Consider the following 103,927-nt stretch of genomic DNA (forward strand, 5'->3'; position numbering starts at 1 on the left):
TAAGGGCAAAAAAGTGCAAGATGGGTTGAAAAGCTATATTGGACTGAGTTTCAGAGAACTCACGAAAGAAAGCTTCAAGCTTGAGGAATTCTGCGGGTTTAGCAGAAGTTCTACATTGTGAGACTGCCCCACTTTCTTTGCAGCATATAGGTTATATCTTTTTGAGGGTGAGCTGATCTGACTTTCCGTCTCACGAGCTTGGGGCAGTTTGGCGTACTACAAAACGGCAATTGAGTTCAATTCTAGTCCAGTGCTTTTTTGAGACTGCCGCTCTCAGTTTAGGACAGAGACTTGTAAGAGCAACGCTTTGGCAAAAGCGACGAGCCAGACTTTATCCTCACAGGATTTCCTTGCTCGGTGGCTCTCCAAGAGGGCGTAAAGGTAGCGAGGCTGCATCCAAGGGTTGTGTCGCAAATACTTTTTAGTGACAAACGAAGTATCTCGTTCGCGTTCCGTTAAGCGCTAATTCCAAAGAGTTCTTCGATAAACTTTGCTTGAGATACACTGTCCCCTTTGCTGATTCCCTTCACTTGCCCTTTGCGAATCATACTCATCGCTTCGATGCCTCTTAAGGTTCGTCTTGCCGTATTAAATGAGCCGAATCCCATCATTGGCTTTGTCAATCGCTTGATGTTTCGATGATCCTGCTCGATGATGTTATTCAGGTACTTGCTCTGCCGTAACTTCGTCTCTGCTGCCAGCGTTTCATCCGCTTTCAAGGCTTCGACTGCCACCGGATAAGCGGCATTTTTATCGACTGTAATTACCCGTGGAGTTTGAGTGTGAGTCGCCTTGAGAACTTTGCGGAAAAACCGTGCGGCTGCCTTGCCGTCCCGCTTTGCGCTCAACATGAAGTCGAGCGTGTTACCTATTGAATCGACGGCGCGGTAAAGGTATTTCCACCCTCCTTTGACTTCGATATACGTCTCGTCCACCCGCCACGAATCGTTGGTCGGATTCAGGTGGGGTCGAATGCGCTTATCCAGTTCTGGGGCGTAGCTCAACACCCATCGGTGAATGGTAGAGTGATCCACCTCCACTCCTCTATCTGCCATCATTTCTTCCAAGTTCCGGTAGCTCAGGGGATAGCGACAATACCACCGCACATTCAGCAAGATGATTTCTGGCAGGAAGTGCCGCCACTTAAACAAGGATTGGGCAACCATTTAAGATGAGACGAGAGAAAATTGAGCCTTCCAACCCTATCATTTTTGCGACACAACCCGATCGATTGCATTCATCCGTGAATTTAATGTTTGAAGACGACCCATTGTTGGTCATGGCAAAATATTAGACGTTCTACCGGAACGTCTCTACGGCATTGGGTAAATTTATTGTTGGTTCTATTTATGGCTTGGTTCGGTGCATCCTCTGCCTTTAAAATAAAAAACCCCAGCCGTGAAGCCGGGGTGAATAATCAGGGTGCATCTACCATTCCTTTATTCCCAAAATGAGAGATGCTATCCGGGAAAACCTGCGAAAATCTTTTTTCACCTTGAAATTGAAGCCATGCAGTATCCTCAAACCTCGGACGGGCGCTATTTTGTGGTTAAAGGGCGGCTCTGGCGATGTTCTAATCCTGCGTTGAGCGGAAGAGGCTCGATCGAACCTTGTCAAAGACCTAATGAGCGCCCGTCGAGCCGTCAGACACACTCTAGAGAACGGTGATGAAACCGCCTTGAAAGAGGCACGTCAGCACGTCGATGCTGCCAAAGTTGCGCTCGGCGAGCGAGGTGCCGTCTGGTGGACAGATGGCGAACCCGACTTTAACCGCAAGCTAGTTAAAAATACGCCCTATGCAGAGTGGTACGACACGATCGCGTCATCGTCTGCCCCTTAGTTTGGGCTTGGTTTGCGTGCCTGCGATCGAGAACGCTGCATTGTAGATTTTCTCGTTTGCCTCCGCCGACTTAAACAAATCAACAACGGGATTGGGATAATCAACGCCCAATCTCACCCCAAATCGCTGTTGTTCGACGGGCAAAAGCTTCCAGGGTTCATGCACTTTAGACGCAGGCAGATTCGTCAGTTCGGGGAGCCAATGCTTCACATAGTCGCCTTGCAGATCGTAATCTTTGGCTTGTTTGGTGATGTTAAAAAACCGAAACCCACGGGCATCATTGCCAACTCCGGCGGTATAGTTCCAGTTTGCCCAATTGCTGCACACGTCATAGTCAATCAGCAGCGACTCAAACCACTCGGCTCCCAGTTGCCAATTGATGCCCAGGTTTTTGGTGAGAAAACTCGCGACATTTTGCCGTCCGCGATTAGACATAAAACCCGTCGCCGCAATTTCTCGCATGTTGGCATCCACGAGTGGAAATCCGGTTTTGCCTTCGCGCCAGAGATCAAACCGCTCCCAGTCTTCTTTCCAGGGTAGCGAGACTCCTTGCAAGCCCGATCGTCTAAAAATTCGCGCCCCGTGCTTAGCACAGATAAATCGAAAATAATCGCGCCACAGCAACTCAAAAATTAGCCAATAGGTCGAGTCATTCTTAGTTCGCTGAGATTCATAATCCTGCACATGCCAGTAGATATAGCGAGGCGATAGACACCCCAGCGCCAGCCAGGGTGAGAATTTTGATGAATAATCTGCCCCCAGCATTCCATTGCGGGTTTCTTTATAAACTTTCAGATGGTCGTGTTGCCAAAAATAATGGTCTAGTCTGGCGATACCTGCCGTTTCTCCGCCCTTAAAGGCAATAACCCCACGCGGATCAGAGACGGGAGCGTCTAGCCCAAAATCGGACAGAATGGGCAACTCGCCCGCTTCGATATCAGGCAATGCAGGCAGCGATCGAGGGGTGGGAAACACCTCATAGACCTTAACCTCTTTTTCGACCTCTTTGCGAAACCGAGTAAAGAGTTCAGGAACGTCTTGAATGTCAAAAGGCAGATCATCAGGATGATAAAGGGTGTGTCCCCAAGCGGCTACAGCCGGGATATTTGCCTCCTGCAACGCCGTCTCAAGGGCAGTCTCTACTGCTAGCTCTTCTGACGTAGTTTCGCGATAAAACCGAACGGTTGTGGCTCCTAATTCTTGTGCCAAAGTGGGAATAATTTCTTCGGGAAATCCTTGGCGCAGAATCAGATCGCTGCCGATCGCCCTCAATGACTCCCGCAAATCTGCAATGCTCTCAAGCAAAAACTGAGCACGAAACGATCCCGTCTTGGGAAATCCGTGAGAAGTCCTCCCAAATTGTCTAGGGTCGAAACAATAAACCGGAATCACATCGCCTTCAGCCTTCAACGCTTTTGCGAGCGGCTCATGGTCGTGTAGGCGGAGGTCATTGCGATACCAAACGAGAATTCGTGGCTTAGTCACAAAAGAACTTAAATCAAGATTGCTCTTTGATCTTAGCGTTTATAAAGAAAAGTAAAGGAACAACTCTCGCCAAAAAACAGAGGACGAAACGCCTATTGAGCGATCGTCCCCTATCTCTCTATTCGATAACCCCTCTAACTCACGATTAGCCAAGCAGCGAATTCTGCATCGCCACTGAGACTTGAACCTGCTCCAATGCACTTTTGAGTAATTGCAGCGCTAAGATTGCCAAAATCGCAGAGAAGTCGAGTCCGCCGAGAGGGGGAATAAACGATCTAAAAATATTCAGGTAAGGGTCAGTAAGTTGAGTCAAAATTGAGAAGGGAGGGTTGAGCCAGTCAATTGTGGGAAACCAACTGAGCAAGATCCGAATAAATAGCAGCACCAGATAAATGCCGACAAAGCCGCTAATAGTGCTGATGAGCAGTTGCAAAGGGTTCATAGAGTTGCGGATTCCTTGTTAGAGTCTAGTGAGTTTTATGATTTGCAGATAGTTTAAGCGATATTCGCATGGTTGAGATCGCTCTCACAGAGCATTCTAACGCTCTGGCTCCTCGGTGAATGACCGTTCTCGATCGCTCTCAGTTGCCCGTCCATTCACGTTGCCTAGCTGGTGTCGCACATCGTCGATCGCATCATTGAGTTGAGCAATCTTATCTTCTAGGCTGCGTCGAGACAGCTCCATATTCTGCTCGGTCGCGCCACGAAGCGATCGCTTCTTTTTACCGTCTTCAGGCTTTAACAGGGATTCTTCGGTCGCACCTTCAAGCCGTTGAGCCGTCAATAGAGATCCTAATACGCCTCCAATCACACTGCCCACGATCGCGCCCAGAACAAAACCACCAGAAAAATTATCTTGTTGACTCATCACTCATCATGCTCACTTTAACTGAGTCTCACTTCCAGCTTAACGCCGTTCGATCAAAACGATAACTCGATTCACCTCAGAATTAGGTGCCAAACGTGCGATCGCCCGCATCGCCCAACCCTGGAACGATGAAGCCTTTTTCGTTTAGCCCTTCGTCGATCGCCGCCGTATAAATATTCAAGCCGGGATAGGCAACACTCAGTTTTTGCAGCGCTGGAGGTGCCGCCACAACTGCCACAATTCTCACCAGTGCGGGATCGACCCCTCTTTTGGTCAATTCTTCCATCGCCGCGATCGTGGTTCCTCCCGTCGCCAGCATTGGGTCGGTAATCAACACATGGGTTTGCGGACTGATCTGGTCAGGAAGACGATTGAGGTAACAACTCGCCTCTAAAGTTTCCTCATTTCGCACAAGTCCAAGGTGATAAATCGAGGCTAAAGGCAGAATCCCTTGCGCTCCATCCAGCAGGGCGAGTCCGGCGCGAAGAATCGGAACCACCACGATCGGCACTTCGGGATTAATAAACGTCGCGGGACAAGGTGACAGCGGAGTCTCGATCGTGGTTTCAACCGTCGGAAGCCATTCACGAATCGCCTCGTAGGTGAGCCATCGCCCCAACTCAGTCATAGCGCTGCGAAAGAGCGCGGAAGGAGTCGCCGCATCACGGGCTACGCCCAACCAGTGTTTGATCAGGGGATGAGGCGGAACGTAGACACGCAGTTGAAGAGTCATAAGCGATCGAGCACCCGCAGCAGGTCAAAAGTTTGAACCATCATACTCTCTTCCTGTCTCTGTTTCAGGTAATCTCGGCAGGTTGCAGGTAAAAAGATTCTACTAACTCTGGTGAACAGGACTTCTCTAAAAGTCTGTTGAGATTTACTTGCAATAGTATTGACAATAGTTCTCAACTAATTCTATAGTGCTCTGTAGTGTTCTCCTCTCTAGAGGAATCGGCAGAAGGGGTCAGGCGGCAATTGCAGGCTAGTCCCCTTTTTTGTTTGTGTGAAGCCGTCTTTTACCTGGATTTCACTTGAGGCGATGAGCGATCGCATTTTTTGCAGAGTTGGAGATGCCAAAGCTCACACTCAAATTCTCGTCTCCCAGTCCTCAATCTGCAACTCCTCAATCCGCTCAAATTCTCGCGTGTTGTGCGTCACCAAAACCGTAACAAACCTGACCGGAAATTGTAGATGCACTAGCGTAGCGAGTAGAGAGAAGATATTTGGTAGAACGTCACGATGAGCAAATTTTTATTCGCCCGAATTAGCATCGCACTCTTAGCCGCGATCGTCACTTTAACGTCAGTTAGCTGCTCAGGTGCGGCAAGCTCAAACTTAAATCCGAAGCCGTCTCAGACCACTACAAAACCCGCTGCCCTTAAAATCGTGGTCAATTCCAAGCTTGTCGAGGCGAATACTCGTTTTAGCTTCAAACTGTTCTCAGAAATTCTTAAGCAAGACGGCAAAAAGAATGTGTTTGTGTCGCCTTCGAGTGTCGCGATCGCGCTTTCTATGGCGTATAACGGTGCCAAAGGTGAGACCCAGCAAGCGATCGCTAAAGCGCTGGAAATGCAGGGAATGAGCCTGTCAGACATCAATCAATCAAACGCCAATCTCAAAACCAGTCTCGAAAGCAGTGACCCAGCCGTGCAGTTGACGATCGCCAATTCGCTTTGGGCAAGAAAGGGCGTTGACTTCAAGCCAGAATTTATTCAACGAAATCAAGCGTTTTACGCCGCCGAAGTGACATCACTCGACTTTGCCGACCCGTCAGCCCCTACTCAAATTAACGGCTGGGTGAAAAAAAATACGCAGGGCAAAATTAGCGAGATCGTCGATGATATTGATGCCGATCAGGTGATGTTTTTGATCAACGCCATCTATTTCAAAGGCAAATGGATGAATGAGTTTGATAAGAGCCAGACCGCTGATCAGCCGTTCACCCTAGCAGATGGTCGCCAAAAACAGCACCCGATGATGTCGCAAAGAGGCGATTATCGCTACACCGAAAATCAGCAGTTTCAAGCGGTGAGTCTCCCCTACGGCAAAGGGCGCACCAGTTTATATGTATTCCTACCAAAGCCAAACTCCAATCTTGCAGACTTTCAAAAAACGCTGACGGCTGAAAATTGGCAAACCTGGATGAAAACTTTCAGTAAGCGAGAAGGCTCGATTCAACTTCCGCGCTTCAAAATGGAGTATGAAATCCAACTTAAAAAATCGCTCTCAGCCTTGGGAATGGGCATCGCGTTCGACCCCTTAAAAGCAGATTTTTCCAATCTCAGCGAAACTTCAACTCGCATTGATGAAGTCAAACACAAAACCTTTGTCGAAGTGAACGAAGAAGGCACCGAAGCCGCCGCCGTCACCTCGATCGGGATTCGCGCTACATCTGCTCAAATGGAGGTTGCACCATTTTCGATGACGGTCGATCGTCCTTTTTTCTGCGCGATTCGAGACAACAAAACGGGCGAAATTTTATTTATGGGTGCGATCGTCAATCCAGCTTAAAATTGCTTATCCTTTTCCGATTGAACCAGCTATTCTATTAGCGGAGTGCTTTACATAGGTCAAACCGTTGCATAGTCTCCGTTCTCAGTGGCTAAATCTGGTCAGTTTCATGCAATCAAATTCTACAGACCGCGATCGTGGCTTTAAATCGTTTTCGTTGCGCCATTTGTCGGCACCCGGCGGCTGGCTTCTCATCACGGGAGGCACGATCGGGCTGCTGTTTTGGAACGGTCGCTTGGTCGTGGCAACCGGAGCCGGAATTGCGGTAATGATGCTGGTTTACCTGAGTCAAGACGGCAATTGGAAAGCTCCTTGGTCAGACGTACAGAAGTTTTTGCAAGGCTGGAATCAGCCCTTTCTGTTAGCCGCAGCGAGTGGCAGTGCAGCAACCTTTGGGATTTATCTAGCCGCCTCTCTCTGGGCTGAAGTCGGCAGTCCTTGGATTGCAACCGGAATGATCTTGCAGCAAACCGCCACGATCGGAACCTTGGGCTTTTTGATCTGGCAAATGCTCAACCGTCAAGAAAGTCTCCCCACCACTCGCTTTAACCAAACTTTAGATGACTTAACCAATGGAGACCCGCTTAAGCGGTTGATTGCTGTGCGCCGAATGACAGACACGATCGAGCAACAGAGCGATCGTGCCCAAAAACGTCAAATGGCAGATTATTTGCGCGTCATGCTGAGTCGAGAAGAAGACCCGATCGTCCGAGATGCTGTGCTTGAAGGATTGCAGTCTCTCGACATTATTCGTAGCCTTCCTGAAAGTAAGGTGCAGGCGATCGCGACTCCGATCGCGCTTCAGCGTTCTGCAACCCAAACTCGGAGCCGTCATCCGGTGTCTCAGACTGCCGACTGAGCTATGCATTCTGGCAGGCAAAGTCTCGTTTGTTATAGTGAAAGACACCTCTCAAGTTGAGATGATTTTATGGATATCGCGGCAACTTTAGATCAGATCACGGCTTTGAGCATCGACGATCGAATTAATCTAGTTCAAGCAATTTGGGATAGCATCGCCGCAGAGCAAGCTCATCCTGACCTCACTCAAGACCAGCAGCAAGAACTCGATCGCAGAATCACTGCTTATGATGCCAATCCTACTCAGGTAATGACTTGGGAAGAGATCAAAGCGTCGATTAAAGGGCAGCCATGAGCTTCGTGTTGATATTTCGTCCCGAAGTTCGTGAGGAGTTGAACGAAGCTTACCAATGGTATGAAGGGCAGCAACTTGGGCTTGGAGACGATTTCATAGACTGCGTTGATGAAATGATCAATCGAATTTGTCAAATGCCTGAGTTGTATACGATCATTCATCGCGATGTGCGTCGAGCAGTGGTGCATCGTTTTCCGTATGCTGTTTACTACCGGATTGCACTCGATCGAGTCATTGTATTAGCGGTTCTTCACGGTCGAGGAAATCCAAAAGCGTGGCAAGCGCGAACTTGATAACTCAGTTGAAGTCTGAGGTTAGTCTACTCGCAAAAATCCCTAAAAAAGGGCGCATTGTATTGCACCCTTGTTCGTAAGTAATTTGGCTACGAAGCCGTTAAACCCAAAGCTTAATTAGCTCTTGATTTGCACTTCTTTGACTTGCACATCTTCAACCTTGGCGGCTGGCTCATCGGCAGTTAGCTTCCGAGGAGTCGAGACATTTGCCGATGCGATATCGCTCCAATCGGTGTGAAAAACGCCTTCTTTATCGGTTCGCAAATAGGTGTGAGCGCCAAAATAGTCGCGCTGTGCCTGAGTGAGATTTTGAGGCAGCCGATCGCGCCGATAGCTATCAAAATAATCCAGCGATGCGCTAAAAGCAGGAACCGCGATCCCCATCTTCGCCGCTTGTGAAACCACTTCTCGCCAAGATTCTTGCTTGTCTAGAATGGTCTGCTTAAATTCAGTCGATAACAGCAGGTTTGGCAGATCAGGATCTTCGTTAAAAGCATTCTTGATTTTGTCCAGGAATCTGGCACGAATGATGCAGCCACCCTTCCAAATCCGGGCACATTCGCTCAAGTTGAGGGCATAGCCATACGTCTTAGAAGCCGCACTCAGCAACGCCATCCCCTGCGCGTAAGAACACATTTTGGAGCAATAAAGCGCATCGCGCACCATGTCAATAAACGCCTTTTTGTCTCCTGTAAACTGAGCGATCGGACCCGCTAAAGACTTAGAAGCCTCCACCCGCTCGGTCTTATAAGACGACATAATGCGAGCCGTGATCGCTGCAATAATCGTCGGGATCGCAACGCCCTGTTCGAGCGAGTCAATCACCGTCCAGCGTCCGGTGCCTTTTTGTCCAGCAGCATCGAGGATTAACTCCACGATCGGGTGCCCCGTATCGGGATCAATCCTCGTGAAAATATCCGCCGTAATCTCAATCAGATAAGAATTGAGTTCGTCGGTGGTGTTCCACTGAGTGAAAACGTCGTGTAACTCGTCGTGATTTAAGCCGACAATGTTTTTGAGCAGATCATAGGCTTCTGCAATCAGTTGCATATCGCCATACTCAATGCCGTTGTGCACCATTTTGACATAGTGACCCGCTCCACCCGGACCGATATAGGTGACGCAGGCTCCATCGTCAACCTGAGCCGCAATCTTAGTCAAAATCGGCTCTAGATATTCGTAAGCCTTTTTAGTGCCTCCGGGCATCAAACTCGGACCGTTGAGTGCGCCTTCTTCACCTCCGCTCACGCCCATGCCGATGAACGTAAACTTGGCTTCTTCGAGGTGACGAGCGCGACGGGCGGTGTCAGTAAACAGGGAGTTGCCTCCATCGATCAGGATGTCGCCTTCGTCGAGAAGGGGAGTCAGTTGCTCGATCACTGCATCCACGGGGGCACCCGCTTTTACCATGATCAAAATTTTACGTGGGCGTTCTAGAGACGCGACGAACTCTTCGATCGTATAAGTCGCCACTACATTTTTACCCTGCGCCCGTTGTTCCATAAATGCGTCAGTCTTCTCACGGGAACGGTTGTAGACAGAAACGGGAAAGCCATTGCGCTCCACGTTCAGCGCCAGGTTTTCGCCCATCACTGCAAGACCGATTACGCCAAAACTTTGTGCCATAAGACTCTCTGCTAACTCTGTGTATGCTGGGGCTGACAATTACCATCACGGTAGCTTGATCCCCCAAAGATAGCCTGGAAGATTAGATTAAGACTCTCACTTTAGAAGGGACAGGGGAGGAAAAATGCGTGTGCCCAGCGCGATCGTTTGAGGAAATCGTGACAAAACTGTGTGAAGTTTCTGCGAAGCTCACGTCTGTGAATGATTACTCTATTGCGATAGAGAACTCTAGTCGATAAGATCTGGTGATCCCCAGATAGTCTGCCTGCAATTGACATGAAAACTGCAAAGCCTGTTCCTCAAGAAGTCGTTCAGCAGGTCGCTGACTACTTTAGTGTCTTAGGTGAGCCGATGCGCCTCCGAATTCTCAATCTGCTGCGAGATGGTGAGAAATGCGTTCAGGATTTAGTTGACGTGATGGATACGAGTCAGGCAAATGTCTCAAAACACCTGAAGGTGATGCTGCAAGCTGGAATTTTGACCCGTCGCAGCAAAGGCACTCTGGCTTATTACAGTGTTGACGATGAGTTGACCTTTGAGCTTTGCAATTTGGTCTGCGATCGTCTTGCCTGCCGAATCGAAGAACAAGCTAAATCGTTTCGGGCATTCAGTTTGGCAAGCAAGCGCTAATCGACCCTACTCAAGGGTGGGGAACCTGAACGAAGGTTACTTCACCTCGATTTTGGCAAGCGTCACGCCCGTGTAGTAATGCCCCATAATTTGCTGATAGTTTAAGCCTTGCTGTGCCATGCTGTATGCGCCCCACTGACTCATGCCTAGCCCGTGACCAAAGCCATACCCAATCACGATGAAACTGGGTTCTGGTGGATTATTGCTCTTAGAGGCAACCTGATTGGCTTGAGGAGCAATCGAGAAAAAGGTGCTTTTTAAGCCGAGAGCAGATTGCAGCTTCTCTCCACTAATGGTGGTGCTTCCTTTATCACCTGTCAGTCTCATTGTGACGACTCGCCTACAAGACCGTGTGCCTTGCTCAATTTTCGCCTCACGAACTCGACCCACTCCTGGCGCAATGCTACTTAACTGACTCTGGCTCACAGATTTGCTCCACCGATAGACAGGAGCGCCTTGATCATAGTTATCTTTGACCGATCGTAGATACGGCAACGGCTGCATCCAGACATCTTCGACGTTCTCAGTGCAGCCGCCCGACGACGAGTGAAAGACTGCTTCAACAATTTGCTGGTTATAAGTGAGAACCTGTCCAGCGGTTGCATTCACCGCCATCTGAGTGCCGCTCGACTCATCCTGCACGCCGCGATAAACCTGCCACTTTGTGGTGTCGCCCAAGTCATAGACGGCGTTGGCTGAATTTTGGCGTTTGTGAAGCGCATAAGAACGGGCGACCACTGCCTGAGCTTTGAGTGCTTCTTGAGGCCAATTGCCATTCATCTCGCCGCCCAAAACGCTGTAAAGATATTGCTCTAGATCAACATAGTTGACCACCGTGAGTCCTTGTTTAGCAGGGGCAAGATAGGCGCGACCGCGATACCAGCGATCGCCAATCCACACTACGCCATCGCCTGTTGGCTCGATCCAGAGTCCGCCTGATCTCCAGTTGTTAATCGCGACTCCTCCCCCCGATACCTGAGCCGCAAAGCCGTTCATGCCCTGAATGACACCCAGAGAACGCCCAGACGAATCTTTGATCGCGGCATTAGTCGAGCTACCGACGTTGACTTGTTCGACTCCCTGTTTGATTAAAACTCGCAGATCGAGGGCTGCTGATGCAGGAGCGATCGTCACGATCCAAATCAGAGCGGTGAGCCACCAGCCCCGTCCTGTCGTGAATTTTAGTTTAGACAACAGAAATGAGAGGAGCGAGGGAGATAGCATGTTCTGACAAGTCCTTGTAGGTTCAACTATTACAGATCTCAGCGCTGGCAGTGCTAAATCTGGAGCGATTTGCGGTGAGATCAAATTGCTAACGTTGCTTAATATAGGCGAATTTGCCGAGGGTCGCGCTACTAGGATTTCTTAACCGATTAAGAGAAGTAGGTCAGAAGTTCCGTAATTAGAGTCAGAAAGTCAGCATTCTCGGATACTGACTCTGGATGTAGCGTCACAGCGATTTATAAAATTTAATGTTCAGCCTAGAAAAGTTCTTAATTACTCTCGTTACAGCTTTTATCGACCTTGATTTTGGCGCTAAGTTCCCTGGGTTACACCCCAACGATCGACAGACGAAGTACCATAAGATGAAGTGACTCATCGCAAAAAATTAGGTTAATGAAGCCTTGCAGATTACGTTTTTAGGAACTAGCTCTGGTGTGCCGACGCGATCGCGCAATGTCTCCGCAGTTGCCCTCCGGCTTCCTCAGCGAGCAGAAGTCTGGCTATTTGACTGTGGGGAGGGCACTCAGCACCAACTGCTTCGCAGTGATTTACGAGTGAGTCAGATTCGCCGCATTTTTGTCACTCACATGCACGGCGACCACACGTTTGGCTTGATGGGGTTACTTGCAAGCTGCGGTCTAGCCGGAAACCCGGAGCGCATTGATATCTACGGTCCGCCTGACTTAGACGAGTATCTAAGGGCATGTAGCCGCTATTCTCAAACTCATTTCTCCTATCCGGTCAAGGTGCACACGGTCAAACCGGGCGTAGTGTTTGAAGATGAAGAGTTTTCGGTGAGTTGCGCCCCACTAAAACATCGCGTTCCTGCTTTTGGCTATCGCATCACTGAAAGAGACCGTCCGGGGCATTTTGATGTCGAGAAAGCTAAAGCTTTGGGAATTCCATCGGGTCCACTTTATGGTCAGTTAAAGCGCGGAGAATGGGTCACGCTTCCTGATGGGCAAAAAATCAATGGTGCAGAGTTGTGCGGTCAAATAGAAGTGGGTCGCAAAGTGGTGTACTGCACTGATACGGTCTATTGCGAGAACGCGATCGAACTGGCTCACGATGCAGATGTGCTGATTCATGAAGCCACCTTTGCCCACCAAGATGCAGAGTTAGCCTATCAGCGACTGCACTCAACTTCGACAATGGCGGCTCAAGTCGCGTTGACCGCGCACGTCAAGCAGTTAATCATGACGCACTTCAGCCCTCGCTATGCGCCAGGCAACTCGATCGAGCTAAGAAACCTGTTAGAAGAAGCCCGTTCGATCTTCCCCAACACCCAACTCGCGTCTGACTTTTGGACTTACGAAGTTCCCCGTCGAATCGCCAAAGGTGTGCCTGCCAAGGCGTGAGCAAACCCTTTAGGGTAACGGTGTTCCGATTTGACTTAGATTCAGGGCATGTCCTCCAGTGACGAGATAAACCGGACTCGCGATCGCGCCCACCTGCCGGGTCAGCATTCCCAACCGATCGCGAAAGGTGCGCCCGATCGGATAAGCAGGCACAACCCCCCAACCCGCCTCTTCTGCCACCAAAATCACATCTGCCGAAGCATTTATAAGACTTTGCAGCAAGACTCGCAGGGTTTCTTGCCAGGTCGCCTCATCGTCTTCTAGCAGGTTTGTCAACCACGTTCCTAACGAATCTACGAGCAGACAATCCGCAGGGGTTGCCGATCGCAGAGTCGCGGATAGCTCGATCGGAACGTGCAGCGTCGTCCAATCAGACGGGCGACGGAGACAATGCGTTTCGATGCGGGCTTGCCACTCTCGATCGGCGGGATCTACCTGAGAAGTCGCGACATACACAACCGATTTACCGGACTGAGTGGCTAAATGTTCTGCCCATTCGCTTTTGCCCGATCGAGCCGGTCCAGTGACTAAAATAATTTGGCGTGGCATGAATCGAGGGAAGGGTTACAACTTGAGAGAGGTGCGCGATCGCACTCAACTTAACTAAATTAGCAGATGACTTCTCAGGAATCCTTCAGGTTAAGCGCCATCATTCATCAGTCAACATCCTGCCTTAAACCGTCTTCACGAGAACCTTGATGCGTTATTTACCTTTGTTGCTGCCGATATTGGCAACTCTATCAGCCTGTGACTCCGCTATTCGTAGTCAAATCGCACCCCCGCAAGTAGGCTCTCCTCAGCAATCAACGCCTCGCCCTGCTCAAGTGGTTAAAACCGAACCTCTGTCACCCCAGCCGATTCGGATTGCCCTCAACCAGCTTCCGCCGCCCTACGCCAGTGAGAGCGCTTCTAAGTCTCCCAAAGTCATAGCGATTCCTCAAAACCCAGTGCTGCAAGTGCCAGCAGGTTTTGTCATCAACGTCTATGCAGAAGGGTTAGATCGTCCTCGCTGGTTGGCGTTGACTCCTGATGGAGATGTGCTAGTAACCGAGACGCGTCAGAATCGAATTCGACGATTGCGCGACACAAACGGCGATGGCGTTGCAGATGTCAAAGAAACTTTCGCCACCCCTAACAATGGACTTAATCAGCCATTTGGTATGGCATTTGCAGGAAATTCTTTTTTTCTAGGCAACACCGACGCAGTGCTGCGTTTCCCTTATCAGAAAGGGCAAGGGCAAATTACAGGCACAGGTCAGCAAATCGCCAAGCTGCCAGCAGACGGATATAACAACCACTGGACGCGCAACGTCGTCACCGCGCCCGACGGGAAAAAGCTATATGTCTCGATCGGGTCTGGCACTAACGCCAGTGAAGAACCTTCGCCTCGCGCTTCAGTGCAAGTGATGAACTTAGACGGATCGGGTCGTCAAACGTTCGTCTCCGGTGTCCGCAATCCCGTCGGGCTAGACTTTCACCCCCGCACAGGCGAACTTTACGCCACCATCAACGAGCGAGATGGATTAGGCGATAGCTTAGTGCCAGACTATTTGACGCGACTGCGATCGGGCGAGTTTTATGGCTGGCCCTATGCCTATTTGAGCCGCGATCGACTTGACCCCCGCCTCACACAAAATGGCAAAAGTCTCCGCCCCGACTTGGTTGCCAAAACTCGCACCCCTGACGTGTTGTTTGAAGCCCATTCTGCCGCGTTAGGGCTGCGATTCTACAACGGCAACACCTTCCCAGCAAAGTATCGGAATGGCGCATTTGTCGCCTTTCGAGGCTCTTGGAATCGCAGTCAAGGCACAGGCTATAAAATCGTCTTCGTGCCCTTCAACGCCGAAGGACGATCGCAGGGATATTACGAAGACTTCTTGACAGGATTTCTCACCGATCCAACGGTGCCCACCACTTGGGGCAGACCCGTCGGACTGTTAACGCTCCCTGACGGCAGTTTGCTGATCACCGAAGAAGCCAACAACCGCATCTATCGCGTGCAATATCAGGGGTAAAACGTTTCTGGAGGCGAGATGCTCACCTTGGCATCTGACGGCTGCGAGTGCGTTTTAGAAGAGGGAGTGATTTGAGAAGAATCCAGGTCAAGAGCGCCAGGAGCATCAGGTGGAGCCGATTGTCGAGACAGCCAAAACAGCCCTCCTGCCATCAAAGCAGCATAGCCAACATATAAATGCACAGGCTGAACGGCAAGTCCTCGAATGCCGATCGCTTTGGTCGGCGGATGATACCAGGTCGGCAAAATCGCTTTTTCAGGATCAGGCTTAGAAAGCGATGCCAATAAGCTAGAGCTGTCTATCTCTAAAGCCTTGCAAATGCGCTGAACAAACCCCCGGAGATAAATGTCTTCAGGGAGGTGAGCACCGTGTCCGGCTTCTAAGGCTTGAATTTGATGCACAGGTACGAGAGTTTTGCTGTGCAGTTGTGCAAGCGACATCGATCGAGCCAGCCGTGCCCGTTTAATCTGCTCACCCAACGTCTGCAACTGATCGTCTCGTTCTTGAACCGCTTGCTCAGCTAATTCTGCGGCTGAGACCTTTCTACGCCCTTTTTGAGAAGTAAATTTAGCAGACGTTTGCTCTTTAATTGAGCTGACTCGACTCGCAATCGTATGAGCAACCGTCTCAGAACAATCTTGCACCGCCTTGACGATCGTGTTGGTAGGAAACTCCGCCATGTTAGACGAGTGAGAACCCAAAGCACGCGAAAAAGCGGCTACCGGAAATTCATCTAGCTCCTGTTCTGCTTCCTGAATTTCTTTGGTTTCAGCCTCTGCTTCGCTCTGTCGAACAAAGTGTCGCAGCGTCAAACGAATCGCCTCTCTCCCGATCGCTTTTATCAAAAACTGAGCGCTTGTTGTGCCCTCTGCTGCCGTTTTCTGCGCCGTGTCGATCGCTCGACGATAGACTTCGCTGCGATATAGCTCTGCCTCGATTTGACCGAGAACCGTTCGTAGATTGTCTAGAGAAACCTCGATCGTCGTCTTGTTACCAGGTAACCCAAAACAGAATGTGGTATCTTGCGCCAACATCTCCCCATCCTCGCCGTTGAATAAGACTAACAAACAAATCTTGAAGATTTGCAACGTCGCAGCTTCGTGAGACTACTTAGATGCTTTCTTCGTTGAATGAATACTTAATTCAGGGATAAATGACGAAATCTGGACACTCTTGTACTAAGTTTACGCAACATGCACCTTAAAACTCATGTCCCCCTTTTTCAATACTCCGGACAAAATTTGAGCAGATTTTAAGGCTCAAACCCTTATTCTGCCGTGGACAAGATCTTTTTTTCCAAGTCAGAGGCAGAGCTAACTTTGAAAAAATAGCTCGATCCTTGAACCATAAACTCTGAAAGCCTTGTGGAACCGTTCAAAAAAATGTCCGGAGTATTGCCTTTTTAAGACATTGAGCACCTCAGACCTGAGAGAATAATCTGGGTCTTGACATCCTCTTCGTCCCAAAGGGGCGGAGATTTCTCACCAAGCGACACCCGAAGAAACCCCTCGCTTGCTCTCAAGCAAAGGTCGATAGCTCAGATCTTGCACCAGTCTATTCGCTGCGGTTCTGTCCCGCCCGTGAATGCCAGAAACGAGAGAGTTTTAGTTTAGGTGCAAGATCTCAGATAGCCCTGAGCAGGTGTCAACCGGATGCAGCAAGTTGGAAGGATAGGCAGACGTAGCCACTGAAAGTTGAAAGATGGAGTCCATGAGTAGAGTGAAAATGTCACGAGCCAGTCGTTAGTACCGATTAGGTATGAATGGGAAACGATCCACTGGCGCAAAGCTAGAGGTGAAAGTTTTCAAGCTCCAAAAGAGAATCTATCAAGCCTCATTGCGTGGAGATGGCAGATTAGTCCACAAACTAAATCCTGAAATGGATGGAGGATTACCCGCAAGGAACATTAGAACCTTGACAGTTTGATAGTCATACGGGTAAGGTCGCCATCCTGGAACCCCAACCGTCCTCCAGGTGCAGGAGGGCAATGAGGAAGTGACTCCAGAATTTTGGGCAGGGTTGCGATCGTCGGTGCTGAAGGCTCCTGGAGCTGAGTCATCTGAGCCGTTTGAGACATGAGTTATCGGTTAATTATTAAAGATCCTGCAACGCAAATCGAGGTCTGTCCCTAAAAGATTCTGGCGCGTTGCTGGCGATCGTCCTCTGGAGCAGTTGCGTCTCTGAGTAAACTAGAGATACGAATACTCGGTCAGCGAGACTACCGTCAGAGAAGAGAGCATGGCAGCAAAAGATCTGTTTCATGAGGCAGTAAAGATTGGGTTATGGAAGGAACAGTGGATTGTGACTGATCCATTCAAGCTGGATGTAGGAGGGACGAAGTTTGAAATTGACTTGGGTGCAGAACGGCTCCTGGCTGCCGAGCGTGCAGAGGAAAAAATCGCAGTTGAGATTAAGACGTTTTTGGGAGATTCTCCATTGACGGATTACCATGCTGCATTGGGGCAGTTTCTCAACTATCGTCTTGCTCTAGAACTGAAAGACCCCGATCGACTGCTATATTTGGCGATTCCAATTGCGGTGCATGAGTCTTTTTTTCAGCGAGAATTCGCGCAAATTTCGGTGGAGCGCTATCAAATTAGCCGACTGATTTATAACCCAGACCAAGAGGTGATTGTGAAATGGATCACACTATAGAACGCTATCGACAACTGATTCAGGCGTATCTGAGTGAGTATGTCTCAACGCCGATCGCGAATGGTGAGATTGAATCGTATACGGTGTTTGATACGCAACAGGATCATTATCAAGCAATGAATGTGGGATGGGATGGATATCGCCGGGTGTATGGCTGTGTGTTGCATCTCGATATTCGGGATGGCAAGATTTGGCTGCAACAGAATATGACCGAACGGCAGGTTGCCCATGATTTGATGGCGATGGGGGTGCCCAGTCAGGATATTGTGCTGGGGTTTCAGGCTCCAGGGGTGCGATCGCATACAGGCTTTGGGGTGGCGTAGGGAAAGACGACGCTAGAGGCGCAAATACTCTGTGTAGCGAAGCTCTCGCTGCTCTTCAAAGCGCGATCGTTCGTCTTCAAAGCGCGATCGTTCGTCTTCAAAGCGCGATCGTTCGTCTTCAAAGCACGATCGTTCGTCTTCAGAGCACGATCGTTCGTCTTCAGAGCACGATCGTTCGTCTTCAGAGCACGATCGTTTGTCTTCAGAGCACGATCGTTTGTCTTCAGAGCACGATCGTTCCCTGATTAACAGGGAGCGATCGCATCTTTTGCAGAATTGATTATCTCAACAATAGGACGGCTAGGAGGAGAACGAAGAGGAATTGCAGGAGGGCGATCGAGGGTTTCTGTTTTATCGTCGGCTTCGCAGGTTCAAAAAGAACACATTGTTACTGATGGACGATGATTTCATCGCGGCTCAGTTCGAGATATAAATGTTGTTCTAATAGGTCTACGATTTGGGGCAAGTTTTGTGTAACCAGTGCCTCTAATTCTGCATTTTTGATGTTGCCTGTAGTGATTAGCAACAATTTATAGGGTTGCTGGAGGATCAGAAAGGAGTTGAGGAAGTCTGTATCTTTTGTGATGACGATGCGCTGTTGTGCGATCGAGAGGGTGTTGATATCGAGGTCGGGCGTTGCGTTTTGCTGAGGGAGATCTCGTGTGTGCAGGGTGTCATATCCCAATTCAGAAAGTAGCCGTGCGAGGCGAAGCGGCAATTGAGCATCGACCAAGAATTTCATGAGGCAATTCTATGAATGCTTTTGACTTGGCTGAGGCGGGCGGCGAAGAGAAGAGATGCCAAGATGTCTTCGCGTTCTAGATCGTCGTAGTCTGCCAAGATGTCTTCGATCGTCATGCCAGAACTGAGGAGTTCTAGGAGAAATTCGACGGGGTAGCGGAGTCCTCGGATGCAGGGTTTGCCGTGACAAATGTTGATGTCGTGGGTGATGCGCTGTAATAAGTTGGTTTCCATGAGGGTTGAGAGGAGGTCTTGTTCTATTTTGCAGTGTGATTGACGCGGTTGAAGGGAGCGATCGAGCCACTACATGAAGTAATCGCATCTTTTGCAGAATTGATTATCTCAGCAATAGGACGGCTAGGAGGAGAACGAAGAGGAATTGCAGGAGGGCGATCGGGCTTCTCACAATTAGCAGGTGCGATGCGAAAAAAAGCAAGAGCAATCCGAGGGTGAGGTCAATCAGCAGGATGCGCCAGAGCTTGTGGGTGCGGCGACGGGTGGCAGGATGGGTGCGACCGAGAACGCTTGTGCTGATTTTGACCGATCGACGAGCGAGATCAGTAGTTTTCCAAAGTTTGGACAGGATGATTGGAGTATCGTATAGCCCTGCTAGATTGTGGAGCGTGATGAGATAGCTGGGATGCTCTTCACCCAGCACCTGTTTTTTGATGTCTCGCACTTTGAGGTAGAGAGGTTCTGCGTCTCCATGTCGCCCTTGCGATTTGTACAGCCCTGCTAGATTGTGGAGCGTGATGAGATAGCTGGGATGCTCTTCACCCAGCACCTGTTTTTTGATGTCTCGCACTTTGAGGTAGAGGGGTTCTGCGTCTCCATATCGCCCTTGCGATTTGTACAGCAATGCTAGATTGCCGAGCGTGGTGAGATAGCTGGGATGCTCTTCGCCCAGCACCTGTTTTCGGATGTCTCGCACTTTTAGGTAGAGGGGTTCTGCGTCTCCATATCGCCCTTGCGATTTGTACAGCGATGCTAGATTGTGGAGCGTGGTGAGATAGTCCGGGTGGTCTTCGCCCAGCACTTGTTTTCGGATGTCTCGCACTTTGAGGTAGAGGGGTTCTGCGTCTCCATATCGCCCTTGCAATTTGTACAGCAATGCTAGATTGTGGAGCGTGGTGAGATAGCTGGGATGCTCTTCGCCCAGCACCTGTTTTTTGATGTCTCGCACTTTGAGGTAGAGGGGTTCTGCGTCTCCATATCGCCCTTGCGATTCGTACAGCGATGCTAGATTGTGGAGCGTGGTGAGATAGCTGGGATGCTCTTCGCCCAGCACTTGTTTTCGGATGTCTCGCACTTTGAGGTAGAGGGGTTCTGCGTCTCCATATCGCCCTTGCAATTTGTACAGCAATGCTAGATTGTGGAGCGTGGTGAGATAGCTGGGATGCTCTTCGCCCAGCACCTGTTTTTTGATGTCTCGCACTTTGAGGTAGAGGGGTTCTGCGTCTCCATATCGCCCTTGCGATTCGTACAGCGATGCTAGATTGTGGAGCGTGGTGAGATAGCTGGGATGCTCTTCGCCCAGCACTTGTTTTCGGATGTCTCGCACTTTGAGGTAGAGGGGTTCTGCGTCTCCATATCGCCCTTGCAATTGGTACAGCAATGCTAGATTGTGGAGCGTGGTGAGATAGCTGGGATGCTCTTCGCCCAGCACCTGTTTTTTGATGTCTCGCACTTTGAGGTAGAGGGGTTCTGCGTCTCCATATCGCCCTTGCGATTTGTACAGCAATGCTAGATTGTGGAGCGTGGTGAGATAGTCCGGGTGGTCTTCGCCTAGACGATCGAGCACCACTTCCGCACCTTTCTCTAGCCAAGGTTCAGCAGCAGCATACGCGCCTTGACCTTGGTAAAAGCGAGCTAATCGGTTGAACAGAGTCATCAGCATCTCGTCTGGCACCAATCGCAGATCAGATGCAGCAATTGCTTTCAAATGGGGAATCGCTGGAGAAAATTGCGCCACTTGAGTCAATGTGATTGGGTAAAGAATCTCTGCGGCGACTTCTACTAACGCTTTTACATAGACCGATCGCACCTCCTCCCCGTTCTCCGACTCATCTAACTTAAGCGCAAAAAACTCTCGCATCAACGGATGCAGCCGAAACCTCGTCAGCGTCACCTCTTGCAGCAAATGCCGAATCGCCAGTTGCTCCCGTGCCTCCTCCATTGTCTCAGTTGCCCAATCCAACGCCTCCGTCACCCGTTGCACCAACTCACACGGAATCTCAGCCGCCGTAAACAAGCTCAAAAACCGCCCCATTGCCATCGCCGCATCGCCCAGTTCTTGCCAACTCAACTCAAACGCAGCTCTGACTCCCTTTTGTGCCGTCATCACATAGTTGGGGTCACGATCGTCTAGCGATCGATGCTGAAACTGCACCTGTGCTTTGAGATCAAACAGCGATAGAAATGGTTTTGGTGCCACATATCGCCCAATTAGCTCCACGCCCAACGGCAATCGCCCCAACCATTCACATAAATCTTCCGCCGTTGCCCGTTCTGCCTCCACTCGACTACTACCAATCAACTTCGCCAACAGTTCGATCGCCTTATCTAGGGGCAAAACGTCTAGCGACATCTCCACAAAGTCAGCATCCAGACGTTTGCGGCGCGTCGTCAGCAACACTTTAAAGCGCGGGGGCAGATGTTGGAGGAGCGATCGCAGGTTTTTCATCTCCGCGACATCATCCACAATCAGCAACACCGCCCCCGATGGCTGCCAATGCTCCCGATACCAGACAAATTGCTGCTCGATCGTGGTCAGTGTCTTCTCAAGTGCGGGAGGTAGCTTGAGGGAGAGAACTGTGCGGGCAAAGGTGACCACTTGCTCAAACAAATCCGTTTGAGTGCCGTTGAGCCAGCAAATGCCGCCTGGATATGCCTCCGCATTTCGCACCGCATACTGGATGGCGAGTTCTGTTTTGCCAACACCGCCCATTCCAGCAATGGCTGAGATGATCACCCGATCGCTCGTCTGCATTTCTCGGTGAATCGTCGCCAACTCAGTCTCGCGTCCGACAAATTTTGTCGCACCCCTCATCGGCACATTTTGAGGAATGCTGTTTAACTGGGCGCGTTCCTCCCGTTGATCGAGATAGAGCTTCCCAATCCGAATATCACCCTGCTCTGCATAAGCGCCAATCTTCTCAGCCCGTTTACGATCGCTCTCTGTCATGCGAACGGTTCCTAATCCATATTCAAGGTTGTAATCGTGATGTCGCCCTGTTCTGCATAAGCCCCGATTTTCTCAGCCCGTTTGCCCACGTTTTCGGGTTTAGGTGGCTGTGCCTTCACCGCATCCAACACCTGTTGAATCATCGCCTTTAACTCTGGGTCAGCAGTTGCCTGCGCTGCGATCGCTAACGCCTCGGCTGAAGTCACGATCGCCGCATCTCCCTGCGCCGCCGCCTCAATTTCTACAACCGCATTGCCCAGGTCTACAGGTTTTAGAGTCGATTGCTCAATTTGGCTCACCAATTCTGGTTTGTGCTGCCGCAATGCTGCCAGAAACTTCTCCACTGCGGTAAACACCTTTTCACCAGACTTTTCGCCAACCTTCTCTACTGCTTTTCCGGCAACCTTTGTCCCAGCAGTCGCGATCGCTGCCCCAACAGCAGTAGCAATTACACTAAAAAGTTCCATCATTTCCTCTGGTACAAAGACGCACCTTAGTTTTAACCCAATCTTCCATCCCGTCTAGAGAATCGTCGAGAAACATTTGAGAATAGAGGACTATGCGATGGCAATGATTTAGCTGTAAGTGCAGTTTTTAGTTCTGAAGCCAGGAACCCTCTAATGTCAAAGCAGAGCGGTTCTCATCGGTCATCGCAGTCAGCGCTAAAAGTTACACACATCGCTGTGCGCGTTTGCAGAAGCTCTGCCATGATCAGCCCATCAATCTAAAGGGCGATGGCACATGGAACAACCCAACCGCTTGATTCAGCTTGATTTGAGAGTGCGCCCCGATCAGGTTGAGCTTCTAGAAGGGCTAGACTTCTGGCTGCAATTGGGGTTGCTCTCCCATCAACAAGTACGACAGTTGGGGCAACACTCGCTGACCTGTCCATTGCCCGATCGAGCCATCATCCCAACGTCAGCCCCCTACGCAGCAGACTTCATCTCTGAGCCAGCTCTAATATCTGTTCCACAAGTCTCTCCTGAACCTCGCCGCACGGTTAGACCGTCTTGGGTCGGTCAGATGCTCTCGTCGCTGATGGCAGAGATTAGCGTCGTCTGGCTGCTGTTTTTGGGCGTGTTTATGGTCGTTGTGTCGTCTGCGGTGTTAGCAGCGACTCAGTGGAAGAACTTCTCGATCGTTGGGCAATATTCAATTCTGTGGGGTTACACGATCGCGTTTGGGCTGGCGGGGCTGTGGGCTGGCGCGAAATCGAACCTGCGCCTCACGGGACGAATGCTGCAAATTGCCACGCTGCTGCTCGTTCCGGTCAACTTTTGGATGATTGATGGCTTTGGGCTTTGGCAAAATGAGCTGGGTTGGATAATGGGCGCAATCGCGGCATTGAGTCTCTCGGCTCTGTCGTTTCGACTGTTGCGATCGAGTCCTCGCACGACGCTGTTAAATGTCTGGGGGTTGAGTTGGCTGCACTGGGGCTGGGCGATGCCCGGAATTCCCCTGATCGCGGCGTATGTGGGCACGATCGGGACGGCTGTTTTGCAAGTCAGAATCCGTGAGCGTGAAGAAGAATCGTCGGCTCAATTTCCGCTTGATTTGGGGAGCATTGCGATCGCGTTCTCAACGCTGCTGCTAATCGGGAGAGCCGTCTTAGTCAAAGGAATCCCGCTCAGTCGATTAGGGCTGGCGCTGGGAATCTGTGGCTGGATTCTCTGCTGGATGAATCGCCGCAACTCAAAGCCACTCTGGACACCAGCCGGAGCCGGATTGCTCGTGGTTGGGTGGGCGGTGACGGTCATGACCGATCAATGGCAAGCTTTAGCGGTGAGCGGGTTAGTGCTGTGGCTGTTGACCGATCGACTGCGGCGGTTTTGGCGGGTGCAAGAGATGGTGGCTCTAATTCTCGTAGGGCTACAAACCTATGCGTTGCTGCGCGTCATTTTTCCGCCTGCGGTGCGTCGTAGCGTGATGGCAATCATTGCTGAATCGGCGCATCTTCAGCAAGGTGCCTGGGAACTGACTGGGTTAGGGTTTTTTCTATACGTTCTGATTACGTTGGGGTTTGCAACCTATTTGCGACGATCGCAGCATTCTGATTTAGCGATCGCTGCCGAACAAATGGCGTTAGGTTTAGGAATCCTGTTAGTAATTCCGGGTGCATTAAATCCGTTCGTTCGAGCGATCTATTTACTGATCGCTGGGCTGACCCTCGGTATTCGTTTACCAGGACGATTATCTAGCAAGGTTTGGTATATCTATCTCACTCATCTCACCGGGATACTGGCTGTTTTCGCCTGGATTGACTGGGGATTTCCGACTCTTGCAGCGCGGAGTTGGGCGATCGTGCTTTTAATCAGCATGGTGACAGAATGGGGGCTGTGCGCGACTGTTCAAAGCCGTGGATGGCAACTCAGCGCTTGGTATTTTGGCATTGGATTTGCTGCCTGTAGTTATGCGTTATTGATTTCCGCTAACGTTGTCAATGCTGAAGGCAATCTCATTTGGTTAGTGACTCCGATTCTACTCACGCTACTGTCGCGTCGTCCTCAATTTCTGCATTCTCGTTGGGCAAGTTGGCTGAGTGTAATTGCATTATTGATTGCTCCATTATTGACGATCGCGCAACTCAATCCTCTGCTGATCGCGCTGGCGATCGCAACTGTTGTGATGTCCGTCAACACGCAACAGCTACAGAAATTAAGAGCAGCGGCAATTACTGTTGGCTTTGGAGCAAGTTTTGCAATCACCCTGCTGTGGCGAATTTGGAACTCGGCTCCACTATTTTGGGTGTTGTCTTGGGTAGCGATCGTCACCGCAGGACTCTGGCTAATTCGTCATTTATGCAGCCGCCGAGAAACTGTTCTCGCAAGTCTCTACACCTGCGCTTTAGATGGCTGGGCAGTTGCCCTCAGTGTCACTAATCTCTGTTTGTTCACTTTGATTATCGTCAATCAAGAACTCACGCCATTCAGTTCGATCGAGTGGCAATCTGCGTTAGCGATCGGGCTAGCTACGGGTGCGATCGTCTATCGCATCGCACAGCAACCCACTAATTTAGGACTGTGGGGAGCAGCGTGGGGCATTGAGTTACTAGCGGTCAGCGTCGTTCATTTAAGCAAAGGAACCTGGGACGATATCGCGATCGTCACGCTCAGTTTAGGATTGCTCAGTCAACTCTTAGGCGATGTTTGGCTGCGTCGTCATCCCGATTCTGTCCTCACCAGTCTGCATGGAATCCCACCGTTATACGTGATTATTGGCGGATTTTTGGCTCACGATCACTTCACCTCAACAACTGGATTGTTTACTCTTGCAGCAGCATTGCCGTTAATCGGAGTCGGTCGTCGTCAGCCTGACCTCAAACTCCTGACTTATTTGGGAATCTTGACTGTCTCGATCGCCGCTTATGAAGGGTTGACCTACCAATTGCTGCACAGTTCTGGAGGGGCTGTGGGAGATGGCTTAACGCTACTGGCAGGGTTAGCAACCGCGATCGCCATTACTTATCGTCTGGTTGCCCAATCGCTACAGTTCTATTGGCGACTCACGCGATCGCAGCTTTTGACGGTGACGCACATCCATTGGCTCGGCGGCAGTATTCTCGCCTTTGTTGCTCTCATAGCGCCTCTCAGCCCTACTGGACTTCTGATGTGGATTGTAGTCACAACCCTGTTAGCAGGTTATGCAATCTGGCAAGGGCGGACGCGAGAAGAATGGGTGTATCTCGGTGTGGTTGAAGGATCTGCCGCGATCGCCCACGCGCTCTCTCAAACGCTGCCAGAATCGATGCTGTTGAGTTGGGGAGCCGCGATCGCGAGCCTATTCGCCTTTGGACTCTACACCTTGCCCTGGCAGACTTGGGGATGGTCACGCCGACCCTGGCAAACCTCAGCCGCGCTGTTGCCCGGAGCGATCGTGCTGATCACCAATGAAACCATCACGGTACAAAGCCTATTGCTCACGGCTGCATTTTATGCCTGGTTTGCAAGAGCCACGGCTCAAATTCGTCTCAGCTATCTGGCGCTTGGGCTGGCAGATTGGGCGATTCTCAAGGTGTTAAACGAGTATTCACTGACCAATCCGCTATGGTTTACGACGGTCATTAGCGGTTCAATTCTCTATGGTGTGCAGATTGATCCGGCTTTGCAATCGTCCTCATCTCGCGAAGTGCGTCATCTTTTGCGTTGTTTAGCAGTAGGGCTGTTTTGTTTTACGGCTCTCTATCAGTCTGATCGCAGTTGGGTGCAGGGACTGTTCACGATCGCGTTCAGCTTAGGATTAGTCGGGGCTGGGTTAACCTTGCGAATTCGCGCCTTTTTATATGTGGGCACCGCAACGTTTGTGCTCAAGGTAGTTCGTCAGCTTTGGTTTTTTATCAACAACGAATCGCTACTTTTGTGGGCAATGGGCATCGTTTTGGGACTGGCGTTTATCTGGATCGCTGCCACCTTTGAAGCGCGGCGCAGCCGAGCGATCGCGCTGGTGCAATATTGGCTTATAGAACTCGATCATTGGGAATAAGTAGTTAACATCCTCTACGCCCAGTCCTCTTCTTGCTCAATCCCTTATGGAGGGAAACCTTCCCACAAGGCTAGCGGTTCGGGTAGGAACATCGTTCTGCCCCCGGCTTTTTCGCTGGCAGAACGCTTTCAACAACAACCTTTTGTCGTAGATAGGCAGCTAGTCATATCGTTTAGGATCTTTCTTTGGCTTCTTTGTTTCGTCCGGTTGTGCTTTTGGTTTTTTGACTTCTTTGTTGCTTTTTTTCTCTTTTGACATAGCTGCTCCTGAGTGAAGGTTTTCTTATTATACAAACCAGTATCAGACCGATCGTGTGGTTTATCGCCAGTTTGATCAGTCAACGCGTTCTATAGTCAAAGTCACGTCTGCGATCAAAGCTGCACTTTGCAGCACTAAGCTGATTACATTAATGGGGTCAACAATCGCTGTTGCAAACAAATCAGCAAGTTCTTCTGTTGCCGTGTCATGACTTACCTTGAAGTTTTTTTCTTTTACTGGTGAACCCTCCCGGCTCTAATTAGCATAAAGGATGAGTTGAGAGATTTTCCAGAACGGTGGGTCAGGAATCCATCAACTCAAGATTGACAGGCTATGACTGTTCACCAGAGAGATCAGTAGCCACATCTTGATTGGAACCTTTAGCCTGTAGTTCTACCAGGGCATCTCGCTGAAACCGAACAACGCGCGAAATTGAATTTCGGGAATGCTCAGAGGTAGAAACGGATAGGGTGATGTTGCTGAGAGTTGGATCAATAATGTGCTTTACAGTACAGACTTGCATCTTGTTGTTGCAATAGGCAACGATGCGATCGCCCGACTGAATCTCAACTGCTTGAATCTTCAAGGGAACCTCAAATTTGCTACCAAATCAACCGAGATAGCTACATCAAAAACTTCTGCTGAAATATCTGAATAATTAAAACCCGCCTTCCCTGAATAGCACTGGAGAGTAAATGCTCTCGATCACCGCTTAAGGAAAGAAAAACCCAATATTACGTTTGAATCGGTCAAGCATATAGCTCTTACATTCACTATACACTAAAGCAGGTGAGACCGCTATCAAAACTCGTGTTCTACTGTCAAGGTAGTTTATACTCAAAAAGTTACTAGATCTAGGTTTAATACTCGATTCCCTCCACAACTCACCCTCAATGCCTGTCCTAATACGAGCAGATCTGCTGACCTCCCGATACGTTAGGGCATTCGTCAACAGCGTTTCGTCACACCGGAGTTGATAATCGATCGCTGCAACAAGAGCAGGGCGTTTTGTTCTTGGCTAAGTTGTGCATCACTGCTTTGACTCACTTCTAGGCAATAGAATAGCTTCATGCTCAATGCGCGATCGCGGCTTCTTCTGATTGGTATCACTGCCTTCCTCGCTGTAATCGTGACCAAAATTGGCGGATATGCGATCGTGGACATGGGCGAATTGGTTCATTTTAACTGCCGCTCTCAAAGCAATCGCGTGAGATGTGAACTCACCCACGAACCGCTGATTGGTCGCCTACAAACGCTGTACCTTGCCAAAACTGACCTCACGCGAACGCGTGTGCAGTCAAAAAACGACATTGCCGGAAATCGTATTTTTCGACTGGTCTTGGTCACGCAGTTACAAACAGAAATTCCGTTGACTCGCCGTTGGTCAAGGAGTGCGAATGAGCAATTATTCATGCAACGCGATCAGCGTGATCAGTTCCTCAACAATCCCCAAGCAAAAGCTCTTAGCGTTAGAACTCATCGTCCCAGTCAGCTTTGGGCAATTCTAATAGGGTTGGGAGCCATCAGCGGCATTGTGGGAACCAAGATGTGGTTACCAAGCTTCACGCGTTGAAAAAAGTAGCTGTCCAAGATAGCTGCTAGTCATCTCGTGAGATTGATTTGGCTCTCAAATTAAAAGCAATATTCTAGCCATAAAGATCAAGTATTAAAACATCTCGTCCAAATTTAAAGCGGACTGATGAACCAGTGAGCACATACTTCTCAACATTGGTGTAAGTTAGACAACCCACAAAAATGCAGGACAGAAGAGAGTTTCGATCTACAAGGATGACTCCAAAAACACAAGTATCCTGTGATTCCCTAAACCGCGAGATTATGGGATATTTAAGTCCGTCTTTAGAAATGGCTCAAGCGGGATTTGAACCTGCGACCTTGGGCTTATGAGTCCCCTGCTCTAACCAACTGAGCTACTGAGCCAATTTTTTCATTACTTTCGACAGCTTACCACACATGCTTGAACGAAATCTACAGCGATTCTAGAAATCAAAAAGAGGAGCAATGTAGCTCCTCATTCATAAAATAATCAATCGCTGAGATCCTTATCCTCGGAACTGAGGTAAATGAGCGACTGGATTGACCGCACCTTGACCTGGAAGGTGAACCTCAAAGTGAGAGTGCGGACCTGTGCTGAACCCTGTACTACCCATATCAGCAATCTGCTGACCTTGAGCCACAGTCTGTCCCACTTTCACTAAAATGCGGCTGTTATGACCGTAGAGAGTGACACTGCCATCGGCGTGCTGCACTTCAACCAAGTTGCCATAGCCACCATCATTCCATCCAGCCGTGATGATTTTTCCAGGCGCGGCAGCAACAACAGGCGTTCCAACCGGAGCCGCGATATCGACCCCTTTGTGCATCCGTCCCCAGCGCCAACCGTAGCCTGAAGTGAGCATTCCTTTCGCAGGCCAAATGTAGCCATTGAATTTGCCACTATTGCCGGGTAAGTAGGCATCGGGCTTTCCGATCGGAGGCAGACTTGGCGAGACCATCTTACCCACAGAAGAGCGTACTAAAGGCGCATAGGATTCTGACCCAGCCGGAGCCATCGCGACAGTTTGAGTCTTGGGCTTGGAGGCATCTGCAGCCAGAGAATTCGTCTTGGTTTGAGAACCAGATGCAGCCGTGCGATCGCTCTGCAAACTCCGAAGCTCTGCCTGCAAGCTTTCTAGATTGCGGCTCGGCTTGAACTCTGGATTAACTCGATGATTGCCAGTCGGAGAGAGTGAGGCAGGAACTAGCGCCTGAGCGGGGGCGAAAGATTGGGGTCTATCCCGAACGCTGACAGGCTTCGACTGATATTTTTCGCGCAGTTTAATGATCTCAGTGACTAGACTGCTCACATATTGACCGTCATCCTGACGAACGTTTGCAGGTGCTTGAATGCCCATGTAGGAGTGCCCTGCCGATCGAGCAGGATTTAGAGCAACCTGAGGCGCATCGCCCCCGATCCCAATCGGAGTCGTGACTTCAGTGCTCGGCAAAACTACAGGATTTGAAGAGGTTACAGTCGCGAGACTAGGCACCGTTGGCAGCGGCACTGAGGCAGCCTGAGGCAGATCAGAAGGCATAGAGGACGGCACTTGAATCAGAGCGGCATCCGAAGACAGAGGTGACACAGCTTGAGATTGAGGAACCTTGATGAACTGGTTGACCTCAAGCAAGTTTGGGTTCGTCAGTTGGTTAATTTTAGCAAGCTCTGAGGAAGAGATGCCGTGGGTTTGGGCGATCGCCGTCAGAGTGTCTCCTGGGCTGATCTGATAGCTCACCAAACTTGCCGCTTCTTTACCCAGAGACTGATGAGCATTGGCTTGAACGGACTTCGATGCGTTCTTAGACTCCTCAGACTTCAACTCCGCCAGACTCAGCTTCAAACGATCTCGCTCTTGCTTCAGATTCGCCACGGCGACATCCTGACGAGATTTGAGCAGTTGTTGAGCCTCTGCTGGGGAGGCATAAGTCCCTGGTTGGCTAGAGGCAATGATGGAAACAGGCTCAGTCGGGAAAGTTGCGACGCTATCTGGCGCTAACTGACCGACTTCCTGGCCCATAGGGAGTTGGGCAGTCTGCCCATCTATTGGAACCTGCAAGACTTGCCCCACATAAAGCACAGCGCTTGAGCGCAGATGGTTTGCCGCTGCAAGACGTTGAACATCAACCTGATAAAACTTGGCAATCTTCCAAAGAGTTTGACCCTCTTGAACCGTATGTTCAACCGTTTGGACGATCGAGGGAGCCATAGCTGCGGAGGCAACTTCGGGCACAGACTGAATGACCGCAACCTCAGATGGGTTAGAAACGGTTGGGACTGTCTCTGCCGCGATCGGTTCAGCGGCAGCGGCAGCATCACCCTGCTGCGGAGCAAGTAGACTGTAAGCACCCATTGAAATGGCAGCAAGCCCAATCATAGCGGCAGATGTGCGACCCCGGCGGTTTGCCTCAGGGAGCGCTTGTTTAAACTGTTCAGTTACCACATCATTGCTAACAGTAGAGAACGGAACAGGAATTGATTCTCCTTGCGGGAATGCTCGTTTCAAAAAACGACCTCCTAAATGACCAGCGTTTAACTGTCCTTGAGCCATTGAATTCACCATTTGTCAGTGATCGTTACTGCTCCGAAAAGCGATCAAGATCACAATCGGTAATTACACTTAGGCAAGATTACCCTGCTTTTTCGATTTAGACAAGTTCACATCATTCAGCAAATATCTAATGATGTACTAGACTCAAATCGATAACAGATTTTCTCAACTGATGTCAACTCATTGTGACGAGAAGCCTAACAGTTGTCCAATCTAGACAAATCCAAAGAGGAGTTTAACCTACTCTGCGGAAATTGCAACATGGAAACTGAGATTGCCATCCAAAGTCCATGCTCGATAGACGAGTGAGAGGTAGAGTCTGTTTAAGATCTCTAGACCAATAGTAAGGGCTTCGTCAAGCTAACGTTTGTGAGCACGTAATGACTCGAAGTTACGGTAAAGATGAATCGCTATCAACCGTAGAATCATGCAGACGCAGCCTACTCTAGGGAAAGCAACTCCCTTATCTCAAGCTTACGTACTTTCTCAACAATCCCCACAGCATATAGCTCGTAAGACACTCAACGAGTCAGGTAATTGAGGTCAGTGGGTAAAGTTACTGCATCTTTTGGAGCTACTTCATAATCAGATACAAATTTCTTATCGAATTATTGCGTTTTAGTGTTCTAGATAACTTATCTGGTTGGGATGCATCTCATGAAGACAGTGAGGCGTGAGGGACCGGCGACGCTGGTCAGTATCGTTTCTCCTCGGTTATCTTCTCGATAGTCAGACGCATACATCTCGATATTTAGACGCATATATATAGATGCAGTGATATTCAGCTTTGAGAAGACTGTAACTCTTCTAGCAAAGAGGCTGAAGCCCTTTATTGACCTCCCGTTAACCCTAAAAGGAATTAGAGGGTATTTCTACTCTAGATGCCCTAATTGTCGGTGGGCTTCAAATAAGCCAACAGCCGCGCTGACAGAGAGATTTAGGCTTCGGACATTGGGCTGATTCATGGGAATGCGAACCACCGTAGAACAGAGAGACAGCACGTCGGCAGAAAGCCCCTGAGTCTCACTGCCAAAAAGCAGCCAATCTCCTTCGACGTACTGAAACTGAATATAGCTACAGCTTCCTGAAGTGCTGAAGCCGATCCAGCGTCCGCCTTGCTGTTGATGAAATGTCTGAAACTCTTGTAGAGAGGCGTGAACCCGTAGATTGACATAGGGCCAGTAGTCTAACCCAGCGCGTTTAAGATAGCGATCGCTAATCTCAAACCCTAGTGGACCGACAAGATGCAGTTCGGTGCCTGTAGCGGCACAGGTTCGGGCGATGTTGCCTGTGTTGGGTGGAATCTGAGGATGGACAAGAACGACTCTGAGCATAGCGATAACAGTAGTTTTGCGATTCGGTGGAGGGTTAGATCAGAAGATGGGCTAATCCGCACGAATCATATCTTTTTTTAATCAACAGGAAGACAGCAACGAATGATTAGATATTTTAATTTATGAGCAGCATCAGCCTATGGATAGATTAAAGATTTAGTTTTGTCAGAGTTCTTTGATTTTGCGCAGAAAAAACTGTAGTCGGCTCACTTACCAATCAGTAGTCTGGCGTAGAGTATTCAGCCAAATGGCTTAGTGAACGTTGCATACGTTTGAGAGGTGGGTAGCTGATCGCCTACTACAGCCCATAAAGGAAGACTTTAAGAGAGGCATTGTCTCGCTAAACGCTGGCTGAAAACACCAAAGCAGTGAAGGGGCAGTTGCCAACCTATAAACAACTGCCCCTTCATAAAGCAGACATTATTGCGTGGGTCTAGCGAAACATACTGCTAACAGACGTGTCTTCATGAATCCGCCAGATCGTTTCGCCTAGAAGATTGGCGACTGAAAGAACGGTCAACTGTGAGAAGCGGTTTTCTTCAGCGACAGGAATTGTATTAGTCACGATGACTTCTTCGAGGCAACCACTTGAGAGACGCTCGATCGCAGGGGGAGAAAACACCGCATGGGTCGCACAAGCATAGACTTGTCGCGCTCCTTGCTGCCGCAAAATCTTGGCAGCCTCGGTGATCGTGCCTGCCGTATCGATCATGTCATCGACTAGCACTGCTGTTTTGCCGCGCACATCTCCGATCACGTTCATGACTTCGGCAACGTTATGAGCTTGACGACGCTTATCAATAATCGCGAGAGGCGCGTCATTCAGCTTTTTGGCAAACGCTCTGGCACGAGCTACCCCGCCAACATCAGGCGAAACCACCACAATGTCTTGAAGCTGCTTGCTTGCTAGATAGTCGATCAAAACAGGTGAGCCGTAAACATGATCAAGCGGAATATCAAAATAACCTTGGATCTGAGCAGCGTGTAGATCCATTGCGAGAATGCGACTTGCCCCCGCCTGAGTAATCAAGTTTGCCGCCAATTTTGCGGTGATCGACTCGCGACCTGCGGTTTTACGATCGGCTCTTGCATAGCCATAATAAGGAATCACTGCCGTAATCTGCCGCGCCGAAGCCCGCCGACAGGCATCTACCATAATCATCAGCTCCATGAGATGATCGTTGACAGGGCGACAGGTTGGCTGAATTAGATAAACATCACAACCCCGAATCGATTCTTGAAGTTGAATATAAAGTTCGCCATCCGCGAACCGTTTGCGCACCATAGGACCGAGATCAATTCCCAGGTAGCGTGCAACTTCTTGAGAGAGAGCAACATTCGCCGAGCCAGAAAGCAGTCGAAGCCGATTGTTGTCAGGAACCGCTGCAAATGCAGCAGGAATAGTTAACGTTGCAGAACGGATCACAATAAGCCCTCGAACGCATTCATCGCAATCTTATCACCGGGGATTAAAAACTTCCCCCATTTTTTATTAATCTACCGTTTTTATTCATATCTTTAGACTTTGACACAACCTTAGGCGAAGACTGAACGATTGACTAGGCAAGTGATCTAGTCAAAGCGATCGTGATTTCCTAAATAAATAGAGCAGTCGTCAGAGCAGCGCATCGATTCAGAAATTAATTCGTCAAACTAAATCTAACCTCTCTTAATATTGCCAAATCTAATCATCGACTGCAATGAGAATTTGTAACCCTTCAGGTAGGAAATCTTAGTAGGAATTTAAGTAAAAATAAATTGGTTTTGATAAAAAATATACTCATAAAAATCAAGGATTTAAGCGATAACAGTGATCGATCTATCAATAGCAGCTAGTGAGTAGAAATGAAACTTTAGTCTCTAGAGAAAAGTCTATTCAACCTGATTCATCTGCGTTATCTTGGAATCCGGAAGAAAAAGGAGAGTCTGTCGAATGAGCCTGAAAGATAGCATTACTAAGGATATTCAAGCGGCGATGAAGTCTAAAGACAAGGTGCGGCTGGAAACCCTGAGAAGCATTAAGAAAGTGCTGTTAGAGAAAGAGGTGAGCGTTCGTCCGCTGGGGCAAACTGATCTGACAGAGGCACAGGAAACCGAAGTGTTGGTGCAGGTGGCAAAGCAGCGTCGAGACTCGATCGAGCAATATCAAAATGCCAAACGCGATGATCTAGCACAACAGGAGGCACAAGAGTTAGCGATCGTAGAAGAATTTTTGCCGCAGCAACTCTCTGATGATGAAGTGGCTCAGGCGATCGACAGCATTATCGCCCAAGTCGGGGCAACCTCGGCTAAAGATATGGGTAAGGTGATGGGTCCAGCGATGCAGCAGTTAAAGGGCAAGGCAGACGGCAAAAAAGTTCAGGAATTCGTCAAATCTAAATTAAATGGTTAGCTGAAATCTTGCACCAGCCTCTTCGCTGCGATTCTGTCCCGCCCCGGACTAAAAGTCGGGGCTAGCCTTGCGAAGTCCCCTAAAGGGACTGGGAGAAGGTTTAAGGTATTCAGCCCCTTCAGGGGACTTCGCACTGTTAGACCGTGATTTTCAATCACGGGCGGGTGAATGCCAGCAACGAGGGAGTTTTAATCAGGTGCAAGATCTCAGTCAGCGTTCTACTTTTACTGAGAAGCAATCCGTAGCTCATATCTTTTGAGGTGTAGCTACTTTCAGCCCTGCCCCTCTATCAGAATATGAAGGACTAAGGTGCAGCGTGTCCTGGTTTGGGCTGTAGACTTTAGACTGGAATCGTCGGGTCAACTCTTAAGCACCCCCTTAACCATTATTGAAGTGTAAGTGACTGAATCTACTATGCAGACAGCTATCCCTACCGGAACTATTTTGCAGAATCGTTATCGAGTTCTGAGCATTTTGGGGCAAGGTGGATTCGGTCGAACTTATTTGGCAGAAGACCAGGGGCGATTTAATGAGCTGTGCGCCCTCAAAGAACTCCTTCCGCCGCAAGATAATGCCTACGCCCTAGAGAAGTCTAAAGAACTATTTCAGCGAGAGGCACAGATTCTCTATCAAATTCAGCATCCGCAGATCCCTCAGTTTCGAGCAACGTTTGAGCAAGACCAGCGGTTTTTCTTGATGCAAGATTATGTCGAAGGCAAGACCTATCGTGCACTCCTTGACGAACGCAAAACTCAGGGCTACGTCTTCTCAGAAGCGGAGGTGATTCAGATTTTGCAGCAAGTCTTGCCCGTGCTGTCTTACATTCACGGCAAGGGAATTATTCATCGCGATATTGCACCCGACAATATTATGCTGCGGCAGAGCGATCGGCTCCCCGTCTTAATCGATTTTGGCGTGGTGAAAGAATTGGCAACTCGGATTCAGTCGCCCGACACGGTTAGACAATCGACGACGGTTGGCAAGCTGGGCTATGCTCCCACTGAGCAAATGCAGACGGGGCGCGCTTATCCCAATAGCGATCTCTATGCCTTGGCGGTGACTGCGGTTGTGCTGCTCACTGGGCGAGAGCCACAAGAATTATTTGACGAAACTACGATGACTTGGCGCTGGCAGCGATTGGTGACTGTCAGTCCGGCTTTTGCGATGGTGCTCAACCGGATGTTGAGCTATCGCACCACCGATCGCTATCAGTCAGCCCAAGACGTGCTTCAGGCGATTCAGTCTCCGCCCAATGTTACGCCTGTTCCGCAAACCTCTCCTCCGATCGCCACCCAGCCCCAACCTCAGCAACAGCCTCCTTCAAGCATGGGCACGGTAGCCGTGGGGCGACGCAACATCGATTCCACCATCACTCCTACAAATGTTACTCGCTCAGATCCGAGCATTCCGACGCGCGGCTCTCTGTGGGATGACCCTTGGGCAGTAGGCGCGATCGGCACTGGATTAGTATTATTGACTGGCTTAGGTTCCTGGACGCTGGTACGCGCTTTGATGAATCCGTCTACGCCAACGCCAACCCCGACTCAAACGATCGTCGCGTCTCCTAGCCCAACGATTACGCCGAGCCTTCGTCCGTCGCCAACTCCTAGCCCTAGCACTCAGCCTGTCAATTATCAGCAGCGTCTCAATTTGGCTGCGGGAGAAAATGCTGCTAAAAATGGGACGTTACGATCGAATGAGACTCTCAGCTTTGTGATTCCGGGTCAGCAAGGAGAGACGTTGAGTGCAGCATTGGCAAGTGAGGGAGTTTTGCTGAGTGTCTTGGCTCCCAATCAAGACCCGGTGGACAATCGTGCCAGTCGTGTTTCTCGCTGGGATGGCGAGTTGCCGTTTACGGGAGACTATACGATCGAACTTAAAACCGTGAAGGGCATTCCAAAAACGGACTATAAGCTAGACGTAAGTTTGAAAGCACCGCCGACTCCGACTCCTTCAACGCCATCGCCATCGCCGACTCCGACTCCAAGTGTCACTCCGACCGTTCAGACTGAGCAGGTTAGCTTTCCGGCAGGTCAGACAGGAACCTCGATCGCAGGTCAGACGACTCCAGCCATTATTCGGCGCTATTTGGTGAATGCTCAAAAAGGACAAACGTTGAGTGTGCAGCTCAATTCGGGTGCGGCAACGTTAGTGATTCGATATCCCAATGGAAAGCTGGTCGAAGATTCTTCGGGCGTTGTGAACTGGCAGGCTCAACTGTCAAGAAGTGGTGATTATCAAATTGATGTGATTGCCAGTCAAGACACTGATTATCAGTTAGAGGTGAATGTTCGGTAAAGTTAAGAGAAGTTTTGAGTGGATTTGCTTGAACGCACTACTAATTACCGGAACCGACACCGACGCGGGAAAGACCGTTTTGACAACTGCGCTGATTGCATATTGGCAGACTTATTGCAAAACTCGATCGCTCGGTGTGATGAAGCCCATTCAGTCGGGCACGGGCGATCGTGAACTCTATGATCGTCTGTTCTCGCTCGATCAAACCTTGGACGAGTTGAATCCTCTCTATTTTGAAGCGCCGATCGCGCCTCCTTTAGCCGCTGAAAAAGAAGGGAAGCGCATCAAACTAGAAAAGGTTTGGCAGAGTTTTGAGAGATTGTGCCAAACGCGAGACTGGGTATTAGTAGAAGCGTTGGGCGGATTAGGCTCCCCGATCACACGAGAAACGACGGTGGCAGATTTGGCATGGGATTGGAGAATTCCAACCGTGTTAGTGGTGCCCGTGAAGCTGGGCGCGATCGGGCAAGCAGTTGCCAATGTTGCGTTGGCTCGATCGCGCCGCGTTCATCTCAAGGGCATTGTTCTAAATTGTGTAAAGCTTTGCTCTGATGACGATGTTGAAAACTGGGCACCTGTAGATTTAATCGAATCGTTGACCAGTGTTCCGGTTTTGGGCTTGATTCCGCATCTGTCTGACCCAACTGATTTAGTCAAGCTGGCTCAAGTGGCATCTGGTTTAGATCTAGAGCGATTGATTCCTTTAAGTTAGAGGGGCTAAATCGTGCAGGTGAGATCGCCAGCGCGTTGGGTGAATCGGAGATTTTCTCGATAGTCGATCGGGCAATCAATCACTGCCGGAACGTCTTGAGCGAGCGCTTCTTTTAGAGTGGGAATCAGGTCAGCGCAAGACTCAATGCGATAGCCCTTGAGACCCATGCTTTCGGCAAACTTGACAAAATCGGGATTGCTGAATTTGATGAACGATGAATGTCCAAACTGATTTTCTTGCTTCCATTCGATCAGTCCATAGCCGCCATCGTTGAAGATAATCGTGACAAATGCTGTGCCGATTCGCAGGGCGGTTTCTAATTCTTGACAGTTCATCATAAAGCCACCGTCGCCCGTGACCGCGACCACTTTTTGATTGGGGTGAACAAGTTTAGCGGCGATCGCGCCGGGAATCGCAATGCCCATCGCCGCAAACCCGTTGGAAATAATGCAGGTGTTAGGACGGTGACAGTGATAGTGGCGCGCCATCCACATTTTATGCGCCCCCACATCAGAGATCACGATATCATCAGGTGCCATGACTTGCCGCAGATCATAGATCAGCTTTTGCGGCTTAATTGGAAAACCATCATCATGCTCATATTGAGCATAGTCCGCTCGAATCTCGGCACGCAGTTCTAGCGCGTAAGGTTCGGGTTTGCCTGCTCGATCGGCGCGATACAAAATCTCTTGGAGGGAATCTGAGATATCACCGACCACTTCAGCCATCGGACTGTAGCTGCTGTCAATCTCAGCCGGAGTGACGCTGATATGCACGATCGGAATATCTGCTTTGGGGTTCCATTTTTTGGGTGAATATTCAATTAGGTCATAGCCGACCGCGATGATTAAATCAGCCTGATCAAAGCCACAGCTAATATAGTCTCGCTGCTGCAATCCCACCGCCCACAGCGCGAGAGGATGCGTGAAGGGAATCACGCCCTTGCCCACCAAAATCAGCGGATTTTTGGCTTCAGAAATGGCGATCGCTGCTTTCTCAATGCTGTGAAATGAAGCGTAGGTTTTCTCGATCGCTCCGGTGGTTAGAGGCTCTCCTACAACGGGCATCGCGGCAATATTTTCGGGCAGATCAATGTGGACGGCTCCAGGGTTTTCGGTTTAAGCAATTTTGAAGGCTCGACGAACAATTTCTGAAGTGTTGCTAGGGCGAACAATTTGAGCGTTCCACTACTGGGGCAAACATCGCCACCAGATCGAGATATTGATGAGACTCAATGTGCATCCGATCGGTGCCCACTTGCCCGGTGATGGCGACTAGCGGAGCGCGATCGAGGTTTGCGTCGGCAACTCCGGTCATTAGATTAGTTGCCCCCGGACCGAGCGTTGAGAGACACACTCCCGCCCGTCCAGTTAAGCGCCCATAGACATCTGCCATGAATGCCGCACCTTGTTCATGACGAGTCGTGATGAATTGAATCGAGGAATCTTTCAGCGCTTCTAAAACGTTAAGATTTTCTTCTCCTGGCAGCCCAAAAATGTATTCTACGCCCTCATTTTCTAAGCAGCGAATCAGTAGTTCAGCCGTGTTCACTTCGCTCATGATTCTACCCTCCGGGAAAAGGGATTAAGTGTGAATAATGCAGCTTCAGGCTTGTTTTCGAGACTTGAAATCTTTAGATAAATCGATTCAGTTTCTATCAAGAATTCAGCTTAAAACCGAGTATCTAAATCAAGGACACCTGTAGGGCTTTTGTAAAATTCGACTCTGGAGTTTCTAAAATTTACGTAACATCAAAAAGCCTTTAGACCAATAGATTGGTGCTTCTCAAGAAGGGAGATTTGACCCTTTCAAGTTATAGCTGATCTCTTCACTTTCAAAGCTTAAGCCTGAGAATCGATTCGCCCAGCCTATTTTTCCCAAATTGTTTTGATGTTAACAAACTCATGAATTCCTTCTTTTCCTAACTCGCGACCATAGCCCGATCGCTTGATGCCGCCAAAAGGCAAGCGCACATCAGATTTGACCATGCTGTTGATAAAAACTGAACCCGATTCGATTTCTTCGATGAAGCGATCGCGCTCTTTTAGGTCAGTCGTCCAAGCACTCGCCCCCAAGCCAAACGGGGAATTGTTGGCGCGTTGAATCGCCGCATCAATATCAGGAACTCGGAACAATAATGCCACCGGTCCAAAAAACTCGTCGTGCTCTGCCAAACAGCCGACCGGAATCTCACTCAAAATGGTCGGCGGATAGAAATTACCGGGACGATCGTGCAACGGCTCACCCCCGATTAAGAGTTTGGCTCCTTGCTGGACACTGGTTTTGACCTGCTGGTCTAAATCGTTGAGGATTCCAGGAGTAGCGAGCGGTCCGATATCGGTGTCGGGTAAAAGCGGGTCGCCAATCTTGAGCGCGCGATATTTATCGAGCAGGCGATCGATAAAGTCATCGGCGATCGCGTCCGCTAAGATGAACCGCTTCGCCGCGATGCAAGACTGTCCATTGTTGATCATGCGAGCGGTTACAGCAGTCGAAACGGCAGTTTCTAAATCAGCGCTGGGCATGACGATAAACGGGTCGCTGCCGCCCAGTTCTAAAACGACTTTTTTGAGGTGCTTTCCGGCTGTCGCGGCTAAACTCATCCCCGCAGGTTCGCTGCCTGTAAGAGTTGCCGCTTTGACGCGATCGTCTGCCACGATCGCCGCGACCTTATCCGCTCCGACTAATAGCGTTTGAAATGCCCCGGTTGGAAACCCTGCCCGATGAAGAATTTCTTCGATCGCCAAAGCTGACTGCGGCACGTTTGAGGCGTGTTTGAGCAAGCCGACATTGCCTGCCATCAGTGCCGGAGCCGCAAATCGAAACACCTGCCAAAATGGAAAATTCCACGGCATGACTGCCAGAATAATACCTAGTGGCTGATAGCGGATAAAACTATGACTGGCATCGGTTTGAACGGAAACATCCGCTAAGAGATGAGACGCATTTTCGGCGTAATAGCGGCAAACCGAGGCGCATTTTTCGACCTCTGCGATCGCTGCCTTTAAAGGCTTGCCCATCTCCAAGGTCATCAGTTTGCCAAAGCGATCGCGCTCTGTCTCTAAAATCTCAGCCGCCCGATTGAGCCAGACCGCTTTTTGCACCCTAGGGACAGCGCGATAGCTAAGAAACGTCTGCTGGGCATGAGCAATTTTCGTGTCGAGGTCTCGATCGCTCAATGACTCAAACGTTTGCAAGACTTCTCCCGTTGCAGGGTTTGTCGTAGCAATTCCCATAGTTTACGCTCCAAGCAATAACTTAAGACTCTACTTTTTAAAGAGTAATCAACTCGGCTAAATTAAAAAAGATGTAACGTTGAGCCATGTTGCTTAACACAATAGCGTACAAATTACTTTCCTTTACAAACCGCGCCCTGATCTAAATCTAACCTTTGATTCTTTTTAGGTTTTCATTAAAAAGCTATTGCTTATATAACTTTGCAAAGAGTTAGAATTGCATTTAGAGCATTCACGTCTCTTATAACACTTTCAGAATGGAGAAATTCTGTTCGTCACTACGACACCTATGACAGAAATCATTTCCATCATCGCAATGACGCACTTGCTAGAGATGACTATAGAAGCAATTCTTACAATCTTAAAGAGCTAGAAGCGATCACTCTGCGTCGTCTAAATCCGTGTCACTCTTGGATTTGCGAGGTGCTTGCGGCTCCCGAAACAAGGGGACATCGGCTAAGACCGCGATCGTGCCGGTCCTTCCAGTCTTAAGAGTGGCATCGGTTAAAACATCAATAACTTCAATTCCGACGACTTCTTGAATTAACTCTGTCAGTTGAGGATTGAAGGCTTTATCGAGATCGTCTCTCACTTGTTCTGCCAATTCTTCTTGACCACTTGCCACCAAAACCTGTTCAGTTTTCGTAATAGAATCTTCTAAAATAATGACAATCTTACCGTCGAAGATTTGACACTGAACGCGACTTGGCTGCTGCCCAAGCTGAGTTCGATAGAGGGCTTGAATACGTTGAGAAAGAGTGCGTTCTAGCTGCCCACGAGTTTGAGTTTCAGAATTCATAGTGCATCAATTTGAGAATACAGGGTCTTAACAATTAAATAGAAACTATTGCTTAACTCTGTTATTATCGCGATTGCTGAAGTCAGAACAATCCATCTCAAGACGGGTTTGAAGTCACCAAAGATTAACCAACAAACTCCTACTTTGGTATCAGAAGCAACTGGTTTGAATTGAAAACGATTGAGTGTTTATCTCGTCTCAATGAGTCCGTTGACGATCGCCAGCACGATCGACAGCAAAATCAGCACCCACAAGACAAACCCCGGAATGAAGGTGAACAACCCTATGCCTCGGAGAATCCAGACTAGGGCGGTCAGCCCAATGACTCCAAAAAAGACGACGACCCGCGAGTTGGATGACTTACTCATAATTTCTCCTGATAATGATGCGTGTTCTCGCCGATTGCTTCAGCGTGAGCCAGCTTATCTGAATCTTCATCGAAAAACGGCTGATTTTTATGGCAAGGTGTCAATTATATTGATAACTTGACCTTGGTAGGAGCGCGATCGACGACTCGTTACAAGCGTAATCTGCTCTGCATAGCCGAAATGCCATGCTGACCTTTGTTGAGGAGTGCTGAATTAAGATGACTTCATCAAGCAAGTCCAATTCGCTTCAAAAATCTACAGAACCTTCGTCTGTCATTCCAGAGATTCGTGATGTTCAGCGCACGTCTCTGATGAACGGTGAAATTCTGCTCAAAACTCGCTCCTACAATGCTTGGGGAGGGGCAGTCACTGCCCAGATGTATCTGCCCGTCTCTCCGGCTCAAGTCTGGCAGCAGTTGACCGATTATCCTCGCTGGACGCTGTTTTTTCCTGACATCACGCGCAGCGAAGTGGTGCATAACGGGATCAGTGGCTCTAGTGCAACGGTGCTGAAGCGGCAGGTCAAACGCATCCATCAAAAAGCCAGCAAAGCCTTTTTGTTTCTGACAGCGCAGGTTGAGATTCACCTCAAAGTCTTAGAAACTCAACATCAGCGGATTCAGTTTTATCTTGAGTCAGGAAGTTTTCATGATTTTAGCGCTGACTTGCAGCTACAGGCGTGCGAAGGTGGCACAATTTTGACCTATTCGGTGCAGGCGACTCCAATCATTCCGATTCCGGGGATGTTGATTGAGCAAGCCATTCAGTTTGATTTGCCAATCAATCTTGAGCAGATGCGGCGAGTTATTTGTGGCAAGTGATGAAGAGCGATCGCGTCTATGAAAGTCTTTGCTCTGCGACTGAAACCCGATCAAGATTTGCGCCAAAGTTTGAAGGAGTTTGCTCTTTTAAATAATATTCAGGCGGGGTTTGTGTTGTCGGCGATCGGAAGTCTTAAACAGGCTGCGATTCGATTTGCTGATCAGCCAAATAGTGAAATTTTGCAAGAAAGATCTGAGATTCTCTCCCTCAACGGGACGCTTTCAATCAATGGAATTCATTTGCATATTTTGGTAGCTGATTCAACCGGAAAGGTGATTGGTGGACATCTCAATGACGGCAATCTTATTTACACGACTGCCGAGATTGTCATCGGAGAAAGTGAAGATTTAGTGTTTCTAAGAACGCCTGATGAACGAACTGGATTTCTAGAATTGGAGATTAAATCAAATCCGATTGGTGAATCAGATCTCGCTGTTGATTAATGCGATCGCGCCAGACTTGACTTTGCTCGATCGTCAGCACAATCTTTTTATAGAATTCATTTTCTAGCTCAAGTGTCAAACAGTCTCCGTCACGATTGACGACCCAAAACTCCCGTCCTCGACTTGTATAGTAAGTGCCCGCCTTGATCACACCTGGAAGAAATGTACCGGGTAATCGAACCTCTTTCCAATCGGTTTCGGGTTTTTCAACGGTGGCTTGGTGAATGTGATTTAAGGGAATTTCAAGCGTTTGATTAAAGAAAAATGCAAGGATTCGTTCCCAAGCATTGAGATCAATTCGTAAGCGATCGTGGTTAATAGATAGCTGCATAATTACTTCCTGTTTATTACTAACTCTTGTGCTGATACCTGCTTTTCTGAAAGAATCTCTCTAGATTTATCGATCAGTCGATCGACACTTTCACTATCAGAAAGTCCAGACACATCAATTGGATAAATCGCTACCTCTCGTTTCATCAAATCATACAAATAAGACTTGTCGTAATAATCTAAAACGGTCTCGATCGCGGGGGCTAAGTTTCCTTCTCGAATGTGAGCGATCGCGGCTTGAGTATTTTGTCCGCCCAGCTTTTTACTAATTCGCTGCGTGGCGGCAATCAGTTCTTCAGGATCAGCCGACCCGTAGACTTCTAGCAAAATCGCAATTCGTTCTGAGCGCGATCGCTCAATTTGCACGACAGGCGACTCAACCATTCGTAAAAAAATCTCATCGGGGACACGACACAATCCGACGCGACTGCTTTCGGCTTCGATCCACACGGGGCGATCGCGATCGAGGCTCACCCACTGCACCGCAAGCAGATTTTCATAATGCTCATTGCTGGGCTGCGGCGGTAGCCCCAAACTGCCATAGCTGCTGCCGCGATGATTGGCTAAATGTTCTAAGTCGAGAATCTGCTCTCCTCGCTCTGCCAACGCGTTGAGCAGAATCGTTTTTCCGGTGCCCGTCATGCCGCCCAAAGTCACGATCGCTTGGGGTGTCGCGAGAGTAGACCGCACCCACTGCCGAAATGCTTTATGGCCACCTTCTAGCAGAGAGACCTGCATTCCTGCCGTTTCGAGCAGCCACGCCATACTGCTGCTTCGCATTCCGCCGCGCCAACAGTGAAGTCGAATCGGATGATCGGGAGACAGTTTTTTAGCCGTTTGGACAAATTGGGTGAGTTTTGACCCGACGATCGTCAAGCCAAGCTCGATCGCGAGATCTTTGCCCTGTTGCTTATAGCAAGTCCCGACTTGAGCGCGTTCGTCGTCGCTAAACAGCGGAAAGCTGACGGCTCCAGGAATATGTCCATGAGCATATTCAGCCGGACTGCGAACATCCAAAATAATGCCAGGAGCGTTGAAAAATTCGTCGGGTGACAGGATTTGCGGCATGAAGACAATTAGCTGATGAATCAATCCTAAATCGGTTGTAGCGCAAATTGATGGATGATGATAGCCATTTAATTTTGGATGTGACAAATCATTTTTGCGTCACCACGAAATCGCTGTAGAGACGTTTCGGTGAAACGTCTCCACGCTATCGGGTTAATGCACGATCTGGTTCGGAAAATGTGACGGATTATCTTTGCGTCATTGCATAATCAATGAGACATTTCACCGAAACGTCTCTACGGCGTTGGGTTAATGCACGATCGGGTTTATGGAATTGGAATGATGGGTCAACAAAAAGAGGGCAGGACTTGCCTACCCTCAACTTTATATTAATGAGTGGTCAACACTTCAGACGGCAAGCGTCGAAACTCCAATCGCTCCGTTTCGCCCACGTCAACAAAGATCGTGTCACCTTCGTTAAACTCACCTCGCAGAATCAACTTAGCGATTTGAGTCTCTAACTCACGCTGAATCGCACGCTTGAGCGGACGCGCCCCAAACACAGGGTCAAAGCCCACCTCAGCTAAGAAATCTAGCGCCGAGTCAGACAACTTGAGCGACATCTTACGATCGGACAACCGCTTCTCAAGTCGCTGCACTTGCAGTTTGACAATCTCACGCAACTCAGCCTTGTTGAGACTGTGGAAGATGATGATTTCATCAATGCGGTTGAGAAACTCAGGACGGAAGCTCGATCGCATCGCATCCATGACGCGCGATCGCATTTCTTCATATTGAGTGTCATCACCCGCCAGATCCAAGATATATTGCGACCCGATATTGCTGGTCATGATGATGATGGAGTTTTTAAAGTCCACCGTGCGACCCTGCGAGTCAGTAACGCGCCCATCGTCCAAAATTTGCAGCATGACGTTAAACACATCAGGATGCGCTTTCTCGATTTCGTCAAACAAAATCACCGAGAACGGACGACGACGAACCGCTTCAGTCAACTGTCCGCCTTCTTCATAGCCGACATATCCCGGAGGCGCACCGATTAGACGAGAGACTGCGTGCTTCTCCATATACTCAGACATATCGATTCGCACCATCGATTCTTCGGTGTCGAAAAGATAGACGGCAAGGGCTTTTGCGAGTTCGGTTTTGCCGACACCTGTGGGACCTAAGAAGATGAAGCTTGCGGTCGGTCGATTGGGGTCAGCCAATCCAGCACGCGATCGCTGAATGGCATCTGCCACTGCCGTCACCGCCTCGTCTTGACCCACCACGCGGTTGTGCAACTCATCTTCTAGATGCAGCAGCTTTTGCATTTCCGACTGCACCAGTTTACTGAGCGGAATGCCCGTCCACTTCGAGATGATTTCGGCAATGTCAGCCTCGGTGACTTCTTTACGCAGCAGAGACGTACCACTCTTTTGATTTTGAGCCAGGTTGGCTTCTGCTTCTTGAAGTCGGCGGTTGAGATCGGTCAGGGTGCCATACTTCAATTCAGCCGCTTTGCTGAGATCATAATCGCGTTCTGCCTGCTGGACTTCGAGATTGACTTGATCGATCTCTTCTTTTAGCTCACTAAACTGAGCAATTACCTTTTTTTCCGCTTGCCATTGGGCATTGAGAAGGCTTTGCTCCTCTTTCAAATCCGCCAGTTCTCGCTCTAAGCGATCGGAGCGGTCGCGCGATGCCGGATCGGTTTCTTTTTGTAGAGACAACCGCTCCATTTCCAATTGCAGAATCTTGCGATCGACCTCATCGAGTTTTTCTGGTTTTGAGGTGATCCCAATATTCAGCTTGGCAGCGGCTTCGTCTACCAGGTCGATCGCTTTGTCGGGGAGGAAGCGATCGCTGATATATCTCGCTGAAAGAGTCGCGGCGGCAACCAGGGCGCTATCAGAAATTGTCACCTTGTGGTGAACTTCGTAGCGCTCTTTTAACCCGCGCAAAATCGAAACGGTATCTTCAACACTGGGCTGATCGACAAAGACCTGTTGAAATCGACGCTCTAATGCGGCATCTTTTTCAATGTACTTGCGATATTCATCCAGCGTAGTTGCCCCAATGCAGCGCAGTTCGCCCCGCGCCAACATTGGCTTGAGCAGGTTTCCGGCATCCATTGCGCCTTGAGTCGCCCCTGCACCCACAACGGTATGAATTTCGTCAATAAACAGAACGATTTGACCTTTAGAGTCAGTCACTTCTTTGAGAACCGCTTTCAGCCGTTCCTCAAATTCGCCGCGATATTTGGCACCTGCAATCAGAGCGCCCATATCTAGCGCGATCAGTTTGCGATCTTTCAACGACTGCGGCACGTCTCCACTGAGAATCCGCTGTGCTAGTCCTTCCGCGATCGCCGTTTTACCCACGCCAGGTTCACCAATCAGAACCGGATTATTCTTCGTCCGACGCGAGAGAATTTGAATCGTGCGGCGAATCTCATCATCGCGCCCGATTACAGGATCTAACTTGCCTTGACGAGCGTATTCTGTCAGATCTCGTCCATATTTTTCGAGTGATTCGTACTTGCCTTCTGGGTTTTGATCCGTCACCTTTTGACTCCCTCGTATCTGTTCGATCGCTGATTTAAGCTTAGGTTCGTCGAGTTTAAATTCTGCAAATAGCCCTTTGCCAAATCGATCATCTTTTGCATAGCCCAGCAGCATATGCTCGATCGAGATGAATTCGTCCCCGAATTGTTTACGGTAATTTTCGGCTCGATCGAACAGCGTATCCAAACTGCGACCGAGATAAACCGATCCGCCGCTGCCAGAGATCTTGGGCTGACGGCTGATAAACTCATCGGTGCGATCGCGCAGTTTTTGCACATTAATGCCGAGCTTGTTAAAGACGCTGGTGGCTAACCCATCTTGCTCAATCAAGGCGCGCATCAGGTGTTCGCTTTCGATTTGCTGATGGTTATATTGTTTGGCAATTTCTGGGGTACGAACGATCGCTTCCCAGGCTTTTTCGGTAAATTGATTGGGGTTGGTTGGCTGCATTGGTTCCCCCTCTACATCTCATATCGGTTGATCTTAATACAGCCATTGTAGAGAAGTCAGCCGATTCTGAAAGGTCGGTGTTCACCCCTCTTTGATGCGTATTGCCGAATTGCGACCCGTTTTAGTCCTGAATTCAAGGCGATCGCTCTAAATTTCTCGGCGAAAAGCTCTAATCGCTGCTCCAGTGTCAGTCTCAGCCATCAAGATACAACGTCGCAGCAAATCTAGATCGAGGTCATTGAGTCCAGGTAGCTGACTGCGATCGATCGGTTCATAAGTGTCATCTTGAAGACGGTAAAGCTTCAGCACCCGATCTTCCCAAAACCAGACTTCAGGCACACCCAACGCTTTGTAGCGCTCTAGCTTACTGATGCCACCGCTTGTAAAGACGACTTCAATGGATAAATCTGGGATGGTCTTGGCGCTCTCAATGCAGTAGGACTCATCTGCTTGAGCCGAAACTACCCCTTCTTTTTCCTGTGTCATTGCTCCTGTTGGCTGAAAGAAAATACCTTTCTCAGTCAGGAAGGTGGTCACTAAGTAACCAATCAGCCGCGAAAAGATTTCGTGTTCGCGTCCCGGCATAAGCACCTCGATCGCGCCCTCATAGTAGGACAGTCGTACGCCAGGAGATCCATCAAAGCCCTTTTGAATGAACTTAAACTGTTCCCAAGTGCCACTATGGACGATGCGTTGGTCAGTCGTTTTGTCGAGTAGTGAGGGCATTGTATTCACCGCCAGCTAGTCCTGTTTGCATTGTGGCATATCCCTTGCCAGACTAGCGATCGCTCCTCAATGATTGACTCAAGCGCGATCACAGCTTCTCGAATCGTCACAACCCTCACCTCTGCCAAAATCTTTGGTGCGATCGATATCAATGAGTTTGAGATTGTGACTTTATCTGAGGGCATTCTAGAGCCGTAAACCCAGACAGAGAGCAATCTACGATGACCACAAATCAAATCAGTGCCACGATGACCCAGACCGATCGGGATGCGGTGTTGGCAGCCGTTGCCACAATCAAAGAGAAGCTACCGTTTTTGATGGATCTGACCCCAGAGCAGCGCAAGTCGTTGCCGAAGATGGGCGATAAGAGTCAGGCGTTTGTGAATAAGGCGTTGGAGGTGGCAACGCAGAATCCCGATTTCTTGCCGAGGTCGTTTGACCTGGAGGAGATGAAGCGGGATGTGGAGTTGTTTCAGGCGTTGTATCCGGTTTCTTTGTCGCTGACGCAGTTGCAAGAGTTGGTGGATGATACGGTGATGGCGGTGGGCAGTGATGCCTATGCAGCAGCGCTGGTGGTCTACAGCTTTGCCAAAGCCAGCGGCAAGGGTGCGGGGCTGGATGCGGTGGCGGATGAGATGGGTAAGCGGTTTGCCCGTAAGTCTCGGAAGGCACAGTCAGAAGGAACAACGGCTTAGACAATAGCTCAGTGATTTGACCTCAAAGGTCGAAAGCTGAGGCTCAGAGCTTGGATGTTGGAGCAATTTGCTCGGCATTCCGGGTTCTGAGCTTTATTTTTGAAGCAAAAAGCCTGGGTTGGCGGGTTTAAGGGGCAAAGCTTTGGGCAAAAAGGCTGAAGTTTTGAGTTCAGAGGTTGGAAGGTGAGAGTTAGAGGTCGATCGCTGCTTGAAATAGCTAAAATACCCCTTGTAAGCAGGAAAATAGCTCAAAAATTATATGAGCGAATCTTCAAAAAACAAACCTGACGAATATGACTCGACCACCGACTATCACTATCTCAAATTTGAGAATCGGTGCCTCCGGGGAAATGGTGATGACTTTCAAGAAATCTTTGAAGAGATCATGGTACGGGCTAGACCCGGAGAATTTGAGCGCGTTCGTCCATATGGGAGGTTTGGTGATCGCAAGTGTGATGGTTTGATCGAATCTGAAGGTATCATTTTTCAAGTCTACTCACCAGATAAGTTAAAGCAGGCGGAAGTTCAAAAGAAGATCGATGAAGATCTTGAGGGTGCTGTTCAACATTGGAGTGACATTCTAAAGAAGTGGGTGTTCGTCTACAACGCTAAGCGAGGAACATCTTCAGATATCAAGCTAACGCTGCAACAAAAACAGAAACAATATCCCGACATTGAGATTGATAGCTGGAGTAATGACTATCTTTGGGAAATCACTCGTGAATTGAGTCTTCAGCAGCGATCTGAGATTCTGGGTGCCTCGCCTCAATGGAACGTTGAGAAGCCAAAGAGCAAGGCTCACATACCAAATCTACCATTTCATTTTCTAAAGCGTTCCACAGATTTGGATACGCTCAAAAACTTGGTACTTTCTAGCTCAATCCAATCTACAGGTATCACCAGAAGTACTTTAAAGGTTGGTGTGTATGGGATGGGCGGCATTGGAAAGTCTGTTTTGGCTGCAATGCTAGCGCGAGATCCAGAAGTACGTGCCGCTTTCCCAGATGGCATATTCTGGATAACACTGGGTCAAGAACCAATTTTGGCATTAAGGCAACTTGATCTGGCGCGCATCTTGGGTGATGCTTCCCTTCCATTTCAGGATGTGCAGCAGGGTAAGATTCACCTAAGCCAGTTGTTAGGGGATAAAACGTGCCTGCTAATTTTAGATGATGTATGGAAAGCAGATCATGTTGCTGCATTCAATATTTTGGGTGAACAGAGTGGGCTTCTGTTCACAACACGAGATAGCAGCATTGTTAAAGCACTCAATGCGTCTGAGCATCGGGTGGATCTTTTAAGTGATGATGAGGCGCTTGAATTATTGACAGCTTGTTCTGGACAGTGCCAAGAAACTCTACCGATCGAGGCGCATGAGATCGTGAAGGAATGCGGTAACTTACCGCTGGCTCTGTCTATGATTGGGGCGATCGCGAAGGCTAGACCTGATCGTTGGGATAATCTTCTGTATAAGCTCCAAAATGCTGATCTAGACAAAATTCGACACGAGTTCCCTGATTATCCCTATCCAGATTTGCTTAAAGCAATTCAGGTTAGTGTAAATGCACTAGAACCAGCAGTAAAGGTACGCTATCTCGATTTTGCAGTTTTCCTAGAAGATACCGCAATTCCTGAAACCACTTTGAGAACGTTTTGGGAACCAGAAGGACTGGATGAGTATGATACTCAGGATGTCATTGATACATTGGTGGAGCGATCTCTAGCTCGATGGGATGAAGCTGGTAATTTAACAATTCATGATCTTCAGTATGATTATGTAAGAAAACAAAACTCTGATTCGACTGCACTTCACAACAGACTCTTAGATGCTTATGCGACTCACTGTATTAATGGATGGTATACAGGGCTAAATGATGGATATTTTTTTGAAAATCTGACTTTTCACTTAATAAAGGCGGAACGTAAAGAAGAACTTTATCGCTTACTTGTTGGATCACCGGACTGGATGGAGGCTAAATTTATCAACTGTAGAGGTGACTCATCCTACGTTGCTGATATAAAGATGGCAATAGACGAACTCAATAACTCATCGGATGCCAGTCAACTTCTAGTTCTGGTGAGATTAAATGCTGCCCATCAAGTAGTGTATGAGCGGAGTAGTCAATACGATAATGATTATTTAGAAATTCTAGCTTGGTTGGGACGTGAGGCAGAGTCTATAAGCCATGCCCGTCTTACTCTTGATATAAACCGAAGATATATCAAACTGCTTGCAATTTATGATGCCCTGCGAAAGCGAGGGAAAGATACTTCCGCGTTGCTTGATGAACTTTGGCAAACTGCACGACTCACTCAAAACAATGGGCATGAACCTATCGATACATGGGCTTTGGGGGGAGTAGCTGTACGGTTGTACGCTTCTGGTAGGCAAGAGGACGCTAACTTAGCTCTTGCAGAAGCCGAGGTAACCGCATTAAAACCCAATCCTGATTGGCTATATTACGTCCTGGGACAACGAAATCCAGATAGCAGAGCAACTGATGTTCAAGCTAAAGATGAAAGCAAGATTTTTACTCGCGATTGGCTTCGAGTAGAAGCAATTAGACAATTAGCAATAGCTTTTTCTCAATGTGGCAACAATAGCGAAGCTTTTAAAGCTCTTAAAAAAGCCAAACAGATTGCAGTTAACCTTGATGATAGCCAGCAGTCTGGCTCATATAAAACCAAAGTACAACTGCTTGAGAGAATTGGATTATCTATGGTTAGAGCGGGCTATTTAGAAGATGCTAAATCAACTCTTCATCTAGTCATAGATGAAAGTAATTCAGCAGAAATATGGCGCAATTTAGGGCTGGAACTTAGTAAGATGCCAAGCTGTCAGATTGAAATCAAAGATGCTTTTAGGAAAGCAGAGAGATCAATCTACAGAACAGAGGATAAGTATTTACAAGTAACTCAAATTGCATACCTGGCAGTGGCACTAATTCAAGCAGGAGAACCTTACAGAGAAAAGGCAGTTAGTAATTTCAATCAAGCACTTCTGCTTGCCGAAACATTTGACGAAGAATATCAAAAAACACAAGCTCTAAAAGCTTTAGTAAATGCTTATGCTCAAGCAGGTTACTTTATAGAGGCAAAAGAAGCTCTACAAAAAATTAACCACTACGATAAATCTTGGGCTTTGAGAGATTTAGCAGTAAAAATGGCTGCGGCAGGGTTCCCTGAAGCTGAGAAAACTGCACGAACAATCTCTGATAGAGATGAACAAGTAGAAGCATTAGTAGGATTAGCCCTCACTTTTGCTCGCTCAGGTAATATCGAAGATGCAAGTAGAATTTTTTACGAAGTTCAAGAGAAAGCTAATCCATCGTTCGCTGAGAAACATCTAGATTCTAGGCTGCTACACGATATAGCATTAGCTTTGATTGAAGCTAAGGAGTTCTCAAAGGCTGAGAGCGTCATTGAATCTATTCATATTGATCCAGCTAACGGATATAAAATATTTCAAGGTGATGCTTGGCGCAAAATAGATGTAATGATTGAGTTTGCTTTATCACTTACTCAATCAGGTAATGCCAGAAGATCGCGACAGGCTTTTAACAATGCAGAGGATATGTTGGAAAGACTTGAGATTAAAGAAGATAAGTTAAAGCTGTATAAAAAACTAAAGCTTACATTAATTAACGCCAATTATCTAGAGGAAGCTAATAAAGTCTCTAAGAAAATCGCAAAAACGTTTAAACAGGATGTTGAAATTCGACTTTTTGTACCTGTTAACGTCTCAGATATAGAAGCGAAAGAGAAGTCTACTAGTCAATTGCTTTTTGAGGGGAATATTAAAGAAGCCTTTTCTGAATTAGTTTGTCAAAGCTTAATTGGCTTTCTGTGCAGTCTGTCAAAAGAGGCAGCAGCCTTTGAGAGTATAGAAAAAGGGTTATCAATAGCGGTATTAAAAGAAGCGCTTTACATTGCAACTTGGAAACGCCCAAATTATCAAAAAATTTATGAACTTATACGATCTATATAAAAATTTACTTTTCAAAATTGTCATTATTTATTACAAGAAATAGGAGAAATATCAATGAGTAGCCCAATTATTACGAAAGTCATTGAAGAAATGAGCGACTTACCTGATGATATACAACAGCAGGTTTTAGAGTTTGTTGTGACTCTGCGACAGCAACATACACAAACAACTGGTAATGCATGGGATGTGCTGGAATCTCTCACTGGAACCGTTGAAGCCCCTGCCGATTGGTCAGCCGAACATAATCATTACCTCTACAGCACACCCAAACGCCAAAAAGCTGACTTATGAGCAGCGATCGTCTATTCTTCACTGCCCAAACTCCGCTTAATTGCAGCATTCGCGTCACCGTTGCCTACTGGAACATCATCACCCAGATCAAACACCCAATCATGAACGGGCAGGAATCAGCAGTACAGGCGACTCTAACCCAACCTAATGAAATCCGCCGCAGCCGCAGTGATCCAAATGTTTACCTGTTTTACAAACTTCAGCGAGAAAAACGATGGCTCTGTGCCGTTATCAGACAACTCAACGGAGAAGGCTTCTTGATTACCACCTATCCCACTGATGCAGTTAAAGAAGGAGAAACGATATGGCAGAAGTGAAAGTTTATTACGATCAAGTGGGTAATACCTTAACCGTCTGGTTTGGCGATCCCCAGGATGAATACACCTCTGAAGAAACCGGAGATGAAGTGATCTTGATGAAAGATCGCAACGGGCAAGTCATCGGCTTTGAAAAACTCAACTACACCATTCCATCCACCACAAATCTCAAAATTTCCTTTGAAACGGCAAATGCATGATAGTGATTCCTTCGGAGAGCTTCGCTAACGCCCTTCATCTTTCACCCGTCAACCTGCGATCGCCAACTTCCGACCTTTGATCATGGAATGTTGGGTTGCGATCGCCAAACTTCGCCTTCAGAGCTTGAACATCTGCCTTTGCTATGCAACGCTTCACGAACAAACCTCGGAACTTCAACTTCGGAGCCTGAAACTTTGACCTCAAAACTTCAACCTTGAGCTTCAAAGCCTGAAACTTGAAGATCTTTACAGTTCGATCGGGTCTTAAATCTGGTTTTTGGCTTTGAGTTGCAGATAGCGATCGACCCACGGTTCTGCAATATCGTCAGTCGGGCAAGAAGAAATCGGGCGCGTCTTCATCAATTGAGAGGGCATGGTTGCGACAATAAAGCTCTAAATCTAAGCGGCTGATCGAGCGTTCGGTCGGGTTAGAAAAGAAGGCTTTGACTCGAATATAGCGCCGCAACCCTTCTGCACTGGCATCTTCGGCGGTCGCGTCTTTAAAGTCTTCTGGAAAGGTGTCGGTGACTTTGATCCACGCCTCTTGTAAAATCGCTTCAATTTCATCACTGGGCGATGAGTCGAGCAGGTCTTCAAGCCCTTCTAGAACGTCGATCGCTTTCAATATTTGCGGAGTAATTTCTGAACTGGAATTAGCCATTCACGTCAATCTCAAATGAAAACAGAGGTTAGATACCTGAGTAAGGGGCGTTCTATGATTGTATTCGATCGCAGATTCTGGCTCGATCGAGTCTGCATTCGATAAAGGTTACATTTTTAGTCACTTTGTTTCGGGCAGATCCCAAGAATTGCAATACGACTTAGTTATTGTGGGTCTGTTTGACTTTTAAATTGCGAAAGTTGCGTTTTGCGTCATAAAAGTCTAACTTTCGCCAGAGACTACTACACCAAAATGCACTAACGAGGACGCTCAGACATCAGGAGTGACCTCTCATGGAACGTGTCTCGATCGATCTGATGATGCCGTTAATGCCTGATCTGAGCACGATTCGCACACTGCGGCGCACCAATCCCAATCTTGAAGTAGTAGCAATGTTAATCCACACAGCCACCAATCAACGATCGAGAGCCGCCATTGATGCTTGAGGATAGCGATCGCCCGCTGTCGCATTTTTAGGCGCGATCGCATCTAAGCGATCGAGGTCTTCTGAGGTCAACTTAATCTCCACGGCTGCGACATTTTCTTCTAGATAAGTGCGGCGTTTTGTCCCTGGAATGGGAGCAATATCGTCGCCCTGAGCTAGAAGCCACGCCAGCGCCAACTGTCCGGGAGTCGCGTTTTTTTGAGATGCGATCTCTTTGACGCGATCGACCAGTTCGAGATTTTTATAAAAGTTTTCGCCCTGAAATCTAGGCAGATTTTTACGAAAATCATCGGCGGCAAAATCATCGGGGCTAGTAATCTGTCCTGAGAGAAAGCCGCGACCCATCGGACTGTAGGGCACAAACCCGATTCCTAATTCGCGAATTGTGGGGAGAATTTCATCTTCGGGTTCACGAGTCCAGAGCGAATATTCTGACTGAAGGGCAGAGATGGGATGGACGACATGAGCGCGACGAATCGTGTTCGCAGCCGCTTCTGACAGCCCCAAATAGCGCACTTTGCCTTTGTGGACGAGTTCTGCCATTGCCCCGATCGTGTCTTCGATCGCGACGTTGGGATCGACGCGATGCTGATAATACAAATCGATGTAGTCAACGTTTAAGCGTTTGAGTGACGCATCGCAGGCTTGACGCACATATTCAGGTTTGCCGTTGATGCCGCGAGAGGCAGGATCGTCACCGCGCTGAATGCCAAATTTAGTGGCGAGAATGACGCGATCGCGCTGCCCTTTCATTGCCTTGCCGACGAGTTGCTCGTTTGCCCCAATGCCATACATATCGGCAGTGTCGAGAAAGTTAACGCCTAGCTCTAGGGCGCGATGAATGGTGGCGATCGATTCGTTCTCATCAAGGGTGCCGTAGAATTCTGACATTCCCATACAGCCGAGTCCGAGTTCTGATACCGTAAGTCCTTGGCGACCCAATGTTCGTGTTTTCATGATAGTTAATTTCCGTTTTGAGAACTGTTTGCAAATTGATTGCGAGGGTTTCTAGTCTTTGAGTGACGCTGTTCAATTTCTTTATAGTTTTGAATCTTCTATTGAATCATCTCCAGGCTTTGAGTCAGTTCTTGAATACGTTGTTGAACTTCACGTTCGTGGGATTCCAAAAGTTCTCCACGTTCATTAAATACTTCGGGTTTTTGGCGCAGAGAAATTGCGTGGTTTCGTACTTATCGAATTGACATCCCGGTTATTCTCGATTTTGTTAAGAATTCGATTAGAGTCATGTCGATAACTGAATAGCGTCGATGTCGATTTGCAGCCCGATCGATTGGCTCCAAAAGTTCGTTACGCTCGCAGTAGCGGAGCGTGTAGACACTCAACCTTGTGCGTTCAGAAACCTGTTGAATCGTGAGTTCTGCATTCATGCCCATCCCCTTAGCGGTTAGAGTGCGCTCTAAGTCAACCATATTTCATTCACACTTTCCCCTCCATTAGTTAGAGGAATTTGTAAGCTATGTCTTTAGAATGAGAGGAGTTCAATGAGAGTTCGCTATGTCGCAGTTTGTTGCTGATGTCGATCGAGTCATGGTTCCCCCAATGGATCAATACAATCAGGAGTTGATCAACAACGTCCATCCGCCCGATTGGGTGAATCCTGATCCGGCTCCTCGCTATGATTTGGTAGTGATTGGGGCAGGCGCAGCGGGATTGGTCACAGCAGCAGGGGCGGCGATTTTTGGGGCAAAAGTGGCTCTGATCGAGAAGCATTTAATGGGAGGCGACTGCACGATCGTCGGCTGTGTGCCCTCAAAGGCGATGATTCGATCGGCGCGAGTCGTCGCTGACATTCAAAGCGCGGCACGATTTGGCATTGGCACATCCGACGAGATTAAGATCGATTTTGCAGCGGTGATGAAGCGATTGCGACGGGTGAGAGCCGAGATTAGCCCCAATGACTCGGCAAAGAAATTTCAGCAAGACTATGGCGTGGATGTCTTTTTTGGCGAAGCGAAATTTACCAGTGCTGACACGGTGAGCGTTGCAGGCAAGAATCTAAAGTTTCGCAAGGCAGCGATCGCCACAGGTTCTCGTGCGGCGGAGTTGACGATCGACGGTCTCGCCGAAGCGGGATATCTCACGAATGAAAACGTGTTTGAGTTAACCGAACGTCCCGATCGGCTGGGAGTAATTGGTGGCGGCTATGTAGGCTGTGAACTGGCACAAACCTTTCGACGACTCGGCTCGGAAGTCACATTATTCCAGCATGGTTCTCGCCTTTTGAGCCGTGCGGATGACGATGCAGCCGCAATTATCCAACAAGTATTTGACCAAGAAGGCATTCAGTTGATTTTGCAATCTAAAATCACACACGTTGAGCGTCGGGGTGCCGAAAAAGTGATTCACTACGAATTAGACGGGAGAGAACACTCTGTCACCGTCGATGAAATTTTGGTCGGAGTCGGGCGATCGCCCAATGTTGAGAATCTGAACCTCGAAACAGTCGGCGTAGACTATGACCAAAGGCGCGGCGTGCTCGTCAACGATTATCTGCAAACGACGAATCCAAAAATCTATGCGGTGGGCGACATTTGCATGGAGTGGAAATATACTCACGCGGCAGATGCGGCAGCTCGAATTCTGATTCAAAATGCGCTGTTTGCCGTTCTCGGCTTGGGACGAAGAAAGCTGAGTTCGCTGGTGATGCCGTCCTGCACGTTTACCGATCCAGAAGTGGCAACGGTTGGGATGTCGCTTAAAGAAGCCCAACAGAACGGCATTGAAGTCCATACTCTCTACGTGCCAATGAATAAAGTCGATCGAGCGATCATTGATGGTGAAACAGAAGGATTTACGAAGATTTATCTACAAAAAGGAACCAGCAAAATAATCGGAGCGACGATCGTTACGAGACACGCTGGAGACATGATTAATGAAATCACACTAGCAATGACTCACAAATTAGGAATCGGTGCGCTAGCGAGTACGATTCATCCTTACCCAACCCAAGCCGAAGCAATTCGCAAAGCGGCAGACGAGTATAGCCGCGATCGCTTAACGCCGTTTATAAAAAAGCTGGCTTCTATCTGGATCAAGCTGAGACGATAAACCGATTAACAAAAAACGCAACTTCGGGTTGTCTACAGCGAAAATGATTTAACCGTAAAAGACAAAGAGGCGTTGCTGAATAAAGGGTACAGATTTTCTTTCTCGACCTCAAATTAGCCCTGCCAATTTTGGGGGATTTAGGGGGCGAAAGATTTTAGCAATGACCGATCAACCGACTTGTGTAGACACAGCAGCTCCATTTGGGAGAGGGCAAGCTTCTTGCTCATCCCCAAATTCAGCAGCGCCAAAACAACTTGGAAGACTACAAATTCTCAAACAAAAAGCCTCTGGACGTCTTGCCGTGTTTCGACTCCAGAGGCTCTTCGATTCGATTTGCTCCTCACACCTCCATACAATAGCAGCACCCGACCGAATTTGTCTATCTAAATCTGTGACAGATTTCAAACTGGCTGAAGGGTTTAGCCCCAAATTTCCCAAGACCGCAACAATCGCCGAAGCCAAACTGACGCTCGATCGAGGGCACAAATAGCGATCGCTCCAAAAAACGATCGCTATTTAGCAAGCTATTCAGCTTGATTTACTATTTGATAAACAGCATCTCCTGATACTTGGGCAAGGGCCACAGATCGTCCGCCACGTCACCTTCGATCGCGTCCGCAAATTCGCGAACCTGATCCATTATTGGACGCAGCGTTTTGGCGCAGTACTGCATCTGTTCCTCGATCGTAGCGAAATCATGCTTGGCGATTGCGCTGTCCAATTTGCTAACGGCATCCATCATTCGCTTTGTCAACGCAGCAACCGTTTCTGCACTTTCTTGCTCAAACGCAATCCCGATCTGTTTCAGGTTACTAATACTGGTAGAAAGCTCTGACAAGTAGCGGAATGCGGCAGGATAAATCACCGTTTTCGCCAGACTGATCACGAGCTTGGCTTCCATCTCAATCACCTGAACATATTGCTCTGCATACACATCAAAGCGGCTTTCCAGTTCAGAAGCAGACAGCACTCCCGTTTTTTCAAACAGTTCCTCGATATACTTCTCTTTCAAAATGGGCAACGCGTCTGCTGTGGTAGGCAGGTTCAACAACCCGCGTTCCTCAACTGCCATTTTGTGCCACGCCTCAGAGTAGCCATTGCCGCCAAAGACAACAGCGCTGTGATCCGTCATGACTTCTTTCAGCACGGCAAAGGCAGCATCTTCTAGCGTCAGCCCTTTTGCCAGTTCAGCTTCTAACTCATCTGCCATCCAGGTCAGCGAATCGGTCAGAATCGTGTTCATTGCAACCAGCGGACCGGAAACCGATTGGTTCGACCCAACTGCTCGAAACTCAAAGCGATTGCCCGTGAAGGCAAAAGGTGAAGTGCGGTTGCGATCGCCCGGATCTCTAGGAAACACTGGCAACGTTAGCACACCCAAACTCATCACACCCGCATGAGTAGAGCTTTTGACCTCTCCCTGCTTGATTTGCTCAAACACATCTTCGAGCTGGCTGCCCAGATAGACTGAAATGATCGCGGGAGGAGCTTCATTGGCACCGAGTCGATGATCGTTACTTGCAGTCGCAACCACGGCTCTCAGCAAAGGTCCATATTTGTGAACTCCGCGAATCACCGCTCCGCAAAACAGCAAAAATTGCAGGTTGGTATGAGGGTTATCACCCGGATCGAGCAGGTTGCCTTGAGTTGCATTGCCCACCGACCAGTTGACGTGCTTCCCAGACCCGTTGATGCCTGCAAATGGCTTTTCGTGTGATAGACAGACAAAGCCGTGTTTCTTAGCAGTGTTCTTGAGAATGGTCATCGTCATCTGCTGGTGGTCACTCGCCACGTTTGCTGCTTCAAAAAATGGAGCAAGCTCAAACTGACCGGGAGCCACTTCGTTATGTCGGGTTTTTGCTGGAATTCCCAGTCGATACATCCGCTCTTCTACATCTTGCATGAAGACCTGGACGCGCTCTGGAATTGCACCAAAATAGTGATCATCAAACTGTTGCCCTTTGACAGCAGGTCGCCCAAACAAAGTTCTGCCCGTCAATAAAATGTCCGGGCGGCTGTGGGCAAAATGAGCATCGATCAAGAAGTATTCTTGCTCTGTGCCACAGCTAGAGTTGACGGTCGCCACATCCGAATGTCCCAACAGTTTGAGCAGTCGGGTTGCCGCTTTGCTCATCGCTGCATTCGATCGCAGCAAGGGCATTTTCTTGTCTAGCGCTTCCCCGGTTCAAGAAATGAACATGGTGGGAATGCACAACGTCACCCCATTATCGGTTTCCATCACATAGGCGGGGCTAGTGACATCCCAAGCAGTGTAGCCCCGCGCTTCAAACGTAGAGCGAATGCCACCATTGGGAAACGATGAACCATCCGGTTCGCCTTGCACCAGCACTTTGCCAGCAAATTCGGTCATCGCCGAGCCGTCACTTTGCACAGAGATAAACCCATCGTGCTTTTCGGCGGTGATGTTGGTCATCGGGTAGAAAACGTGAGCGTAATACAATGCGCCCTTAGAAACCGCCCAGTCTTTCATCGCTGCGGCAACGGTTCCGGCAACAGACACATCCAGCTTTCCACCCGTCTGAATGGTGTTCTTGATCGACTTGAAGACATCTTTGGGTAAGCAAGCCTGCATTTTGCCCAGGGTAAATACGTCGGTTACCCAGAGTTCCTCCAGACGGCTGGGCGTTTTGGGGGGAAGCTTTTCGCGATCGGTGACTTGACAAATTGCCTAAAAGCGAAGTTCATTACCACTCATAGTTGTCGTTCCTTTGGAGATGAAATTAGTGTGAAATCAAAAACGGGCGCGATGAGAACGATTGCTCTTACTCGCCATCAATAGACCTGTGGAACAAAGAACTGCTCGTTGCGCGGGGGTCGCACATAGTCATGAGCAGACTTGCGCGGCGGCAGTTCTAGCGGTTCTGGAGTCATATCCACATAGGGAATCTTGCTGAGAAAGTGATGGATGCAGTTGAGACGAGCGCGTTTTTTGTCGTCGGCTTCAACGGTGAACCAGGGCGCTTCGGGGATGTTGGTGTAAGCAAACATCGTGTCCTTGGCTTGGGAATATTCCACCCAGCGATCGCGCGACTCCAAATCCATCGGGCTAAGTTTCCAACGACGGGCAGGATCGATCGTGCGAGATTGAAACCGCCGCTCTTGCTCCTCGTCGCTGACCGAAAACCAGTACTTCAGCAAAATGATGCCAGACCGCACCAGCATTCGCTCAAATTCGGGACAGGTTTGCATAAATTCCTGATACTGTTCGTCGGTGCAAAACCCCATCACATGCTCGACCCCGGCGCGGTTATACCAACTGCGATCGAAGCAGACAATTTCGCCTGCTGCTGGTAGATGAGGCACATAGCGCTGGAAGTACCATTCGGTTTTTTCACGATCGCTCGGTGTTCCCAACGCGACAACCCGACAGCCGCGTGGATTTAACGGCTCAGTAATCCGCTTAATCGTGCCGCCTTTCCCTGCGGCATCACGACCTTCAAACGAGATCACAATTCGGGTGCCCGTATGTTTTGCCCAATACTGCATTTTCACCAGCTCTACTTGCAGTCGGGCGAGTTCTTTCTCATAATCTTTACTAGAGAATTTAGACTTACTCTCCTGCTGAGAAGCGAGTAGGTAAGTCATGGGTGGCGGAGTATAGTGGAGTTTGGTTTTTTTGTGTTTCTTACCTTTCTTCTTTTTTTTCTTTGTGGTCAGATTAGCGGATTCTGGAGTGAGGAATTCTGCGATCGTAGAGTTCTCTCCATTCATAAAGTCGGATTCCATACTTGTTCTCCAGTGACTGAAATGACCATGAGACAGACAACAGCAAACCAATCAAGGTTAGGGGAACCTGAGCTTTGAGAAAACCTGCACTGACAATTATAGTGGCGACATTCGATGTGAAGCAGTCTGTGACTCAGCCTATTAGGTTGACATCGCTAACTCAAAATCCTCTTCGACAAATATAACAAGTAAAGCCAACAAAGTCCTTACTTGAATCGAGTCTGAATCTTGCTAAAGGTTATGCGTTCCGACTTATATTAAGAACAGCGAATCGAGACGTTTGTATCAAAGATTACAGAGCAAGATAAAAGGTAGAAAGCCTGTCCAAGACGTTCTCAAAACGACGTAACAGAAATCTGTTTAAAGTCTAATTGACACGCTTGCTAGGTCTGTAGAGGATATCAGCTTCAGCAAAACTGTCTACAACAATAAACAAATTTTGTATCGATAGCCATGGAGTCGAGAGTTTTCTTTGTCGAAGATGATACTCGTAACATCGGCAGATTGTCGTGCATTGCTCTACTGACAGCTAGTTGCTATGCCACACTCTCCAAAGCTTATCCTGAGGCGGGTGCGGGTAGTTCTTACTATTACGCCGAGGCAGCAATTATGGTCAACGAAGAACATAAGCATTTTCGGTTAGCTCGTCTGGCAAAGTTTGTCACAGGTTGGGCAGCGCACCTCTACTAATGGGTGTATCCCGGCATCATGATTAGCTTTATGGGAACGCTGGTCGCTTACGTTGGGTAACTGTTTAAGAGGATGTTTTAAAAGTAGTCGTTGATGGCATGACCCGCCCGTGATTGAAAATCACGGTCTAACGGTGCGAAGTCCACTAAAGGGACTGAAAGCCTAATGTCGTCTGGATTTAACCCGTTGAAACGAGTTTCGCACCGTTAGCCCCGACTTTCAGTCCGGGGCGGAGCGCGATCGTAGCGAAGAGACTTTCCATACTTTTCAACCATCCTCTGATCCTGGGTTTGCCTCAGATTGGTTCAGTAAAGTTTTAATCTGTTTCATTTTTGCTGGGCTAGTGGGCGGCATCGCAATGGTAGGTGTGACGGGATCGACACTCGTCAACATTGTCATTAAGATTATTCAAATCACTTCTCTGGTGTTCTTGTGGTTGTTGATGATTTTGTATCGATTGGGTCATCCCAACGTTACTTATAAACACACCAATGCATTTAGCGTTGTGATTCCTCACGATTTTCTGGGGTTAATTTATCAAGCTACGATCGCCATTCTTCTAGTCGTTGGTTTTGAATCTGCAACAGCAATGGCAGGAGAGGCAGTCAATCCTCGGCGTAATATTCCTAGAGGTGTGATTCTGTCACTGTTCATTCAAGCCTGTGTCTGCTACTTTTTTGAGTATTTTGCTGCAAACTTCTTCGTTGGCGATCAATATACTGCGATCGTGGACGGCAAGACTGTTACTGGATTTGCTGCCGCATTCTCGTCAGGTGCGCCGATTGGTGACATGGCGAAGATTTTGGGTGACACTCTATTGTTTGGCAACGGCTTTTTGTTGCAGATTACGATCGCCAGCACCTTGGCACGTTTATGCTTTACGGCATTACCTGCGGGGTTATGCTAGTCGCAACGTTAAAGCATTTGCTAGACGAAGAGCGCAATCCCATCCAAACGATCGTCATTCCTATATGAGGTCTAGGGGCGAATCTATTTATGGTTTGCGGCATCTTTTACTATAGACTGGCTGGAGCAGGAAGCGCCAAAATTAACTCAATGACTGCGATCGGGATTTTGATCGCTTTCTTTGTCGCCGGATTTGCTTATCTGATTGGCGATAGCTTGCTCAAAAATAAGCCTCTGTTTTTGCCTTCTGACTTGAGTCATCCTTTGCGCGATCGTGCAGGTGCTTCGAAGGAACGTAGATTTATTAAGGTGCAACTTCTCACCCTCACCCTAGCCCTCTCCCCCAGGAGAGGGAACAAGACTCTAACTCCCTTCTCCTGGGAGAGAAGGGTTGGCGAGGGCTTGCCCCACTTTGTGAGGAGGGCAGAAGACGCTCACAAGTCTTACGGGTTATTTAATCCACGATCCTAAGGGTTCTAAACCGTATTAGAGTTCAGATCGCTCTTGCACGACAGAATCTTTACCCATCGCTAATCAGATCACAGCGATTGTCACTCAGACCAGCATTTTGCGCGTGTTTGACCCGATCGAGATGCATGACACGATTGAAACCCTTCAGCAATTGGGTCTAACGGCTCCCCACCTACATGATGACGGAGTTGCGGCGAGTGCTGACGCTCTCCAGCAAAATAGTCAGCCCAAAGATGAGATCGATCCTTTCAACGCTGGAGAACTCAAGCACAATCTTTCCAGTCAGAGAAGATAACTTAGACTACCACTATTATTTGAGGGGAGGTATCTCTTTAAAGTGCGGGTGATGAACTCGATCGGGCTTCCCCAATATGCATGCTGATCGTCGAAGATAACCCGACGATGCAGATCTGATCGTGACAGATATCGGTTTATCTCGCGTGGATAGCATCGCAGTTTAGAAGCCCTCAAATAGTTTAAAGACCGGAACAATCGTCCCAAATTTGCGTCTAATGAGGCTTCTTCTTTCAGCCCTCAAAGAGCTAGATTGAGCATCGTTGCACTAAAAACGTGAACTTCACAGAAAAATCGTTAGGCAGCAGATTCATTAGCCCTTTAGACAGTCTCATCTAGATGGCAGTAGAACGAATTGTGCTCAAAACTTCGAGCCATGAAACGACAATTTTTGCTAACTGCGATCGCGCAAACCAGAGGAAAGATGACCATCTGTGAGCATTTTCAAGAAAAACAAACGTTTTATCAAACATAGCGCTACTAGAAAGTTTATCCAGACAATAAGCCTTCTGATCGACCAACATTACAAACTCTGATGGGGTAATGATTTGCTTACAGACTGCTGATGCTGAAAGAGTTTCTAGCTTTGGCTAGCCGAAGAGCCATTTTGCTCTGTTTAGAGTGACAGAAACCTGCTAGTAACCTTAGCAGGAGCCAAACGCACTGTGAAAACATTTTTTGTCAACATCAGAAAATTCGTCAGATACTACTAACAATTCAGAAGAGTCTAATAGAATGACCACTGCTACAAAACCTTCATTTCTTCACCGCAAAAAATGGGAGTCTAATGATTTTAAGAACGTAACCATAATCTACTTTTTCACCTGCAAATTAGAACGCATGATTAAAAATGAAGTTGTACAATTTATGTATGGTTGAGCAATCTAACAGAGTTGCTGCTTAGGTTAAGCGCACTTTCACCCATTAAGGGTATGAATGCCCTGATGCTTGAGCAACTCCCTGAGACACTTGACCGCAGAATCACGTTGCGTTTTGAAAAGCTAACCCGTCAAAAACGTCCACACAAAGCACGTTTTCTGGAGACTTGGGTCATCCATTCATCATCAATCGTAACTAGACGATCGTGCTCTACGTCTTCACCCAATTTTTCACGCTCAGGGTAATTTAACCCTTTTGAAGGACGGCAAGCCTAGAGGCACAACTGCTAACATTGTGGTGTCATCTTAAACAATCAGCTTGACTGCTTCTCTCAATAAGCCATTAGAGAAACGTTGTTTTGTCACTCGCTTGGATTAAGACACATGAAGTTTGAAGATATCTATCAATTTTTCAAAGACCCACCTCCTTTTTATCTAAATAAAGAGCTGGCGGTGTGCTACGTTCTCGCAGTTCTTTTGCGAGGCGACTCCTACGGGACAGAGCTAATCCAGCTACTAGAGTCAGAGCATCCTCTCTATAGACTTTCAGATACTGTGCTTTACAGCGCGCTTAAGTTTCTTGAAGACGAAGAGATGGTGACAGGCTACTGGAAGAAAGTTGAGGGTAGAGGTCGTCCCCGTCGAATGTATCAGATTCGCCCTGAAGCAATGCCTCAGGCGCAAGATCTGGCAAGACTTTGGCAAGAATACGCTGTCAAACGCGACCACGCTAGCAAAATGCCCCAAGCCAGTGGCGCAGAGCGATAAGTTCTCCAGGTTTTAAAAGTTATTCCATTGTTCACTACACTGAAGTAGACAGGACGCTTTTACAACCTGGTTGACTTAATGAGTACATCCGTCATTCCATCTACTCTCTTTTTGACCCTGTTGATGACGATCGGGCTGGTTTTCTTCATCCGAGCATCGGTTAAAGATCGAACTCAGGTGATTACCCTTGCCTCTGAGCAATCAGAAGCGTCTTTGTTGACTCGATTACGGCAATATTTTGATCAGCGTGCTTACCGCGTTGTGTCGTTGGATGCCGCTAAAAACGAAGTCATCTTTGAAGGAACGGTGCGTCCTAGCCTATTCTTAGCAGGATTTCTGACTCTGTTGGCAGCGACAGCAGCTTTGTGCCTCATCTTAATGCTGTCTTACCTAGTTTCAGACTTGTCAAACGTCTGGTTAGGCTTGTTGCTCTTACCTCCATTGGCAGGAATATTTTATTGGCGCGGCGCAAAGCGATCTGAGCAAGTTTTGCTCAAGGTTGAATCTATGCCCAATACAAACGCAGAGACAAAAAGCCTGATCACAGTCAAAGCTCACCGGGACGAATTGGCAGAGCTACAGCGCATCTTAGGGCTGAAGGCGGCAGAATGAAACTTGCCAGCTAGCCAAACCATCATGAAAAAAGCCCTCTCACGTTAAGAAACCTGGGAGGGCTATTTATTGAGACCAAGAATACCAAACTGAGCAACCGGGATGTTTCTAGCTTAAGACAGATTTAAACGACCACTTCTAGACTTTATAGTGATCTGAAGCTCAATTTCATCAGCTTAAGGAGTTTAACGTTTACTCGCATAGCACGGTGCTTTTGGGCTTTACTGATGATCAGCTACTAAAAACAACCGTCTGGCTAAACAATGGGCTATGTAGAAGCCTCTGGTCTCTAATGACTACTTGTAGAAGCCCCAATGGGTTCTAGCTCATCGTCGTTAGTTTTGAGGCTGGGGAACAAGAAATGGTTTTCTTCGACATATTGCGCGCCGAAAAGACCCTTCTCAGCCCAGAAGTACCGATCCGTGGTATGCTCATTTCTCTTGACTAGCAACAGTGCAGGAGGATGAATACCTTCAGAATGGATGAACTTTCGGGCAGCCGTGACAGGTTTGTCTTCGCCACACTCAATGCTGTATTGAGGCACATTTTCTAAAATTCTGCGCCCTTCTTGCCGCCGACGGCTTTTACGCTTACGTCTCCTTGCCAAACCCCTTACCTCCTAAATCCTAATTATTGAGTTGTAGTGATCGTTACAAAAGCCGTCGCAAGTATATCTGCTCTGGCTTCAGATATCAACTTCCCTTAACGCAATGATACAAAATCTTAAGCTTTAGGTAGAATGCCTTCAAGAACATCCACTGAATTGATCAGATTGGTGCTTGCTAACCTTAGACTTATCGGCTGTAACTGCGTGTAGGGATGCTAGTAAACCGCAGACTGAATCACGTTGAACTAGAAATATAGGCTGACAGGGAGTCAACAAACAGCAGTTCGTCGGTTAAAGTCTAGAGTACTAGCGTGGAGTGATGCCGCTATTACTAACTTACGAGGGTTCAATGTTTAAGTCAATCTTAATTTAAGGCGAGGCACCTGAAGGCATGTTGCTGCCGACCAGTTCAGAATTTGTAGCGTTGTGTCGATCGCAGGTCGCTTTGCTCACTCAGGTGTTGGGGGCTTCAATGAGCGTGGTCTATTTGACTGAGACACTGGTAGAGGGGGCAGAGGCTAGACTGGTTCCAGTGGCGGCATATCCTGAGTCGGCTTTGGCGCTAGAACGATCACGCCAGTTGGCTCTGTCGCCCGCTGCCGATGCGGTTTCTGCAATGCCTCGCCAGTTTTTTGCCCCTGACTCGGTAGACGAAAAAGACGACGAGGACGATCGAAGAGATCAGTCATCTGTCTCGTTAAGAAATAGCTTGGCAGCAGAACCACAGCAGATGGTGTTGCCCCTGGTTCACGATGGCATGGTTTTAGGACTGTTGGTGAGTGAGCGGAACGATCGCCCGTGGACGACGTGGGAAGGCACTCAGATTGAGCGAATTGCAGACACGATCGCGCTGGCTTATGTGATGGATCAGCGCGCTCAGTGGCTCGATCAAACGCATCGTCAGCAGCGACTCTTACAAAGCGATCAGCATGATATCTTAGATAATTTGCTGCATCAGTTTAAAAATCCATTAACGGCGCTTCGCACGTTTGGCAAACTGCTGCTGAGACGGTTAAGACCCGAAGACTCGAATCGAGAAGTCGCGACGAGCATTGTGCGAGAAAGCGATCGCCTGCAAGACTTGTTAAAGCAGTTTGATCACGCGATCGACCTGGGCGATGTAGACCTGATCTCAATGGATTTAGGTGAGGAACCCTCAACGGTCAATCGACCGATTCCACTGCTTCCGGCAGGAGTCTTAACGGGTTCAACTCTGACGTTAGAATTCTGTAGTGTGAGTGAGATTTTGCAGCCTTTGCTGGTGTCAGCAGAGGCGATCGCTCAAGAAAAAGGACTCTCCCTGCGATCGTGGATTCCTGATAGTTTGCCATCTGTGTGGGCAAATCAAGGAGCGCTGCGCGAGGTCTTAAGCAACCTGATTGATAATGCGCTCAAATACACGCCCGTTGAAGGACAAATTCATATTCGTGTCGCTGATTCGGATGATCAAGTGATCATCCGAGTCAGCGACACAGGTTTGGGAATTCCGTCGCAAGATTTGCCTCATCTGTTTGAGCGTCACTATCGAGGAGTGCAAGAGACGACCGACATTCCGGGGTCAGGGTTGGGGTTAGCGATCGCCGATCAGTTAATCGAGCAGATGCACGGTGAAATCGAGGTCTTTAGCCCCATGCAAAACGGCGGCTGGGTTTCAGAAAATTCTGACCAGCCGCCGAAAGATCACGGGACTACGTTTGTGGTGAAACTGGGAAGAACCTGATCTCGCTTACCGAGGCAAGACTAGGTTGTTGTTTAGGCGTAAGTTCAGGTCAGAATTGGGTTTGATCGAGATCAGATCCACTCGATCGCTGCCAAAGATCAGACCTGCCAAAGCACCCGCGCCTGTGCCAATCAAGACTTCTCCAGCTTTGATGTTGCGATCGCCCGTGACTGCCGCAATGCCAGCCGCCGCCGCAGACCCTAGAGCCGCATCTTTAAGAATCGAGCCGACGTTAACGCCGCGACGAATGGTTTCAGTTTCGGTGATGGCGTTAGAGGTCGCATCGATCGCGATCGGTTGACCATTCGGCAAGGTCAGTTGACTGGCAACAAACTGTGCCTGCCCTTGAGACACCACCAGTTGACCTGACACCTGACTTCCCGCCGGAATCAACACCGTCCCGTTGGAAGTGACGATATTTTGAGCCACATCAAGCGTGATCGGGGTGGGATTTGGCTCGTTCTTCGCCAGCAAGATCTTGTCAGCTTTTGAGTAACGCAAAGGAATCGAGGTGCCAGCAGGAATGGTTACTTGTTGAGGCGTAACTGCTTGACCCACGATGTAAGGAGACTGAATCGCCGCAACCTGCCCAGTGCTGACCAATGCCTGAAAGATAAAGGCAGCTACTTCAGCGCGGGTTGCAACCTGGTTAGGGTTAAGCAACTGCACATCGGGATAGTTGACGACAATGCGGCGTTCGGCGGCGGCGGCAATGCTGCCTCGCGCATAGCCTGGGATGGCAGACGCGTCGCGGAAGATTTGCAGCGTCGTATCAGCCGGAGCGGTGCTGGCATATTGCAACCCATTTGCCAAAGAAACCAGCGATTGAGCGCGAGGAATGTTTTCATTGGGGCGAAACGTGCCACCCGGATAGCCCGCTAAAAACCCACTGGTATAGGCGGTTTGGATTGCCTCATAGCCCCAGTAGTTAGTCGGGACATCAGCGAAGTTGATTGCGCTGCGAACTCTTGGAGCATTGGGAAATGCTTGACGAATCATGGCAGCAAATTGAGCACGAGTCACCGGATCATTTGGGCGGAATGATCCATCGGGGAAGCCTTTAATGACATTCCGAGAGGCAAGCTCTTGAATAAAACCACTTGCCCAATAGTTTGAAGAGACATCAAAGAATGTGGTTTGAGCAAACGCAGGCGCAGAAATCACGATCGGAGCTGCTGCCGTTGCCGTGATGCCGAGGGTGAGTAAGAGAGCGGTTCCAGACTTAAAAGCGATAGACATATTGAGTCGTTCCCAACTAATTGCGTTGATTTTTAACTTGATCAAATAGACAGTGAATGAGTTAAGTAATCTTGTCGTCTAACTACAGGAAGATCTTGAATCTTTCCTGAAACATTGTTGTAGATTGCAGATTTTTAACGCTCATTCTGTCTACCTTTATGTATCTCAAGACCCTTGCTAAAAGAGAGATGTTTCCATCGCTATGACACTTTTGGAAGTGGTTAGGAATCAGCTTATTTATGATGCATCAAATGAACTTAAATGAGCTTTATTTTTACATGGTAGGATATTTTCTCTCAATGCCGTGCGATAGGGCGATCGTGACTAAAAATCGAATCTTTCACAGGTGCGATCGTCCGCTTGATCTGATTCATTCACGTTTAGAAACTCACTCTCGCGATCGTGAAAGCATCGTTTTGCCCTATGAACTCGATTCTCTAGTGAAGACCGTCATCAGCAGATCATCACCGTTCACAAAGGGCAAATCAAAGCAGTCTGTAAACTAGGGAAGGAGAGACGTTTTGGTTTACGCTGCCGAGAGGAGGAGAGAAATGATAGAGGAAGGGTTGCCACCTTATAAAGCAAAACAGGTGCGGGAATCGGGGAAGCAGTATTACGTCACCGATCGGGGCGATCGCGTTCCCAGTGTGACGGCGATTCTCAACGCGACCAAACCGCCAGAGCAGCGCAAAGCGTTGTTTGACTGGCAGCAGCGCATCGGAGTCGAGGAAGCGTCTCAAATCACGCAGGCTGCGAGTCGGCGCGGCACCGGAACTCATCGCCATGTGCAGCGCTATTTGCAGGGTGAAACCACTCCGTGCCCCGAAGCGGTGCGTCCCTATTGGGAAAGTATGGAGCCGATCGTCAAGTCGATCGAGCAAGTTCGCTTAGTCGAAGGGACGATCTTTCACGACGAACTTCGCTATGGCGGCGTGGTGGATTGTGTCGCCAGTTTTGAAGGAACGCCCTGCATCTGTGAGTGGAAAACGTCAGATAAACCTAAAAAAACGGTCGATCGACTCTATGACTACCCGTTGCAGTTGGCGGCATATTGCGGAGCAGTCAATCAGCTTTATCAAGACTATGACTTAAATTTGCGTCATGCTTTGCTGGTGGTTGCCATTCCAGAGATGCCCGCCGAAGTGTTTTGGTTTGAGCCAGACGCGATGACCGACTATTGGGAGCAGTGGGAAGAACGCGTCGATCGGTTTTGGCGACGACAGGGCTATTTCAGAGATTAAAGTAGATAATGTGAACCGGAGGACGCATTTCGGCTCCACTCAACGCTTAAAGCCAAAATTCCCAGCGGGTTGAGCAGAGCCGAAACCCATTTACACTAGGTTCTAAACAACCTGCTTTGAATACAGCTCTAAGTGGAGTTGACTGGGGGCAAACGCTCCATGTTCAGTCACGATCGCTGTCACTAATTCTGCCGGGGTGACATCAAACGCAGGGTTGTAATAATCAACTCCGGGCGGACAGAGAATCGTTTCTCCGACCTGATAGATTTCAGCCGGATCGCGTTCTTCGATCGGAATCTGACTGCCATCGCTAATCTTGAAGTCGATCGTCGAAAGAGGAGCCGCGACAAAGAACGGAATTTTGTGCGCTTTGGCAATCAGAGCCACGCTATAAGTCCCAATTTTATTAGCGGTGTCGCCGTTGGCAGCAATGCGATCGGCTCCGACAACCACCGCATCAATCATGCCGCGCTGCATACAGTGTGCCGCCATGTTGTCGGTGATCACCGTAACGGGAATGCCCTCTTGCACACATTCCCAAGCGGTCAGTTTTGCGCCTTGCAGTCGAGGTCGCGTCTCATCGGCATAAACCCGTTCCAGCCGATCGGCTTGCCACGTCGATCGCACCACTCCCAAAGCAGTGCCATATCCAGCCGTTGCGAGCGCCCCGGCGTTGCAGTGAGTCAACAGCCGCAGTTTTCCTGGCGTGGACGGCAGAACCGATAACCCGTAATCTCCGATCGCTTTGCACGTTTCAATATCATCGGCATTGATCGTCTTCGCCGTTTCAAGCAAGACTTCTTTTAAGTAGTCCACGCTGCCCAAGGTTTGACGTGCCGTTTTGAGCATTCGCTCGATCGCCCAGAACAAATTAACCGCCGTGGGGCGAGTGGCGCGTAACGTTTTGGCAACGTCTTCGAGGTGGGTGAGAAAGCGATCGCGATCGCTGGTTTCAATTTCTCGTGCGCCGAGATACATTCCATAGGCGGCGGCAACTCCGATCGCCGGGGCACCTCGCACGATCATGGTTTTAATCGCTTCTGCCATGTCGTCACAGCGATGAATATCGACCAGCGCATATTCATTAGGGAGGCGAGTTTGGTCAATCAGCAAGACACGATCGGCTTGCCAAATAACGGGGAAGACCTGGTTTTGAAGAGACATAAGGGCTAGGGATTGGTTGACGACAGGTTAAGAATAATGGCTGGAACCAACGATTCATTAAACTTCTTGCGAAAGTCCGAAGATGCCCTCATCCCCCAACCCCTTCTCCCAAGTCTGGGAGAAGGGGAGCCAGATTTCAAAGTCCCTCTCCCACATGTGGGAGAGGAATTTAGGGTGAGGGCAGGGACTTTTGCAAGAGGTCTATTGTGCCATCATCGGTTGAACGGTTGCGATCAACCCAATCCCCAGCGCCTCAAAAATGGACGATCGCTCACACGCTAACAGGCGACGGCTGACGGCTAAACAATTTGAGAATTTGCTCTGCCATTTGCGGCGGAGTCAATCCTAATTCTGCTTTTGACTCGTCAGGTGTAGCATGGTCAACCAAAATGTCAGGAACGCCGATCCGCTTGACGGGGACGGTGATATCGGCATCCATCAGAGCTTCGACCACCGCAGAACCAAATCCACCGGGCAGACAGCCTTCTTCGAGCGTCACCACTCGACCGATTTTTTCAGCCAACGGCAAGATCAACTCGGTATCAAGAGGTTTGGCAAATCGAGCGTTGATTACCGTAGATTCAATGCCGTGTTCGCTCAAGATTTCGGCAACCTGCATCGAGGGATAAACCATTGAGCCGTAGCCGAGCAACAGGAGATCATCGCCCTGACGGAGAATTTCACCTTTTCCGATCGGCAACTCTTCCCAGCCTTCTTCCATCAAGGGCACACCATAGCCATTGCCTCTGGGATAGCGCATGGCGATCGGACCACTCGTGTGATTGATTCCGGTCACAATCATCCGCTGCAATTCGGCTTCGTCTTTGGGAGCCATCAGCACCATGTTGGGAATCAGGCGAAGATAGGCGATGTCATACATTCCCTGGTGCGTGGGACCGTCTGATCCGACGATTCCTGCCCGATCGAGGCAGAAAAACACGGGCAGATTTTGAATGCAAACGTCGTGAATAATTTGATCAAACGCTCGTTGCAAAAAGGTGGAATAGATTGCCGCAACGGGGCGCATTCCTTCACAAGCGAGTCCAGCGGCGAGGGTGATAGCGTGCTGTTCGGCGATGCCAACATCCACATATTGCTTGGGCACTCGCTTCTGAAAGATATCCAATCCCGTTCCGGTTGCCATTGCCGCCGTGATGCCAATGACGCGCGGATCGTTTTCAGCGATCGTGCTTAGCGTTTCACCAAACACCTTCGAGTAGCCCGGAGGCTTGGGTTTGCTGGAGGGATTCGCCTTGCCCGTTGCCAGGTTAAAAGGCGTTTGGGCGTGATAGCCGACCTGATCATTTTCAGCGATCGCATAGCCTTTGCCTTTCACCGTCGCCACATGCACCAAAACCGGACCTGGATGCTGGTGCGCCTGTTTGAACGTGGCAATCAGTTCTTCAAGATTGTGACCGTCGATCGGACCCATATAGGTGAAGCCTAATTCTTCAAACACCGCTCCTACTTTGGGAACTGCCAGACGCTTCATGCCTTCTTTCAGCCGTAACAGTTCGGGCGAGAAGGGCATATTTTTGAACTGTTCCTCTAAGTTATCGGTGAGAAACTGAACAGGCGAACTGAGACGCATTTTGTTGAGATAGCGAGGAATCGCGCCGACGTTGGGCGAAATCGACATCTCGTTATCGTTTAGCACGACGAGCAGATTAGTTTTGGGCAAATGACCTGCGTGATTGATCGCTTCGAGTGCCATGCCGCCCGTGAGTGCGCCATCGCCAATCACCGAGACCACTTTGAAATTTTCGCCCTTCGCGTCGCGTGCCAGAGCCATTCCAAGACCTGCTGAGATGCTCGTAGAGGCATGACCTGCGCCAAAATGGTCAAACTTGCTTTCACCGCGCTTAAGATAGCCTGCGATGCCGTCTTTTTGACGTAGCGTGTCAAAGTTGGCATAGCGCCCTGTGATCAGCTTGTGGGGATAGGCTTGGTGCCCAACATCCCAGATCACTTTGTCGCGATCGAGATCTAGGGTTTGATAAAGTGCCAGGGTTAGCTCGACGACCCCTAATCCAGGACCGAGGTGCCCTCCAATGGTTGCGACCGTTTGCAGATGCTTTTCACGAATCTGACGAGCAATTTGCTGAAGCTGATAGATCGACAGACCGTGCAACTGGTTTGGGTGAGTCAATTCACTCAGATGCATACCGGGAATATCCTTGGAATGTGTGAATCGGTAATTTTATCTACCTTTTATCACTGTAATTCATTAGAGGAATTGATTCCGAGAATTGAGAACCCTTATCGCCTCTGCACAGTCATCAAGGTGATGCAACTCAGCAAAAATCGCTATTTCCTCACATCGGTGACGCGCCAACTGAGTTTGAGATTAATCCAAAAATTCCAGAAGGTGACGATCGCGATCGCGCCCAATTTCGCGGCAAACTCATTCACCCCAAACGCATCGTGCAGCAAACTCACCAGCAGCGCTTGCAGAATAATGCCAGCGAGACAAACGAGATTGAACTTAAAGAATCGCCGCAGTCGCTGCCGTTTGCCTGGTTGCTGTCTAGCAATGTCTCCAAACGTCCAGAGATCATTCCACAGAAAGTTGTTCACAACCGCAACTTCGGCAGACAAAATCGTGCTGCGAGCGATCGGCAAGCCTAGCTGAGTTCGCAGCAGATAAAACACTGCAAAATCGACAAACACGCCACTCAACCCAACTAAGCCAAATCGCAGGAATCGAGCGATCGGGAACCGCTCTCTGAGCCGTGTAATTCGTCCCCGCGATCGCAGCTTTGCTAGGTGCATCAAATATTCAACATACTGCCGCCAAGTGACTTTGCTCTCGCCTTCTTGCCGCTCTTGAAACACATAGCCGACTTCTGCCACTTCCTCAACGTTGCCCCGTCCCAACACCTCGATCAGAATTTTGTAGCCCAAAGGATTCATCAGGCACTCGGCGATCGCGGCTCGACGCACCATAAAATAGCCGCTCATCGGGTCAGAGACGCGCCCGATCACACGGGGCAAAATCATCAAACCTAGCAGTTGGGCACCCCGCGAGAGCATCCGCCGCACCAGCCCCCAATCGCTCGTGCCGCCCCCTTCGATATGACGACTGCCCACTGCCAGGTCTGCCCCATGCTCGATCGTGTTCAATAGCTCAATCAACACCTCTGGCGGATGCTGTAGATCTCCATCAATCACGCCCAAAACCTGCCCAGTCGCTGCTTGCCACCCTCGAATCACTGCCGTTGACAGCCCCCGCTCAGTTTGACGACGCATGACTCGCAGCTGCGGATAGTCTGCCATCAACTGTTGAGCCAGTTCCCAGGTGCGATCGGGGCTATTATCATCCACTACGATCAGCTCATAGTCATTGGGCAATGCCTGATCCAACAATCGGCTGAGAATCTGAACAATCTGCCGAATATTTTTGCCCTCGTTGTAAGTAGGCACAACCAACGAAAAATAGACCGGACGAGTCGTCAGCGCCGCATCGGGCACAGGAGGCACTTGCAGCACTCCTGATGGCACCGCTAAAAGAGGGCGAGATAAGTTAATACTCATAGTGAAATCGAGTTTTGGGTCGGGGGTCACGAGTCTAGGTCTAAAACCTGCTTGTGAGCAATCCAAGCGAATTTATAGCAATCATATTTATTTGAAGCATTAACCATAAATGCAGTGTTTCGCTTAAAGAAACCACTCTAAGGGGTATTTTCCTTTAAATCACCCCTGCCGATAGGAAAGTGCCAGACATTCACAGATGGGAATCCGTAAATATACGGCTTAGAGACAAACAAACCTATGAAAAAACGGTCAAGCTCCTGTGGTTTTATGGAGCGATTATAGATGGCTCTCTAAGCTAGGATTGGGGTGCCTCTTTTGTCAAGCGATCGGATAAGTGAAATCGCGTAGAACGTTTGTCACACAGCTCAGACTCTCTATAATCTTGCTTTCATGCCTAAGCGCAAACTCAAATCGTCACCTGCCGAAACCACTCCGACTTTGAGCCTTAAAGAAAAGTTGGCAGCTAAACGCAAAGCGGCACAGACTCGCAAGGACGTGATCAATGCTGCGTCAGTGGCGGCAGCAGTAGCGATCGTGGCAGGGTTACTGATGGCGATCGTCGGGGGCGTTAAGGGTGGGGTCGGTGGAGGAACCGCCGTTTTCATTCTGATGATTTCGTTTCAATATCCCTGGCAAGCCCTCTACGCTTTCCTGTTCTATATGCCCTTTAGCGGAACGGTGACTTATTCGATCGGGGGCAACAATCCTCTGTTTCAGCTTGCCAAAGACGGGTTTTATATCCCCGCTCTGATTGCAGTCATTCAATACTGCAAGCTCAGAAAGCAGCCGTTTTTAATGCCCAAAGCTTTAAAGCCTGCATTAGGAATCTTTTTGGCTTACTGCATTTTGGTGCTGCTGTTTGTGAATGGCGCACAGCAATTTTCGGGTAACGGGACTGAGAAACCATTTTTGATGGGAGTTTTGGGCATCAAAGTTTTGCTCGGCTATGTGCCCCTGATTCCCTGTGCGTATTATTTATTACGCAAAAAAGAAGATTTGCATTTCTTAATGCGAGTCACCGCAGTGATTATTTTGATCTGCTGTGGTCTCGCGTTTTTGCAGTACATATTCCTCAAGACTGGGAGGTGTCAGGGCACCGTGGGCGAAGGGGCAGCCCTGTTTAAAGCCTCTCTAGAAGCAAGATGTTTGGTAGGCGGGTCGCTGCTCTACAACGAAGAACAGGGCGTAATTCGGCTACCCGGAACGTTTGTCGCGCCGTGGCAGTGGGGCTGGTTTCTGATTTCTAGCGCCTTTTTTAGCTTCTCGGTTGCGTTTATGGATCCGTCTTTTTTGTGGCGCGGAGTCGGGTTGGGTTCAATGGCGGCAACGCTGGTGCTGGCGGTGGTTTCGGGTCAAAGAATTGCGCTGCTGCTCGTGCCGATCGTAATCGTGATTTTGCTGATCACCACAGGTCAAGTGGTCAATTTGAAGCGATTTATTCCGATCGCGCTAGTGTTGGGGCTGCTGATGAGCGGGGTGATGGTGTCAAACCCAGCGGTGGTTACAGAACGCTGGAATAGTGCGGTCGATCGCTGGAATGCCTCGCCTCCAACTGACTTTATTGCAGGTCAATTTTCTGACTTCTCTGACAACGGCAAGTCAAGCTTTTTAGGCAGAGGGCTAGGTCGGGCAACCAATTCCGCTCGCGGCTTGGGGCAAACTGCCTTGATTGAGACTTACTATCCCAAACTGCTATTTGAGATCGGACCGATCGGGGCGTTTTTATTCCTAGCGCTGGTGACGACGTTGACAGTAAGCACGTTTAGAGCGTATCGATCGGTGCGTGATAAAAGTCTGCGGGGCTATGGGGCATCATTTTGGACGTTTGTGCTCGTCATCAGCTACAACACTTATTACTACCCGTTAGATGTCGATCCGGTTGCGGTGTATTACTGGTTTTTTGCTGGAGTTGTCTTGAAGTTACCTGTGTTGGATCAGCAGGAAAAAGCCGCGATCGTAGACCCAATCCCCCCAAAGAAGAAACGTCGCCCGATCGCTCCCGATCCTTAATTTTCTCCTATTGTCTCAACACTCCCTCCCACTCGTGGGAACACTAAACCGTCCCTCTCTGCCGCCATCATGACTTGCTCCCTGATTTCTGTGATTATCCCTACTTATGGGCGCGAAGAGCCGCTTCAGGAGACGTTGCAAGATGTTTTGAAGCAGGATTATCCCAATTTTGAAGTGCTGGTCGTGGATCAAACGCAAGCGCATCAGCCAGAGATTCAGAAATTTTTGGATGAGTTGGAGAACTCTGGCAAAATTCGGCTGTTTCGAGTTAGTTGGGCAAGTTTGCCAGGGGCGAGAAATTATGCAGTTCGGCAGGCGAAGGGTGAGATTTTGCTGTTTTTAGACGACGATGTGCAGCTCGAATCGGGCTTTTTATCTGCTCATGCCAAAAATTATCTAGATAGATCCGATATTGGAGCCGTCGCGGGGCGAGTCTTCGATCGCATGAAGTTAGCCGATTTTAAGCCCGGTTTAGAAATCCAAGACCTGCCGCCCGAAGCGATGAATCCTGGAATCGCCTGGTATCACATTAATCTTGTACATACCGTCAAGCCGCAGCAGGTGTTGAGTGCCAGGGGCTGCAATATGTCGTTTCGGCGCGAGATTTTTGAGCAGCATGGGGTCTGGTTTGACGAACGGTTTCAGGGCAGCGCGGTGCGAGAAGAATCAGACTTTTGTTTACGCATTCGCAAAACGGGATTGATGATTTGGTATGACCCAGAGGCGCATCTGATTCATCTCGGTGAAGAAACCGGGGGCTGTCATGACATCAGCACGCGATCGCTAAAATATCAAATCACCTTCTATCACAATCATTTTTTAATGGGCTTTAAAAATCTCACGTTCTGGCAGGCGTGTCGATTTTTCTTGCGGCTGTTTGACTGTCATGTGTTGGGTCGTCCCCCGTGTCACAAAAGCGGTTCGCCGATCAAAGTTGTGACTCGATTCGGGTTCTATATTCTGGGATTTTTGCAGGCGTTGAAGACGGTGCTGCGATCACAAAACAGTCAACTTTATAGTCAAGAATCCTCTGAGGTGACTTTATGAGAATCTTAGTTGCCAGTCATTCGTATATCGTCGATCTCAACTGCGAAAAACTGCGCGTTTTAGCGAATTTAGAACCGGGAATTGAAGTGACGATCGTGGTTCCAAAACGCTGGAAACCGGGAGGCGTGATGAAGAACATGGTCGAAGCTCGATTTCGGATGGAAGGCTCTTTTCGGGTCGTCCCCGTCTCTAACTTCAGCCAAAACAACCAGGGACTGCTCACCTTTGGGGCGGATTTGATTGCGTTAATGCGAGACTTTCGACCAGATATCATTCAGGTTGAGCAAGGGGCTAAATCGCTGGCTTACGCTCAAATGATCACGCTGAATCGTCTCCTCGGACTGAAGGCAAAAAACTTATTCTTCACCTGGTGGAATCTGCCGTATTCGCTAAAATTCCCGGTGTCGCAGCTAGAAGCATATAATCTCCGCCACACCGATGGCGTTGTTGTCGGAAATCAAGACGGAGCCGAGGTTTTGCGTCAACGAGGCTATCAAAAAGCGATGCGAGTTATGCCCCAATTAGGAGTCGATGAGCATCTGTTTCGTCCCCAATCTCAACCAAGACTTGCCGCTCAATTGGGCATTAAACCTTCAGATTTTGTCGTCGGATTTGTAGGGCGATTTGTCGAAGAGAAAGGCTTATTAACCTTGATGAATGCTTTAGTGAATCTCAAAGATCGTCCCTGGAAATGGCTCTTATTGGGACGCGGAGCGCTGAAAGAAACGCTGCTCGATCGGGCAAAACAAGCGGGAGTGCTCGATCGCTTAATCTGGGTCGAAAGCGTTCCTCATAAAGAGGTCTTTCGCTACATCAACTTAATGAATACGCTAGTGCTGCCTTCTGAAACGACTCATCAATTCAAAACGCTCACCTCATCGGGTTGGAAAGAGCAATTTGGGCACGTCCTGATCGAAGCGATGGCGTGTCAAGTGCCTGTAATTGGATCTGATTCGGGTGAGATTCCCAACGTGATTGCCGATGCTGGGCTGGTTTTTCCAGAAGGAGACGTAGCGGCGTTGAACGATCGGCTCACTCAACTCATCGATCACCCCGAACACGCGAGAGAACTTGGTCAACGAGGCTATCAACGCGCGATCGCTCAATACACCAATCACGCTCTGGCTAAAGAATTATTGAGTTTCTATCGCGATCTGCAACTTACCTAAATCCTTTCCTATGCGAATTCTGCAAATCGTTCCCTCGATCGCTCTGATTTACGGTGGTCCTAGTCAAATGGTGATGGGTCTTTCAGCCGCGCTTGCTGCTGAGGGTGTAGAGGTGACGGTGTTGACCACTGACTCAAACGGTGATATGGGGCAACCGCCTCTAGACGTGCCGTTAGAATCTCCCGTCAAGCAAGATGGCTATGAAATTTATTACTTTCGCTGTTCGCCGTTTCGCCGCTATAAGTTTTCACTCAACCTGCTGCGATGGTTAGCCAAATATGGTCATCGCTACGATTTGGTGCATATTCACGCTCTATTTTCACCTGTGAGTACAGCCGCCGCCACCGTTGCAAGACACCAAAACCTGCCCTACATTCTACGACCGTTGGGGACGCTCGACCCTGCCGACTTGCAGAAAAAACGCCGAATCAAAAATCTCTATGCTGCACTGTTGGAGCGTTCCAATCTAGCAGGAGCCGCCGCCATCCATTTCACGAGCGACCAGGAGGCAAAAGTCTCCGATCGCTTTGGCACGTTGACTCACGATCTGGTGATTCCGCTGGGCGTGACGCTGCCCAAACCAGCCGAGCAATCGTTCCGCAGTCGAGTTGGGATTCCGAGCGATCGTCCTCTCCTGCTCTTTATGTCTCGCATCGATCCCAAAAAAGGACTCGATTTGCTGATTCCAGCTTTGGAAAACCTGGCTAACGAAGGTCGATCGTTTCAATTTATCTTAGCAGGAGCAAATCCTCAAGATCAGGCTTATGAGGCGAAGATTCGAGATCAAATTCAATCGTCTGTATTGCACGATAGCACCACTCTCACCGGATTTATTTCTGGCGGTGAGAAAACGACCCTATTGCAAGAAGCCGACTTATTTATCTTGCCGTCCTACTACGAAAATTTTGGCATCGCCGTTGCAGAAGCGATGGCAGCCGGAACGCCCGTTGTGATTTCTGATCAGGTTCACATCTGGCAAGATATTACTCAATCTCAATCAGGTTGGGTAAGTGCCTGCACGATCGAGTCATTAACCGAAACTTTGAGACTTGCGTTGAGCAATCGCGCCGAGCAACAACGCCGAGGACTCAACGCCCAAACTCACGCCCAAAAATTTTATAGTTGGTCAGCGATCGCCCAGCAGATGATTGAAGCTTATTCGCAAATCCTACGAGACGATTAGGTCAACACATCCATATAAACTGACGACCAGCAGCACCGTCGCCGCCATTTGGATGGGTCGCAGCCGGGGAGATTGAATCAGCGACTCCCTCACCAAAATAGACGCACAGGCTCCGATCGTATAAACCAACCCCAACAGCAAATAAGGAGTCTCTGGATTAACCATCCACACGATGAACAAAATCATCGACAGCGAGAGCATCAGCGTTTCAACTAACTGAGGCGGATTGTATTGCCCTGAAATCGCCAGCGTGTTCCAAAAGTGCCGCCACTGTCTGATCACAAATTGTTAGTTCCTTAACGTCACCGAGACTTAATTTTTATAGAAATTTTGCAAACACGCAAGCGCCTCGTCCGTTTCGACCTGGGTAAACACTTGATAAAAACGGCTCACACTCCAAAATGGGTCAGGAGTCGCGAGAATAATGGCTCGATCGACTCCGCGACGTTCTGAAGCATCACTCCATCGCCGCAGCGAATCGACCATTCCCAAAGGTGCCACGGGCGCACAAACCCAAATCTCTAGCGGGTTGCGAGTTCGCAGCGACTTCACCGCCACCGCCATCGTCATTCCCGTAGCAATGCCATCATCGACGATTAGCGCGATCGCTCCTTCAGGGTCAATATCAGGACGATCGACAAATCGAGCCAACTGTGCTTGAGCCTTGGTTTGAGCAACCCGCAGGGCTTCTTCGCGCGATCGCCCCTGATCAGATGACACGGTTTTTTGCCAGAGAACCTGTCCATCGGCGGTCACGGCTCCGATCGCCAGTTCTAAATTTTCAGGGCGAGTGATCTTCTTCGCCACGATCACATCAAGCGGACAGCCCAACGCCCGCGCTACAGGTGCCGCCACAGGCAATCCACCGCGAGGCAGCGCATACACCACAAATTTTGTAGAATCCGGCAGCGTTTGCGCTTCGGCTAAGACGGCTTGAGCCAGCTTTTCTCCGGCATCGTGGCGATCGACAAAAATCGTCGCGTTTCCAGATCCTTGAGACAATCGAGAAAGAGACATTACTTCCTCCAGTTGAGTCAATGGCTTTCTTTTATGATGAACGATTCGGTAGAGGAAAGACTTCTCCTAAAACTATTTCGCTCAATCGCCCTCAAACCCTTCCTTTCAACCTAGAATTTATAAATCGAAACGTCCTGCCTGCCGATTCATGGTTAATGAAGAACAGATTAGTTTATTTGATTTGGGATCTAGCCCAGAGCCGACTGCCCCTAAAGAGCCGCCAAAAGATTTTGACCCCAATTTGATTCCGACGAGTGCCAAGATTCCGATTCCGATCGGCACTTATCAAACGATGGAGCAAATGAGCAACCACTGCAATCAGTGCCATCGCTGCGATCTCGGAGCCAATCGCACTCATGCGGTCGTCGGGCGAGGCAACCTGAATGCCCCGATTATGATTGTGGGTGAGGGTCCAGGACAAACAGAGGACGAAACGGGGCTACCATTTGTGGGCAAATCGGGACAGCTATTAGACAAAATCTTAGAGTCGGTGAAGCTCACTGTCGAAGAAGATGTCTTCATCTGCAACGTGGTCAAGTGTCGCCCACCCGAAAACCGCACACCTTCAACCGACGAAGCGGAAGCTTGCAAAGGCTATTTGCTTGAACAGATTCGCATGGTTGACCCCAAAATTATTTTGTTAACCGGGGCAACTGCGATGAAAAACCTAGTGGGCATTAAGCAAGGCATTACCAAAGTTCGCGGTCAGTGGATCGATCGAGACGGACGGATGTATATGCCGATTTTTCACCCTGCTTATCTGCTGCGAAACCAGTCACGCGATCAGGGCAGTCCTAAATGGTTGATGTGGCAAGATATTCAGGCAGTGCGATCGAAGCTAGATGAGATGCGCGCCGAGTCCTAACGATCAGGCACTTTGGAAAAGACAACTCCGTTAGGTGGGGTTGTCTTCATCATTAAGCTTTAAGAAATGGTCTGTAAAGCGCTTGAGGATGAGATTACAACGATGGTAATTTAACCGGAATATTTAGTTTGCTAGACAAGAACTTTGTACATTCTAGAAAGTCTGCGGCGTTGTTGAGTTGTTGGACGATCGGAAGAATCACACTCAACACCGCCAGAAAGTAAGCTTTAATTCTCTGGGGCTTTCGGCGATAGACAGTTTTAATTTCAGCTTGCAGATCTTCGAGATAGACGATCGCTAACTCACGTCTTCCGTCTGGGAGTTTATCGACAAATTCTTTCAGCACATCCAACGATTTGAGAATCGCCGTTATCTCTTCAGGAGGGCTTTTATTAACGTCAGCTTCGAGAGAGATTTGTGTTGTTTCGTCAACTTGATTGGACGTTTGATCTGAACCTATCCGATCGAGAGCAGCTTTTCCTTCTTCAGTCAGATAGGCTCGAACAATTAGAAACTCTCTCGTCTTATTGTCAAAAACTTTTGCCGCTTTTAGATAGCCATCTTCTGCCATCGTGTCTAGATAATATCGCAGCATTTGCATCGACGTTCCGAGTGCCTGAGCGATGCTGTCTCCTGAGATGTTTCCGGCATTAATGGCTTGCAGAATCTTAATCTGCTTCTCGTTTAACGGCATGAGTTTGTGACGGGTACGATCGAGATGCTCATCTTATCCGAGTTTGGGTGATTCAGTCGCTCGATCGCAACGCTGATCAAGACCTCACTGCTCCAGCGTTACAGTCTCTTAACCAAGTCCGGACGGCTTGCCCGATGACCCCTTGACTGCTCTCTCTCGGAGGCGTGATCGGCGGTCCAACTGACGTAACTCCGGTGCGCGTAAACATCAGTGCCAATCGCCAACCGCTTTCGGTTTTGGTCAAAAAGAGCCAGTGAAATTGTTGAAGCTCGATCGCCGTGCCTGCCACGTTTTGTCGCTCTAGGGTGGTGATAAAGACCTGACGCAAATCCGAGGCGTTTTGAGGATCTGGAATCGTTGAAAAGGTGCCAGAAGTCAGAGGCAAGGGTACAAATTCGGGTCTGCCTGCGGTGATGATCGAGTCGAGTGAAGAAATCGCTGGGTAGCGAGTGCGCGATCGCACAATCACCCGATTTGCATATCCGGGCAAGTCTCGCAGCATTAGCGCAGTCAACGGCTCAACCTCTGACGGACAGGCGTGACTGACAGGTCTTATCGAAATTGCAGAGGACTCGATCGAGCCACCCAACAACCAAACCACACTCAGCCCACCTGTTAGAAGTTTTTTCACAAACTAGCTCAATTCTTCACAGATGCGATCGAACGCCCTCGCCGGATCATCTGCCGCCGTGATCGGGCGACCAATCACTAAATAATTGGCTCCCGCTTTTAGCGCTGCCGCCGGAGTCATGACGCGTTTTTGATCTCCGGCTTCTGCCCAAGTCGGTCTAACACCGGGACACACTAGCGTAAAGTCGTTGCCGCAGCTTTGCCGCAGTTGTGCCACCTCTTGAGGCGAACAAACCGCCCCCGACAAGCCACTTTCTTGCGCTAACAGTGCCATGTGCAGCGCATATTCTGGCAACTCTAACGGAATTTTTAACTCAAACGCCAAACTGCGAGAAGAAATGCTCGTCAGCAGCGTAATGGCAATTAGTTTTGGGGCAGGTAACCCAGCTTGATCTGCACTAGCTTGCATCGCCGTTTGAGCGTGGTGCAGCCCCTCTTTGCCACAGGTTGCATGAATGGTGACTAGATCGACTCCATAGCGAGCAGCAGCAGCACAGGCTCCCGCGATCGTATTCGGAATATCGTGAAACTTGAGATCGAGAAAAATGCGCTTTTGTCGCTCTTTGAGACTCGTCAAAATCGAGGCACCACTGCTGACAAATAATTCCAGCCCAACTTTCCAGAAGGTGACGTGCGGAAGTTTTTCGATCAGCGCGATCGCCTCTGCTTCAGAAGCAACGTCAAGCGGCACAATAATGCAGTCAGAAACGGGCATAGATTTTAAGGCACGAATCGCACAAATTTGTTTTTTCCGAGCTGAAGAACTTTGCCAACTAACTCATCAGGAGACTCAAAGGTCAAGTCTAGTGATGTCAGTTTGTCGCCCTCTAATCTGACTGCGCCGCCTTGAATGTGACGACGGGCTTCAGAGCTAGTCTTACACAGACCACTGGCGCTGACTAGATAGAAAGCCTTAACGGGAAACTGAATGGGTGCCAACGAAAATTTTGGCACGATATCATCGTTTGGCACGATAAAGGTTGTATCACTGACAACTGGGCTTAGTACACTACCATCCGCCTCTTTAACGATTAATGAACCTGTTATGGATTGCGGTTGAACGATGCTGCCTCGGAGTTGAACGATGCCACCTCGGACTAATTCACCTGCTGCCTTTTGAGCGTCTAGCGCGGCTTCTCGACCCCGATATTGGCTGACAATTTCTAACGCGAGACGTTTTTGACGATCGCGCGCTCCTTCTGGCAATTGATCTAACGGTAGATCAGTAAGTAACTCAAAATATTGCAAAATTAGCGCATCAGGAGTTTTCTCTAGTTTCGAGTACATACTCAGCGCATCTTCCGACAAGCCGACATAGTTGCCGATCGACTTTGACATTTTTTGAACGCCATCCGTCCCGATTAAAATCGGCATCAACAGCCCAAACTGCGGAGTTTGTCCAAAATGCCTCTGTAAGTCTCGCCCGACTGCCAGGTTGAATTTCTGATCGGTTCCGCCTAGCTCAACGTCAGACTGCACTGCAACCGAATCGTAACCCTGCATTAATGGATACAAGAACTCATGCAAATAAATTGCGGTTCCCTGCTTATAACGCTCTGCAAATCCTTCTTTGGCAAGCATTTGCCCGACCGTCATCGTTGCCAGCAGTTCTAGCGTTTGAGGAAGGTCAAGTTTTGATAACCACTCCGAGTTATAGCGAACCTCTAATCTTCCCGGTGTGTCAAAATCCAAGATAGGGCGCACCTGCTTAAGATACGTCTCAGCATTGGCAGCGACTTGTTCCTCGGTCAACTGTTTCCGAACTTCTGACTTGCCCGTTGGGTCGCCGATCCGAGCCGTAAAGTCACCGATAATCAAAACTGCCGTATGACCTGCATCTTGAAACGATCGTAGCTTTCTAAACAAAAGGCTATGACCGAGATGAATATCCGTGCCCGTAGGGTCAATTCCTAGCTTAATTCGCAGCGGGCGGTTACTCTGAATCAACCGTTGCTCTAGATTTTCATCAGGGCTTTTAGACTCAGGCTGATCGGGAAAAATTTCGTGAATGCCTCGATGCAGCCAGGGGAAGGAGTTCGACATAGAAGGTGCGATCGACAAAAATTTACGGTACTATCCCTTTGCGCTAGACAGGCTCACTTGCTAAAATTCAAGCTCTAATTAAGTCAGCCTACTATATTTAGTGTCAGCTTTGAGTCAAGAAACGTGCGTCTGCTCTCATTCTGTTTACAAACTTGGTTCACTTCTTCAAGTGTCCACTATCCTACTGAGGGCGATTTAGTGAAACTTTACTGTAAATAGGTTTTACTTTAAGACTTTTAGACTTTTCTAAAATTAGTTCTTCATTCATCGTTTCACCCTTTTATTTTTATAAAGAGAGAGCGTCGTGGCAGCCAACACCCTTAGACAAAATCAGAAAAAAGACCCTGATTCTACGATTCAGTTCGTTCAGACGGTCGGCAAGGTCACAGGAGGCACCCTGTTAGGGCTGACCACGCTGACCAGTGCGGTGGTGGCAGGCGGGTTGGTCGGTCTAGCCATTAGCTTCCGCAATCTGCCCGATGTGAGAGTGCTGCAAACCTATACCCCTAGCGAAACGACGCACATTTATGACATTAAGGGCAAGCAGCTTGCCAGCATCCACGGTGAAGCCAACCGGGAAGTCGTGCCGCTTGACAAGATTTCTCCCCACTTAAAGCGAGCGGTGATCGCGATCGAAGACAGCTATTTTTACTCACACCAAGGTGTAAACGTGGGAGCGGTGGCGCGGGCATTTAGCCAAAACTTCAACCACGGGCGCACGGTTGAGGGTGGTTCGACGCTGACGATGCAGTTAGTAAAGAACCTGTTTCTCTCGCCCAAACGTGCCTTTAGCCGCAAAGTTGCAGAAGCCGTTTTAGCGCTGAGAATCGAGCAGATCTTTAAAAAAGACCAGATTCTAGAACTCTACCTCAATCAGGTTTATTGGGGACACAACACCTACGGCGTGCAAACGGCTGCTCAAACTTATTTTGCCAAACCCGCCTCAGATCTCAACCTCGCAGAATCGGCAATGATGGCAGGGCTGATTCAGTCGCCCGAAGCGCTGAGTCCTCTAGTCGATCTCAAAGCCGCCACTCGTCGTCAGCATGACGTGCTGCACCGAATGGTGGAGTTGAAGTGGATTACGCCTCAAGAAGAAGCGGCTGCCCGAAAGCAGCCGATCAAACTCGGTAAGCGCACCTCTTTCCAATCGAGTGAGATGCCTTATGTGACCGATGCTGTGGTGGAAGAGTTGACCAAAAAATTTGGGCGCGATGCTGTGCTCAAAGGTGGAATGCGAATTCAAACCACGATCGACTCCAGACTTCAGCGCATTGGCGAAGACACGGCTCGACGATGGATTCAGACCCTCAACTATGAAGGAGTCTACGCCGATCAGATGGCGATCGTCTCCGTTGATCCCCGCACTCATTTCATTAAAGCGATGGTAGGCGGCATTAACTACAAAAAGAGCCAATTCAACCGAGCGATGAATGCGCAAAGACAGCCAGGATCTTCGTTTAAGCCATTTATCTATTACGCTGCCTTCGCATCAGGCAAATACACGCCAGATTCAACCGTCTACGATTCGCCCGTCAGCTATCCTGACGGCAACGAGACGTATTCTCCTCGCAACTATGACGGCACGTTTGCCGGAGCCATTACCATTCGGAAAGCGCTGGAAATTTCGCGCAACGTGCCTGCCGTAAAATTGGGGCAAGAAGTGGGACTGAATAAAGTCATAGAAATTTGCCGCAGCCTTGGGATTAAAAGCCCGATCGACCCGGTGATTTCTCTGCCGCTAGGAGCCGTGGATCTGACCCCGCTAGAAATGGCAGGAGCCTATGCCACCTTTGCCAGCAACGGCTGGTATTCAGACCCAACGCTGATCGTGCAGGTAACAGACAGCAGTGGAAATGTGCTGTTAGACAACACGCCCAAACCGCGACTGGTTCTCGATTCGTGGGCAGCGGCTTCTCTAAACGATACCCTCCAAGGTGTAGTCTCGCGAGGCACCGCAACCGCAGCGCAAATTGGTCGCCCTGCCGCCGGAAAAACGGGAACGACCTCTTCTGAGCGCGATATCTGGTTTGTGGGCTATGTGCCGCAACTCGCGACAGCGGTGTGGGTGGGCAACGACAACTATAGACCTCTCGGCTATGGCGCAACAGGCGGTCACTTCGTGGCTCCAATCTGGCGCGACTACATGCAGCAAGCGCTTCAAGGTGTGCCCGTTGAAAACTTTAAGCCCGCATCAGAGTTCGATCGACCCTAAGCAAGATTCTGGGGTCTGTATCTAAACGCAATCTGACCCCTACCGCTCAATCTCTTTTTTCATTCGCTCTAGGGTCATGTTCATCTGATCAAACATCTGCTGGGGCGTGATGCCAAACTGACCGAGTTGAGTTTTGAGCTGCTCTACCGTCATCTGGGCTGAGAAGTCTTCCGATAGCTCAAAACGCTTCATAAATACTCGGTAGCGATCCATCATCGCTTCCATTTGTTCGATATACATTTTTTTGCCTTCGCGATCGAACTTACCATAGCTACTCCCTAACTGGGTTAGAGATTGGTAGTCTTCAAACAATCGCTTGGCTTCTTCTTGAACAATCTCAGAATCAAAAAATCCCATCGCTTCAATCGCCTGAGTCTCTCAGTTAAGTAAAAACTTGATGTTAATCAATAACGATTATTTTAAGGCAGCAACTTGGTTGAGTTAAGTAGTGTTTCCCCTACCGACTCCACTAAAAATCGGGGATTGAATAAAACCGAATTCTCCCTCACCCCAACCCTCTCCCTAAGGAGAGGGAGCAAACCTATAGTTCTCCTTCTCCCTAAGGAGAAGGGTTAGGCGAGGGATTCGCCCCACTTCGTGAGGAGGGCAACCCCATTTTGCAATGACTGACCTTAATTTAATTCACTCCACTAGGGGCGACGAAAAATGTCAAACAGTCCTTTACGCTTCTTATCTTTGTTGGAAGAATTGGACGCTGGAGGGGCGGTGGAGGCAGACCCGTCAATTTTGAGTTTGGGTGCCAGATTTGAGGCTAATGGATCGTTGGGGTTAAGTTCGAGTGCTCGCCGAATATGCGCTTTCGCCATGCCCATCATTTTTTGGCGAAGGTAGGAATAACCCAGCAGCGCATGATATTCTGCCTTTTTCGGCTCCATTTTCACCGCATCTTTTAGCTCTGAAACCGCCTGCACCCACTCTTCTCGTTTAACATATTCCTGCGATCGCTCATAGTGACGACGCGCATAGTCGGTCTGAACAGCGCCAGAAGCAGACCGATCAACCGATGGCGCAGCCTGCATTTCAGTCGAAACGGGCACCACACCCTGCCGCTTTTCTCGAATGAACACATCGCCCATCTTGAGTTGGAGATAGACGAGGTTTAGCTCATTGATCTGCTGAGTGACTTCCTCAAACTGGTCGAGTGATTGATATTGAATCTCAGCTAGTTGGGCGATCGCTTGTTCATAAAAAACGTCGGCTTCCTGCACAGATTTTTGACTTAACTCTCGTGCCGCTTGACTTTGAGGCACGAGAGTCGATTCGCGCAGCATTCGTCGCACCTGAAATCGCAGCATTGCCACCGCTTCGGTGCGTCCTTTTTCTTGCTTGACTTGCTGATAAGCCGGGTTGATTAGTCGGGCAAATAGTTGGGTAGCAAGTTCCCCGGTTGCAGGATCAGTTGACGCATAGCTGTCAGGATGCAAGATCTTAGCGACGAGTCGATATCGCTTAAGCACTCGCCGATCGTCGGCGACGACAGACACTCCTAGCACTGCATAGGGATCTGACAGTTTCTTCAACCAGTCTGGCGAGAAAGAATGGAGCATCGATCGTCAGTCCTCAACCATCAAACAAATTCATCCAAAAATTTCGCCGCACGCTGTCAGGTGCTGGCTCGATTACACCCAAAGGCTTCAGAAAACGCCTGTATTATTTATAGTGAAATAGACTTGTCTGCACAAGAGTAGACGAACGATTTCGCTGATGTGGGGGAGATCAGCGATCGAGGTAGATTAACAACGTGGAGATGCAGCCGCTCTGACTAAGAACTTCTAGCGAATTTTTAGCAGAAGTCTATACTCCTAATGTACTCAATGTTTCCTCTCTGTCTCAGCAAAACCGGAGAATATGACGCAATATCGTGACCTACGGCAAGCAGCGATCCGTTTGAGTTGACTTTCAAAGAAACGGTTCTCTTCTCTAATTTTATCGCCTTATAAGAGCATTTTTTGTATGTTGAGTCAGCCGAAGAATCGAAAAATTGCCGCAATTTTGGCGCTGGTAGGGGTTGCCCCGCTCCCGTTATTTGGCGTATCGCTGCATCTGGCAGGGCTACATAAATTCTATCTAGGACAAAAATGGTGGGGGCTTCTGTATATTCTGTTCGCATTCACCCCGATCGGCTCGATCGCAGGAGTCATCGAAGCCGTTTGGTATTTAATTCAAGACCCAGACGAGTTTAACCAAAACTTTAATAGTGAATTGGCATCAGAACTGGGGACAATTGGCACCCACGAACCTGTTATCGCCGAAAAAGTCGTGACGATCGCCGATGCCATGCGCCATTTAGATCAACTGCGGCAAGATGGATTAATCACAGAATATGAGTTTGAGCAAAAGCGACGACAATTGCTCGATCGGATTCGTTAGGACACGGTTGGATGGCTTTTTTAAACTGGTTGGCATTGAAATTGCCGGGGCGGTCGCTCAAATCCCGCATCCGAGACGATCCTTACTACCGCTTTCAGTCTTTAGACGAGATTCGTTTAGCCGTTTCGTTAGGAATCTATATCGATGTTCAACAAGCGACCATTGATGATTGGCTGAGGTTGCCCGGTTTGTCGATTCATCAGGCGCGAATGCTGACTCAACTCTCAGCGTCTGGGGTGCAGTTCTACTGTGTCGAAGATGTGGCTGCCGCTTTAGGACTTTCGATTCAGCGTCTCAAGCCCTTAGAATCGATTCTGCAATTCTGTTATTACGATTCTGAAAGCCTTTGTCTAATTCAGCGCATCAATCCGAATACAGCGACGATCGAGACTCTCGGACAAATTCCAGGAATCAAACCTGTTTTAGCAAGAACAATCGTTCAAAATCGATCGACGAATGGCACCTACAAAAACTTGGCTGACCTACAGCAGCGATTGTCTTTGCCGAGTCAACTCGTCGCTAATTTGATGCACTATCTTAGCTTTTAGACTTTGCCCACGCGATCGAACGGATAAAACCGCACCCAGGCGCGACCGATGATATTCTCTTTGGGTAAAAATCCCCAGACGTGGGAGTCGTTGCTGTTGTTGCGATTATCACCCATTACAAAAAACGCCCCTTCAGGAACTTGGGCAGGCTTCATGATATAGCTCGGTGACTCTGCAATATACGATTCTTGAAGAGGCTGATTATCGACCAAAACCTTGCCGTTCTTAATCTCGATCGTTTGTCCAGGTTGTCCAATGATCCGCTTGATGAAAGCTTGATCTTTCTTATATCCCTGTCGCTGTAGCTGAGGGGGCGGATCAAACACCACAATGTCCCCAAATTCAGGCAAATGGAGCCGATAAGAAATCTTCTCGACGACCAAGCGATCGCCCACCTGCAACGTCGGCACCATCGAGTCTGACGGAATAAATCGCGGCTCTGCAATATAAGCTCGAACTAAAAGTGCCAAAACCAGGGCAACGATGAGAATCTGAAGGTTTTCCCACAGCGCTTTTAACTTTGAGGGTGGCTTAGAAGTGACTGAAGCAGACGTTGTTTCTGTGGTGGGTTCAGAGGTCATGGTTGAAGATTAGAGAGTGCGATCGTACGATTAGACGCAGTAGTAATCAGGTTAACGGAAAATCTCTGCTAATCCACAATCAACTGCCTGTGACTCGCATTTGACTGATCCCCGATTCAAACTAGAATTTGAATACACCTGAAATGGCAGAGTTACCTTACGGCTGTGTTTTTAACGAATCTGCCTGTCTCAGCAACGAGGAGCTAAACGGTTATGACATTGACACTTGCAGAACTAAGAACCAATTTGGATGGGTTGGGTTACTACCTGGGTTCTAGAGGTTTACTAGGGTTGGGAAATCTCAATGGGGCTTGCGATCGAGATGTTTTGGGCACCATTAACTGTGATCTTACCCCGCTGCGTGATCTTCAAAGTCTTGATGCTTACACTCGATCGGCGATCTTTCAGTTTCAACTTGATAACACCCTAGCTGCCACAGGGCAAAACGGACCCGATCTTCAAGAAAAAGTAGAAGAAACCGTCAGAATTTTGCAAAACAACCTCAAAATCGTCTTGCAAACTCAGCTTCCTATTACGGGTAAATATTTCAATCAGACGCTCAACGCGGTCAAGACTTATCAGAGAAACCGCAGCCTTTTGGTCACTGGAATTGCAACGCGCTCAATTCGTAAGCAAGCCGATGATGATGCTAGACAAATTATTGGGAAACCTCCAATTCCATCGCCTACACCGACACCGATGCCATCAGGATCAGACCTGCGATCGACGCTCATCACCCTAAAACAGCTTCGACAGCAGGGAACTCTCTCTGATTCGCAGTTTATTGACGCAGTGCTCAAACTTCTTTAGTTCCAGTCCAGTTTTCGGCTGGGATTCTGCGATCGTGCTCGCTCATCGGATGGGTGAAGCTCATCGCGATCGTCGTCGATTTCCATCCACACTTGCACGGGTCCATAGTGCTCTCGAATGGTGGCTTCGATCTGCTCCATAATCCACTGACTCGCGCCTATAAATTCGGGGTGCAGAACGAGCCGCATTTCGATCAACACTTGACGACCGACAATGCCGCGCGATCGAATCTGATAGCAAGTGACGATGCCTTGCACCTGTTTAACCAGTTGAGAAATGGCTTCTGGCGCGATCGCCGTTTGCCGCACCATTAGCGGAAGTTGCCAATTGAGCACTCGCCAACCGCTGATCACGGCGGTCAAAACCATGCCGATCGCGATTAGCGGATCGAGCCAGCGATAGCCTTTCCAGATGCCGATCAATCCGATCAACACCACTAACGTTAACCACGCGTCTTGAAGAATTTGATTGGCATTTACTCTTAGGGCTGTGCTTTCTAGGGTTTTGGCTAAATGCTTTTGAAAGGATGCCAACCCCAAACTGGCTAAAAATACGATCGTCAGCAGCCCAATCAGCGGCAGCGATATTCTGACGGGCAGCAGTGAGGTCAAATCTTGAGTCGTGCCGAGCTGTTGAACAGATAGCCCTAATAAGCTAAAGCAGGCAAACCCTAGCACTGCGGAGAGCATTAGCGCTAACGTGGCTTCGAGTCGCCCGTGCCCCCAGATTTCTCTGCCAGAGATGCGATGAGGAGTCGAAACTGCGATTAAGCTGAGAACTGTGCTAAAGCTATCAATGACCGTGTGAAGTGCTTCTGCCAGAAGACTCAGCGATCGGGTTGCCCAACCTGCCCACACTTTTACTGCCAACACGAGCAGCGTTAGCCAGAGCGTGACAAACAAAACCTGACGACTCACCCCACGGGGATTTCTAACTTCAGCCATGCCCCCCAAACTACCACGGAATTTGTTTTCTAAAACACTTAATCAGACGGTGAAAGACCATTAAATCGCTGGTGTTTCTAAGCAGTAGTGAGCTGCATTTCTAATGAGCTACACGACACTTAAATAGATGGAAAAACTCAAAAAGGGAGCAGTCACCATGCAGCAGTCCGTCAAGTCAGACATCCGGCTTTTGGCGCTAGATATTGATGGCACGATCGCGGGCAAATCTAATGATATCCGTGAACCTGTGTTAGGAGCGATCCGCGCTGCTCAAAAAAAAGGCGTGCAGGTGGCGATCGTCACCGGAAGAATGTTTCGATCGGCGCTGCGCTTTCATCAACAGGTTAAATCTACGCTGCCGCTCGTTGCCTACCAAGGCGCGTGGGTGCAGACTCCTGGAACTGAAAAGCCCGATCGTCACTGGTCAGTGCCTAAAGAGCAGGTGCTGAGTCTACTGGATTATTTTGAGCAGCCTCACCTGCGATCGCTGCTCTCGGTGCATTTCTACATCAACGACGAGCTATACGTGCGTGAGATCACTCCCGAAACCAAAGCCTATGCAGAGCGATCGGGCATTCAACCGATTGCAGTGGGTGATCTGCGGCGCACTCTTTCAACCGAGCCGACCAAAGTTTTGGCACTCAGCGATGATATTGACCTGATCGATCACTTATTGGGATCACTTCAAGCGCAACATACGCCTGCTGAACTGTATTTAACAAAATCTGTCGCGACGTTTTTTGAAGCAACTAATCCTGCTGTCAATAAGGGAGCCGCCGTCCGCTATCTCGCTGAAGACCTGCTGGGACTCAAGGCAGAAAACGTGATGGCGATCGGAGATAACTTCAATGATGTCGAAATGATTGAATATGCAGGAGTCGGGGTTGCGATGGGCAACGCGCCCGAAGCTGTGCAAGCGATCGCCAGTTGGGTCGCTCCAACCGTAGAGATGGATGGTGCAGCCGCTGCAATTGAAGAATTTGTGCTGCAATCTTGAATTCTTAAAAGTTGTGTGACCTTTAAAATCAGAAAGAGCACCGACGACTGACCGTGTTTCGTCTCGGTGCTCTTAACTGGTTCGCTCCTCACACATCGATACTTTAGCTGAGTTGTTTGAATTTGTCATCGCTTAAGGGATAACAATAACTTATGACGCTTTCATGACATCTCTATGTCGCTTCTGATCATGCAGCAAGCACGTCGCAGACGGACAAAATGAACGGTAAGACCCGTTTAGGCTCCGCTCAATGCTCAAAAATAGAATTCTCAGCGGGTTGAACGGAGCTTAAACCCATCCCTACACGTTGACTTTACATTGCACCTGTCTACCGATCGGTGAAAATTTTTGATGTCAAAGTTCAGAAGGCGCATCTTCGTTTAGCCCACCTTCAATTAACTGATTTAAAAAGCGCTGCGTGATCATTACTAAACCTAATCTACCTTGAGAGAGTTTCAGCGACGGCTCTGAAGGTGCTCCAAAGATTTGACACGCTTGATAAAAATCTTGAAAAGATTGACTGAGGGAGATTGCAGACGCTAAACAAGACCGAGAGTTTGTCATTAAATCAGAAAAATCATCTGCGATCGTCACGATTTGAGACATTAATCTCTGTTCTACTGGATGAATTAGAGAAATCTCTCCGTCAGCCGCCAGCCAGGGAATTGGGTCAGGATCGAGAATCACCCAGGGATCATTTAGAGCGTTGTCCAAACGATTTAAGGTAATCGTTGACCCGTGGGCGTGGCGCAACAGAGAGCAGCAACGGGCATGGCTGTGTTGACAAACAAACAGCCCTCTCTTGTCTTCTAGTAAGTCGATCGAGACTGGCACGGGTTTGTCTGGGTGCGATCGCGATGGAGGCTTCATTAGGCACTGCAACCAAATCGACAAGCCACGATCGCCCAACTCAAACTGAAGCAGTCCATTAGAAAAGACCTTTCCTGTAAAATCACTGAGAACTCTTTCAGCCGTTGTCATATTCCCTTGACAAAAATTTACGTTTCTTGAGTGAAATGCATCTAAGATTTGATACGCTATGTCTAAGGCGTTTCTCCGTAACACTGAGGAAAGCTGTAGAGCGATCGATGACTCATAAACGGCTCTAAACCTCCCATCTTTCACCTGTTTGAGCGAGGTCAACATTAGGAGAGTCGTAGCTTTGGAAAAATCAACGTGATCTTGAGTCGTATTCGGCAACACCTTTTTTACCGCAACATCTACCTGAGGGTAGGTTACTTCGTAAAGTTCGGCCCGCAACAATGTGCGAAGCGTAAGATAAGCAATCTTATGTAAGCCATCAGTCATAGTATCTACGGTTGATATCTCAGATGAAATGAGGTTCGCTTAAAAATCCTTGAGTTCGATAGTCACTTCTACTGAGTGTGGTTATCATTACTGAAGTTTTGCAAACTGGGAAGTCAGATTTTTATATTATTGATACGTCAGTAAAAATGCCAAGAATGCTATAAGTATGTGAATTTCTTTCGCCCTGTCTCCATCCCGATTAAAGATGCGGCTATTCTTCGGTTTTGCTGACTACTCAGCGCTTGTCAAAGTTCTCACATTGTCCTCCAACTAACTTATGTACTCAGTACCTCCCCAACAAAATTCTGAAGCGTCTCGTCCATTTTTAACCTGGCAACGGATTATTGACTGGGCGCAAGAACACTACCGAGTTCGCTCTTTTAACAAAGACGAAAAGGTTCCGACCCGTCCAGGTCTGCTTTATCTCGTTCAGAAAGGGGCGGTCCGACTGGTGGGCACGGCTCAGGTAAACGCAACGGGCACTACCCCTACTCGGCTGGCTCGAATTAGTCCAGAAGAGGCGTTTTTGGGCTTTGTAGGCACAGGTCAACCCTTTGAAATCGTTGCACAGTCTCCGTTTACCTTGCAGAGCTATGCCCACGTCGATCAGACCTCTGTGATTTGGATGTATTGGCACGACTTAGACAACTGGCCTCACTTCCGCCGCGAAGTGCTAGATGCCTTCCGCTATCAGCATCAGCGCAAGCTTCTCTGGTTGAGCACCTTGGGTCAGCGTCGTACGATCGACCGTCTTCTAGGCTTTCTCACCCTGCTAATTGAAGAGTATGGTGAGCCGACCGATGAAGGCTATTGTTTGCCCTTTCCGTTAACTCATGCTCAGATTGGCAGCGCGATCGGGTCTACGCGGGTGACGGTAACTCGTCTGATGGGCAAACTGCGTCAAAAAGGCATGATTCGCACTCAGGGCGATAATCTGCTCTGCTTGCCGACTGATTCGGTTTTGACAACTCGGAACGCCTAAAACTTCTGAATAGGTTCCAATAAAAGAGGCAAGAAGTGATGAATACTTCCTGCCTCTTTTGTCATACTAGCCAGCTTATCGAATTTCAGGAGCCTGAACAGATTCGCTAAAGGGCTGCATTGCCACAGGCTTTTGGTTTTGCTGAAGTGCCAATGTGGGCACTTGACCTCGAAGCCGAGCCGTTAGCTGAATCGTTTTAGCATCGTAGATTTGAGTCAACAGCTTGGGGTAGAAGCCAATGCCAATAATGGGGATCAGCAAGCTGGCAATGATGAACACCTCGCGCGGCTCCGCATCGACTAGAACTTCGTGAGAAGTCAGTTCTTTGTTCTCAGGTCCATAGAAGATTTCTCGCAGCATTGAGAGGAGGTAAATCGGGGTCAAGACAACTCCGATCGCCGCTAAACACACAATAATCACTCGGAAGGTCAGACTGTATGCGTCGCTGGTGGCAAACCCAACAAACACCATCAGTTCAGCCACAAATCCGCTCATACCAGGCATTGCCAGAGATGCGAGGGAACAGGCGGTGAACATTGAGAAAATTTTGGGCATTTGCTTACCCACGCCGCCCATTTCATCGAGCATCAGGGTGTGAGTCCGATCGTAGGTTGCCCCCACTAGGAAGAATAGACTTGCGCCAATCAAACCGTGAGAGACCATTTGCAGCACCGCACCGCTCAAGCCCAAATCGGTGAACGAAGCGATCCCAATCAGCACAAACCCCATGTGGGAAATCGACGAATAGGCAATCTTGCGTTTGAGGTTGCGTTGAGCAAAGGACGTGAGTGCCGCATAAATAATGTTGACGACTCCTAATACGACCAAGGCAGGCGCAACTGTGGCATGAGCCGCCGGGAGCATTTCGGCATTCATCCGAATGAGAGCATAGCCGCCCATCTTCAGCAAAATTCCTGCTAGCAGCATGTGAACGGGGGCGGTCGCTTCTCCGTGGGCATCCGGCAACCAAGTGTGTAGGGGAATGATCGGCAACTTAACCGCGTAGGCGATCAGAAATGCCGTGTAGATCCACAGTTGGAAGATCAGAGGGTAGTCTTTAGCAGCCAGCGATCGGAAGTCAAAGGTCACCTCTCCGCCGTAAAATGCCATCGCCAGTGCAGCCACCAGAATGAACAGCGATCCCCCCGCCGTGTAGAGGATAAATTTGGTCGCCGCATACAGCCGTTTTTTTCCGCCCCAGATCGACAGCAAGAAGTAAATGGGAACCAGTTCAAGCTCCCATGACAAGAAGAACAGCAGCATATCCTGTACGGCAAAGACCGCAATCTGTCCGCCAAACATGACCAGCATCAAGAAATAGAACAGCTTTGGTTTAAGGGTGACGGGCCAAGCCGCCAAGATTGCCAGGGTAGTGATAAATCCCGTCAGAATGATCAACGGCATGGATAAACCATCTGCACCGACTGACCAGTTCAAATCGAGTTGCGGCACCCAGGCATAACTTTCGACAAGCTGCAAATCTGGGTTCGCAAAATCATATTGGGTATAGAACGCGTAGACAATCAGCGCGAAGTCGAGCAATCCTACAACTAGGGCATACCAGCGAACCGTTTTGCCCTCTTTATCAGGAATGAGGGGAATCAAGAAAGAGGCTGCGATCGGAAACAAAATAATCGTAGTCAGCCAGGGAAAATCTGCCGTTAGCATTCTAGTTTTTAAGGTTTAGTGATTACGGGTTCAAAAATTTCGCTAATGTTTTTCTATGGGAGGGTTAGCAGTCAGCAAGATTTTAGCGATCGCTGCTAACCGCTAACCTCTGTCAACGGCTTTAGGTTACGCCAGAGAAGATGACCAGACCCAACACAGCGACGAAGATAATCAGCGCATAGAATTGAGCGCGACCATTTTCAAGGTATTTCAGCCCCTCACCTGTCAGCAGCGTGGCTAAACCAGCCAGGTTGACTACTCCATCTACCACTTTGGAATCGACCTCTAAAACTTGGCGTGCCAGTCGGCGACTTCCCTTCACAAATAATTCGTCGTAGATCTCGTCGATATACCACTTGTTCTTTGAGAGCCTGTAGAAGAACGGAATCTTAGCCGCGATCGCGCTGGGATCAATCTTTTGCTGTAGGTACATTAGGATGGCGATCGAGATTCCAATCAGCGAGATGCCGACTGAGCTACCTGCCATCACATAAAACTCAGACAGCGTTTCTTGTCCGGCTTCTGCGGCAAGCTGCACCGTCTCACCCGGCGCATGAATAAACGCCTCAAAGTAGTTGTGAAACGGCGTTCCGACCAAGCCAATCAGCGTTGAAGGCACTGCCAAAATCAGCAATGGCAGCGTCATCGAGAGCGGAGATTCATGAGGGTCATGACTAGAATGATCCTCTCCGTAGGCGGATTCTTCTTCGTGGGTCGGCTCGATCGTCAATTCTCTAGGGTCCATCGCACCGGGACCGAACGCCAGCCCCATACTCTGAAGTTGCTCATTGCGAATCGTTTGCTTAACGGCAGTATCATTGCCCCGAAACTTGCCTTCAAAGGTCATGAAATACATGCGGAACATGTAGAAGGCAGTGATCCCAGCAGTTAGATAGCCGATGATCCAGAGAACCGGATTTGCCGCAAACGTCGCTCCTAAGATTTCGTCCTTAGACCAAAACCCTGCAAACGGCGGAATTCCAGAAATGGCTAGGGTTCCAACCAAAAAGGTGAAAGCGGTGAGCGGCATATATTTCCGCAGTCCGCCCATCATTCTCATATCTTGAGCGTAAGCAGCATCATGACCGACGGCGCTCTCCATACCGTGAATGACAGAGCCAGAACCCAAGAACAGCATCGCTTTGAAGAAGGCGTGGGTCATCAGGTGGAATAAGCCCGCGCTGTAAGCGCCGACTCCCATTGCCATCACCATATACCCCAACTGGGACATCGTGGAGTAAGCCAAGCCCTTCTTAATGTCGTTTTGGGTAATGGCGATCGAGGCTCCCAAAAATGCTGTAAACGCTCCCGTCCACGAGATAACCGTCATTGCAGACGGAATCGCTTCAAACATGGGGAACATCCGAGCAATGAGGAAGACCCCTGCTGCCACCATCGTTGCGGCGTGGATTAGAGCCGAGATCGGGGTCGGACCTTCCATCGCATCAGGAAGCCAGACGTGTAGGGGAAACTGTGCCGATTTTGCGACGGGACCCAAAAAGACTAAAATCGCAAACAGCGCGGCGAGCGCACCGGGGATCGCACCCGATGCCACGAGATCTTGAAGCCGCGTTGCAACCACCTCAAAGTCAAAACTGCGAGTCGCCCAATATAAACCCAAAATGCCGAGCAGTAACCCAAAGTCACCGACTCGGTTTGTGACAAATGCCTTCTGACACGCATCTGCTGCCGCTTTGCGGTTAAACCAGAAGCCAATCAGCAAATAAGAACACATCCCCACTAGTTCCCAGAAGATGTAGACCTGCACCAGGTTGGGACTAATTACTAACCCCAGCATTGAGGAACTGAATAGGCTTAAATACGCATAGAAACGAACATAACCAGGATCATGCGCCATGTAGCCATCGGTGTAGATCATCACCAAAAACGCTACAGTCGTCACAATCACGAGCATCAATGACGCTAGAGGGTCAACGACATAGCCCATCGATAGGTGAAAATCTCCGGCTGATGCCCACTCAAACAGGCGAGTGTAGGGTTCATGCCCCTGGAGTTGGCTCCAGAAGAGGGCAAAGGAGAAAGTCATCGCAGCGCCCAAAAGCGACACGATCAAAATAGAGTTTGCCTGTCGGAGACGGTTGGTGTCTTTGTTAAACGAAACCAGCCCAAGACCAACAATCATCGCGCCTGCCAGGGGCAAGACGGGAATTAGCCAGGCATATTGATAAATTGGTTCCATCGCTCACGCCTAGTTTAGAGTTCTTTACTATACAGGGTAGTCAATTTAGGAGAATATGAGAAACCCTTCTCCCAAACTCCTAGGATGCAGATTTGCCGCCTAAGTCTCTACGGGATAGTATTTCCAATTTGTTTATAGACAACATCTGTAGAAAGACAGGCAAAAGAGCCTAGTTATCTTAAGAATCTGAGACGAAGTGAATAAATCTCTCGATCGCCGCCCGCATTCCATAAAAATAAGGACGATCGATCTCGATCGCCCCTACTCTAAGTATTAAAAACCAATCATTAAAGTTTAGATATTGCCTTGAGTCGGAATGACTTCCTGCAAAACCGTTCGTAGCTCGTCGCGTTTGTGATAGCTATCGAGTCGGTGGAGCAGTTTGCCTCCTTGAAATAATAAAACAGTCGGTAAAGTTGTAATTCTGTAACTGCTGGCTAACTTCAGATTTTCATCGGCGTTGATCCCAATGAGCTTAATTTGGTCTCCTGAGTCCGATCGCAGTTTTGCTAAAGAAGGCTCAATCAATCGACACAGGCTGCACCACGGTGCCCAAAAATGAACAAGGACAGGCGATGAAGATTCCAGAACTTCTTCTGAAAACACCTGTTCGTTGATGACAGTTCGCATCATTATCTTGTTTTAAATTGAGTGTTTACAATTGCCTTGGGATCATCCTACCAGGGTACACGACTGGTTGCATCGATTAAAATTGGGTGTGCCCATGAGAGCAGCCAGATAAAAGCGGCAACTCCTAGATAAGAAGGGCGAAGAAACTCTTTCCATTCAAAGGTTTGACGGTTTTGCAGGATTGCTAGAAACGGAGTGATCGACGTGCGTTCTTTCACTAACTCAAATGCATTTCCGTACCGCAACTGCAATCGCCGATCGCCATGCCACACGCCAAAGATGTGATGCAGGATCAGCCCGATCGAGGTCACTAAAGTAAAGGTCGTTCCCAACCATAGAGTATGCGCAATACACCAAATCACTTGCCCAATCATTTGCGGATGCCGAGTGACGCGAATAATGCCCGACTCGTATAAATGAACTTCAGGCTTTTGAATAGCTGCGATTTCTAGCAGATTGAAGGTGGCGGGATATAGAAAAAAGAATGAGATGGCAGAGAGAATCCAGACGATTGCCTCAACCCCCGGAACGCCTTTCACATTCCAAAGCTCTAGACCGTCATAGCGATGATTAAAGAAATAGATGATCATCGGAACAGCAATTCCTAGACTTACCACGGCAAACACAACTCGGTAAAGTCGGGCACCGATGCGTTTTTCAGCCCAGGGACGCAGCGCGGCAAGACCGCTGTGGGCGATCGCGAACCCAACAAGCAGTCCAAAAATAACAAAGTGGCTGGGAGTAAGCCAGTCGTAAGGCATGGAGTTGAAACAGAAACTAAAGTACTAGATATTAGCTTACAGGGAATTAGGAAGTCCGGGATCAGGGATCAGGAATGCTCCGAGTTTTGACCTACCTGCGGCTCAAGATCGATCGCGTAGAGATTTCCTTGGGTTCCGTTCCAGGTGGATAGGAGTAATCCAAATTTGCCAAAGGGCGCGATCACACAGGGATTAACCGGAGCCGCTCTACGATCGAGGGTCTGTCCATTCCGATCGAGCAAAATCATCTGTCCCTGACGATCTATCAAAATGTAGCCCCAGGAAGTAGCCGCTAGAAACGTTGGCGTGATCTTGATCGCCATTCGGTTCAGCTTTAACGGCTTGAGATTAATGATTAGAATCGACTTTGGATGTTCTGGTTCGGTGGCGATTAGAGAATAGGAACTGAAGCCTAGAAGAACCCAATCGAGATTTACTGCTAATTCTAAGCGACCGATCGCCTATCGTCGTCGGGTAAAAAACTCTAGCAGGGTTCCTTTAGTCAACTCGTGAGAAAGAGCACCAAGATGGCGAGAATCGAGTGCCAGAAGTTTGAATAAATGAGCAGTAGATAGAGATGAACTGAGAATCGCTGAATCGGCAAATATTTAATAAACTGAGCGGCGTTTGAAGGTCGATCGTGGCTGCCCAATTGATCGAGGCGAGAAATTGACTGACGCTGAGGGTCAAATCTAGAGAAGTGTTGTCATCAAGAAGCGAAGCAAATCGGATTTCTTGAACCTCGATCGGCTGATCATCCCAGTTGCAGGCTTTAAAAAACTGTTGAACCGATGACTGAAGCCAAGTTTGAGTCTTTGGGGGATGAGTCGTGCGGTTCATCGCAGTTCTCCCCCTCGAAGCCGCTTTTCGATGTCTCTAGCAGTAGCACTTTCATTCATCCAAAACGAGGCGGCATCAATGCGTTCCTGTCCGCCTAAGAGAAACTTGCAGTACGTTTCTCCCATCGAATAGCACTGAATTTCGATGCAGCTCAGTTGCTTTTTGACTAGCTCAGTGAAGAATCCGGCAAATAAGCCTGCGTAGAGATAGCAAACGGGTTTACCGACATCGCCAAGAGTTCGGGCGACGGCAGAATCAAAGATATTAATGAACATGAAGCCTTGCTTGCGATCGCCCATGTCGATTTCCCAGCGCCCCCAGCCTTGAGAGGTAAAGGGTCACCACCAGGTTTCGAGCAAGAACAGCAAGTTGGTTTAGCTGAGATCTTGCACCTGAACTAAACCTCTCTCGTTTCTGGCATTCACCCGCCCGTGATTGAACATCACGGTCTAGCGGTGCGAAGTCCACTCAAGGGACTGAGAGAGGGTTTGAGGTTCAGTCCGTTTCAACGGACTTCGCAAGGCTAGCCCGGAATTCCATTCACGGGCGGGACAGAACCGCAGCGAATAGACGGGTGCAAGATCTGAGCAATTGTCCCACGCAGAAGGGTGGGTTAAGAAAGTAAGAAA

At 48.8% G+C, this 103,927-nt stretch carries 100 protein-coding genes and 1 tRNA gene; 44 read left to right on the top strand and 57 right to left on the bottom strand.

Annotated features, from left to right (window positions below; genetic code table 11):
- Positions 1 to 455: 455 nt before the first annotated feature.
- A complete protein-coding gene (locus A8707_RS10250; RefSeq protein ID WP_068816722.1) occupies positions 456 to 1,166 on the bottom strand; it encodes an IS6 family transposase in 711 nt (236 codons plus the stop codon).
- A 458-nt stretch (positions 1,167 to 1,624) separates the two neighbouring features.
- On the opposite strand from A8707_RS10250, the gene A8707_RS10255 reads away from it, so the two are divergent.
- The gene (locus A8707_RS10255) at positions 1,625 to 1,840 is read left to right on the top strand and encodes a hypothetical protein (protein ID WP_197484721.1); all 216 of its coding nucleotides are present in this window, start codon (positions 1,625 to 1,627) and stop codon (positions 1,838 to 1,840) included.
- On the opposite strand, the gene A8707_RS10260 is transcribed toward A8707_RS10255, so the two are convergent.
- The 4 genes from A8707_RS10260 to upp form a co-directional block, all read right to left on the bottom strand.
- The gene (locus A8707_RS10260; protein WP_068816723.1) at positions 1,823 to 3,325 is read right to left on the bottom strand and encodes a DASH family cryptochrome; all 1,503 of its coding nucleotides are present in this window, start codon (positions 3,323 to 3,325) and stop codon (positions 1,823 to 1,825) included. The two genes, A8707_RS10255 and A8707_RS10260, sit on opposite strands and share 18 nt — an antisense overlap.
- A 145-nt stretch (positions 3,326 to 3,470) precedes the next feature.
- On the bottom strand, positions 3,471 to 3,767 hold the full coding sequence (locus tag A8707_RS10265) for a YggT family protein (RefSeq protein ID WP_068816724.1): 297 nt from the start codon (positions 3,765 to 3,767) through the stop codon (positions 3,471 to 3,473).
- Positions 3,768 to 3,863: 96 nt separating this feature from the next.
- Complete coding sequence (locus A8707_RS10270; RefSeq protein ID WP_068816725.1) at positions 3,864 to 4,193, bottom strand: ssl2009 family thylakoid membrane protein; 330 nt, start codon at positions 4,191 to 4,193, stop codon at positions 3,864 to 3,866.
- Between the two features lie 82 nt (positions 4,194 to 4,275).
- Positions 4,276 to 4,926 (bottom strand): uracil phosphoribosyltransferase, encoded by a 651-nt coding sequence (upp, locus tag A8707_RS10275; protein ID WP_068816726.1) that lies wholly within the window; start codon positions 4,924 to 4,926, stop codon positions 4,276 to 4,278.
- Between the two features lie 506 nt (positions 4,927 to 5,432).
- On the opposite strand from upp, the gene A8707_RS10280 reads away from it, so the two are divergent.
- From A8707_RS10280 to A8707_RS10295, 4 genes are all read left to right on the top strand, one after another.
- Positions 5,433 to 6,704 (top strand): serpin family protein, encoded by a 1,272-nt coding sequence (locus A8707_RS10280; protein WP_068816727.1) that lies wholly within the window; start codon positions 5,433 to 5,435, stop codon positions 6,702 to 6,704.
- Positions 6,705 to 6,813: 109 nt separating this feature from the next.
- Positions 6,814 to 7,563: a hypothetical protein gene (locus A8707_RS10285; RefSeq protein ID WP_082906319.1), complete on the top strand. Its 750-nt coding sequence runs from the start codon at positions 6,814 to 6,816 to the stop codon at positions 7,561 to 7,563.
- A gap of 69 nt (positions 7,564 to 7,632) precedes the next feature.
- Positions 7,633 to 7,857 (top strand): addiction module protein, encoded by a 225-nt coding sequence (locus tag A8707_RS10290; RefSeq protein WP_068816728.1) that lies wholly within the window; start codon positions 7,633 to 7,635, stop codon positions 7,855 to 7,857.
- Complete coding sequence (locus tag A8707_RS10295) at positions 7,854 to 8,150, top strand: type II toxin-antitoxin system RelE/ParE family toxin (protein ID WP_068816729.1); 297 nt, start codon at positions 7,854 to 7,856, stop codon at positions 8,148 to 8,150. Before A8707_RS10290 ends, A8707_RS10295 begins: the two co-directional genes overlap by 4 nt.
- 117 nt (positions 8,151 to 8,267) lie before the next feature.
- On the opposite strand, the gene gndA is transcribed toward A8707_RS10295, so the two are convergent.
- Positions 8,268 to 9,776, bottom strand: a complete 1,509-nt coding sequence (gndA, locus tag A8707_RS10300; protein WP_068816730.1) for an NADP-dependent phosphogluconate dehydrogenase — start codon at positions 9,774 to 9,776, stop codon at positions 8,268 to 8,270.
- Positions 9,777 to 10,052: 276 nt separating this feature from the next.
- On the opposite strand from gndA, the gene A8707_RS10305 reads away from it, so the two are divergent.
- Positions 10,053 to 10,406 carry an ArsR/SmtB family transcription factor gene (locus A8707_RS10305; RefSeq protein WP_068816731.1) on the top strand — a complete coding sequence of 118 codons (354 nt, stop codon included), beginning with the start codon at positions 10,053 to 10,055 and terminating at the stop codon, positions 10,404 to 10,406.
- A gap of 36 nt (positions 10,407 to 10,442) precedes the next feature.
- Here the strand turns inward: A8707_RS10305 and A8707_RS10310 are convergent, their stop codons facing one another.
- Positions 10,443 to 11,600: a SpoIID/LytB domain-containing protein gene (locus A8707_RS10310; RefSeq protein WP_231948006.1), complete on the bottom strand. Its 1,158-nt coding sequence runs from the start codon at positions 11,598 to 11,600 to the stop codon at positions 10,443 to 10,445.
- 431 nt (positions 11,601 to 12,031) lie between these two features.
- Here A8707_RS10310 and A8707_RS10315 point away from each other — a divergent pair, with 431 nt between their 5' ends.
- A complete protein-coding gene (locus tag A8707_RS10315; RefSeq protein WP_068816733.1) occupies positions 12,032 to 12,988 on the top strand; it encodes a ribonuclease Z in 957 nt (318 codons plus the stop codon).
- A gap of 9 nt (positions 12,989 to 12,997) precedes the next feature.
- Here A8707_RS10315 and cobU read toward each other — a convergent pair whose 3' ends face one another.
- On the bottom strand, positions 12,998 to 13,537 hold the full coding sequence (gene cobU, locus A8707_RS10320; RefSeq protein WP_068816734.1) for a bifunctional adenosylcobinamide kinase/adenosylcobinamide-phosphate guanylyltransferase: 540 nt from the start codon (positions 13,535 to 13,537) through the stop codon (positions 12,998 to 13,000).
- A 149-nt stretch (positions 13,538 to 13,686) separates the two neighbouring features.
- On the opposite strand from cobU, the gene A8707_RS10325 reads away from it, so the two are divergent.
- Positions 13,687 to 15,003 (top strand): PQQ-dependent sugar dehydrogenase, encoded by a 1,317-nt coding sequence (locus tag A8707_RS10325; RefSeq protein WP_068816735.1) that lies wholly within the window; start codon positions 13,687 to 13,689, stop codon positions 15,001 to 15,003.
- Here A8707_RS10325 and A8707_RS10330 read toward each other — a convergent pair.
- Entirely contained in the window at positions 14,994 to 16,070 is a 1,077-nt protein-coding gene (locus A8707_RS10330) for a helix-turn-helix domain-containing protein (RefSeq protein WP_231948007.1), read from the bottom strand. The two genes, A8707_RS10325 and A8707_RS10330, sit on opposite strands and share 10 nt — an antisense overlap.
- 1,171 nt (positions 16,071 to 17,241) lie before the next feature.
- Here A8707_RS10330 and A8707_RS10335 point away from each other — a divergent pair.
- Both A8707_RS10335 and A8707_RS10340 read left to right on the top strand, forming a co-directional pair.
- On the top strand, positions 17,242 to 17,658 hold the full coding sequence (locus tag A8707_RS10335) for a XisH family protein (protein WP_068816737.1): 417 nt from the start codon (positions 17,242 to 17,244) through the stop codon (positions 17,656 to 17,658).
- Complete coding sequence (locus A8707_RS10340; RefSeq protein WP_068816738.1) at positions 17,643 to 17,981, top strand: XisI protein; 339 nt, start codon at positions 17,643 to 17,645, stop codon at positions 17,979 to 17,981. The genes A8707_RS10335 and A8707_RS10340 overlap by 16 nt, the downstream gene beginning before the upstream one ends.
- 388 nt (positions 17,982 to 18,369) lie before the next feature.
- Here A8707_RS10340 and A8707_RS10345 read toward each other — a convergent pair whose 3' ends face one another.
- The 4 genes from A8707_RS10345 to A8707_RS10360 form a co-directional block, all read right to left on the bottom strand.
- Positions 18,370 to 18,723, bottom strand: a complete 354-nt coding sequence (locus A8707_RS10345; protein ID WP_068816739.1) for a DUF5615 family PIN-like protein — start codon at positions 18,721 to 18,723, stop codon at positions 18,370 to 18,372.
- The gene (locus A8707_RS10350) at positions 18,720 to 18,956 is read right to left on the bottom strand and encodes a DUF433 domain-containing protein (protein WP_068816740.1); all 237 of its coding nucleotides are present in this window, start codon (positions 18,954 to 18,956) and stop codon (positions 18,720 to 18,722) included. The genes A8707_RS10345 and A8707_RS10350 overlap by 4 nt, the downstream gene beginning before the upstream one ends.
- 103 nt (positions 18,957 to 19,059) lie before the next feature.
- Positions 19,060 to 21,906 (bottom strand): tetratricopeptide repeat protein, encoded by a 2,847-nt coding sequence (locus A8707_RS10355; RefSeq protein ID WP_068816741.1) that lies wholly within the window; start codon positions 21,904 to 21,906, stop codon positions 19,060 to 19,062.
- An 11-nt stretch (positions 21,907 to 21,917) separates the two neighbouring features.
- Positions 21,918 to 22,376 carry a hypothetical protein gene (locus A8707_RS10360; RefSeq protein ID WP_156518481.1) on the bottom strand — a complete coding sequence of 153 codons (459 nt, stop codon included), beginning with the start codon at positions 22,374 to 22,376 and terminating at the stop codon, positions 21,918 to 21,920.
- A gap of 271 nt (positions 22,377 to 22,647) precedes the next feature.
- Here A8707_RS10360 and A8707_RS10365 point away from each other — a divergent pair, with 271 nt between their 5' ends.
- Positions 22,648 to 26,385: a hypothetical protein gene (locus A8707_RS10365; protein WP_068816743.1), complete on the top strand. Its 3,738-nt coding sequence runs from the start codon at positions 22,648 to 22,650 to the stop codon at positions 26,383 to 26,385.
- 589 nt (positions 26,386 to 26,974) lie between these two features.
- Here the strand turns inward: A8707_RS10365 and A8707_RS10370 are convergent.
- Positions 26,975 to 27,229, bottom strand: coding sequence for a hypothetical protein (locus tag A8707_RS10370; protein ID WP_068816744.1), 255 nt, complete (start codon positions 27,227 to 27,229; stop codon positions 26,975 to 26,977).
- Positions 27,230 to 27,712: 483 nt separating this feature from the next.
- Between A8707_RS10370 and A8707_RS10375 the strand changes: the two genes are divergently transcribed.
- Positions 27,713 to 28,216, top strand: coding sequence for a hypothetical protein (locus tag A8707_RS10375; protein ID WP_068816745.1), 504 nt, complete (start codon positions 27,713 to 27,715; stop codon positions 28,214 to 28,216).
- A gap of 291 nt (positions 28,217 to 28,507) precedes the next feature.
- On the opposite strand, the gene A8707_RS10380 is transcribed toward A8707_RS10375, so the two are convergent.
- From A8707_RS10380 to A8707_RS10395, 4 genes are all read right to left on the bottom strand, one after another.
- A tRNA-Met gene (locus A8707_RS10380) sits at positions 28,508 to 28,581 on the bottom strand.
- 122 nt (positions 28,582 to 28,703) lie between these two features.
- Positions 28,704 to 30,701 carry a peptidoglycan DD-metalloendopeptidase family protein gene (locus tag A8707_RS10385; RefSeq protein ID WP_197484722.1) on the bottom strand — a complete coding sequence of 666 codons (1,998 nt, stop codon included), beginning with the start codon at positions 30,699 to 30,701 and terminating at the stop codon, positions 28,704 to 28,706.
- Between the two features lie 917 nt (positions 30,702 to 31,618).
- Positions 31,619 to 32,080 carry a tRNA (cytidine(34)-2'-O)-methyltransferase gene (locus tag A8707_RS10390; RefSeq protein WP_068816747.1) on the bottom strand — a complete coding sequence of 154 codons (462 nt, stop codon included), beginning with the start codon at positions 32,078 to 32,080 and terminating at the stop codon, positions 31,619 to 31,621.
- A 433-nt stretch (positions 32,081 to 32,513) separates the two neighbouring features.
- On the bottom strand, positions 32,514 to 33,506 hold the full coding sequence (locus A8707_RS10395; protein ID WP_068816748.1) for a ribose-phosphate pyrophosphokinase: 993 nt from the start codon (positions 33,504 to 33,506) through the stop codon (positions 32,514 to 32,516).
- 507 nt (positions 33,507 to 34,013) lie between these two features.
- On the opposite strand from A8707_RS10395, the gene A8707_RS10400 reads away from it, so the two are divergent.
- From A8707_RS10400 to bioD, 3 genes are all read left to right on the top strand, one after another.
- Positions 34,014 to 34,472 (top strand): GatB/YqeY domain-containing protein, encoded by a 459-nt coding sequence (locus A8707_RS10400; protein WP_068816749.1) that lies wholly within the window; start codon positions 34,014 to 34,016, stop codon positions 34,470 to 34,472.
- Between the two features lie 414 nt (positions 34,473 to 34,886).
- Positions 34,887 to 36,770: a serine/threonine-protein kinase gene (locus A8707_RS10405; protein ID WP_068816750.1), complete on the top strand. Its 1,884-nt coding sequence runs from the start codon at positions 34,887 to 34,889 to the stop codon at positions 36,768 to 36,770.
- Between the two features lie 28 nt (positions 36,771 to 36,798).
- Positions 36,799 to 37,482: a dethiobiotin synthase gene (gene bioD / locus A8707_RS10410; RefSeq protein ID WP_068816815.1), complete on the top strand. Its 684-nt coding sequence runs from the start codon at positions 36,799 to 36,801 to the stop codon at positions 37,480 to 37,482.
- Between the two features lie 5 nt (positions 37,483 to 37,487).
- Here bioD and A8707_RS10415 read toward each other — a convergent pair whose 3' ends face one another.
- From A8707_RS10415 to A8707_RS10430, 5 genes are all read right to left on the bottom strand, one after another.
- On the bottom strand, positions 37,488 to 38,549 hold the full coding sequence (locus tag A8707_RS10415; protein WP_414858398.1) for a thiamine pyrophosphate-dependent enzyme: 1,062 nt from the start codon (positions 38,547 to 38,549) through the stop codon (positions 37,488 to 37,490).
- 94 nt (positions 38,550 to 38,643) lie between these two features.
- The gene (locus A8707_RS30610; RefSeq protein WP_414858399.1) at positions 38,644 to 39,042 is read right to left on the bottom strand and encodes a thiamine pyrophosphate-binding protein; all 399 of its coding nucleotides are present in this window, start codon (positions 39,040 to 39,042) and stop codon (positions 38,644 to 38,646) included.
- 308 nt (positions 39,043 to 39,350) lie between these two features.
- A complete protein-coding gene (locus A8707_RS10420) occupies positions 39,351 to 40,718 on the bottom strand; it encodes an NAD-dependent succinate-semialdehyde dehydrogenase (RefSeq protein WP_068816751.1) in 1,368 nt (455 codons plus the stop codon).
- A gap of 379 nt (positions 40,719 to 41,097) precedes the next feature.
- Entirely contained in the window at positions 41,098 to 41,517 is a 420-nt protein-coding gene (locus A8707_RS10425) for a Na-translocating system protein MpsC family protein (protein WP_068816752.1), read from the bottom strand.
- Positions 41,518 to 41,705: 188 nt separating this feature from the next.
- Positions 41,706 to 41,885, bottom strand: a complete 180-nt coding sequence (locus A8707_RS10430; protein ID WP_068816753.1) for a hypothetical protein — start codon at positions 41,883 to 41,885, stop codon at positions 41,706 to 41,708.
- A 218-nt stretch (positions 41,886 to 42,103) separates the two neighbouring features.
- Between A8707_RS10430 and A8707_RS10435 the strand changes: the two genes are divergently transcribed.
- Both A8707_RS10435 and A8707_RS10440 read left to right on the top strand, forming a co-directional pair.
- A complete protein-coding gene (locus tag A8707_RS10435) occupies positions 42,104 to 42,706 on the top strand; it encodes an SRPBCC family protein (protein WP_068816754.1) in 603 nt (200 codons plus the stop codon).
- 18 nt (positions 42,707 to 42,724) lie between these two features.
- The gene (locus A8707_RS10440) at positions 42,725 to 43,150 is read left to right on the top strand and encodes a PPC domain-containing DNA-binding protein (RefSeq protein ID WP_068816755.1); all 426 of its coding nucleotides are present in this window, start codon (positions 42,725 to 42,727) and stop codon (positions 43,148 to 43,150) included.
- On the opposite strand, the gene A8707_RS10445 is transcribed toward A8707_RS10440, so the two are convergent.
- From A8707_RS10445 to A8707_RS10460, 4 genes are all read right to left on the bottom strand, one after another.
- Positions 43,107 to 43,481: a hypothetical protein gene (locus tag A8707_RS10445; RefSeq protein ID WP_068816756.1), complete on the bottom strand. Its 375-nt coding sequence runs from the start codon at positions 43,479 to 43,481 to the stop codon at positions 43,107 to 43,109. The genes A8707_RS10440 and A8707_RS10445 overlap by 44 nt on opposite strands.
- A 2-nt stretch (positions 43,482 to 43,483) precedes the next feature.
- The gene (gene mnmH, locus A8707_RS10450; RefSeq protein WP_231948008.1) at positions 43,484 to 44,635 is read right to left on the bottom strand and encodes a tRNA 2-selenouridine(34) synthase MnmH; all 1,152 of its coding nucleotides are present in this window, start codon (positions 44,633 to 44,635) and stop codon (positions 43,484 to 43,486) included.
- Between the two features lie 242 nt (positions 44,636 to 44,877).
- Complete coding sequence (clpB, locus tag A8707_RS10455) at positions 44,878 to 47,502, bottom strand: ATP-dependent chaperone ClpB (RefSeq protein WP_068816757.1); 2,625 nt, start codon at positions 47,500 to 47,502, stop codon at positions 44,878 to 44,880.
- Positions 47,503 to 47,649: 147 nt separating this feature from the next.
- Positions 47,650 to 48,228 carry a Uma2 family endonuclease gene (locus A8707_RS10460; RefSeq protein ID WP_068816758.1) on the bottom strand — a complete coding sequence of 193 codons (579 nt, stop codon included), beginning with the start codon at positions 48,226 to 48,228 and terminating at the stop codon, positions 47,650 to 47,652.
- Between the two features lie 69 nt (positions 48,229 to 48,297).
- Between A8707_RS10460 and A8707_RS30195 the strand changes: the two genes are divergently transcribed.
- From A8707_RS30195 to A8707_RS10485, 6 genes are all read left to right on the top strand, one after another.
- Positions 48,298 to 48,426 carry a hypothetical protein gene (locus A8707_RS30195; RefSeq protein WP_269452701.1) on the top strand — a complete coding sequence of 43 codons (129 nt, stop codon included), beginning with the start codon at positions 48,298 to 48,300 and terminating at the stop codon, positions 48,424 to 48,426.
- A gap of 23 nt (positions 48,427 to 48,449) precedes the next feature.
- Positions 48,450 to 48,923: a hypothetical protein gene (locus A8707_RS10465; protein ID WP_068816759.1), complete on the top strand. Its 474-nt coding sequence runs from the start codon at positions 48,450 to 48,452 to the stop codon at positions 48,921 to 48,923.
- Between the two features lie 259 nt (positions 48,924 to 49,182).
- Complete coding sequence (locus tag A8707_RS10470) at positions 49,183 to 52,911, top strand: NB-ARC domain-containing protein (RefSeq protein WP_068816760.1); 3,729 nt, start codon at positions 49,183 to 49,185, stop codon at positions 52,909 to 52,911.
- 54 nt (positions 52,912 to 52,965) lie between these two features.
- Entirely contained in the window at positions 52,966 to 53,202 is a 237-nt protein-coding gene (locus A8707_RS10475; protein ID WP_068816761.1) for a hypothetical protein, read from the top strand.
- Positions 53,199 to 53,519, top strand: coding sequence for a hypothetical protein (locus tag A8707_RS10480; protein ID WP_068816762.1), 321 nt, complete (start codon positions 53,199 to 53,201; stop codon positions 53,517 to 53,519). Before A8707_RS10475 ends, A8707_RS10480 begins: the two co-directional genes overlap by 4 nt.
- Positions 53,507 to 53,719, top strand: a complete 213-nt coding sequence (locus tag A8707_RS10485) for a DUF2283 domain-containing protein (RefSeq protein WP_068816763.1) — start codon at positions 53,507 to 53,509, stop codon at positions 53,717 to 53,719. Before A8707_RS10480 ends, A8707_RS10485 begins: the two co-directional genes overlap by 13 nt.
- 325 nt (positions 53,720 to 54,044) lie before the next feature.
- Here the strand turns inward: A8707_RS10485 and A8707_RS10495 are convergent, their stop codons facing one another.
- A complete protein-coding gene (locus tag A8707_RS10495) occupies positions 54,045 to 54,380 on the bottom strand; it encodes a hypothetical protein (protein ID WP_068816765.1) in 336 nt (111 codons plus the stop codon).
- A 293-nt stretch (positions 54,381 to 54,673) separates the two neighbouring features.
- Here A8707_RS10495 and A8707_RS28045 point away from each other — a divergent pair, with 293 nt between their 5' ends.
- On the top strand, positions 54,674 to 54,826 hold the full coding sequence (locus A8707_RS28045) for a hypothetical protein (RefSeq protein ID WP_156518483.1): 153 nt from the start codon (positions 54,674 to 54,676) through the stop codon (positions 54,824 to 54,826).
- On the opposite strand, the gene A8707_RS10500 is transcribed toward A8707_RS28045, so the two are convergent.
- Together A8707_RS10500 and A8707_RS29035 are read right to left on the bottom strand one after the other, a co-directional pair.
- On the bottom strand, positions 54,796 to 55,782 hold the full coding sequence (locus A8707_RS10500) for an aldo/keto reductase (RefSeq protein ID WP_082906321.1): 987 nt from the start codon (positions 55,780 to 55,782) through the stop codon (positions 54,796 to 54,798). The genes A8707_RS28045 and A8707_RS10500 overlap by 31 nt on opposite strands.
- A gap of 233 nt (positions 55,783 to 56,015) precedes the next feature.
- On the bottom strand, positions 56,016 to 56,255 hold the full coding sequence (locus A8707_RS29035) for a MerR family DNA-binding transcriptional regulator (protein ID WP_068816767.1): 240 nt from the start codon (positions 56,253 to 56,255) through the stop codon (positions 56,016 to 56,018).
- Positions 56,256 to 56,340: 85 nt separating this feature from the next.
- Here A8707_RS29035 and A8707_RS10510 point away from each other — a divergent pair, with 85 nt between their 5' ends.
- Positions 56,341 to 57,894 carry a mercuric reductase gene (locus tag A8707_RS10510; protein ID WP_068816768.1) on the top strand — a complete coding sequence of 518 codons (1,554 nt, stop codon included), beginning with the start codon at positions 56,341 to 56,343 and terminating at the stop codon, positions 57,892 to 57,894.
- 541 nt (positions 57,895 to 58,435) lie between these two features.
- Here the strand turns inward: A8707_RS10510 and A8707_RS10515 are convergent.
- The 3 genes from A8707_RS10515 to ppk2 all read right to left on the bottom strand — a co-directional run bounded on the left by A8707_RS10515 (position 58,436) and on the right by ppk2 (position 61,641).
- The gene (locus A8707_RS10515) at positions 58,436 to 60,055 is read right to left on the bottom strand and encodes a glutamine synthetase III family protein (protein ID WP_231948009.1); all 1,620 of its coding nucleotides are present in this window, start codon (positions 60,053 to 60,055) and stop codon (positions 58,436 to 58,438) included.
- A gap of 24 nt (positions 60,056 to 60,079) precedes the next feature.
- The gene (locus A8707_RS29645) at positions 60,080 to 60,580 is read right to left on the bottom strand and encodes a glutamine synthetase III (protein ID WP_331711701.1); all 501 of its coding nucleotides are present in this window, start codon (positions 60,578 to 60,580) and stop codon (positions 60,080 to 60,082) included.
- A 107-nt stretch (positions 60,581 to 60,687) separates the two neighbouring features.
- Positions 60,688 to 61,641 (bottom strand): polyphosphate kinase 2, encoded by a 954-nt coding sequence (gene ppk2, locus A8707_RS10520; protein ID WP_156518484.1) that lies wholly within the window; start codon positions 61,639 to 61,641, stop codon positions 60,688 to 60,690.
- A gap of 453 nt (positions 61,642 to 62,094) precedes the next feature.
- Here ppk2 and A8707_RS10525 point away from each other — a divergent pair, with 453 nt between their 5' ends.
- The 5 genes from A8707_RS10525 to A8707_RS10550 all read left to right on the top strand — a co-directional run bounded on the left by A8707_RS10525 (position 62,095) and on the right by A8707_RS10550 (position 66,260).
- Positions 62,095 to 62,331 (top strand): hypothetical protein, encoded by a 237-nt coding sequence (locus A8707_RS10525; RefSeq protein WP_068816769.1) that lies wholly within the window; start codon positions 62,095 to 62,097, stop codon positions 62,329 to 62,331.
- Positions 62,332 to 62,650: 319 nt separating this feature from the next.
- Entirely contained in the window at positions 62,651 to 63,238 is a 588-nt protein-coding gene (locus A8707_RS10530; RefSeq protein WP_156518486.1) for an APC family permease, read from the top strand.
- Positions 63,239 to 63,829: 591 nt separating this feature from the next.
- Entirely contained in the window at positions 63,830 to 64,003 is a 174-nt protein-coding gene (locus tag A8707_RS10540) for a hypothetical protein (RefSeq protein WP_156518488.1), read from the top strand.
- Positions 64,004 to 65,264: 1,261 nt separating this feature from the next.
- Positions 65,265 to 65,648: a PadR family transcriptional regulator gene (locus tag A8707_RS10545; RefSeq protein ID WP_068816773.1), complete on the top strand. Its 384-nt coding sequence runs from the start codon at positions 65,265 to 65,267 to the stop codon at positions 65,646 to 65,648.
- A 78-nt stretch (positions 65,649 to 65,726) separates the two neighbouring features.
- Positions 65,727 to 66,260 carry a cofactor assembly of complex C subunit B gene (locus A8707_RS10550; protein ID WP_068816774.1) on the top strand — a complete coding sequence of 178 codons (534 nt, stop codon included), beginning with the start codon at positions 65,727 to 65,729 and terminating at the stop codon, positions 66,258 to 66,260.
- Positions 66,261 to 66,549: 289 nt separating this feature from the next.
- Here A8707_RS10550 and A8707_RS10555 read toward each other — a convergent pair whose 3' ends face one another.
- Positions 66,550 to 66,867 carry a DUF3155 domain-containing protein gene (locus tag A8707_RS10555; protein ID WP_068816775.1) on the bottom strand — a complete coding sequence of 106 codons (318 nt, stop codon included), beginning with the start codon at positions 66,865 to 66,867 and terminating at the stop codon, positions 66,550 to 66,552.
- 391 nt (positions 66,868 to 67,258) lie between these two features.
- On the opposite strand from A8707_RS10555, the gene A8707_RS10560 reads away from it, so the two are divergent.
- On the top strand, positions 67,259 to 68,587 hold the full coding sequence (locus A8707_RS10560) for a GAF domain-containing sensor histidine kinase (RefSeq protein ID WP_068816776.1): 1,329 nt from the start codon (positions 67,259 to 67,261) through the stop codon (positions 68,585 to 68,587).
- Between the two features lie 6 nt (positions 68,588 to 68,593).
- Here A8707_RS10560 and A8707_RS10565 read toward each other — a convergent pair whose 3' ends face one another.
- Positions 68,594 to 69,826, bottom strand: coding sequence for an S-layer homology domain-containing protein (locus tag A8707_RS10565; protein WP_068816777.1), 1,233 nt, complete (start codon positions 69,824 to 69,826; stop codon positions 68,594 to 68,596).
- Positions 69,827 to 70,065: 239 nt separating this feature from the next.
- Here A8707_RS10565 and A8707_RS10570 point away from each other — a divergent pair, with 239 nt between their 5' ends.
- Together A8707_RS10570 and A8707_RS10575 are read left to right on the top strand one after the other, a co-directional pair.
- On the top strand, positions 70,066 to 70,332 hold the full coding sequence (locus tag A8707_RS10570) for a hypothetical protein (RefSeq protein WP_068816778.1): 267 nt from the start codon (positions 70,066 to 70,068) through the stop codon (positions 70,330 to 70,332).
- A 45-nt stretch (positions 70,333 to 70,377) separates the two neighbouring features.
- A complete protein-coding gene (locus A8707_RS10575) occupies positions 70,378 to 71,067 on the top strand; it encodes a PD-(D/E)XK nuclease family protein (protein WP_068816779.1) in 690 nt (229 codons plus the stop codon).
- A 102-nt stretch (positions 71,068 to 71,169) separates the two neighbouring features.
- Here A8707_RS10575 and mtnA read toward each other — a convergent pair whose 3' ends face one another.
- The 3 genes from mtnA to A8707_RS10590 form a co-directional block, all read right to left on the bottom strand.
- Positions 71,170 to 72,231: an S-methyl-5-thioribose-1-phosphate isomerase gene (mtnA, locus tag A8707_RS10580; RefSeq protein ID WP_068816780.1), complete on the bottom strand. Its 1,062-nt coding sequence runs from the start codon at positions 72,229 to 72,231 to the stop codon at positions 71,170 to 71,172.
- 271 nt (positions 72,232 to 72,502) lie between these two features.
- Positions 72,503 to 74,395, bottom strand: coding sequence for a 1-deoxy-D-xylulose-5-phosphate synthase (dxs, locus tag A8707_RS10585; protein WP_068816781.1), 1,893 nt, complete (start codon positions 74,393 to 74,395; stop codon positions 72,503 to 72,505).
- Between the two features lie 143 nt (positions 74,396 to 74,538).
- Entirely contained in the window at positions 74,539 to 75,765 is a 1,227-nt protein-coding gene (locus A8707_RS10590) for a glycosyltransferase (RefSeq protein ID WP_068816821.1), read from the bottom strand.
- Positions 75,766 to 76,155: 390 nt separating this feature from the next.
- Between A8707_RS10590 and hpsL the strand changes: the two genes are divergently transcribed.
- The 4 genes from hpsL to hpsP all read left to right on the top strand — a co-directional run bounded on the left by hpsL (position 76,156) and on the right by hpsP (position 81,174).
- On the top strand, positions 76,156 to 77,775 hold the full coding sequence (gene hpsL, locus A8707_RS10595) for a hormogonium polysaccharide biosynthesis protein HpsL (protein WP_068816782.1): 1,620 nt from the start codon (positions 76,156 to 76,158) through the stop codon (positions 77,773 to 77,775).
- Positions 77,776 to 77,844: 69 nt separating this feature from the next.
- Positions 77,845 to 78,822, top strand: coding sequence for a hormogonium polysaccharide biosynthesis glycosyltransferase HpsN (gene hpsN, locus A8707_RS10600; protein WP_068816783.1), 978 nt, complete (start codon positions 77,845 to 77,847; stop codon positions 78,820 to 78,822).
- Entirely contained in the window at positions 78,819 to 79,991 is a 1,173-nt protein-coding gene (gene hpsO / locus A8707_RS10605) for a hormogonium polysaccharide biosynthesis glycosyltransferase HpsO (protein WP_068816784.1), read from the top strand. Before hpsN ends, hpsO begins: the two co-directional genes overlap by 4 nt.
- 10 nt (positions 79,992 to 80,001) lie before the next feature.
- A complete protein-coding gene (gene hpsP / locus A8707_RS10610) occupies positions 80,002 to 81,174 on the top strand; it encodes a hormogonium polysaccharide biosynthesis glycosyltransferase HpsP (protein WP_068816785.1) in 1,173 nt (390 codons plus the stop codon).
- Here the strand turns inward: hpsP and A8707_RS10615 are convergent.
- Both A8707_RS10615 and A8707_RS10620 read right to left on the bottom strand, forming a co-directional pair.
- Positions 81,160 to 81,456, bottom strand: coding sequence for a hypothetical protein (locus tag A8707_RS10615; protein ID WP_197484723.1), 297 nt, complete (start codon positions 81,454 to 81,456; stop codon positions 81,160 to 81,162). The genes hpsP and A8707_RS10615 overlap by 15 nt on opposite strands.
- 30 nt (positions 81,457 to 81,486) lie before the next feature.
- On the bottom strand, positions 81,487 to 82,191 hold the full coding sequence (locus A8707_RS10620) for a phosphoribosyltransferase (protein WP_068816786.1): 705 nt from the start codon (positions 82,189 to 82,191) through the stop codon (positions 81,487 to 81,489).
- A 148-nt stretch (positions 82,192 to 82,339) separates the two neighbouring features.
- Here A8707_RS10620 and A8707_RS10625 point away from each other — a divergent pair, with 148 nt between their 5' ends.
- The gene (locus A8707_RS10625; protein WP_068816787.1) at positions 82,340 to 83,056 is read left to right on the top strand and encodes a uracil-DNA glycosylase; all 717 of its coding nucleotides are present in this window, start codon (positions 82,340 to 82,342) and stop codon (positions 83,054 to 83,056) included.
- A gap of 94 nt (positions 83,057 to 83,150) precedes the next feature.
- Here A8707_RS10625 and A8707_RS10630 read toward each other — a convergent pair whose 3' ends face one another.
- The 4 genes from A8707_RS10630 to tyrS all read right to left on the bottom strand — a co-directional run bounded on the left by A8707_RS10630 (position 83,151) and on the right by tyrS (position 86,423).
- Complete coding sequence (locus A8707_RS10630; protein ID WP_068816788.1) at positions 83,151 to 83,750, bottom strand: helix-turn-helix domain-containing protein; 600 nt, start codon at positions 83,748 to 83,750, stop codon at positions 83,151 to 83,153.
- 76 nt (positions 83,751 to 83,826) lie between these two features.
- Positions 83,827 to 84,381, bottom strand: a complete 555-nt coding sequence (locus A8707_RS10635) for a hypothetical protein (RefSeq protein ID WP_068816789.1) — start codon at positions 84,379 to 84,381, stop codon at positions 83,827 to 83,829.
- Between the two features lie 3 nt (positions 84,382 to 84,384).
- Positions 84,385 to 85,095: an orotidine-5'-phosphate decarboxylase gene (pyrF, locus tag A8707_RS10640; protein ID WP_068816790.1), complete on the bottom strand. Its 711-nt coding sequence runs from the start codon at positions 85,093 to 85,095 to the stop codon at positions 84,385 to 84,387.
- A 5-nt stretch (positions 85,096 to 85,100) separates the two neighbouring features.
- Positions 85,101 to 86,423: a tyrosine--tRNA ligase gene (tyrS, locus tag A8707_RS10645; protein ID WP_074382493.1), complete on the bottom strand. Its 1,323-nt coding sequence runs from the start codon at positions 86,421 to 86,423 to the stop codon at positions 85,101 to 85,103.
- A gap of 304 nt (positions 86,424 to 86,727) precedes the next feature.
- On the opposite strand from tyrS, the gene A8707_RS10650 reads away from it, so the two are divergent.
- On the top strand, positions 86,728 to 88,638 hold the full coding sequence (locus A8707_RS10650; protein ID WP_068816791.1) for a transglycosylase domain-containing protein: 1,911 nt from the start codon (positions 86,728 to 86,730) through the stop codon (positions 88,636 to 88,638).
- 39 nt (positions 88,639 to 88,677) lie between these two features.
- Here the strand turns inward: A8707_RS10650 and A8707_RS10655 are convergent, their stop codons facing one another.
- Entirely contained in the window at positions 88,678 to 88,995 is a 318-nt protein-coding gene (locus tag A8707_RS10655) for a DUF1825 family protein (protein ID WP_068816792.1), read from the bottom strand.
- A 293-nt stretch (positions 88,996 to 89,288) separates the two neighbouring features.
- Entirely contained in the window at positions 89,289 to 90,206 is a 918-nt protein-coding gene (locus tag A8707_RS10660; RefSeq protein ID WP_068816793.1) for a J domain-containing protein, read from the bottom strand.
- 406 nt (positions 90,207 to 90,612) lie between these two features.
- On the opposite strand from A8707_RS10660, the gene A8707_RS10665 reads away from it, so the two are divergent.
- Both A8707_RS10665 and A8707_RS10670 read left to right on the top strand, forming a co-directional pair.
- Positions 90,613 to 91,029: an SHOCT domain-containing protein gene (locus A8707_RS10665; RefSeq protein WP_068816794.1), complete on the top strand. Its 417-nt coding sequence runs from the start codon at positions 90,613 to 90,615 to the stop codon at positions 91,027 to 91,029.
- Positions 91,030 to 91,040: 11 nt separating this feature from the next.
- The gene (locus A8707_RS10670; protein WP_068816795.1) at positions 91,041 to 91,577 is read left to right on the top strand and encodes a ComEA family DNA-binding protein; all 537 of its coding nucleotides are present in this window, start codon (positions 91,041 to 91,043) and stop codon (positions 91,575 to 91,577) included.
- Here the strand turns inward: A8707_RS10670 and lepB are convergent.
- The gene (gene lepB, locus A8707_RS10675) at positions 91,574 to 92,158 is read right to left on the bottom strand and encodes a signal peptidase I (protein WP_068816796.1); all 585 of its coding nucleotides are present in this window, start codon (positions 92,156 to 92,158) and stop codon (positions 91,574 to 91,576) included. The genes A8707_RS10670 and lepB overlap by 4 nt on opposite strands.
- 213 nt (positions 92,159 to 92,371) lie before the next feature.
- Here lepB and A8707_RS10680 point away from each other — a divergent pair, with 213 nt between their 5' ends.
- Positions 92,372 to 92,968, top strand: coding sequence for a peptidoglycan-binding domain-containing protein (locus tag A8707_RS10680; RefSeq protein ID WP_068816797.1), 597 nt, complete (start codon positions 92,372 to 92,374; stop codon positions 92,966 to 92,968).
- Here A8707_RS10680 and A8707_RS10685 read toward each other — a convergent pair.
- Entirely contained in the window at positions 92,965 to 93,912 is a 948-nt protein-coding gene (locus A8707_RS10685; protein ID WP_068816798.1) for a cation diffusion facilitator family transporter, read from the bottom strand. The two genes, A8707_RS10680 and A8707_RS10685, sit on opposite strands and share 4 nt — an antisense overlap.
- 127 nt (positions 93,913 to 94,039) lie before the next feature.
- Here A8707_RS10685 and A8707_RS10690 point away from each other — a divergent pair, with 127 nt between their 5' ends.
- Positions 94,040 to 94,909 (top strand): Cof-type HAD-IIB family hydrolase, encoded by an 870-nt coding sequence (locus A8707_RS10690; RefSeq protein ID WP_068816799.1) that lies wholly within the window; start codon positions 94,040 to 94,042, stop codon positions 94,907 to 94,909.
- Positions 94,910 to 95,263: 354 nt separating this feature from the next.
- Here the strand turns inward: A8707_RS10690 and A8707_RS10695 are convergent, their stop codons facing one another.
- On the bottom strand, positions 95,264 to 95,890 hold the full coding sequence (locus A8707_RS10695) for a DALR anticodon-binding domain-containing protein (protein ID WP_197484724.1): 627 nt from the start codon (positions 95,888 to 95,890) through the stop codon (positions 95,264 to 95,266).
- A gap of 604 nt (positions 95,891 to 96,494) precedes the next feature.
- Between A8707_RS10695 and A8707_RS10700 the strand changes: the two genes are divergently transcribed.
- Positions 96,495 to 97,199, top strand: coding sequence for a Crp/Fnr family transcriptional regulator (locus A8707_RS10700; protein WP_068816803.1), 705 nt, complete (start codon positions 96,495 to 96,497; stop codon positions 97,197 to 97,199).
- Between the two features lie 75 nt (positions 97,200 to 97,274).
- Here the strand turns inward: A8707_RS10700 and A8707_RS10705 are convergent, their stop codons facing one another.
- From A8707_RS10705 to A8707_RS29650, 8 genes are all read right to left on the bottom strand, one after another.
- The gene (locus A8707_RS10705; protein WP_068816805.1) at positions 97,275 to 98,867 is read right to left on the bottom strand and encodes an NAD(P)H-quinone oxidoreductase subunit 4; all 1,593 of its coding nucleotides are present in this window, start codon (positions 98,865 to 98,867) and stop codon (positions 97,275 to 97,277) included.
- A 121-nt stretch (positions 98,868 to 98,988) separates the two neighbouring features.
- Positions 98,989 to 101,067, bottom strand: a complete 2,079-nt coding sequence (locus A8707_RS10710) for an NAD(P)H-quinone oxidoreductase subunit 5 (RefSeq protein WP_068816807.1) — start codon at positions 101,065 to 101,067, stop codon at positions 98,989 to 98,991.
- Positions 101,068 to 101,361: 294 nt separating this feature from the next.
- Positions 101,362 to 101,700: a thioredoxin family protein gene (locus A8707_RS10715; RefSeq protein ID WP_231948012.1), complete on the bottom strand. Its 339-nt coding sequence runs from the start codon at positions 101,698 to 101,700 to the stop codon at positions 101,362 to 101,364.
- A gap of 44 nt (positions 101,701 to 101,744) precedes the next feature.
- Positions 101,745 to 102,458: an NnrU family protein gene (locus A8707_RS10720; RefSeq protein ID WP_068816808.1), complete on the bottom strand. Its 714-nt coding sequence runs from the start codon at positions 102,456 to 102,458 to the stop codon at positions 101,745 to 101,747.
- Positions 102,459 to 102,526: 68 nt separating this feature from the next.
- A complete protein-coding gene (locus A8707_RS10725) occupies positions 102,527 to 102,781 on the bottom strand; it encodes a hypothetical protein (RefSeq protein ID WP_068816810.1) in 255 nt (84 codons plus the stop codon).
- 175 nt (positions 102,782 to 102,956) lie between these two features.
- Positions 102,957 to 103,298 (bottom strand): hypothetical protein, encoded by a 342-nt coding sequence (locus A8707_RS10730; RefSeq protein WP_068816812.1) that lies wholly within the window; start codon positions 103,296 to 103,298, stop codon positions 102,957 to 102,959.
- Positions 103,295 to 103,597, bottom strand: coding sequence for a V4R domain-containing protein (locus tag A8707_RS10735; RefSeq protein ID WP_331711700.1), 303 nt, complete (start codon positions 103,595 to 103,597; stop codon positions 103,295 to 103,297). The genes A8707_RS10730 and A8707_RS10735 overlap by 4 nt, the downstream gene beginning before the upstream one ends.
- 150 nt (positions 103,598 to 103,747) lie before the next feature.
- Positions 103,748 to 103,927 (bottom strand): hypothetical protein (locus A8707_RS29650; protein ID WP_231948013.1); only part of this gene is annotated, 180 nt, incomplete at its 5' end.

The sequence above is a fragment of the Phormidesmis priestleyi BC1401 genome, assembly GCF_001650195.1.
Classification (GTDB): Bacteria; Cyanobacteriota; Cyanobacteriia; order Leptolyngbyales; family Leptolyngbyaceae; genus Phormidesmis_A; species Phormidesmis_A priestleyi_B.

Bases quoted from the DNA above. Each gene is read 5' to 3' on its own strand.
- A8707_RS10250 (WP_068816722.1), bottom strand. From the start codon at position 1,166: ATGGTTGCCCAATCCTTGTTTAAGTGGCGGCACTTCCTGCCAGAAATC.
- A8707_RS10255 (WP_197484721.1), top strand. From the start codon at position 1,625: ATGAGCGCCCGTCGAGCCGTCAGACACACTCTAGAGAACGGTGATGAA.
- A8707_RS10265 (WP_068816724.1), bottom strand. From the start codon at position 3,767: ATGAACCCTTTGCAACTGCTCATCAGCACTATTAGCGGCTTTGTCGGC.
- A8707_RS10270 (WP_068816725.1), bottom strand. From the start codon at position 4,193: ATGAGTCAACAAGATAATTTTTCTGGTGGTTTTGTTCTGGGCGCGATC.
- upp (WP_068816726.1), bottom strand. From the start codon at position 4,926: ATGACTCTTCAACTGCGTGTCTACGTTCCGCCTCATCCCCTGATCAAA.
- A8707_RS10280 (WP_068816727.1), top strand. From the start codon at position 5,433: ATGAGCAAATTTTTATTCGCCCGAATTAGCATCGCACTCTTAGCCGCG.
- A8707_RS10285 (WP_082906319.1), top strand. From the start codon at position 6,814: ATGCAATCAAATTCTACAGACCGCGATCGTGGCTTTAAATCGTTTTCG.
- A8707_RS10290 (WP_068816728.1), top strand. From the start codon at position 7,633: ATGGATATCGCGGCAACTTTAGATCAGATCACGGCTTTGAGCATCGAC.
- A8707_RS10295 (WP_068816729.1), top strand. From the start codon at position 7,854: ATGAGCTTCGTGTTGATATTTCGTCCCGAAGTTCGTGAGGAGTTGAAC.
- gndA (WP_068816730.1), bottom strand. From the start codon at position 9,776: ATGGCACAAAGTTTTGGCGTAATCGGTCTTGCAGTGATGGGCGAAAAC.
- A8707_RS10305 (WP_068816731.1), top strand. From the start codon at position 10,053: ATGAAAACTGCAAAGCCTGTTCCTCAAGAAGTCGTTCAGCAGGTCGCT.
- cobU (WP_068816734.1), bottom strand. From the start codon at position 13,537: ATGCCACGCCAAATTATTTTAGTCACTGGACCGGCTCGATCGGGCAAA.
- A8707_RS10325 (WP_068816735.1), top strand. From the start codon at position 13,687: ATGCGTTATTTACCTTTGTTGCTGCCGATATTGGCAACTCTATCAGCC.
- A8707_RS10335 (WP_068816737.1), top strand. From the start codon at position 17,242: ATGGCAGCAAAAGATCTGTTTCATGAGGCAGTAAAGATTGGGTTATGG.
- A8707_RS10340 (WP_068816738.1), top strand. From the start codon at position 17,643: ATGGATCACACTATAGAACGCTATCGACAACTGATTCAGGCGTATCTG.
- A8707_RS10345 (WP_068816739.1), bottom strand. From the start codon at position 18,723: ATGAAATTCTTGGTCGATGCTCAATTGCCGCTTCGCCTCGCACGGCTA.
- A8707_RS10350 (WP_068816740.1), bottom strand. From the start codon at position 18,956: ATGGAAACCAACTTATTACAGCGCATCACCCACGACATCAACATTTGT.
- A8707_RS10355 (WP_068816741.1), bottom strand. From the start codon at position 21,906: ATGACAGAGAGCGATCGTAAACGGGCTGAGAAGATTGGCGCTTATGCA.
- A8707_RS10360 (WP_156518481.1), bottom strand. From the start codon at position 22,376: ATGATGGAACTTTTTAGTGTAATTGCTACTGCTGTTGGGGCAGCGATC.
- A8707_RS10365 (WP_068816743.1), top strand. From the start codon at position 22,648: ATGGAACAACCCAACCGCTTGATTCAGCTTGATTTGAGAGTGCGCCCC.
- A8707_RS10375 (WP_068816745.1), top strand. From the start codon at position 27,713: ATGCTCAATGCGCGATCGCGGCTTCTTCTGATTGGTATCACTGCCTTC.
- A8707_RS10390 (WP_068816747.1), bottom strand. From the start codon at position 32,080: ATGCTCAGAGTCGTTCTTGTCCATCCTCAGATTCCACCCAACACAGGC.
- A8707_RS10400 (WP_068816749.1), top strand. From the start codon at position 34,014: ATGAGCCTGAAAGATAGCATTACTAAGGATATTCAAGCGGCGATGAAG.
- A8707_RS10405 (WP_068816750.1), top strand. From the start codon at position 34,887: ATGCAGACAGCTATCCCTACCGGAACTATTTTGCAGAATCGTTATCGA.
- A8707_RS10415 (WP_414858398.1), bottom strand. From the start codon at position 38,549: ATGCCCGTTGTAGGAGAGCCTCTAACCACCGGAGCGATCGAGAAAACC.
- A8707_RS30610 (WP_414858399.1), bottom strand. From the start codon at position 39,042: ATGAGCGAAGTGAACACGGCTGAACTACTGATTCGCTGCTTAGAAAAT.
- A8707_RS10420 (WP_068816751.1), bottom strand. From the start codon at position 40,718: ATGGGAATTGCTACGACAAACCCTGCAACGGGAGAAGTCTTGCAAACG.
- A8707_RS10425 (WP_068816752.1), bottom strand. From the start codon at position 41,517: ATGAATTCTGAAACTCAAACTCGTGGGCAGCTAGAACGCACTCTTTCT.
- A8707_RS10430 (WP_068816753.1), bottom strand. From the start codon at position 41,885: ATGAGTAAGTCATCCAACTCGCGGGTCGTCGTCTTTTTTGGAGTCATT.
- A8707_RS10435 (WP_068816754.1), top strand. From the start codon at position 42,104: ATGACTTCATCAAGCAAGTCCAATTCGCTTCAAAAATCTACAGAACCT.
- A8707_RS10440 (WP_068816755.1), top strand. From the start codon at position 42,725: ATGAAAGTCTTTGCTCTGCGACTGAAACCCGATCAAGATTTGCGCCAA.
- A8707_RS10445 (WP_068816756.1), bottom strand. From the start codon at position 43,481: ATGCAGCTATCTATTAACCACGATCGCTTACGAATTGATCTCAATGCT.
- clpB (WP_068816757.1), bottom strand. From the start codon at position 47,502: ATGCAGCCAACCAACCCCAATCAATTTACCGAAAAAGCCTGGGAAGCG.
- A8707_RS10460 (WP_068816758.1), bottom strand. From the start codon at position 48,228: ATGCCCTCACTACTCGACAAAACGACTGACCAACGCATCGTCCATAGT.
- A8707_RS30195 (WP_269452701.1), top strand. From the start codon at position 48,298: ATGATTGACTCAAGCGCGATCACAGCTTCTCGAATCGTCACAACCCTC.
- A8707_RS10465 (WP_068816759.1), top strand. From the start codon at position 48,450: ATGACCACAAATCAAATCAGTGCCACGATGACCCAGACCGATCGGGAT.
- A8707_RS10470 (WP_068816760.1), top strand. From the start codon at position 49,183: ATGAGCGAATCTTCAAAAAACAAACCTGACGAATATGACTCGACCACC.
- A8707_RS10475 (WP_068816761.1), top strand. From the start codon at position 52,966: ATGAGTAGCCCAATTATTACGAAAGTCATTGAAGAAATGAGCGACTTA.
- A8707_RS10480 (WP_068816762.1), top strand. From the start codon at position 53,199: ATGAGCAGCGATCGTCTATTCTTCACTGCCCAAACTCCGCTTAATTGC.
- A8707_RS10485 (WP_068816763.1), top strand. From the start codon at position 53,507: ATGGCAGAAGTGAAAGTTTATTACGATCAAGTGGGTAATACCTTAACC.
- A8707_RS10495 (WP_068816765.1), bottom strand. From the start codon at position 54,380: ATGGCTAATTCCAGTTCAGAAATTACTCCGCAAATATTGAAAGCGATC.
- A8707_RS28045 (WP_156518483.1), top strand. From the start codon at position 54,674: ATGGAACGTGTCTCGATCGATCTGATGATGCCGTTAATGCCTGATCTG.
- A8707_RS10500 (WP_082906321.1), bottom strand. From the start codon at position 55,782: ATGAAAACACGAACATTGGGTCGCCAAGGACTTACGGTATCAGAACTC.
- A8707_RS29035 (WP_068816767.1), bottom strand. From the start codon at position 56,255: ATGGTTGACTTAGAGCGCACTCTAACCGCTAAGGGGATGGGCATGAAT.
- A8707_RS10510 (WP_068816768.1), top strand. From the start codon at position 56,341: ATGTCGCAGTTTGTTGCTGATGTCGATCGAGTCATGGTTCCCCCAATG.
- A8707_RS10515 (WP_231948009.1), bottom strand. From the start codon at position 60,055: ATGCCCTTGCTGCGATCGAATGCAGCGATGAGCAAAGCGGCAACCCGA.
- ppk2 (WP_156518484.1), bottom strand. From the start codon at position 61,641: ATGGAATCCGACTTTATGAATGGAGAGAACTCTACGATCGCAGAATTC.
- A8707_RS10525 (WP_068816769.1), top strand. From the start codon at position 62,095: ATGGAGTCGAGAGTTTTCTTTGTCGAAGATGATACTCGTAACATCGGC.
- A8707_RS10540 (WP_156518488.1), top strand. From the start codon at position 63,830: ATGCATGACACGATTGAAACCCTTCAGCAATTGGGTCTAACGGCTCCC.
- A8707_RS10545 (WP_068816773.1), top strand. From the start codon at position 65,265: ATGAAGTTTGAAGATATCTATCAATTTTTCAAAGACCCACCTCCTTTT.
- A8707_RS10550 (WP_068816774.1), top strand. From the start codon at position 65,727: ATGAGTACATCCGTCATTCCATCTACTCTCTTTTTGACCCTGTTGATG.
- A8707_RS10560 (WP_068816776.1), top strand. From the start codon at position 67,259: ATGTTGCTGCCGACCAGTTCAGAATTTGTAGCGTTGTGTCGATCGCAG.
- A8707_RS10565 (WP_068816777.1), bottom strand. From the start codon at position 69,826: ATGTCTATCGCTTTTAAGTCTGGAACCGCTCTCTTACTCACCCTCGGC.
- A8707_RS10570 (WP_068816778.1), top strand. From the start codon at position 70,066: ATGATGCATCAAATGAACTTAAATGAGCTTTATTTTTACATGGTAGGA.
- A8707_RS10575 (WP_068816779.1), top strand. From the start codon at position 70,378: ATGATAGAGGAAGGGTTGCCACCTTATAAAGCAAAACAGGTGCGGGAA.
- mtnA (WP_068816780.1), bottom strand. From the start codon at position 72,231: ATGTCTCTTCAAAACCAGGTCTTCCCCGTTATTTGGCAAGCCGATCGT.
- dxs (WP_068816781.1), bottom strand. From the start codon at position 74,395: ATGCATCTGAGTGAATTGACTCACCCAAACCAGTTGCACGGTCTGTCG.
- A8707_RS10590 (WP_068816821.1), bottom strand. From the start codon at position 75,765: ATGAGTATTAACTTATCTCGCCCTCTTTTAGCGGTGCCATCAGGAGTG.
- hpsL (WP_068816782.1), top strand. From the start codon at position 76,156: ATGCCTAAGCGCAAACTCAAATCGTCACCTGCCGAAACCACTCCGACT.
- hpsN (WP_068816783.1), top strand. From the start codon at position 77,845: ATGACTTGCTCCCTGATTTCTGTGATTATCCCTACTTATGGGCGCGAA.
- hpsO (WP_068816784.1), top strand. From the start codon at position 78,819: ATGAGAATCTTAGTTGCCAGTCATTCGTATATCGTCGATCTCAACTGC.
- hpsP (WP_068816785.1), top strand. From the start codon at position 80,002: ATGCGAATTCTGCAAATCGTTCCCTCGATCGCTCTGATTTACGGTGGT.
- A8707_RS10620 (WP_068816786.1), bottom strand. From the start codon at position 82,191: ATGTCTCTTTCTCGATTGTCTCAAGGATCTGGAAACGCGACGATTTTT.
- A8707_RS10625 (WP_068816787.1), top strand. From the start codon at position 82,340: ATGGTTAATGAAGAACAGATTAGTTTATTTGATTTGGGATCTAGCCCA.
- A8707_RS10630 (WP_068816788.1), bottom strand. From the start codon at position 83,750: ATGCCGTTAAACGAGAAGCAGATTAAGATTCTGCAAGCCATTAATGCC.
- pyrF (WP_068816790.1), bottom strand. From the start codon at position 85,095: ATGCCCGTTTCTGACTGCATTATTGTGCCGCTTGACGTTGCTTCTGAA.
- tyrS (WP_074382493.1), bottom strand. From the start codon at position 86,423: ATGTCGAACTCCTTCCCCTGGCTGCATCGAGGCATTCACGAAATTTTT.
- A8707_RS10655 (WP_068816792.1), bottom strand. From the start codon at position 88,995: ATGGGATTTTTTGATTCTGAGATTGTTCAAGAAGAAGCCAAGCGATTG.
- A8707_RS10660 (WP_068816793.1), bottom strand. From the start codon at position 90,206: ATGCTCCATTCTTTCTCGCCAGACTGGTTGAAGAAACTGTCAGATCCC.
- A8707_RS10665 (WP_068816794.1), top strand. From the start codon at position 90,613: ATGTTGAGTCAGCCGAAGAATCGAAAAATTGCCGCAATTTTGGCGCTG.
- A8707_RS10670 (WP_068816795.1), top strand. From the start codon at position 91,041: ATGGCTTTTTTAAACTGGTTGGCATTGAAATTGCCGGGGCGGTCGCTC.
- lepB (WP_068816796.1), bottom strand. From the start codon at position 92,158: ATGACCTCTGAACCCACCACAGAAACAACGTCTGCTTCAGTCACTTCT.
- A8707_RS10680 (WP_068816797.1), top strand. From the start codon at position 92,372: ATGACATTGACACTTGCAGAACTAAGAACCAATTTGGATGGGTTGGGT.
- A8707_RS10685 (WP_068816798.1), bottom strand. From the start codon at position 93,912: ATGGCTGAAGTTAGAAATCCCCGTGGGGTGAGTCGTCAGGTTTTGTTT.
- A8707_RS10690 (WP_068816799.1), top strand. From the start codon at position 94,040: ATGGAAAAACTCAAAAAGGGAGCAGTCACCATGCAGCAGTCCGTCAAG.
- A8707_RS10695 (WP_197484724.1), bottom strand. From the start codon at position 95,890: ATGACAACGGCTGAAAGAGTTCTCAGTGATTTTACAGGAAAGGTCTTT.
- A8707_RS10700 (WP_068816803.1), top strand. From the start codon at position 96,495: ATGTACTCAGTACCTCCCCAACAAAATTCTGAAGCGTCTCGTCCATTT.
- A8707_RS10705 (WP_068816805.1), bottom strand. From the start codon at position 98,867: ATGCTAACGGCAGATTTTCCCTGGCTGACTACGATTATTTTGTTTCCG.
- A8707_RS10710 (WP_068816807.1), bottom strand. From the start codon at position 101,067: ATGGAACCAATTTATCAATATGCCTGGCTAATTCCCGTCTTGCCCCTG.
- A8707_RS10715 (WP_231948012.1), bottom strand. From the start codon at position 101,700: ATGATGCGAACTGTCATCAACGAACAGGTGTTTTCAGAAGAAGTTCTG.
- A8707_RS10720 (WP_068816808.1), bottom strand. From the start codon at position 102,458: ATGCCTTACGACTGGCTTACTCCCAGCCACTTTGTTATTTTTGGACTG.
- A8707_RS10725 (WP_068816810.1), bottom strand. From the start codon at position 102,781: ATGGCGATCAAGATCACGCCAACGTTTCTAGCGGCTACTTCCTGGGGC.
- A8707_RS10730 (WP_068816812.1), bottom strand. From the start codon at position 103,298: ATGAACCGCACGACTCATCCCCCAAAGACTCAAACTTGGCTTCAGTCA.
- A8707_RS10735 (WP_331711700.1), bottom strand. From the start codon at position 103,597: ATGGGCGATCGCAAGCAAGGCTTCATGTTCATTAATATCTTTGATTCT.